The sequence below is a fragment of the Palleronia sediminis genome (assembly GCF_004358695.1).
Taxonomy (GTDB): Bacteria; Pseudomonadota; Alphaproteobacteria; order Rhodobacterales; family Rhodobacteraceae; genus Palleronia; species Palleronia sediminis.
Genome location: NZ_SNAA01000006.1, coordinates 1 through 111,538 on the forward strand (window position 1 = coordinate 1; position 111,538 = coordinate 111,538).

The following is a 111,538-nucleotide window of genomic DNA, read 5'->3' on the forward strand; positions in this document are numbered from 1 at the left end:
TTCGGTAGGTTGAAAGACTGGCGTCGCATCGCCACCCGCTACGACAGATGCCCGAAGGTCTTCCTCTCCGCCATCGCCCTCGCCGCAACCGTCATGTTCTGGTTATGAATCCTGACCCTAGAAACAGTGATTTATGGTGCTCCGGCGTGCTTTGTCGCGCAATTCGGATGTATCCTTGAGCCAGCTCGAAAAGCAGAAGAGACCATCCGTGTCACCGCCCGCTTTTCGAGCAGTGAGTTACGACATGGCATACCAATCAATGGTTTGACCCCTTGCGGCACCCCTAGTGAAAAAGACTATAATGGGTGAAAGCCATGCCGCCGAGACGCAAGTCACGCGACGATCACTTGGAAGGTGAGACGGCCTGCACATAAGCCGCGATGGCATCGCGATCTTCCTCGGGGAGGTTCGCCAGGTTTGCGATCACGGATGCCATGTGCCCACCCGCCACGTCGAAATCGGGCGTGAAGCCATCGGCGAGATATTGCGCGATCTCGCGGCGGGACCAGTTCAGATCGTCGCTGTCGATTGCGGGGATCCGGCCCCTGCCGGACGGGTTCGGCGCGCCCGCGAACCAGCGCGCGCGGTCGAGGCCGCCGAGCGCGTCGCGCGGCGTATGGCACTCGCCGCAATGGGACAGCGCCTCGGCAAGGTAGCGGCCCCGCTCGGCGTCGGAATCGAGCGGCCCCTGAACGGCATAGTCGTCGTGGACGTATAGCCGTTTCCACAGCCCGATGCCGCGGCGGATGTTGAAGGGAAAGCCTACGTCATGCGGGCGGTTCTCGGCATCGCTTGCCGGCAAGGTCTGCCAGAAGGCCCAGAGGTCGGCGATATCCTGCGGCTCGGCGAGGGCGTAGGACGCATAAGGAAAGACGGGATAATAATGCGCCCCCTCGGGCGAGACGCCGCGCTGCACGGCATCGGCAAAGGCGGCCGCGTCCCACGAGCCGATCCCGCGCTCGGGGTGCATTGACACGTTGGGCGCGTAGAAGGTGCCGAATTCCGAGGGGAACGCCTCGCCGCCCGCGAGAACCAGCCGCGCCTCGCCCTCGGCATCCGGCGCGGCGTGGCAGGACGCGCACCCGGCCGCCCAGAACACCTGTTCGCCACGGGTCGCATCCCCCGCGAGAGAGGCCACCGCGCCTTCGGGCAGACGCTCGGCGCGGGTCAGCCATAGGCCTGCGACGACGCAGATCAGGGCGATGAGCGCCGCCGCCGAAAGGAGACGCCGCATCATGCGTCAGTCGTTCGAGACGCGATAATCGTCGTGGCACCCGCCGCAGGACTGTCCCAGCGCGCCCATCTCGGCGCGTAGCCCGTCGAGACCGCCACCCGCCACGCCCTGCACCGCTGCCGCCGCCGTGCCGAAGGCGTCCCATGCCGCGGCATAGCCCTCGGCATCGGTCCAGATGGCGGGCAGGGCGCGGCTTGCCTCCACCTCGCTGGTCGCCGTTCCCTCGGGCCAGAGCGGATCCCAGTCCATGGCCGCGATGGCCACAAGGCTGTCGGCAGAGGCCTGCGCTGCATCGGCGTCGTAGTCGATATTGCCGCGCGCCATCTCGCCGAGCGTCGAAAGGTAGAACGACTGGAGCTGCATCTGCCCCTGCCGGGCTTTCACCGCGGCCGGCACCTCGGTCTGGCCGATTGCGATGCCGGCCCCCCCGATCGTCAGCGCCGCAAGGAGAAGGAAGCTGCGGGTCGTGGATATTTGCATCACGAGTCGCTCCTACAGGGGGGGCTGTAAAAAACACCCTGACCCGCCCACCGGCACCGATCAAGAAATATATCGCCCGATGCGCCTCGGCCGCGCCTCTCCGCCGATCGACCGGGCGGGGTTCGAGGGCTACGGCTGCCGCGCAACGGCCTAAGCACCGCCCCGGCGAAACAGGATCGCCGCGGTCGAGTGGTCTTGTGGATCGCGGCGGATCTCTTGCTGGAACTGGTACGAAGGCAGGACTGAGGCGCGGACCGTGTCGCGCCGCTGGGGCGCATCCCGAAACCTGCCGGCGCCCCGAACTGTACGCAAGGGAATGACCGGGATGCTACGTCGCAAGCTTGCGGGCTGCTGGCCGGGCGTGGTTTCCGCCGCCCGGCCCGGTGCATGTCACCAGAGCCCGCGGCGGTGGTTGTCGACCCAGCGGAACATGCCCTGAATGTTGGCAAAGCGCATCAACTCGTAGCCGAACCAATCGTCGCGGTAGGGCTCGGCGGCGTCGACGTTGCGCCAGAGCTGGTCCCAGGGCTGGCCCTCGCGGTGCAGCGCGATGACCTGGTCGTAGAGCTCGGTCATGTAGTCGCGCAGCGCGATCTGGTCCTCGGTGGTGGCCGGCGTGTAGTGGCCCACCTCGATCACGCCGGGGTCCTTCTCGATCACCCAGTCCAGCGTCTCGATCCAGCCGGGATAGTAGAAGTCGAGGAAGTCCATGTAGGGAACGGTCTGCGACTGGCAGACGTCGGTGCATTGCATGGCCGAGAGCGCGGGGATCCAAACCTGGATCATGGAGTTGGAGTGGTTGCCCGCCGGCTCGTGGTGCAGCAGCACCTCGTAGTCGCCGAAGGTGACGGTCATCTCCTCGTCGAAGGTGATGGTGGGCTCGGCCACGGGCATCTTTTCGCCGATGATGGGCTCAATCGCGTTCTCCTGCGCGATGATCTCGGCGCCCGCCTCGGCATAGACGACCGAGCCGGCCAGGTGGTCGAAATGCGCATGCTTCAGGATGGCGAGCGTGATGTCCACGTCGAAGCGCTCGCGGATCTCGTCGCGCAGCCATTCGGCCGCGCAATGGTTGCCCGCGTCGATCACCAGCGCGCCCTCGTCCTGGATCAGCACGAGGCCCGAATGGGTCGAGGGAAAGGGGTTGGTGTGGCGATAGAGGTTCTCCTTGCCTTCGATGGGCACGAGGGAGCGCTCGACGTCGCAATCGTCGATCCACGGATCGGGCAGGATCTCGCGGCCCTCGAAAACGGCCGGGTCCACCTCTTCGCCCGTATGGGTGAAGGCCGCGGCGGGCAGGGCGGCGCCGACCAGCGCCGTCGTCAGGGTCAGTGTGCGGAACATGTTCAGATCTCCGTCATGATGGCGCTCGGACCGGTTGGGGACTTGTGGAACGCGCCAAGGTCCGGGATCGGCGCGCCGCCCGTCGATTTCAGGTCAGAGCCCAGCTCCTCGACCGGCGCGTTCCGCAGCGGGTTCATCCATCGCGCCGGTTTGCGCCGACGCGGACCCTGCAGAGGACACCGCGCCAATCGCCATCGCAGCGCAGCCCGGAAAGGTTCTGCGGGCGGTCATGGAAGGCTCCGGCCATCTCGACGTCACGGGGCGAGCGCGCTCGCATTGGGCGGGTTCCCTGGCAGTCCGTCCAAGTCCCCTACGTCAACGGTAGCGGCCAAGGGCCCTGCGGCAAGCGGGGGCGCCCGCCCGAAGGGGCGGACCGCGACGCCAGTCCTCGTGCATCGGACGGGCGGCCCTCGTCGTCCGCCCGTCCGGGGGTCTCAGTTGCGGCGGCCGCGTTGCACGGTTAGCGCGCCGTCGCCATCCCGGTCCATGCGCTTGACGATGTCGCCGAACCGGGCGTCCATCTCGGCGGGGCTGATGACGCCGTCGCCGTCCGCGTCGAGATCCTGGAACGCATCGACCATGCGCGGGCGGGTGAACTGCCGGTAGAGCGTGTCGAACTCCTCGATGCTCAGCGCGCCGTCGCCCGAGGCATCGGCCTCACCCACTTTGGCCGCGCGGTAGGCGTCGACCTCGTCCTGCGTGACCGACCCGTCGCCATCGGCATCGACCTCGGCAAAAACGGTGCGGAAGATCTCGGAGTTGCCGCGCATGCCGAACCCCTTGCCGCCGCGATGTCCGCCCCGGCCGCGGTGATCGCCGCGATCGCGGCTGACCTCTGTCCGCTCGGCCGGCGCCTCGTCGCTCGAGGTCTCGGGCGCGCCGCCCGTGGTCTGCGCGACGGCCATCCCGATGCCAGCCCCCGAGAGGGCGAGGACGAGGGCGCCGATGGGGAGATATTTGAACCTGTTCATTGCAGTATCCTTCATGGTGCGTATTTCGCCAGGCGGCCGCGTTGCCCCCCGGCCACCCCGATATGGCAGATGCGCGCCCCGAAGGTGTGTCGGCGCGGGGCCGGTCTTGTCGCCGGTTGTGGCGGACGGCCCCTCTGATACGGTTTGCGACAAACGATCCGCGCCGGGCGGGCGCGCTAGCTGTATCAGGGCAGCCATGCCGGGCCGTCGACCCGGAGACGGAGGGCGCAACATGGAGCCGGAAGAGCCCCTGATCCTGGTCGTGGACGACGCCCGCGACATCCGCGAGCCGCTGGGCCAGTACCTGCGCCGGCAGGGCTACCGCACGCGGCTGGCGGCCAATGCGGGCGAGGCGCGGCGCCTGCTCGACGAGGCGCGCGCCGCGCTGGTGGTGCTCGACGTGATGATGCCCGGCGAGGACGGGCTGAGCTTGTGCCGCTGGCTGGTGGCGCGAGGCGGGCCGCCGGTGATCCTGCTCACGGCGATGGCCGACGAGACCGACCGTATCGTGGGGCTGGAGCTGGGCGCGGACGACTACCTGGTGAAACCCTTCAACCCACGCGAGCTGCTGGCGCGCATCCGGGCCGTGTTGCGCCGCGTGCCCCCGCCCGAGCGACGCGTGCCCTCGGGGCGGCGGCGGTTCGGCGGCTGGCGGCACGACCCCGCGGCGCTGACGCTGATCCATGACGATGGGCGCGAGGTGGCGCTGACCTCCGGCGAGAGTCGGCTGCTGGGCGCCCTGCTCGACCACCCCCATGCGGTGCTCGGCCGCGACCGCCTGCTCGAGATCACCGCGGGGCGCGAGGCCAAGGCCTATGACCGGGCCGTCGACAACGCGGTGAGCCGGCTACGCCGCAAGATCGAGGACGACCCCTCGGCGCCGCGCCTGATCGTGACCGAATGGGGCGGCGGCTACCGGCTGGCCGCCGATGTGGAGGAGGCGTGAGCTTGCGACGCCTCACGCCGGACAGGCTGGGCGCGCGGCTCGCGCTGCTCTTGGCGGCCGCGCTGATCGCGGCCAACCTGGTGGCGCTGGGGCTGCTGGCGGCGCAGCGCGCCCAGCAGGGCCGCGCCGCCCTGGTCGAGCGGGAGGCCGAGCGGATCGTGTCGCTGGTGCCCGCCATCGAGGCCGCCGCGCCGGCCGCGCGCCGCGCCATCGCGCACGACGCCTCCACCCGGTTCTCGCGGGTCACGGTCGCGCCCGCGCCGGTGGTCGAGACGGTCCCCACCGCCCCGCGATCGGCCGCGTTGACGCGCGAGCTTGCCGCGGCCCTGAACGGGCGGCCCGTCCGCGCGGCGATCCGCGTCCGACCGGACCGGGGCGGCGACGGCCCCCGCGAGGCGATCGCCGTCTCCATCGGCCTTGCAGTCCCCGCGGGCGACCCGGCACAATGGCTCAACGTGGTCACGCGCGGGCCCGGCCGGCCCCCGTCGGGGCTGGACGGTGGGGTGTTCCTGGTTGTGCTGGGGTTGTCGCTCGTCTCCGTGCTGGGCGCGGCGCTGCTCTACCTGCGCCGGCTGACGCGGCCCCTGGGCGCGCTGGCCGGGGCGGCCCGCGCCGCCGGGCGGGGCGACCGCGCCGCGCGGGTGCCCGAGCGGGGCCCGCGCGAGATGCGCGAGGCGGCCGCCGCCTTCAACGACATGCAGGCGCGCATCGCCCGTTTCGACGCCGAGCGGATGCGGACGCTGGCCGCCGTGGGCCATGACCTGCGGACACCGATCACGTCGCTGCGCATCCGTGCCGAGATGCTGGACGAGGAGGGCGCCGCCCCGATGATCCGCACGCTGGACGAGATGGCGGTGATGGCCGACGGGCTGGTGGCCTATGCAAGCGGGGCGGGCGATGCGGAAAAGCCGCGGTGCATCGACCTTGCCGACCTGCTCGCGGCACTGTGCGAGGCGCGGGGCGCGTCGCTCGACGTGACGGAGACGGTCGAGATGGTCGGGCGTCCCGTCGCGCTCGGCCGGGCGATCGGCAATCTCGTGGACAACGCGCTGCGCTACGGCGGCATGGCGCGGGTGCGTCTGGCGCGCGGGGCCGACGGGGCCATCGTCACCGTCGAGGATGACGGCCCCGGCATCCCGCCCGAGCGTCTGGGCGCGATGTTCGACCCTTTCGTGCGCGGTGACGCAAGCCGCAGCATGGAGACCGGCGGCGCAGGGCTCGGCCTGTCGATCGCGCGTTCCGTGGTCACGGCGCATGGCGGGGAGGTCACGCTCGAGAACCGGGCCGAAGGGGGCCTGCGCGCGACCGTCCGGCTGCCCGCCGCCCGCGAAAGCTGAGCCGGGATCGGTGTGCGAGCCCCGTCACGCGGTTGCAACGACCGCATCCATAAGGGCCTGAAGGTCGCCGAAATAGCCCTGCGACCGGGCCGGGCGCAGGGGGTCCGAGGTGATGGCGATGGCCAGGTCCAGATCCGGCACCACTGCCAGCACCTGCCCGCCATAGCCGCGCCCATAGGCGGCCCGGCGGCCCGCGAAGGAGGTCAGGAACCAGCCATAGCCATAGCCGTCCCCCGTCCAGCGCGACCGGCCCCGCGACTCCCACGACCGTTCGATCCAGTCGGCGGGCACGACCTGCGTGCCGTCCCAGCGACCGCCGTTCACCACCATCTCGCCCACGCGGGCCAGCGCGCGGGGTGTCAGCGCCATTTGGTTGCCGCCCATGTAGCGGCCCTGCGGGTCGCGCTCCCACGGCGGGATGGCGATGCCGAGCGGACGGCCCAACCAGTCGCGCGCGAGATCCAGCAGGTCGCGCCCCGTGGCCTTCGCGAGCACCGCGCCCAGAACGTGCCAACCGCCGGTCGAATAGATGTAGCGCCCACCCGGCTCGGCCACGAGCTCGCGCGTCAGCGCGTGCTCGACCCAGTCGGCGCTGGCCACCCACGCGCCGTAATCGGCGCCCGAGGTGCTGGCCAGCCCCGCGCGCATCGACAGCAGGTCGCCCACGGTGATCGCGTCGCGCGCGTCGCCCGCGGGCGACCGCCCAAGCAGGGGCAGGACGCGCGCCTCTGTGCCCGGCAGGGCGCCGCGGTCGATGGCGATGCCGGTGAGCAATGCGAGCAGCGTCTTGGACACCGACTTGACGTTGGCCGGCGCGTCGAGCCCCGGCCCGGCGTAGGCGCGCTCGAACAGCGTCGCCCCGTTGCGGCGGATCACCAGCGCGTGGAGCTGGTCGAGCCCGCCCGCCCGCGCCGCGATATCGTCAAGCCCCGATGACTGGCCGAACGCCCTGAAAGGGAGGATCGCCGGCATGGCCAATGCCGCGCCTCCGGCGAGGATCACCCGGCGTCGTGCGTGCAGCATCCCGGTTCCTTTCCATATTGGAGCAGTCGGGGCTTTCCCCCGGTCCAGCGCGGTTTCGATAATGGGCCGCATCTGTAAACGCCGCGGGGCGGCTTTCGCCAACGAACCGCCGTTCACTCTTTCTCGACCGTCCCGTTACGCGCGGGACCAGCGCTTGCGCCTCTTGCGACCCATGTGGACAGGGGCATCCGCGCCGTGAGGCGAGCGCGTCATTCCGCCGGAACGGGACGCGGCACTCCCGGCACGCCTATCCGGCAGTCGAGCGCCGCGCGGTCCCAGCCGCCAAGATCGGCCGCGGCGTCGTATGTGGACCGGAGAAAGGCCATCAGCGTGGCGGCGGGATCCTCGGCGCTCTGCACTGCTTCGTAGGGCAGGAGGAACTCGCCCAGCCCCTCGTCCCAGCGGGCCGCGGCGGGCTCGACCCGGCTTGCGTCGAACCCCTCCGGCGCGGGGTAGGCGTAGGCGTAGAACGCCGCGTCGCTGCCGCCGCCACCCGGCCAGAACCCGGCCGAGGAAACCTCGTGGCTGTATGCCTCGCGCGATACGGCGTCGGGCAGGTTCGGGATGCCGCCGGGATGGGGCGGTGCGGGCCGCCCGGAAAAGCGGGTAACGGCGAGGTCGAACGAGCCCCAGAACAGGTGGACGGGCGAGACCTTGCCGAGGAAGCCGGTGCGGAAGGCCTCGAACACGGGCACGATCCGCAGCAGCGCACCGTGGTAGCGGGCGACGGCGTCGGCGTCATAAGGCCGCGGCGCGGTGTCCTCGGCAAAGGGCACGGCGTCGGGCAGTTCGTTGGGCGCGCCATGGATCACAAAGGTGCCACCTACCCCCTCGACCGCGGCCCGCATGCGCGACAGGAACTCCGCCACGCTCATGGGTTCGAGCGCGAAATCCGCGCGCGCCCCGCCATCGGCCTCTGCCACGAGGCGATGGTCCACGAAATCGAACGAAAGCGTCACGCAGCCGCCCGCCTCGTGCACCGGCCCCGTGGTCAGCCCGCGCGGCGTGACGTAGAGCGTGGCGTGCCAGGAATGGTTGACCCAGGGGGTGTGCGCGAGGCGGTACTTGCCCGCGATCTGGCACCACAGGTGCAGGGCGGTGCAGGTCTCGGCCCAGTCGTCGTAGTGCAGCGCCGGCCACTCCCCCCTCATCCGACGGGCTCCATGTCCTGACGCTTCAGCGCGAGGCGCACGCCCTCGTCGGCCTCCATCCGCGCGCGGTGGGCCCTGAGCGCGGGGTAGTCGTCGATGGAAAGCGGCGTTTGCTCGATCCACCGTTCCAGCACATACAGGAACGTATCGGCGAAGGACCGCTTGCCCAGATACCATTCGCCGCCGTTGCCGCTCAGGATGCCGTCCATCCGCGCGTAGTGGCCTGCGAGCGTCGCGTAGGTCCGGCGCTTGACCTCTTCTTGCGCCTTGGCCGTTTCGGCCAGGTTTTTGGGAGCGAAGTGCCCGCCATAGGCCGCGTGGACTTCGGAGGTCATGTAGGACAGCGCCTCGGCCTCCTTGCGGCCTGGTACCGTGTCGCGCGCTCAGCCCTCGCCGCCATGCTCGGCCCCCAGCCAGGCGAGGATCGCCGCCGCCTCGGTCAGCACGTCGCCATCCTCGAAACGGATCGCGGGCACCTTTCCCTTGGGGTTGATGGCCAGGTACTCGTCCCTCTTGTGGTCGCCATAGGCCATGTTGTGCACCTCGACCGGCGCGTCGAGCCAGGCGATGGCGATGTTGGGCGCGAGCGAGCAGGTGCCGGGCATGGTGTAGAGCGTGGGCATGGGGTCGGTCCTTTGGTGTTCATGGGTGCGCCGGCCGGACCGCCGCGCGCCCCGTGCCGTCCGCGGGCACGACGCGAACCGGCCCCGCATGAGGGATCGCCCGCGCCGCCCGTATTCCCCCGACGAACGGGAGCGATCCCCGGCGGGTTCCGTCGCGCCCGTCCGTGCAGACGCCGCCGCGCCGCTCTAGGGCCTCTGCGACGCCGCGAAGGCCGCGAAGCCCTCGACGAACTTTCTCAGCCGGTCGCGCGTCGGATCGTCGGTCAAGTGTCCCTCTTCGTCAAAGAGGCCGCTGGCCCGCGCCACCATCAGCCGCCCCTCGCACCACGGGCGCGTGCCGAGCGTGCGCAGCACGCCCAGCCACGCATCCTGTGCGAGGATCGTCCCGAACCCGCCGAGCGATGCGCCGAGCACTGCGACGGGCTTGCCGCCGAAGACACGGGGGATGTCGCCCGCCGGCCGGGTGGTCCAGTCGATCGCGTTCTTGAAGACGCCGGGGATCGAGTTATTGTATTCGGGCGAGAAGAGCATCACCCCCGCGGCGTCTGCGATCTGTTCCTTCAGCGTCTCGACGGCGGGCGGCAGGCCCGAGGCTGCTTCCTCGTCTGCGTCGTAGAGCGGGATACCCCTGATGCTGCCCTCGACAAGCTCGAACCCCTCGGGCATCAGTCCCTGCGCCGCACGCAGCAGCGCGGTATTGTAGGACGCCTGCCGCAGGCTTCCCGATATTCCCAGAATACGGATCATTCGTTTCGTTCCTCAGCCCCGGTTGGGCCCCATCGTGCGGCTTCTCCGCCGCGTGGGCACTAGGGGTCGAGCCCGGCCGGGCCGGACGCGCGTTTCAGGGGAACGGCACGCCACGCCGGTCGAGAAAGATCGCAAGCAGCGTGTCGGACGCGCCGATGAAGAGGCGGTTGCGGCGAACCTCGCCGAAGGTCAGGTTCGCGACGTGCCGGGGCGTGCGGATCTTGCCCATCAGGTGCCCGTCGGGCGCGATGCAATGCACCCCGTCGCCCGCGCTCGACCAGATGTTGCCGTCCTCGTCCACCGTCATGCCGTCGCAAAAGCCCGGCGAGATCTTGTGGAACGCCTCGCCGCCCGACAGGCGGTTGTCCGGCCCCACGTCGAAGACGCGGATGAGCTGCTCGGGGTCCGGGCGGGTCTGGTCGCCAGTCTCGGCGACGTAGAGGCGGCTCTCGTCGGGCGAGAACGCCAGGCCGTTCGGCCCCGCGAAGTCACTGGCCGCGACCGCGATCTCGCCGGTCCCCGGATCGAGCCGGTAGAGCGCCGGGGGGCTGCTCGGAGGCCTGTCGGACGCCCTAGTAATCGTTCGAGATCCCGTAGAGCGGATCGGAGAACCAGATCGTGCCGTCCGACTTTACGGCGACGTCATTGGGCGCGTTCAGCCGCTTGCCGGCATGGCTGTCCAGCAGCGTAACAACGCGCCCGTCATGTTCGGTCCGGGTGATGGATCGCGCCTCGTGCGAGCAGGCGATCAGCCGGCCCTGCCGGTCGCGGGTCTGGCCGTTGGCGTGGCCCGAGGGGGCGCGATAGATCGACTGCCCCTGATCCTCGGACCAGCGCATGGTCCGGTTGCGCGGCAGATCCTGGAACAGCAGGCAGTTCCAGTCCCCCATCCACACGAGCCCCTCGATCCAGCGGAACCCGAAGGCCAGCGTTTCGAGCTCTGCGTTTCCCAGCAGGTAGCCGGCAAAGGCCGGATCGACGATTTCGAAAGGGCCGGTATCGGTGTCGGTCATCGTCGCCTCACGAAAAGCGGCAGGGCGTCGTCTCGCCGCGCGCGGTGTCGAATTGCACGATCATCACCGTTGCCGGCGCGTCCCCCACGGTGGCGGAGCGGTGCCCCTTGCGGCCGTCCACCTCCCGGCAGCCCTGGTCCTCACCGAAGGATATCTCGCCCGGCCCGAACTCGCGCCGGGTTCCGTCCATCGCCTCGACCGACCACCGGCCGCTGAGCGGAACGATCCACTGCGGCGCGGGGTTCTCGTGCCACTCTCCGACCCAACCCGCGGGCATAACCGTGACCATGACCGTCATGCCGTCGTGATGGCGCGTGCCCTGCCATTGCGGCTGCGCGCCCGGCTGGATGGCGGCAAGCTCGAACTCGGTCATGGTGCATTCGACCTGCCGGCTGATGCCGTCCTCGTCGACGTAGAGATGCCAGTAGGGAACGACCGGCTTGTCGTCATCCTTGCTCATGGTGCTCGCCTTTCCTTTGAAGCGGCACAACGCATGGCGGCGACGCGGGTTGCACCCGCCCCGAGCCGCGCGGCCGTCACACGCCCGCTCAGGCCAGCCCCTGCCTCCGGACGGCCTCGGCCAGGGCTTGCCGCATCAGCCGTTGTGCGGGCATCGGTTCCTCTTCGACGCGCATCATGATCCCGACCGGGCCCGCTGTGGCCAGCAGGTCGATGGGCAGCGCCTTGAGCCGGCCGGCGGCGATGTCGCGTTCGACCACGCCGCGGCTGATGATCCAGACCGCGCGCGCCTCGTCGAGGGCCATGCTGCGGCCGAAGGCGCCCGACACGCTCTCCACCCGGTTGGGCGGGATGCCCGCGCCCGCGGCGATCATCGCGCGGTCTACCAGAGAGCGGATCGCCGAGCGCTCCGACGGGTAGATTACCTGCCAGTCCCGCAGGGCGGAGAGGTCGGTCGCTCCCTCCAGCGGATGACCCGGCGCGACCACGACGACGACATGTTCCTCGTAGAGGCTGGTAAAACTCAGCCCGGCCATGGTTTCGGCCTCGCCCAGCCGCCCGACCACCATGTCGAGATCGCCTGAGCGCAGCCGATCGGTGAGAAAGCCGTGCGGTCCGTCCTCGAGATGCAAAAGTGCCCCCGGCGCATAGCTTCGAAAGATCCCCGCCGCTTGCGGCAGCAGCCGGGCCGCGACCGAGGGCAAGGCCCCGACGGCGACCCGCGCGGCGGTGCCCGACGCGATCTCGCCCAAGCTGGTCACGCCCTGGCGCAGGGCGGCAAGGCCGATCTCGGCGAATTGCAGAAAGACCGAGCCTTCGCGGGTCAGTGCCACACCGCCGCGATCGCGCGTCAGCAGTTCTGCCGACAGGATGATCTCGAGCTCTTTCAAGGTCTTGGAGATCGCCGGCTGCGTCAGGTTCAGTTTCTCGGCCGCCAGCTTCAGGCTGCGGCGATGCGTGATCTCGACGAAGACCTCGATATGGCGAAGCTTGATGCGGCGATCCATTGCTTTCTCGATCTGGAAATCAAGTTGATCAGAACCTCATTTTACTTGCTGATACCGCTTGGATAGCCTGCTCGCAACAGATTGGGAGGAGGCAGATGAGAACCCAGGTCGTGATCATCGGCGGCGGGCCTTCGGGGCTGCTCTTGTCGCAGCTCTTGCATGTCCGCGGCATCGAAAGCGTCGTGCTGGAGCGCAAGACGCGCGATTACGTGTTGAGCCGGATCCGCGCGGGCGTATTGGAACGGGGCCTGTTCGATCTCATGCGCGAGGCCGGTATCGCCGGGCGGATGGAGCGCGAGGGGTATCCCCACGACGGCACCCTCATCGCGCATGAGGACGGCATCTTTCGCATCGACTTCAAGGAGCTGACCGGCCACACGGTCATGGTCTACGGCCAGACCGAAGTGACCCGCGACCTCTATGACGCGCGCGAGAAGGCAGGCGGCGCGATCGAGTTCGAGGTCGAAGACGTGCAGATCCACGATGCCGACAGCGAGACACCGCATGTCACGTTCCATCGCGACGGCGTCGAGCACAGGATCGATTGCGATTTCGTGGCGGGCTGCGACGGGTTCTACGGGGTCAGCCGGCAAACCATCCCGACGACGGTGCGGCGCGAATACGAAAAGACCTATCCCTTCGGCTGGCTCGGTATCCTCAGCGAGACGCCGCCGGTCAGCGACGAGCTGATCTATGCCACGTCAGAGCGCGGCTTTGCGCTTTGTTCCATGCGCAACAGGAACCTGAGCCGCTATTACATCCAGTGCAACCTCTCGGACAAACCCGAGGACTGGAGCGACGACGCCTTCTGGCAGGAGCTCAAGCGGCGTCTGCCGCAGGACGTGGCCGAGGCGCTCGTCACCGGCCCCTCGATCGAGAAATCGATCGCGCCGTTGCGCAGCTTCGTGTGCGAGCCGATGCGCTGGGGGCGGCTGTTCCTGTGCGGCGATGCCGCGCATATCGTCCCGCCCACCGGCGCCAAGGGGCTGAACACCGCCGCGTCGGACGTGCATTACCTCTACAATGCCCTGCAGCAATTCTACGAAGAGCGCGACCCCGAAGGCATCGACCGCTATTCCGAACGCGCGCTGGCGCGGGTCTGGAAGGCCGAGCGTTTCTCGTGGTGGTTCTCGTCGCTTATGCACCGCTTTCCCGAGCAGAACGCGTTCGACATCCGCATGCAGCGGGCCGAGCTCGATTTCCTCGAAAGCAACCGGGCCGCGCAGGCCGCGATGGCCGAGAACTATGTCGGCCTGCCATACTGAGGTACGGAGAAGGAGCCGTGCGATGAGCGAGATGAGCGACAAGGGCATGGCGGTGCGACGGCGGGTGCTGGGAGACGCGCATGTCGACCGGGCCGAGGCCGCGAAGGACGCCTTCGACGCGCCGTTCCAGGCGATGATCACCGAGGCCGCCTGGGGCCATGTCTGGAGCCGCAGCACGATCACCGACCGCGAACGCTCGATGCTGACCATCGCGCTTCTGGCCGGGCTCGGCAACGATGCGGAACTGGCGCTGCATCTGCGCGCCACCGTCAATACCGGCGCGAGCCGCGATGACGTGTTGGAGGCGCTGATGCATGTCGCTATCTATGCGGGCGTGCCGCGTGCCAATCACGCGATCGCGATCGCCAAGAAGACCTTTGCGGAAATGGAGGCGACATGAACGCGTTCAAGCAAAAGCAGGCGGTGTTGCAGACCCCCGGCGGCCATGACCGGCCCGGCGGCGGCCTCTATGCCCGTGACCGGAGCTGGCATCCCGCCGCGCTGACACCGGCTTACAAGACCTCGGTGACACGCTCGCCCACCCGCGCGCCGATCTCCTTTCCCACCACGCTGGGCGAAGAGACGGGCCCCGTCTTCACCCGCGACAGGCTGGGGCCGCTCGATGCAGACCTCGTGCATAATTTCGCCAGGTCGCCCGACGGTGCCATCGGGCCGCGCATCGTCGTGCAAGGGCGGGTGCTGGACGAGGACGGGCGCGGGGTGCCGCATACGCTGGTCGAGGTGTGGCAGGCCAATGCCGGCGGGCGGTATCGCCACAAGAAAGAGGGCTATCTCGCGCCGCTCGATCCCGATTTCGGGGGCTGCGGGCGTTGCCTGACGGATGAGGCCGGCCGCTACGAATTTCGCACCATCCAGCCGGGGCCGTATCCGTGGCCCAACGGGCCGAACGACTGGCGCCCCGCCCACATCCACTTTTCGGTGTTCGGGCAGAGCTGGGGCCAGCGGCTGATCACGCAGATGTATTTCGACGGCGACCCGATGATCTGGCGTTGCCCCATCGTGGGCACCATCCCCTCGCCCGAGGGGATCGAGAGCCTCGTGGCGCGGCTCGACATGGAGGCGACGATCCCCATGGATGCGCGCGTCTACCGGTTCGACATCGTGCTCAGGGGGCGTCGTCAGACCTTGTTCGAGAACCGCATGGAGGGGCTGTGATGCAACGGATCGCGCGGTTGAAGGAAAGTCCGAGCCAGACGGCGGGGCCTTACGTGCATATCGGCATGCTTCCGAATTTCGCCGGGATCGACGGGGTCTTTGACGAGGATCTCGGCGCGCGGATGATCGTCGGCGAGGCAAAGGGCGAACGCATCACCATCCGGGGCAGGGTGTTCGACGGGGTCGGCGCCGCGCTCAAGGATGTGCTCCTCGAGGTCTGGCAGGCCGATGCGCAGGGTCTTTTCCCGTCGCAAGAGGGTGCCGACCCGGCCTTTACCGGCTGGGGCCGCCAGGCGGCCGACATGGATACGGGCGAGTTCGCCTTTGAAACGGTCAAGCCGGGGCCGGTGCCGTTCCGCGACGGGCGTCTGATGGCGCCGCATGTCTCGCTCTGGATCGTCGCGCGTGGCATAAACCTCGGGTTGCAGACGCGGATCTATTTCGCCGACGAGGACGAGGCCAACGCGTCGGACCCGATCCTGTCGCGGATCGAACATCGCGACCGCATCCCCACCTTGCTGGCAGAGCCGAAGGGCGACGGAACCTATCGCTTCGACATCCGGCTCCAGGGTGAGAACGAGACCATATTCTTCGACTTCTGAGGGGCCATCATGTCCGATCCTTGCATCATCTGCGTCGCGATCACCGGCTCTCTGCCGACCAAGGCGAACAACCCCGCCGTGCCGATCAGCATATCCGAGCAGGTCGAAAGCACCCATGAGGCCTTCGAGGCCGGGGCGACGATCGCGCATTGCCACGTGCGCGACGACGAGGGCAAACCGACCTCGGACCCCGAGCGGTTCGCGCGGCTGAAAGAGGGGATCGAGACGCATTGCCCCGGCATGATCGTGCAACTGTCGACCGGGGGTCGTTCGGGGGCGGGGAAGGCGCGCGGCGGCATGCTGCCGCTGCGGCCCGACATGGCCTCGCTTTCGGTGGGCTCGAACAATTTCCCGACCCGCGTCTACGAGAACCCGCCCGATCTGGTCGACTGGCTGGCCTCGGAGATGGTGAAATATAACGTCAAACCCGAGATCGAGGCCTTCGACCTGAGCCATATCGTGCAGGCCACCCGCATGGCGCAGGACGGGCGCATCGAGGGGCCGCTCTACGTCCAGTTCGTCATGGGGGTAAAGAACGCGATGCCCGTCGACGAGCCGATCCTCGATTTCTACATCGCGACGCTGAACCGTCTCGCGCCCGACGCGCAATGGTGCGCCGCGGGGATCGGTGCGGGCCAGATCACCATCAACGAATGGGCCATCGCCAAGGGCGGGCATACGCGCACGGGGCTCGAGGATAACGTGCGGATCGACCGCGATACGCTGGCGCCGTCGAACGCGGCGCTCGTCAAGCGGGCGGTCGAGCTTTGCGGGAAATACGAGCGTCCCGTGGCGACATGGCGTCAGGCGCGCGAGATCCTCGGGCTGCGCCTGCCGGAAACGGCGACGTGACCGAGGCCGGGCTACGTTTTGCCGCGCCGAACGGCGCCGTGCTGCACCACGTGGTCCGGCCCGGCCCGAACCGGCCGGTCGTCTTCGCCAATTCGCTCGGGACGGACCTGCGGATATGGCAGGCGGTCGTGGCCGGACTGGGCCCGCAGACGCCGCTGCTTTTGTGGGACAAGCGCGGTCACGGGCTTTCCGAAGAGGGGCCGGTGGACATGGCCACCCATGCCGCCGATCTAGCCGGGCTGATGGATCTGCACGGTCTCACCGATGCGCTCGTTTGCGGGGTTTCGGTCGGCGGCATGATCGCGCTGCAACTGGCGGCCGACCGCCCCGATCTCGTGGCGGGGCTTTTGCTCTCGAATACCGGCCACCGGATCGGCGATGCCGCGACATGGAACGCGCGAATCGAGACCGTCGAACGCGAGGGCATCGCGGCAATCGCCGACCCGATCCTCGAACGGTGGCTCGGTCCGGAATACCGTGCGTCGAACCCCGCGCAGATGGCCGGTTGGCGCGCCATGCTGACGCGCACCCCGGCCGCGGGCTATACCGCCACCTGCCGCGCCATCCGCGACGCCGACCTGACCGAGGCGGCACGCGGGATCACGGTGCCGACGCTGTGCCTCGCGGGCAGCGTGGACGGTGCGACGCCGCCGCAACTGCTGCGCGACCTGGCCGAACTCGTGCCGGGGGCAGCCTATCGCTGTCTCGAGGGGGTCGGCCATCTGCCCTCGATCGAGCGGCCCGCAGAGGTCGCGCAGATGCTGAAAGACCTTGCGGAGCGGATCGCGTGATCTCGGTCTTCGAGAATCCCTGGCTCGGGGGTCTGTTCGGCGACGAGGAAATCGCGGCCCATTGGTCCCCCGAGGCGCAGCTTGGCCACATGATCCGGTTCGAAGCGGCCTATGCACGCGCACTCGGGGCCTGTGGGCTGGCCGAGGCCGCAATGGCCGAACGCGCCGCGCAGGCCATCGAGGCGGCGAAGATCGACATCGACGATCTGGCCCGTGGCACGGCGCGCGACGGTCTGCCGGTGCCGGCGCTGGTCGCGCAACTCAAGACCGCAGCCGCCGAGGCCCGCGGCGCCGTGCATCACGGCGCGACATCGCAGGACGTGATCGACAGCGCGCTGGCCTGCACCCTGCGCGACACCGGGGGTGTGCTGCGGGGCCGTGTCGAGACGTTGCAAGGCGAACTCGCCGCGCTGCGCGACCGGTTCGGAGACCGGGCGCTCATGGGGCGCACGCGGATGCAGGCGGCCCTGCCGATAACGGTGGCCGACCGGATCTGCGGCTGGGCCTTGCCGCTTGGCGACCATCTGGACCGGCTCGACCGGTTGTTGCCGCGGGCCGCGCGGTTGCAGCTTGGCGGTCCGGTCGGCACGCGCGGCGACCTCGGCGGGCAGGGCGCAGCCGTGGCGCGCCACATGGCCGGGGCGCTCGACCTCGCGTCGGGGGCGCAATGGCACGCCCGCCGGGACGGCGTGGCCGAGTTCGCCGGGTGGCTGTCGCTGGTCTCGGGCGGCTTGGGCAAGATGGGGCAGGATATCTGCCTGATGGCGCAGCAGGAGCCGCGCGAGATCGCGCTGTCGGGGGGCGGCGGTTCCTCGGCCATGGCGCATAAGCAGAACCCGGTCCTGGCCGAGCTGCTGGTGACACTGGCGCGGTTCAACGCGACCCAGGTTTCGGCCATGCACCAGGCGCTGGTCCACGAGCAAGAGCGTTCGGGCGCGGCATGGCAACTCGAATGGATGGTGCTGCCGCAGATGACGATGGCGACGGGGCGGGCGCTGTCCGCCGCCATCGCGCTATGCGGCAGGATCGAAGAGATCGGCGCGCCCGTCTGAGGCGGACGCGCGCGGCGTCATCAGTCGGGCATTATCCTGATATCGAGCAGCGCGCAGCGCCGCTCTTCGCGGACCACCCGCAGGGCGTCGTCAAGCGCGGGGGCAAGCTCCTCCGCCGTTTCGACGCGGCGCGCATGGGCGCGGCTGGCCTCGGCGGTGCGGCGAAAATCCGGGCTGGGCTTGAGCGCGGTCAGCGGCATCTCGTTGGCGCGCGCGGCATGGCCGTCGGGATAAAGGCCCGTGACCGAGGCGCGGACCGCGCCCCATTCCTCGTTGTTCAGCACGATCACAAGGACCGACAGCCCCAGCGCCTCGGCGATCTGGTGGCAGACCGTCGGGTTCGCGAACATGTAGGAGCCATCGCCCATGGTCGCGACGCAAACGCGGTCGGGATCGGCAAGCTGGGCGCCGAGCGCAGCAGGAAAGCACCAGCCGAGCCCGCCTGAATGCGGCTCCTGGAACCATGAGCCCGGCGTCCTGCGTTCGAGCGGGCCGAGGGGCACGCCCAGCTCCGAGAAAACGCGGGCATCCATCCCGCGAAGCGCATCGCTGAGCGCCCGCGCGACCTGCGCCTTGGTCAGGCCCGCCGTGGTACCGGGGCGGGAAAGCTCGGTCAGCCGGTCGCGTTCCTGCGCCGAGGCGGCCGCAAGACTGTCGCGGCGCGCCGCCAGCCGCGCCTCGTCGCGCGGCAGGTCGGCCATGGCCGCGACAAGTGCCGGTATGATGTCGGCATTCTCGCCCGCCAGCGCGAGATCCGAGGTGAAATTGCGGACCGGGTAGCGCGAGAACAGCGGATCGGGCCCGGCATGGATGACCTTTGCCGCGGGATGCGGCGCGTGGCGGTCGGGCCACCATGGCGCGAGGCAGTCGAGAACCAGCACGCAATCGGCCTCGGCAAGCCACGGGCCGGGATCGGCACCGACATGGCAGGGGTGGTCGGTCGGGATCGCGAGATGCGTGGCCCACCACGAGGACACGGCGATGCCCCAGTCGCCGGCCCATTGCGAAAAGGCGGCAAAGCTCGCGGCATCCCCGGCACCGCGCTGCGCGATCACGAGTGGGCGCTCGGCCTCTACAAGCCAGCGCGCGGCCTGCGCAACGGCCCGTGGGTCGGGCGCGATGCGGACCGGCCGCATGCCGGGAGCTGCGTCCAAGGCATCCGCCGGGGCCGGTTCGCACAGCACCTCGCGCGGCAGCGAGATATAGACCGGCCCCTTGGGCGTGCTTTCGGCAATGGCGTGGGCGCGGTCCAGAACGGGGGCGACTTGTTCGGGGAACTTCAGCTCGTAATCCCATTTCGAGGCCTCGCGCACCAGGGCGGTCTGGTCGCGCATCTCCTGGCCCCAGCCGATCGGCACGGTTCTGGAGCCGGGGCGTCCCGATTCCGTCACGGGCGTGCGACCCGACATGAGCAGCATCGGCACATGTTCGCAGGCGGCGTTGATCGCCCCGGTGGCGCCGTTCGACAGGCCGACATTGGTATGCAGCATCACCGCTTGCGGTCGCCCGGTCGCCAGCCAGTAGCCGTGCGCCATGCCGACGGCGGCATGTTCGTGCGGGATGGTGATGGCGCGGGGGAGGTCCTGACCGCGGGCCGCCGCCTCGGTCAGCCCCTCGATGATCGGGGGGAAGTCGGTGCCGGAATTGGCAAAGACGCAGTCGACGCCGAGCGCCTTGAGGCGCGGAAAGATCGCGCCGCCCGCGGGGATCGTCTTGCTCATGTCAGCCTCCGAGTATGCCGGGCAGCCATAAGGTCAGCGCCGGAAAGCCGAGCAGCAGCACCACGCGAAGGATCTCGGCCGTGAAAAAGGGCAGCACGCCCTTGAAGGTCTCGATCATGGGCGTGTCGCGCGCCAGCGCCGAGATGACGAAGACGTTCATGCCGACCGGTGGCGTGATCAGGCCGAGTTCGACCACGATCAACGCCAATATCCCGAACCAGATCTTGAGATCGTCGGTCGACATGCCAAAGCCCGACCCTTCGGCGCCCTGGTAGAGCCCGCCGTTGATCTCGACCAGCATCGGCCAGAAGAACGGGATCACCAGCAGGATCATCGACAGGCTGTCCATCAGGCAGCCGAGCGCGATCAGCGCCAGCAGGAGCAGGACCATCACGGCCATCGGCGCGAGGCCGGATTCGGCGATCCAGGCGGCGGCCTGCTGCGGCAAACCGATCCGGCTCATGAAGATCTTCATGAGTTCGGCGCCCAGCAGGATCAGGTAGATCATGCCCGTGTTCGCGGCGGTGGCGAGCAATGCCGTCTTGATCGCGGCAAGGTTCACCCGCCCGCGAAGCGCGCCGTAGATCCAGACCAGCGTCACGCCGACGGCGGCCGCCGGGGTCGGGTTGAACAGACCGGCATAGATTCCGCCGAGAACGAGGCCGAAGATGCCGATCACCGGCAGGAGGCCGAGCGAGGCGGCGCGGAACTCGGCGCGGTCGACGGCGCCGCCCTTGGGGCCGGCGTCGGGCCAGATCGCGACATAGATCGCGATGGTGGCGAGAAACAGCAGAACCGCGAGGATACCGGGCAGCATCGCCGCGGCGAACATCGTGACGATATTCGCCTCGACGATGATCGCGTAGATGATGAGCACGACAGATGGCGGGATCAGGATGCCCAGCACGCCGCCCGCGGCAAGGCTGCCCGTGGCCAGCGCGCCCGAGTAGTTGTAGCGCTTGAGCTCGGGCAGGGCGACCTTGCCCATGGTGGATGCCGTGGCCAGCGACGAGCCGCAGACCGCGCCGAAGCCCGCGCAACCGGCGATCGCGGCCATGGCGGTGCCGCCGCGCATCCAGCCCAGCCAGGCATTCGCGCCGCGAAACAGCGCCTGGCTCAGCCCGGCGACCACAGCAAGCTCGCCCATCAGGATGAACATCGGCACGACCGAAAGATCGTAGATCGAGAATTGACCGTAGGCGAGCGTCTTGAGCTGGCTCAGCAGAAGCGCCGGCCCATTGACCAGGGCGATGCCCCCGCCGCCGACGATGATCATCGCATAGCCGATCGGCATTCGGATCGCGATCAGCGCGACGAGAACGACGAGCGCGGCGATCCCTATCGTGACGGGGTCAGACATGACGCGCCCCCCGCAACGCGCGAAGCGCCTCGGACAGGCTCACCAGCGCGGCGGCGGCCAAGAGCGCCAGCGACACAAGGATCGGCACGAAAGCATACCATATCGGCAGTTGCAGGATCGCCGTGGCATAGCCGTAGTCGCGTTGATCGGCCATGCCGGCCGACATGCGCCACAGCAGGATGGCGGCGAACCCGGTCGCGACCAGCGCCGCCAGCGCCTTGAACGCGGCCAGCCAGCGCGGGCCGGCCCCGGCGGTAAAGATGTCGGCGGTCACGTTGACCTCCCTGATCTGGCAGTAGGGCAGGAAGGCAAAGACCGCGATGGCCACGCCCATCTCGGTCAGTTCGAAATCGCCGGGAAAGGAACGGCCGATCGCCGCCCCGATCACGGCGAGCATGTTGACCGCGATCACGGCGAGCAACACGAGGCCGCCGACCAGAGCCCATGCCGAGGTCAGCCGCTCGACCGCGCCGGCGATTCCGGCGCGGCGTTCGTCCCCGGCGGTCGCGGTCATTGCGCGGCGTTTTCTTCGATCTTGCCGCGTGCGGCTTCGACCAGCGCGGCGCCATCGATCCCTTCGCCCGAGACGTCCTCGACCCAGCGGTCGACCACGGGGGTGAGACGCTCGATGAAGGCTGCGGTTTCATCCTCGGTCAGGGTGATGTGCTCGTTGCCGGCATCCGTCGCCACGTTGATCCCGAAATCGTCCACCTCGCGCCAGACGCGGCCCATCTCGGCGACCCATTCGCGGCCCGAGGCGTCGCGGAACGCCTGCTGGATGTCCTCGGGCAGGCTGTCCCAGCGCGCCTGGTTCATCGAGACCTGGAAGGTGCTGGTGCCGAAACGGGTCCGGTCGGCGCCCTCGATCTGGTACTCGGTCTGCTCCTGCACGTTCAGCGCCGGGATGATCTCCCACGGGATGAAGGCGCCGTCGATCACGCCCTTGGACAGGGCCTGCGGCAGATCGGGGACCGGCATCGCGATGGGGTTGGCGCCGAGCGCCTCGATGACCCAGGCGCCGGTGCGCGTCGGGATCCGGAGGCTGGTGCCCGAAAGATCCTCGGGGGTGCGCACGGCCTTGTCGGCCATATGGATGCCTTGCCCGGCATGGACATGCAGGAACATCACCTCGAGGCCGCGATAATCGTCGGCCAGATGCTCGTCGAACATGTCGTACATGGCGAGGTTGGTGGCCTCGGGGTCGTTCATGTAGACCGTCGGCAGCTCGAACACCTCGGTGCGCGGGAAAAGGCCGGGCGTGTAGCCGTTCAGCGTCCAGATCAGGTCGACGACGCCGTCGCGGGCCTGGCTGACCAGTTCGGTCGGGCGCCCACCCAGCGTCATCGAGGGAAAGATTTCGATCTCGACGCGGCCGCCGGAGTTCTCTTCGACCGCCTCGGCCCAGGGCTCGAGCATCCGGGTCTGGGCCGGGGCCTGCGCGCCGAGGAAGTGGTGCAGGCGAAAGGTGTATTCCTGCGCCGATGCGCCGCCTGCGACGAGTGCAAGGGCCGAGGCCGCAAGAGCGGTCTTGATGAATGTGCTAGGCATATCGTCCTCCCAATGGGCGTGCGGCGGAAACCGCCGATCCGGTCGTCCAACGCGGCTCTCCTCCGCCGCGACAAGACGCTTGGGGCAGTTTATCTTTAAGTTTTGCCGCTGCAAAATGATGATTACGGCGTTTTGATTGCCGAAACCGGAAAGCATGTCGGGCCGGACGCTCGATCGCCCGGCCCGATCAGCGTTCAGATCGGATAGTGCAGGTCGCCATCCTGAACGGTGATCCACCGCAGGTCGGTGAACTCGTGCACGCCCCAGATCCCGCCGAAGCGACCATGCCCCGACTGCTTGACGCCGCCGAACGGCATCTGCGCCTCGTCATGCACCGTGGGGCCGTTCACGTGGCAGATGCCGCTTTCGACCCGGCGGGCGATGGCCATGGCACGGGTGGTGTCGCGGCCGAACACGGCCGCGGCCAGTCCGAAATCGCTGTCATTGGCGATGCGCACCGCCTCGTCGGCATCGGCGGCGCGGATGACGGCGGCCACCGGGCCGAAGCTTTCCTCGGAATAGAGGCGCATCTGCGGCGTGACGCGGTCGAGCGCGGCGGCGTTCAGCAGCACCCCCTCGCCACCGCCGGCGATCAGCTTCGCGCCCTTTTGCGTGGCGTCCTCGATCAGCCCGCGCACACGGTCCGCCGCCGCGGCGCCGATCATCGCCCCGAGCGGGTGCTCGGCCTTGTCCGGGTCGCCCGCGGTCAGGCTTTCGACCTTGGCGGCGAGCTTTTCGACAAAGGCGTCGGCCACGGCGTCGACCACGATGATCCGCTCGGTCGACATGCAGATCTGGCCCTGGTTCATGTAGGCGGCAAAGCCCGCCGCGGCGACGGCGGCATCCAGGTCGGCATCCTCGAGCACGATCATCGGGGCCTTGCCGCCAAGCTCCAGCAGCGCGGGCTTGAGATGGCGGCCGCAGCTTTCGGCGATGATCCGTCCGACGCGCGTCGAGCCGGTGAAGTTCACGCGCCGCACCGCCGGATGGGCGATCACCGTCTCGACGATGGCATGCGCGTCATCGGGCGCGTTCGAGATCGCGTTGAGCGTGCCCGCGGGGAAACCGGCCTCGGCCACCGCCTCGACGATCAGCGCATGGGTGCGCGGGCAAAGCTCGGAGGTTTTCATCACCACGGTGTTGCCACAAGCCAGGGGCGTCGCGATGGCCCGCACGCCAAGGATCACCGGGGCGTTCCAGGGTGCCATGGCAAGCACGACCCCGGCCGGCTGCCGCACCGCGTATGCCGTGGTGCCGGGGCGGTTCGACGGCACGATCTCGCCCTTGATCTGGGTGACGAGTCCCGCGGCCTCGATCAGCATTTCGCTTGCAAGCATGCAGTTGAAACGGGCCCAGCCCTCGGTCGCGCCGGTCTCTTCCTTCATCGCCGCGACGATCGCATCGGTTTTCCGGGTCAGCGCATCGGCCGCGGCGAGCATCGTGCGGCGGCGTTGCGACGGCGGGGTGGCGGACCATTCGGCAAAGGCGGCGGCCGCGGCCTCGACCGCGCGGGATGCGTCCTCCTCGGTGGCGGCTGCCGCGCGCGTGACGACGGTGTCGGTCACGGGATTGGCGCGCTCGAACGTGCGCCCGCCCGTGGCAGGCGCGAACTCGCCCCCGATATAGAGATCCAGCGTTTCCATGGGTGTCCTCCTCATACAGGCCCGACTGGGCCCTTCTTGGTTATAACAGCGATCATCCGCCAGAAATGGACGCTTGGGGCTGGAAATTGCATCCAAGCGGCGCAAACCTGCCCGGCGAGGATCATGAGGAAGCCGCACGATGACCCGGCACCCCGTCGCACCCGACCCGGTTCGCCCCGTCGCGCATCACATCCACGCGCCGTTGCATCAGGTGACATTCGCGCTGCGCCCGGCGCGCGGCCACATGGTCGTGCTGCTGGGCGGGTCCAGCGCCGTGACGATGGGCGGCGAACCGGCGTCGCGGGCGATACCGGGATTGGCATGGCTGCCCGCCGGAAACGGGGGACGGCTGGTTTTCGCGCCCGGATCGGTCGGCTGGCTGCTCGAACTGCCCGGCCCGAGACTGGCCCGTGCCGTCCCGCCGGGGCTTGACGAGGCGATGCGCGGATTGCTCGGAAAGGCGCTTTTCCTGCCGCTCGACAACCCGGCGCTGCGCGACGAATTGCAGACCGGCATGCGGGCGATGCGCGACGAGCTTGCCACCGCCGGGCCGGGCTTCGACGCCGCCTGCGATTGCCGCCTCGGGCTGATGCTGCTGTCGTTATGGCGCCTCGCGCTGGCGCATCGGGCCGTCGGCGGCGGCGAAACGAGCGGCCTGTCGGACCGCTTCGTGTTGCTGGCGCAACAGAACGCGCGGTCGCATTGGTCCGTGGCGGAGTATTGCGGCGCGCTCGGGGTCGACCGCGATCGGCTGGGGCGCGTCGTCCACCGCGCCACCGGCCTGTCGCCTCGCGCCTACCTGCACGGTGAACTGCACCGGCAGGCCTGCGACCTGTTGCTCGGCACGGGGCTTCAGGTCCGACAGGTCGCTTACCGGCTCGGCTTTTCCGACCCGGCATATTTCAACCGCTTCTTCACCCGGATGGAGGGAACCCCGCCCAGCCGTTTCCGCCGCAACGCGGCGCGCGCCCGCTCGGCCACGGATGGCAGCTTCGCCGCCTGGCCCTGATCGGCGGGGCGGGCGGGCTTGTGGCGCCCGCGGCCCCGGCAAGGGGTACGCCGTGGGTCCACCACCCGCCCTTACGCCGCCACGTCCTCAAGCTTGCGGATGCGGACCGGAAGGCCCTGGCGGACGCTCGCGCCGCTGATCGGTTCGAGCCATGTGCCCGCGACCCGGCGGGTCGGGTCGGCAAAGCCCAGCGCGTTGAGGTTCACGCCCGCCCCGATCCACGGGTTTCCGCCATGCGGCTCTCCGTCGATCAGGTGGCGGGTGGCACCCAGTTCGCTGTGCCCGAAGCCGTGTTCGATCCCCAGGGCGCCGCGCATCACCCCTTCGCCGACCAGCGCGATGCCGATGGCGCGGCCTCCGGGGCTTTCGATCTCGAGCGTGTCGCCATGGGCGATCCCGGCGCGGCGGGCATCGGCGGTGTGGATCAGCACCGGGTTATAGGGCTTGATCATCCGCAACCGGTCGAGCCCCGCGGCGTAGGAGTTGAAGATGTTGGACTTGAAAGAGAACGCCAGCAGCGGCCAGTCGTCCTCGGGGAACAGGTCGCGCATGGGTGTTCCGTCCGACAGTTCGGCGCGCCGGAACTCGGGCACGCCGCGGTGGCGGCGCCCGGTCTCGCTGTCGATGGCGGTCGCGACATCCTCGTTGTAGAGGCAGAGCGTGCGCGTCCAGCGGTTGCCCAGCAATTCGCCGTCGTAGGCCTTGGCAAAGTTCTGGAACCGCCCGCCGCGGGAATAGAGATGCGTGACCGGGCCGCGTTCCTCGGGGGGCAGCGTCTCCTGGATGCGGGGCATCAGACGGCCGATCCCGCTCAGCGCGATATCGTCGTCGCTGGCCGCGGGCAGGGTGTCGCCCGTGAAAGCCACGTTGGCCGCCGCCCTGAGAAAGAAATCCTCGGCGCGGTCGAGATTGAGCAGGCCGCCATCGGCGGCGGGAATAGCCCCGGCGCCGAACCCGGCGAGGTTCAGCCGCTTGGCCACGGCGATGAGAAAGCTCTCCATCCCGACCGGGTCGCCATCGGCGGTCTTGACCTGCCGGGGCTCGATCACCGGCCAGCAGGCGGTCGTCGTCTTGGTCAGCGTGCCCGACCACGCGCCGGTGAAGCCCCAGACCTCGTACATGACCGAGTCGGGAAAGATGTAGTCGGCATAGCGGTTCGTTTCGTTGATGAACCCGTCGATCGCGACGTAGAGCCCCAGCCGGGAGGGGTCGGCCATCCGGTCGCCGATCAGCTCCTGCAACCCGGCCTGGCCGTAAAGCGGGTTGGCCATGACGCCGATCACCGCCTTGATCGGGTAGGGATAGCCGTCGAGCGCCGAGGCCAGATGCTCGGTCAGCACCGGCGGCGCCAGCTTTCGCCAGGGCGCCCTGGCCGGGTAGGGGTTCTCGCCCGCCGCGACGCGCCGATTGTATTCCGACGATTTCTCATAGGGGAATTTCGAGCGCGACAGGAACACGCCCTGCGGTTTGCGCATCTCGGGAAAGGTCGCCAGGTCGTAGCGCGGCCCGTTGCCGAAGCCGTTGAAGCTGCCGCCGCCATGGGCCGAGCCGCCCTTGTGGTTCATCGACCCCGCCAGCAGGTTCAGCACCTGGATGCCGTAGGCCGCGTGGAACCCGGTGGCCGACATCATGCCGCCATGGCAATCGACCACCGCGCGGCGCCCGCCCGCCTTGAACCGGCGGGCGATCTCGACGATGCGATCTTCGGGGATGCCACATTCGGCGGCATAGTCGGCAAGCGTATGCTCCAGGGCGGCCTCGCGCAAAAGCGTCAGGCTCGACGCGACCGCGATCTTGCCGCCATCGGGCAGCGCGATGGCCGTGCGGGCGAACAGATCGCCGCGGTCGGCACTGTCGGCGGGGGTCGGCGTGCCGCCGGCAAGAACAATCGGACCGTCATCCTCGGCCTCGGGTTCGGCCAGCCCGAGATGGGACTTGCGCAGGAACCGGCCCTGCGCGGGGTGTCCGTCCTCGACGATGACGAGATGCGCGGCGTTTGTATGGCCCGCCTCGTTCGCCGCATCCGCCGCCCGCTGCGAGGGCAGGGACAGGAAATCGGCGGCATAGCCGTCATTCTCGAGCAGCCAGCGGATCAACGCCATCGCCAGCGCGCTGTCGGTGCCCGGTCTCACCGGCACCCAGTTCGCGCCCTGGGCCGGGTTCACGACCGATGCGTTCAGCGCCGGGTCGACCACGACGTAATCCAGCCCCTTGGCGCGCGCATCCGCAATCAGCCGGCCCTGCCGCTTGAACGGGTTGCCCGCCTGGCTAGGGGCCGTCCCGATGAACAACGCGAAATCGGCATTCTCGAAATCGGGCTTGGTATGGGCGTTGCTGTCGAGATCGTTCATCACCGCGCCCGAGCCCATGCGGAAGGCGAGCCCGCAATAGCTGCCGTGATGGCCGTAGTTGCGCGTGCCGAACGCGTTGAAGGCGAACCGCTTGAGCAGGGCCGAGCGGCCGTAATCGGTGGCCTCCATCACCAGAAGCTGGTTGGTTTTGGGCCCGAGCTCGGGCGCGTCGGGGTCGAGCGGGGTCTCGTAGTCGTTGATCGCGCGCAGCCCGTCGACCGGGCCCTCGCCGAACAGGTCGCCGCCTTCGCAGATTTCCTCGATGGCCCGCTCGAAGGGCACGGTCCGCCATTCGCCCGCGCCGCGCGGACCCACCCGCTTGAGCACGTTGAGAACGCGGTGCGGGCTGTCGATCTGGGCGATCATCGCGTTGCCCCGCGCGCAGGCAGTCGAGCGGTTCTCCTGCCCGTTATGGTCGAAACCCGAGACGCAACGCAGCGCCTCGCGCACGGGGGCGGTCTCGGGCAGGTGCGCGTCGGACGATAGCGGGTGATAGGGGTTGCCGCGCACGTTCAGCACGCGGTCGGTGGCGTTCTCGATCCGGACCCGCACGCCGCATTGCGTGGTGCAGCCATAGCAGATGGTAAAGGCCATGCGCTGATCGGGGTTCATCTCGATATCGCCGGTGGCGAGATCGACGCGGTACTCGGGCGCGGGCGCGTCGCCATAGATCGGATGCGCGGGCTTTTCGCCCGAACTGCCCGACAGGCCATGCGCCATCTTTTCGAGCGGCGCAGAATAGCCCGCGGCAAAGGTGGCGGTTCCGGCGACGGCGACGCCGCCCTGAAGCAGTCTGCGACGCGACTTATCCATGAGAAGGCACTCCCTTCGGATCGGGGGAGACGGCCGGTTCGCCGGCGCCGCCGAGCGCCGCGCGCCATGGCACGAAGATGTCGATCAGCATGAGCACGGCGAGCCACAGGCCAAAGCTGCCGACGATGCCCAAAAGCCCGCCCGAACCCATCGCGAGGTGGTATTCGCTGAACCCCGCGGTCTGGCGTTGCACGGTCTGCACGTTCATCAGCACGGCCCAGCGGAACATCCACGCGGTATGCAGCGCAAGCAGGCCGAAGACCCAGGCAAGGCCGCGGATCTGCGGACGCAGCAGCAGCACCAGGACGCCGAGAAACAGCAGCCCGCCCGTGGCGATGGCGCGGAAGGTCATCGCCCGCCAGTCGGGATTGTCCTGCACCGAGTCGAGGGCGGCGGCGACCGACGGATCGCGGTTGCCCAGCCCCACCGCGAACCACAGCGCGGCGGTGATGCCGGCCAGCACGCAGGCGATCAGCAGCACCATCAGCAACTGGCGCGAGGTGGCGCGGCTGCGCGATGCCGCCCGGCCCATCGCGCGCAGCTCGGCCGCGCGGGTGCCGGTGAACCGGTCGAGCACCAGCAACAGGCCGGTCGAGCCGATCAGCCCGGTGGCGACGAACATCACCGGCAGGAAATCGGTATGCCAAAGCGGGCGGCCCTTGATGACCGCGATCTCGTAGCCGGTATAGACCGCCACCACGATCGAGGCGGCAAAGGCGCCGAGCCCGGTCAGTACGACCGACCAGCGCGGGCTCGTCCAGTCGCCGAGCGTGACGATGCGCGCGACGCCGCCGACCAGGCCCGGTCCGCGCCATGCCTTCATCGGTTCGCGCCAGACCAGCCAGGCAAGCGCCACGGTCAACAGCACGAAAAGCGGCAGGAACACCGACCCGATCGACATCCACGACCACGGCGTGAAATAGGCGTAGAAATGCCAGAACCGCAGCGGCTGGTGCAGATCCGCCAGCAGCGAGACGGGCGCCACGATGGCCGTCGTCACCGCCGCGACGAGAGCGAGACGGGCCACCGGTTTCCACCGTTCGAGCCCCAGGACGGTGCCGGGGAACGCCAGCCACAGCGACGTGTAGGACAGCGCCACGAGAAAGAAATACTGCACCGCCCAAGGATACCACGCGATGTCGTAGCGCGGTGCGATGACCTCAATGCTCTGCATATTCGTACCCCAGTTCCGCACCGTCGCTGTCGCGCACGTCCCACAGGCCGGGCCTTGCCTCGGGCCGGTCGACGAACCGCTCGTCCATGCCGAGATAGAAGATATGCGGCGCGGTGTTCTTGTCGGGCTGAAGCACCATAAGCTCGTCGTGGTACTCGTCGATCATGCGGGCGATCTGGCTTTCGGGATCGTTGATATCCCCGATGATGCGCGCCCCTCCGACGCAGGATTCGACGCAGGCGGGCAGCAGCCCCGCCTCGAGCCTGTGCGCGCAAAAGGTGCATTTGTCGGCGACCTGCGTGCGCGGGTTCACGAACCGCGCGTCATAGGGGCAGGCCTGCACGCAATAGGCGCAGCCGACGCAGCGATCGGCATCGACGACCACGATGCCGTCCTCGCGCTGGAACGTCGCCTGCACCGGGCAGACGGGCACGCAGGGCGGGTTGTCGCAATGGTTGCACAGGCGCGGCAGCATGAACTGGGCCAGCGCGCCGGTTTCCTCGTTCTCGACCTCGTATTGCGACACGATGGTGCGGAACTTGCCCAGCGGCGCCTCATTCTCGATGTGGCAGGACACCGTGCAGGCCTGGCAGCCGATGCAGCGGCGCAGGTCGATCAGCATCGCGTAGCGTTTTGTCGGGTCGCCGCCCCGACGCGGGGGCTGGTCGTTGATACCGGCCTGCGCGACCTGGGCCAGCGGCACGAATGCGGCGCCGGCCGTGACGCGGGCCGCCTGGGTCATGAAAAGCCTGCGAGCGAGATCCATGGAGCTTCCTTCCGATCCCTGGTGCGCGAGAACGGCACGCAGCGTTCTCGCATCACGACCATCTTGGGCGAGTCGGGAAAATAAATCCTTGATCTAACTCAATTTTGCCTTTGGGCGGCGGATTCCTCCAGTTTGTCTCGGGAACTGGCAGTCCGCCAACGCGGGCGGCCGGATGGCGGGCTGGCAAACGGTGTCGGGCGCTCTAGATGCAACTCATTCTCAATCGTCTTGACAGCGCCGGATCGCCGGTTCTATCTCGCTACTTGCAACTGCCTCGCAGAAACGTTTCATCCTTTTCCAGACCGGAGACGCATGATGACCCGACCCACGCCCCGCCTGATTGCTGCCACCGCCCTCGCCACGCTTTTTGCCGCCGGGGCCCATGCCGCGGATGGCGACAGGTTCAAGGCCGTCACGACCTTTACCGTTCTGGCCGACATGGCGCAGAACGTGGCCGGCGACGCGGCCGAGGTCGTGTCGATCACCAAGCCCGGCGCCGAGATCCACGGCTATTCGCCGACCCCGCAGGATATCGTGCGCGCCAGCGATGCCGACCTGATCCTGTGGAACGGCCTGAATCTCGAGCTGTGGTTCGAGCAGTTCCTCGACAACCTCGGCGATATCCCCTCGGTCACGCTGACCGAGGGGATCGAGCCCATCGCGATCTCCGAAGGCTCATACGAGGGCAAGGCCAACCCCCATGCCTGGATGGGGGCCGATAACGCCATGGTCTATGTCGACAATATCGCCGACGCCTTTGCCGAGCACGACCCCGCCAACGCCGAGACCTATCGGGCCAATGCCGAGGCCTACAAGACCGAGATCATGGACACGATCCAGCCGCTGCGCGACCGCGTCGCACAGGTTCCGGCCGAGCAGCGCTGGCTTGTCACCTGCGAAGGGGCCTTCAGCTATCTCGCGCGCGATTTCGGGATGAAGGAACTCTACCTCTGGCCGATGAACGCCGACCAGGTCGGCACGCCGCAACAGGTGCGCAAGGTCATCGACGGGGTGAGGGAAAACGATATTCCCGTCGTCTTTTGCGAAAGCACGGTCAACACCTCGCCGGCCGAACAGGTCGCGCGCGAGACGGGGGCGGCCTTTGGCGGCGTCCTCTATGTCGACAGCCTGACCGAGGCCGACGGCCCGGCGCCTACCTATCTCGACCTGCTGAGGGTCACGTCGCAGACCGTGGCGGACGGCATGTCGCGCAATATGAACTGAGTGCCGGTTGAAACCGTTTCATGGGTCTCCGCGGCGGAAACGCTGCGGAGACATGCGTTGAATGGGTGGGCCGGCCACAGATGACACGAGAGGATCGGGACATGCTCGACACGTCCGAACACCGCCGCGGGGCCGATGCCGCCGCCCCGCGCCCCGAGGACGGGGCGGGGATCTATGCGCGCGACGTGACCGTGACCTATCGCAACGGCCACACCGCGTTGCACGACGCGACGTTCGCCATCCCCAAGGGCACGATCACCGCGCTTGTCGGCGTGAACGGCGCGGGCAAATCGACGCTGTTCAAGGCGATCATGGGCTTCGTTCCCGCCGCCCGCGGCGAGATCCGGCTTTTGGGCAAGACGGTAAAGCAGGCGCTGCGCGAGAACCTCGTGGCCTATGTGCCCCAGTCCGAAGAGGTCGACTGGGCCTTTCCGGTGCTGGTCGAGGATGTCGTGATGATGGGGCGTTACGGGCATATGGGGTTCCTGCGCCGCGCCCGCCGCGTCGATCACGCCGCGGTGGCCGACGCGCTCGACCGGGTGAACATGACCGAATACCGGCACCGCCAGATCGGCGAGCTGTCGGGCGGCCAGCGCAAGCGCGTCTTTCTTGCCCGCGCGCTGGCGCAGGACGGCCGCGTGATCCTGCTCGACGAGCCGTTCAGCGGCGTGGACGTCCAGACCGAGGACCAGATCACCGACCTGCTGCGCGAGCTGCGCGACGAGGGGCGCGTGATGCTGGTCTCGACCCACAATCTCGGGTCGGTGCCGGATTTCTGCGACCGGACGGTTCTCATCAAGGGCACGGTGCTGGCCTACGGCCCCACCGAAACGACCTTTACCCGCGAGAACCTGCAACGCGTCTTTGGCGGCGTGTTGCGGCATTTCAACCTCGGCGGAGAGGCGCTGCACGACGATGACGACCCGCGCGAGGTCAGCATCATCACCGATGACGAAAGGCCATTCGTGCATTACGGCGCGCGGGAGGATGGCCGATGATCGAAACCCTGATCGAGCCGTTCGGCTATAGCTACATGTGGAACGCGATGTGGGTCTCGTCGCTGGTCGGTGGCGTCTGCGCGTTCCTGTCGTGCTACCTGATGCTCAAGGGCTGGTCGCTGATCGGCGACGCGCTGTCCCATTCGGTCGTTCCGGGCGTGGCGGGGGCCTATATCCTCGGCCTGCCCTTTGCGCTGGGCGCGTTCGTCGCGGGCGGTCTGGCGGCGGGCGCGATGCTGTTCCTGTCGGGGCGGTCGGGGCTCAAGATCGACGTCATCATCGGCATCATCTTTACCTCGTTCTTCGGGCTGGGGCTTTTCATGGTGTCGCTGTCGCCGATGTCGGTCAGCATCCAGACCATCGTCATGGGCAATATCCTCGCGATCACGCCGGGCGACACGCTGCAACTGGCGATCATCGGTTTCGTGTCGCTCGCGGTGCTGATGGCCAAGTGGAAGGATCTGATGGTCGTGTTCTTCGACGAGACGCATGCCCGCTCGATCGGGCTGCGGCCCGAGCTGCTGCGCGCGGTGTTCTTCGTGCTGCTCTCGGCCTCGGTCGTGGCGGCGATGATGACGGTCGGCGCCTTTCTGGTGATCGCGCTGGTCGTGACGCCGGGGGCGACGGCCTACCTGCTGTGCGACCGGTTCCCGCGGCTGATCGCGCTGTCGGTCCTGATCGGCACGGTCACGAGCTTTGTCGGCGCCTATGCCAGCTATTTCCTCGACGGGGCGACGGGCGGCGTCATCGTGACGTTGCAGACGCTGATCTTCCTTCTGGCATTCGCCTTTGCGCCGAAACACGGGATGCTGGCCGCGCGCCGCAAGGCTGCCGCCGCGCTGGAGCGTCCCCATGAAGACGCGACGGCCCGCGCCGCGCGGGAGGTGACGCCGTGAACCTCGAGACCCTGCTCCTGCCGTTCCAGTTCCCCTTCATGCAGAACGCGTTCTGGATCTGCCTCATGGTGGCGCCGCCGACCGCGCTCTTGTCGTGTTTCCTCGTGCTCAAGGGGTGGGCGCTGATGGGCGACGCGGTCAGCCACGCGACCCTGCCCGGCATCGTTCTGGCCTGGATCCTCGGCCTGCCGCTGATCGTCGGGGCCTTTGCCGCGGGGATGCTCTGTGCGCTGGCGACGGGGTTCCTGTCGCATAACAGCCGGGTGAAACAGGACACCGTCACGGGGGTCGTGTTCTCGGGCATGTTCGGGCTCGGCATCATCATGTACACCTCGATCACGACGAACGAGCATCTCGATCATGTCCTCTTCGGCAACATGCTGGGCGTCGGCCGCGAGAATCTCTGGACCTCGGGGGTGATCGGGCTCGCCGTCTCGGCACTGCTGATCCTCAAGTGGAAAGACCTTTTGCTTCATGCCTTCGACCCGGCGCAGGCGCAGGCCTCGGGCCTGAGCACGCGGCTGCTGCATTACGGCCTGCTATGCGCGCTGTCTCTGACAATCGTGGCCACGCTCAGCTCGGTGGGGCTGATCCTGTCTGTGGCGCTTCTGGTGACGCCGGGGGCCATCGCTTTCCTGACGGTTCGCAGCTTTGCGCCGATGCTGATTGTCTCGGTCGCGGTCTGCCTGCTGTCGATGCTGGCGGGCACCTACCTCAGCTTTTTCATCGACAGCGCCTCGGCACCGACGATCGTGCTGATCCTCACGGCGATCTTCATCGCGGCTTTCGTGCGGCGGCTGGGCAAGACCCGCGCCACCTCGCGCCGGCGGGTGGCGACCGAGGGTGCCGCCGCGTCCTGACCCTCGGGCCGCGGCGAATGAGGATTGACGCCGCGCGGGCGGTGGCCCACGCTGATCGGGATGGTTCCCGACGCCCCCAAAGGGCCGAGGGATGAAAAGGGAATGCGGTGCGGGCCCCGGCCCAAATCCGCGACTGCCCCCGCAACTGTGAGCGGCGAGCGACCCCGAGGAACGCCACTGGACCCCGCGGTCCGGGAAGGTTCGGGCGAGCCTTGACCCGCAAGTCAGGAGACCTGCCATCGCAGGCGTCATGGGACGCCGCCGGTGCCTGTGGGCACCGCAGGAAACTCGAACCGGGCGGGGTGTCCGGGACCGGAGGCCAGAATGGCAGGATCGGCAGACGCCGCGTTGCCCGCACGGGTCCGATCGCGCCGCCCCGCACCAGCGCGGAGGCCGCAATGGACGACACCGGCACACATGTCATCACGATCTGCACCTCGTGCCGCCACGGCAGACGACATTGCCGGCCGGGGCTCGACCTGATCCGGCGGCTGCGCGCCGCGCGCGATGCGGCGTCGGGCGTGGTGGGTGACGGGTTCGAAGTCGAGGGCTTCGCGTCCCTCGCCGTCTGCGACCGGCCCTGCACCGTCGCCTATCGCGCGACGGCCGACACCGTCTGGCTGTTCGGCGATGTCGACCCGGACGCGGATATCGACGACCTCGTGGCCTTTGCGGATCGGGGTGGGCTGGGCGGCAACCCGCGCGCGGCGGGCTGCGCCGCGGCGCTGGCGCGCGTGCCGTCGCTGGTCATCCGGGCGGACCGGGTGACGCTGCAATGATCGCCGCCGCGCTTTCGGTGCGCGATATCGGCTGGTCGCCCCCCGGCGGGCCGCCGATCCTGCGCGGCATCGGTTTCGACCTCGCACCCGGCCGCCTGTTGGGCGTTGTCGGGGCGAACGGCGCGGGCAAGTCCACGCTGCTGCGGATGCTCTACCGGTTCCACCGCCCCGAGCAGGGGGTCGTCGCGCTCGACGGGCGGGACATATGGCGCCTGTCCGCGCGCGACACCGCGCGCCGTGTCGCCGTCGTGTTGCAGGAACAGCCGACCGATTTCGCCCTGACCGTCCGCGAGATCGTCGCGCTGGGCCGCACGCCACACCGGCGCGGTTTCGCCGGGGGCGGGGCCTATGACGCGGCCGTGGTCGCCCGCGCCATGGCGCGGCTTGACCTCGCCGGCATGTCCGAACGCGCGCTCGGCACCCTGTCGGGCGGAGAGAAGCAGCGCGTCATGGTGGCCCGCGCCCTCGCGCAGGAGCCGGGGCTCTTGATCCTGGACGAGCCGACGAACCATCTCGACATACGCCATCAGCTCGAGGTGCTGGCCCTTGTCCGCGGGCTCGGGATCACCGTCGTCACCAGCCTGCACGACCTCAACCTCGCCACCGGGCTGTGCGACGATGTGCTCGTCCTCGCCGGGGGCCGCGCGCTGGCTTTCGGCCCGCCGGGCCGCGTCCTGAACGAGACCCTCGTGGCCCGCGCCTTCGACGTGGCCGCCCGGCGCGAACGGCTCGAGCCGAGCGGCACGCCGCATTTTACCTTCCACCTGCACGGCTCCGAAAGGATACGATCCATGTCCCGTCTTATCCTCTCCCTTCCCCTGTCGTTGATGGCCGTTCAGACCATGGCGCAGGACTATCCCGTGACGGTGCAAAGCTGCGACCGCAGCGTGACCTTCGACGCCGCGCCCGAACGAGCCGTGTCGAACGACGTGAACCTGACTGAGATGATGCTTGTCCTGGGGCTGACCGACCGCATGGTCGGATTTACCGGCATCAACGGTTGGAACAAGCTCGACGACGAGATGCGCGCGGGCGTGGCCGAGCTGCCCGAACTGGCCGAACGCTATCCCAGCCGTGAAGTGCTGATCGGGGCCGAGGCCGATTTCTACTTTGCGGGCTGGAACTACGGGATGCGCGTCGGCGGAGAGGTGACGCCCGAAACGCTCGCCCCCTTCGGCATCGCGGTCTATGAGCTGAGCGAGAGCTGCACCCACATCATGGACAAGCCCAAGGCGAGCCTCGACGACATGTATGCCGATATCCTCAACCTCGGGCAGATCTTTGGCGTGCCCGACCGCGCCGAGGCGCTGGTCGCGGGATGGCGCGACGAGATCGAGGCCATCACCGCCGACGTCGAGCCCGGCGCCGGGCCGCGCGTCTTTGTCTATGACAGCGGCGAGGACACTCCTTTTACCGCCGGGCGCTATGCCATGCCCACCGCCCTGATCGAAGCCGCGGGAGGCACCAACATCATGGACGATTTCGAGAAGAGCTGGGCCACCGTCGGCTGGGAGGACGTGATCGCCCGCGACCCCGAGGTGATCGTGATCGTCAATTACGGTGACGTCACGGCCGAGCAAAAGCGCGATTTCATGCGCTCCAACCCCGCGTTCGCCGATATCGCGGCGGTGCGCAACGATGACTTCGTGACGCTCGAATACGTCGCGGCGACGCCCGGCCCGCGCAACATCGAGGCCGTCCGCACCCTCGCCGCCGCCTTTGCCGACGCGGCCGGAACACCGTGAGCGACGCCGCGCTCGCGACCCGGACCGCCCGGCGGCGGCATCGCCGCGCCTATCCGGTCGCGGTGATCCTGTCGGCGCTGGTGCTGATCGTGTCGCTGTCGGCCGCGATCAGCGTCGGTGCCGTGGGCGTGCCGACGGCCACGGTCTGGGGCGTGATCGCGGACCGCCTGTTGCCGGGCATCGTGACGCCGGACTGGTCGGCGGGCCAGGCGGCCATCGTGTGGGACCTGCGCCTGCCGCGCGCGATCCTCGCCGCGCTGGTCGGGGCGGGGCTGGCCATGGTTGGGGCGACGCTTCAGGCGGTGACGCGCAACCCGCTTGCCGACCCCCATCTGCTGGGCATCTCGTCGGGCGGGGCGTTCGGCGCCATCGTGGCGCTGTTGCATACCGGCCTGATCCTCGGCGGCGCGACGGTTCCGGTCTTTGCCTTTCTCGGCGCGCTCGCCGCGATGGGGCTGGTGCTGGGCGTGGCGCGGATGGCCCGCGCGTCGTCGGCGGACCGGCTGGTCCTTGCGGGTGTGGCGGTGTCGTTCATCGTCATGGCGGCGGCCAACGTGATGATCTTTCTCGGCGATCCGCGCGCGACCCATACCGTCGTCTTCTGGATGCTGGGCGGGCTGGGGCTCGCGCAATGGTCGCATCTGCTTTACGCGCTGGGGGTGCTGGTGCTGTGCGGCGCGTGGTTCCGCCTGCGCGCGCACGATCTCGACGCCATGACCGTGGGTGACGAGACCGCCGCGACGCTGGGCATCGCGGTGGCGCGCTTTCGGCTTGAGGTCTTTGTCGCGGGGGCGCTCATCACCGGGGTCATGGTCGCGTTTTCGGGGGTGATCGGCTTTGTCGGGCTGATGGTCCCGCATATCGTGCGGATGGCCGTGGGGGGCAGTTATGCGCGCGTCCTGCCGGTCTCGGCCCTGTTCGGCGCGGTGTTCCTGTTGTGGTGCGATATCCTCGCCCGGACGGTGATGGCCCCCGAGGACATGCCCATCGGGATCCTCACCGGCCTGATCGGCGGGGCGTTCTTTGTCTGGCTGTTGCGGCGGCGGGGCTGAGCCAACGGGGCGGCAAAGCCGACGCTTTTGGTCGGATAAGCCTTGCCGTGCGGTGCAGGAGCCTATATCCGGTATTCCGTTTACCGAATGGAGCCGCCCATGCCCGCCCGTCTCGTCCAAAGCATCGACCTCGCGCGCGCCGCGTGGTTCACGCTGGGCGGCATCGCGCTGGTTCTCGGCGCCGTCGGCGTGCTGCTGCCCGTGTTGCCGACGACCCCCTTTGCCATCGTGGCGGCCTTTGCATTCGGAAAGAGCGCGCCGCGCCTCGCCGCCCGGCTCGAGTCGAGCCGCACCTTCGGCCCGCTCGTCGCCGATTGGCGGGCGCATGGCGCCATCGCGCGGCGCTACAAGCTGCTCACCGTCGCGATGATGGCCGGGGCCTTCGCGCTCAGCCTCGCGCTGTCGGTCGCGCCCGTCGTTCTGGCGGTTCAGGCGGTCTGCATGACGGCCGCGGCCGCCTATGTTCTCAGCCGACCCGAAGCGTCGGACGCCTGAGCGACGGCGATCCGCGCACCACTCTCTTCATCGCAATCACAGGGTGCCGTCGTGATCGCCGGGGGCGGAACCTTGACCGGGCGAACCGGTTGATCGTGAGACCCACCAAGGAAACAGGAGGTTTCATGTTTCGCACAGGTATTCCGCTCATGGCAGCACTGATGATCGGCGGCGCCGTCTCGGCGCAGACGATGGACATCAGCAATCTTCGGTCCATCGACGATGCCGATCTCTATGGCCCGGAAGGCAACAAGATCGGCGAAGTCGAAGAGATCCTCGTCGACGAGACCGGCACCCCGGTCGCGGCCGCGATCGAGTTCGGCGGCTTTCTCGATATCGGCGATGACGACGTTGTCATCATGCTCGAGGACATGACCTACGAGAACGGCAACTTCTCGACCAGCCTCACCGAGGATCAACTGGGCCAGCTCCCGTCCTGGGACGACTGAAACCCCGCACCTCGCCCGTAACCGCTCGGGCGGGGTGCCTTTTCCGACGGTCCGCGCGGCGCGCCCGCCCCCTACGCCCCGTCGCGGGCGTCGCCGTCCAGAACGTCGTTCACATAGATCATGCGCACCGCGATCAGGATGACGATCAGCATCGGCGTGGCCAGCAGAACGCCCAGGAACCCGAACAGGATGCCGCCGACGACCACGGCCAGCACGGTCAGCGCCGGGGGCAGCGATGTCGCGCGTTGCTGGATGAGCGGCATCAGCACCTGCCCGTCGATCTGCTGCACGACGACGATCAGGATCGTGACATAGACGGCGTCCATCGGGCTTTGGGTAAAGGCCAGCAGGACCGCCGGCGCACCGCCGAGGAACGGCCCGAGGATGGGGATGAAGTTCGTCAGCCCCGCGATCACGCCCAGCGCGATCGCAAGCGGGATATCCAGAAGCCAGAGCCCCGCGCCGATCATCACCCCCACCGCGATCATGTCGAAGATCTGCCCGATGAGCCATTTCCACAGGCCTGTGCCGATGGACTCGAGCACATCCGCCGCGCGTTCGCGGTGGCGCACCGGCACGAGTTGCAGCGCGCCGCGATGGTAGAGCCGGGGATCGAGCGCGAGATAGATGCCCACCGACAGCACGACGATGGTATTGGCGATGACGCCGACCGCGCGCGACAGCGTGCCGCCCAGCGCGCCCGTGACCGAGAAATCCGTGCTGTCGGAAAGCTCGGGCGAATTGTCGAACACATAGGCCCCCCATTCGGTCGCGTTGATCGCGGACCTGACCTCGGCCACGGCGCCGGGCAAAAGCTCGATCACCTTTGAAAGGCGGTCGGCCATGCGCGGCCCCTCGGACCAGAAAAAGCCCGAGACCAGCGCGATCAGCAGCAGGCAGACGACGCCCACCCCCACGTTCGGCGACAGCGGCGTATGGCGCGCAACGAAGACGCCGAGATTGCGCAGGAACACGGCCAGCAGGATCGCAGCGAACACCAGCAACAGCACGACGACCAGCTCATGCGCGGCGAGAAACAGGATCGCGATGCCGATCACGGCCATCGCCGTGCGGAAGGCCGGCATGTTCATGGGCGCGGCCCTTGGCCGGGGTGGGGGTGCCGGGCGGGCGGCGGTGCTGCCTTGGCGTGTCGCATCGTCATGCTGCGCGTTCCTGTCCGACGGGCGTGCCCTGGCCGTGCAGATTGCCAGACCCGGCCGGTGGCGTCGACCGCAGAACCGGCTGCGCCTAGAGCGCGGGGCGGCGGGTGAACAGCGCCGCGATGCCGGCGGCGGCGATGGCGGCACCCCCGGCCCGGTTCATCCAGCGCAGCACATCCGCGCGCCCGATCACCCGCCGCATCGCATCGGCCCCCACCGCGTAGGCCGCGCCATTGGCCAGCGCCAGCGCGGTAAAGACCAGTACGAAGAATGCCGCCTGCCTGAGATAGCCTGCATCGGGCCGGATGAATTGCGGCACGAAGGCGATGAAGAACAGGATGCCCTTGGGGTTGAAGACGGTGACGAGAAACCCGTCGCGGAACGCGGCCCCGGCCGATCCGACAGGCGCGGCGCCATCCGCTTGCGGGGGTGCCGGCATCGCGCGGAACAGCTTGATTCCGAGCCAGACGAGGTAGCACGCCCCGATCAGCTTGACCGCGGTAAAGGCCGCGGCCGAGGCGGCGAGCAGCGCCCCCGCCCCGGCCAGCGCGATGCTGGCCGCCACCAGGTCGCCGAGCCCCACGCCCAGCACCAACGGCAGCGCGTTGCGCCGCCCGTCCGACAGTGACCGCAGAATCACCAACGCGATGGTCGGTCCGGGGACGATCAGCAGCACGATGCTGGCCGAAACGAAAAGCGCGATGGTCGATGCGTCGGGCATGAGGGCTGGGGCCTTTGTCGGGTTGGCGGCCGGAATGGCCGGGCCGAGCCTTGCACGCGGGCGCCGACCCTCCAAGCGCGGATCGGGCGGGAGGATGCGGCTTGACCTCGCAAGCCGCGCCGTGTGACGCTACGTCATCCAGCGAAAGGCGGTCCTGACGATGCACTTCCGGTCTTATGCGGATCTGCATGACGATGTCGCCCGCGGCCTGTCGATGTTGCCCGACAGGCCCGATCTCGTCGTCGGCGTCCCGCGCAGCGGCCTGCTGGCCGCGGGCATCGCGAGCATCATCCTCAACGTGCCGCTGGCCAGCATCGACGGACTCGCGGCGGGCCATGTCTTTGGCACCGGCAAGACGAAACAGGTCCGCACCCGCTCGGCCGAGGTGGACGGACCGCCCAGGGTGCTCGTCCTCGACGACTCGGTATCGACGGGGCTGTCGCTGCGCGAGGCGCGCGCCACGATCGCCGGGATCGCGGGGCTCGGGCCCGTCACCTTTGCCGCCGTCTATGGCGAAGCGGCGAGCCATCCAGAGGCCGACACCGTCTTTGCCGCCGTTCCGCAGCCCCGGATGTTCCAGTGGAACTTTCTCCACCACGATGCGCTCGGGCGGTGCATGATCGACATCGACGGCGTGCTGTGCCGCGATCCGCTGGCGGTCGAGAACGACGACGGCCCGAACTACCGCCGCTTCCTGTCGGAGACGCCGCCGCTTTTGCTGCCGAGCAAGCGCGTCGCCGCGCTCGTCACCAACCGGCTGGAGAAATACCGCCCCGAGACCGAGGCATGGCTGGCCCGGCACGGGGTCGTATACGATGCGCTGCACATGCTCGATCTGCCGGACGCCGAGGCGCGGGCCGAGGCGGACCTGTCGGCCTTCAAGGCCGAGACATACCGCCGAAGCTCGGCCCTTCTGTTCATCGAAAGCGAGATCGGGCAGGCCGTCGCGATCGCCGAGGCGACCGACCGGCCCGTGCTGTGCACCGCCACCTGGCGGCTAAAGACCACCCATACCGGCGCCTATCTCGCGCGGCAGGCGCGGCGACAGGCCGCCTATCGCGCGCTCGACCTGCCCCGCCGGGGCAAGCTTGCCGCGCGTCGCATCGCCGGGCGGCTCCTGGGCGAAGAGGCGGTCAGCGCGCTGGGCGACAGGCTGCGCCGGTCGCGCGATACCGATCAAGCCGGCGGCAAGACGTGACGCCGCGCGCGACCACCGCCGCCGTGTTCGTGACCGACGAACGCGGCCGCGATCTGGCGCGGTTTTCCGTGGCCTCCTTCGCGCTGACCCAGGGCTGGCCCTGCGATATCCACCTTGCCTGCGACGGGTTCGCCCTGCCGTCCGACGACCCCTTGCGTGCGCTCTGTGCCGAACGGGGGATCGCGTTTCACACCCCGGCCTTGTCATCCTCGGGCTATGCGGGGCTGAAATCGGCCGCGCATATCTCGGCGGCGCAATTCCTCAAGTTCGCGGCCGTCGCGCCGCTGACCGGGCGCTATCGCCGCGTGCTCTATTCCGACACCGATTTCCTGTTCCTGCGAGACATGCCCGCCCACGAGGTCGACCTCGGGGGGCAGCCGCTCGGGGCGTGTTTCGACGTCGCCGAGGCGGGGGCGATCACCGATCCGGCCTTTGTGCGGAACTGTCGCGCGCATGGCCGGTCGCCGCTGTATTTCAACAGCGGGCTTATGCTGTTCGACGCCGAGGCGCTCGACATGGAGGAATTGCGCGCCCCCTACGAGGCGGCGATCCAAGCGCACCAGGCGCGTTGCGATTACAAGGCAGTCTGCCGCACCAACGATCAATGCGTCTGGAACATGCTTTTCGAAGGCCGCTGGCACGTCCTGCCCGGCGGCTGGAACGTGCAGTCCTCGATGCGTTTCACCAAGCCGTGGCGCGAGGCGCGGGCGCGCCATTATACCGGGCCGAAAAAGTTCACCGACCCGAAACCGTGGCGCAGCGACGGGATCGAGTACCGGGCGGTTGCGCGGATCGCCGCGCTGATCGGCCCGCCGGGCCGGGCGGGCGGGCCGCCGTTCGACGCGATCTACCGGGCGAACGGGCTGCGGTTCCTGCGCCAGCGGGCGCGCATCCTGCGCGCGGCCGCCGATCTGGGGGCACGCTCGACCGCGATCTGAGACAAAGTGCGGCGCGATTGCCTGACCGTGGCCCGGCGGAATGGGCAGTTTCGCGCCGATGCCGCCGCGACGCTGGACATGCCGGCCGATCCGGCCCCACAAGGGGCTTAATCCCTGACAAGCAGGACAATGACGGGCCCCCTAACGGATCGCGGGATCGAGGACAGCGTGTCGAAACACCGGAACCGCCCCCCCAAGCACCGCCGCCGCCCCCCCATCGCGCTGGGCGTCATCCTGGTCGCCGTTCTGGGGGCCGGGGCGGTGACGGCCGTGCTTGTCCTTGGCTACGGTCTGCCGCTGATCTGGGCGATTCCGGTCTATGGCGCGACGGGTGCCGTCTTTGCCCTCGTTGTGCTGGCCGCGGCATGGGCGCTCAGGCGGCGATAGGAATCACCGTCCGTCGTCCGCCTCCGTCGCGATCATGCCCCTGAACCGCGCGTAGGCGTCTGCCGCCGCGATCCGCAGCGTCTCGGGCACGGCGTCGGGCATCTCGCGATCCGGGTCGGTGGGTGGACGGGCCTCGATGGCGGTTCGGCGGCCGCTTTCCAACGGATCACCCCCGCCGCGCCGACGCGACGCGGCCGGGCTGACATAGCGGTTGGCCAGCGGCGGGTCGATCCGCAGCGCCCCCGAGATCCGCGCCAGCGCCGCGTCGGGGTCCGCGATCAGCGCGTCATGGGTCAGCCCCACGCGCCGCTCGGGCGCAAACCCCTCCCATAGCCGCGCCAGCGCGGCGAGCCGTTCGACGTAATAGCGCGCGGCGGCGTCGTCGGTGGCATAGTCGCGCCCCCCAAGCGTGTCGAACAGCCGCCGGATCGAACGGATCGTCGGGCCGGGATGCCGTGCGACAAAGATCGCGCGCGCCTCGAAGAACCGCGGGTCCGGGTCGCGGTCATGGCGCGAATGGAGGATCTTGTCGAACAGATGCGCCGCGCCGGGCGTCCAGCCCCCGCGCCGCACCTGGTTCACGATCAGCCGCCCCAGCGCGCCCCGCCCGTCATAGCGCAGATGCGCCTCGCCATAGCCCGAAATATCGGGACGCGAGCACAGAACGTTCGACAGCGCTGTCGATCCGCAGCGCATATGGGCCAGCACGAAGATGCAGCGGTCGAACCGGCATTGCGGCGCCGCAGCCGCAACGGCCCGCCCCGCCAGCCTCTTGAGGCCTTCGCGCGTCGTGCGGACCGGACCGCTCATGCCGGGGCGCCGAGGCGGGGCGTCGATGCCGGCGCGCGGGCCCATGCCGCGGCGGAACACAATCCCACTGCCGCTCCGGCCATGACGAAGAACGCGATCTCGAGGTTCGGCGTCGCCTTGACCACCAGCGCCCGTGCGAGGAACCCGGCGCAGGCGAACTTGCACGCGACCGCGACCCGGCCTGCGTCGCGATCCATGTCGGCCGTCGGCAGCGTGGCCACCCGCCACAGAAACATCAGCATCAGCGCGGTGCCGATCACGCCCAGCGTGGCCAGCGTCGAGATCAGCCAGTTGGACGCCCGAACCGATCCCAGCCCGGCACCCATCAGGTTGGTGTCGAGGAAATTGCCGAAGGCCTGCGCGTTCCAGCTCATCCGCTCGACCCCCGACGAGGTCTGCAACTTGTCGAGCAGCGACCGGTCGATGAAGGCCGCGACATCGGGCACCATGACATAAAGCGCCAGCATCCCCGCGACCGCGAGCGGCAGCACGGCGACGGCGATCACCGCGATGCCCGCCGCGCGCAGACGCAACGCACCGAAATCGGCCCCGCGAAGCTGGATCGCCACAAAGACTCCCAGCAACAGCGCCGCCCCGACATAGGCCGACGAGGACGTTCCGCGCAAAAGGACGAAGGTCGTCAGGGCCAGCCAGACGCCGCTCCGCCCGCGGCGTCCGTCGTCGGTGAACCAGTAGCTCAGCCAGAACCCGAACAGCCCCAGCGAGAGATAGCCATAGGCCGACGCCTCGGGAAAGCCGCCGATCATCCGGTTCAGCCCCGCCATCTTCTGGCCCAGCGTCAGCGAGTAATTCGCCGTGCGGATCGGATCGAGCAGAAAGGCGAGCCCCGCGGCATTGGTCGCGATATCGACGAGGCCCAGCGCGACATGCACGCCGGTGGCCAGTTGCACGCCGCGCAACACCGCGCGCGCATCCGGGCGCCGCGTCAGAACCGCCGCCACCGCCGCAAAGGCCGCGATGCTGAGCATCAGCCGCAAAAGCTGCGAGAGGTTGCCATTGCCGGGGCGCAGCGGCCGGCTGATGATGCCGTCGCCCCGCCCGATGCTGAACACCTCGATCGCGCCGGCAAAGACGCGCGGCAGGAACAGCGTGGCGATGATGGCATAAAGCAGAACGGCCGAGAGGACGACGCCCGTCCGCTCGATCAGCATCGTGCGGGCCAAGTCCACCGTGCCGCCGGGCCGGGCGAGAACCAGCAGGACCAGCGTGACCACCGCGAGATCGGCCGCCACGATCGAGGTTCCGCCGACCGCGGGCAGGTTGATCGCGGCCATCATACCGAAGGGCAGCATCGCGAACAAAAGCGACAGCCCCCGATCCGGCCCGCGCAGGATCATGGCCAGCGCGACGGCGAGGACGATTGCCGTGCTCGGGACGAACTGCATCGCGTCTCCGTTCCTGCCGGGCGGGGCGGTCCGGCCGCCCGATGCCGCCGGGGGCGTCATTAGCATTTTACGACAGGATCGCCGCGGTGCATAGTGCCCTTACGTCAACCAGAGGTAACTGCTTGCTCGACGATCCCCCTCGAAGAGCGGTCTCGCCCCGTCTGCGGCGGGCGGGCATGGCGGGCTTCGCCTTTTCTGCCCGCGCGACCCAGCAGGTCTCGGCCTTTGTCATCACGCTTTTGGCGGCGCGGTTCCTGCTGCCGGCTGAATACGGGGTCTACACCCTGTCGGTGGTCTTCGTGATGTTCATCCAGATGATGACATATACGGGGTTCTATCACTTCATCATCAACGACAAGGCCGAGGATGACGCGGTCCTGTCGACGAGCTTCTGGCTGATCGTCGGGCTGGCCTCGGGGGCATCCGGGCTGATCGCGCTGGCCGCGCCGATGCTGGCGCGGGTCTTCGACGCCCCCGCGCTGGGGCCGGTGCTGCTGTTGCTGATCGCGGCCCAGCCGCTTGCCGCCGTGAGCGCATGGTACACGGCGGCCTTGCTGCGGCGGCGTGCGATGCGGGCGCATTACGTCATCATGTTCGCGCAGAACCTCGCCGCGCTGGTCGGTGGGGCGGTGCTGCTGTGGTCGTGGCAATCGGTCATGGCGCTGGTGGCGTTTCGCTACCTGCGTGTCCTTGTCGGGCTCGTCCTCTATTTCGCCGTGTCGCCGGACCGGCCGCATCTGCGGTTCGACCCGGCCCTCGCGCGGCGGGCGATGCGTTTTGCAAGCGGGCTTTACGGCGCCAAGGGGATGGAGTTCCTGTCACGCTATTCCGCCGACCTGCTGCTGGGGCTGATGTTCAGCACCGCCGAGGCGGGGCTTTACCGGTTCGGAAGCCGCATCGCGACCGCCGCGACCGATATCGTCACCAGCACGATGCAGGCTTTCGCCCTGACCCAGTTCGGCGCCGCGGCACGGGCCGATGGCGACCTCGCGGCCGTGCTGCGCCGCTTTACCGGCACGATCACCCTTTTGACCGGAGGGGTCGCGGCCGTGATCGTGGTGCTCGTCGACGATGTCGTGACGGCGTTTTTCGACCCCGCCTATCTCGCGGCCGTCGCCGTGGCCTATGCCATCGCGGTCCGCGCCGCGGTCAAGACCGGATCGGTCCTGATCGCCCCGGCGCTAGCGGCGGCGGGCCGCACCGGGGCGGTGATGAGCTTTGCCACCCTGTCGATGGTCGTCAGCGTCGCGGCCACCTTCGGGGCCGCGCCCTTCGGACTGGTGGCGGTCGCCTGGGGGCAGGCGGCGGCGACGATGGTGCTGACCTTTGCGGGGCTGTGGTGGCTGCGCCGCCGCACGGGAATGCGCATCGGCGGAGCGGTGCGCGCCTTTGCCGTCGCGGGGGCGCTGGCGCTGACCTATGGCGCGGTGCTCGAACTGGGGGTGGTGTGGATCGGTGCCGCGGCGGGGCTGTCGCCGGTGGCCGAGATCTGGGCGGGCATGGCGTTGGCGGCGGTGCTGGCCGTGCCGACGCTGTTCGCGGGACGGGCGCTGCGGGTTTTCACCCTCGGCGTGTTCTCTGGCTGAGCGGGGGCAGAATGGGACGCATCGTCATCAACGGCAAGTTTCTGGGCAAGGAACTGAACGGCGTGCACCGCACGGCCGCGCATTTCGCCAACGGGCTGATCGCGCGGGCCGAGGGCGCGGGGCACGATGTGCGCCTCTTGGCCCCCGCCCCCTGGACGCGCGACCCGGCCTTCGAGCACCTGCGCCCCGAGACGCGGCCGGGGCTTTTCGGCGGCGGGCAGGGCTGGGAGATGGCGACGCTGCCGCGGTTGGCGCGCGGTGCGTTGCTGGTATCGTTCTGCAATCTCGGGCCGGTGCTGCATCGAAACTCGGTCGTGATGATCCATGACGCGCAGACCTTCATGCATCCCGAGGATTATTCGGGGCGTCAGGCGGCGGCCTACCGGATGCTGTTGCCCGTCATCGGGCGGCGGGCGAAACGGGTGCTGACCGTGTCGGACTATTCGCGCAAGGCGCTCGCCGCCCACGGGGTCGCGCCCGAGGACCGGATTGCCGTCGTTCATAACGGCACCGACCACATGCTCGGCACCCCGCCCGACCCCGATATCCTGGAGCGCCACGGGCTTGCGCCGGGCGGCTACGTTCTCGCGCTGGGATCGGGCAAGGGATACAAGAATATCCGCATGACCTTTGCCGCGATGGCCGCGCCCGCGCCCGGCGGGCTGAAGCTGGCCGTCGCCGGCGGCCCGGCGGACCGCGTCTATCGCGCGCGCGGCTGGATCCCCCCCGAGGGGACGGTGTTCACCGGTTTCGTGTCGGATGCCGAATTGCGCGCGCTGTACCAAGGCGCGGCGGCCTTTCTCTTTCCGTCCCTGACCGAAGGGTTCGGCCTGCCCCCGGTCGAGGCGATGCAATGCGGCGCGCCGGTCCTCGCGGCCCGCGCCGGGGCCATGCCCGAAATCTGCGGGGCGGGTGCCGTGCTGCTCGATCCGAATGACGGCGCGGCGTGGCGCGCGGCGCTGTCGCATCTGCTGGCCGATCCGGCCGAGGCCGCGGCGCTGCGCGCTCGCGGGACCGCCCGCGCGGCCGCGCTGAGTTGGGAGGCGGCGGGCGACCGCCTCTGGTCCGTGCTCGAGGATCTGGTCCCGGAGTAGGCGCGACGCTCAGCGCGGCGGTGCGTGCCACTGCGCGATGGGCCCGCCCATCATCCGCTCGAACCGCGCCGTCCGCGGCGCCAGTTCGGCAGCGAGCCAGCGGCGCGCGTCGGTCTCGTCGGTGGCGGCCTTGTCGATCTCGACCGTGCCGGCCTTGCGCAGGCGGGCGATGGCACCGGGAGGCAGGGTGCGCCGTGCTGCCGCCCAAAGCCCCGAGTCGCGCATCCGCGCCACCAGCGGGAACCGCTCGCGCCGCGATACCGGCGGCGAGGCGTGGACATCGCGCAGCGCCGCGGCGTCGTATTCGTGCGGGTCGAGCCCCAGCCAGTCCGACAGATCCGCAAGGACCTCGCGCCGCCGGGCGCGCAGATCCTCCGACACGATGACCTTGATGCGGTCGCGGTCGAAATGGGCAAGCCACGCGTCCAGTTGCAGCGCATAATCCGAGGTGTCGACATAGATCGGGTTCTCGCGCACCGCCCGGTCGAGCGGCAGGGGCTCCTGGAACTCCTTGGCGCGCTGCCAGAAATGGCTGATCGCGCGGCTCACCGGCTCGCGCACCAGATAGACGATCCGCGCCTCGGGGCAGGCCGCGCGCACCCGGCCGGGCACCCCCGAGCGGTGCGGCGCCTGCGAGTAATAGACCGATCCCTCGCCGCGCCACGGCGCATCCCCGGCCGCAGACCAGAGGTCGAGATAGGCGCGCAGGTCATGGCTGCACGGCTGGCGCGCCATGATCGGCCAGGCCGCGCGCAGCTCGTCCCGGTCGACGAAGAAACACGGTTCCTTCTCGCGGCTCATGGCGATGTCGGGATGGTGGCGCAGATAGGCGTGAAGCGCGCTGGACCCCGATTTCGATGCCCCGATGACAAAGAGGTTGGGCATCCGCACCGCTCGGGCGGCGATATCGGCCTCGGGGCGGGCGATGCGTGTGGCCGGGGCGGTCAAAGCCCGAGAATCCGGCCCGGATCGGACCGGCCGCGCAGAATGTCCCACAGCGCTAGCCAGTTGCCGCGCGCGCGCCCGGCCCGGTCGATCCACGGCTCGGGGCGCAGCGATCGCGCGTGATTGGCCAGCATGTTGCGCAGCGCCAGCCGCCCGGCAAAGCGGGCGGTCATCGTGCCCTTGTTCCACAGGTACCACGGGTTCGCGAGCTGGCTGTAGCCCAGCCGCCGCCCCGCCCGTTCGCGCCCGGACTTGGCCCCCCGATGGACCCCCGAAAAGGCATCGGTGCGCACGAGGTCGCCCCCGCTGGCGCGGCCCACCCGCGCGGCAAAGTCGATATCCTCCTGCCAGGCATAGAGCGGCAGCCGCTCGTCGAACCGCGCCCCGCCCACCGCCGCCATCCGGTAGGCCATGTTGCACCCGTAAAGCCCCGCCATGCCCCGCCGCAGGATGCGCGGGGCGCGCCCCTCGGGCGGGGCGGGGGTGCGGGCGTCGTGATCGGCGACCATGCGCGCGGCCTCGGCCATGTCGAACCCCGCGCCGTGGATGCCGTCGGCGATCAGCCGGCCGGTCATGCCCGCCACGTCGGGCCAGGCGTCGAACCCGGCCTCGACCCCCCGCAGCGCATGGCGCGACGGCACGAAATCGTCGTCGAGAAACAGCACCGCGTCGCAATCGCCCGAAACGGCGTCGAGCCCGCGGTTGCGCTGCTGCGGAAGACCGCGCGGCGCGAGGATCAGCTCGGCCCGCGTAGGCTCCGGAAACAGCGGCGCGGGGTCAAAGCCCGCATCCTCGGGACGCGTGACGACAAGCACCACGCGATCGGCGGGGCGCGATTGCGCGGCAAGGGCCGGCATCAGGTCGCGCAGGCAATCGGGCCGGCCGACCGAGCAGACGATGACGGCGATCTTCATGGCCGCGGAACGCTCCGTCGCTGGTGTCGGGGCCGGGGACGCCGCCGCCGGACCCTTTGCGAAACAGGGTGGACGGCAATGTGACCTTGCGTCAAGATCGGAAATGCCGACAGGCCCGCCCGCGGCGGGTTGCCGTCATGTCCGGTCGCGGCACCGATGCCCCGTTCGGGGCGGCGCGCAGAGGTATCGCCACGATGGTCGTTCATCCCCAGCCGGTCCAGCCCGACCCTGCCGCGACGGCGCAAATCCGCCCGTCCGAGGCGGTCATCGTGCTGGGCGCGGGGATCGCGGGGATCTCGGCGGCGGACCGTCTGGCGCGCGCGGGATGCGCGGTCACGGTGATCGACGCCAGCCCGCGGATCGGCGGCGCGCACCGCTCGACCGAGATCGGGCCCTATACCTTCGACGCGGGCAGCATCTTTTACGAGGAGGAGGCCGCGATCTTTTCGCTTCTGCCATCGCTGCGCGAGACCTGCCCGGCGGTGCGCCGCGTGCAGCGCCGCATCGCGCCCGATGGCAGCCTGCGGCACTATCCGCTCGAGCCGCGCGACCTGCTGGCCTGGCCCCGCGCGCGGCTGGCGCGCATCGCCGCCGAGATGGCGACGGGCCGGCTGCGCCATCGCGACGACGGAACGCTGCGCGCCGCGATGAACCGGCGGCTGGGCCGCGCGCTGCCCGCGTGGACGGGGCTCGATCACTACGCGATGCGGTTCAACCGCATGGCCCCCGAACGGATCGACGCGGCCTTTTTCGTCGACCGCATGGCTTTCGTGGAGCGTCGGACCCGTTGGCGTGCGCTGGCCGCCTGGGGTTGGGGCCTGGCCCGCCCCCCGGCGCCCGCGCCTCGCGCGCCGCTCAGGGTACGCCCGGCCGAGGGGTTCGACCGGGTCTGGACCCCGATGCGCGCCGCGCTCGAGGCGCGCGGGGTCCGCTTTGCGCTGGGCCGGCCGGTCGAGGCGGTGACGATCTCGGACTCCGGGGCGTGCGTGACCGCGGGCGGCGAGACGTTCCGTGCCGCGCGGGCGGTGGGCGCGATGCCCATCGACGCATTGCACCGCGCGGCGACCGGCACGCCGTCGGGGTTGCGCGCGCTCGACCTGATGACGCTTTTCGTCTCGGCCGGCGCGCTGCACGAGGGCGCGGGGAACGTGCTGTTCAATTTCCACGCCGAGGGCCGCTGGAAACGGGCGACGGTCTATTCGCGCCTCTATCCCGAGCGGCGCGGGGCGCGCGATTTCATGGCCGTCGAGATCACCCTGCCCCCCGGTGCGGCACCCGATCCCGAGGCGGCTTTTGCCGATACCGCGCGCCATCTCGGTGCGCTCGGCCTCGCGGGCGACCTGCGGCTCGAGGGCGTGGACGTGATCGAGTCGGCCTATCCGCTCTACGAGCTGGGCTTTGCCGCGACGCGCGACGCCGCCATCGCCCGGATCGTCGCGGCCGGCGTGATCCCGGTGGGCCGGCAGGGGCGGTTCGATTACCTGCCCACATCCTCGGGCGTCATCCGGCGCACGCTGTCCCAGCTCGACCGCGCGGGGCTGCCGACGCCCGCGTCGCCCGCATGAGGTGCGGCGCCCGCACCGTTCGTCGGCCACGGCGATGATCGCCCGGCTGGTCCTTGTTTCGATGCTGGCGGGCGCGCCGCTCGGGGCCGAGACCCCGGCCCGCGGACCGGCGCTGGCCGCCGCGTCGAACCTGTCGCAGGGCTGGCAGCCCGAGGCCCTCGCCGCCGCGGAACGGCTGGGCGTCGGGCATCTGCGTGACGGCATGGAATGGCGGCGGGTCGAGCCGGTGGCGGGCCTGCGCGATTTCCGCGATCCGCGCGTGCGCTATCCCGACGCGCTGGCCCGCGCGGGGATCGGGGCGACCGTGGTGCTGAATTGGGGCAACCCGGCGCATGACGACGGCGCAACGCCCCATTCGGATGCCGGGCTCGCCGCGTTCGGCGCCTATGCCGGGGCGCTGGTCCTGCGGTTTCCGGGGATCGACGCGCTCGAGATCGGCAACGAGTTCAACGGCGTCAATTTCGTGCGCGGCCCCCTGCAAGAGATGGCCCCGCTGGACCGGGCGCGCGCCTATGTCCCGTTGCTGCGCGCCGCGGCCAGGGCCGCGCGCGAGGCCCGTCCGGGGGTGCGCATCCTGGGCGGGGCGACACATTCCATCGCGGCGGGCTATCTCTGGGCGGTGCTCGACGCGGGCGGGGCGGAATGGATGGATGCGTTGGCGATCCATCCCTACACCACCCCGGCCGAGCAGTTCCGCAGGCAGGTCGCGGTTTTGCGCCGCCACCCCGCGGCCGCCGACCTGCCCATCGAGATCACCGAGTTCGGCAGCCCCGATCCCGATACCGCCGCGGATCATTTCCTGCGCAACTATTGCCAGATGGCGCTGGCCGGTGTCGTGCGTGCCGCGTGGTATCCGCTCAACCGGCGGGGCGACGGGCTCGTGCCGCTTTACGGCGAGGGGGGACAGGCCACGTCGGCCGGGCAGGCCTGGCGCCTGATCGCCGCCCGGATGGAGGGGCGCGCGGTCCGCGATGCCGCGCCGGGGCGGTTCTCGTACGGGTGTCGTTTCGGCGCCGATACGCTGGTTTTGTGGGGCGAGCGGAGGGAGGTCGCGGTCACGCCCGGCACGGTGGTGCTGGACGCGCGGGGCGCGCCGTCGGCGCCGCCCCATGCGCTCGACCCCGAGGCGCCGTTGGTCTTCGTGGCCGACGATGTCGAGGCCGCCGTCAGCCCTGCGCGGGTATCGCGCCTGGCCGACAGCCTGCACCAGTTCGCCTTTCCCGCGGGCGCCGAGCTTCGCGCGGGGGATGACGGTTTCGCGCGGTTCGCGCGGCGCGACGGGGTCGAGCATCCGCTCGTCACGCTTCCCGGCCAGGAACGGCGCGGCGTGCCGTGGTTCCCCTATCGCGGCAATCCCGATCTGGGGCGGGTCCGGTTGACCCACGATTCGCTTTTGCCCGGCGGGCGCAGGGGTCACGAGACCGAGATCGTGCATCGCTGGATCGCGCCCGAGAACGGGCCGGTGCGCGTGACGGCGCGGTTTGCCGTCGCCGCGCGCAGCGCCGACGGGATCGCCGTGCGGCTCACCCTGAACGGCGCGTCCGTCGCCCGCGGCGCGGGGCACGATCCGATCCGGTTCGACACGGTGCTGGACCTTTCGGCCGGGGACCGGATCGAGCTGGCCGCGGGGCCGAACGGCAACGCCGATGGCGATGTCACCCGCTACAGGATCGTCCTGCAACGCCCCTGAGCGGGGTTGAACCGAGGAAAGGACCGGCCGGATGCCCAGGGTCGTGATCGTCAACGATGCCAGCGTGGCCCGCGGCGGCGCCACCGGGCTCGCGCTGATGCAGGCGCGGATGTTGGCCGCGCGCGGGGTCGAGACGCGCCTCTTTACCGGCGACCGGGGCGAGGGGTGCGACCTGCCCGAAAGCATCGCGCGCGACCATGCGGGGACGGATCCGCTGATGACGGCCCGGCCATGGGTCGCGGCCACCCGCGGATTATGGAGCCGCCCGGTGCTGGCGCTGCTGCGCGACCGCATCGCGCAGCACGACAGCCCCGACACCGTCTATCACGTCCATTCGTGGTCCAAGACCCTGACGCCCAGCGTGTTCGCCGCGCTGCGTCCCGTCGCGCCACGGGTGTTCCTCCACGCGCATGATTTCTTTCTCGCTTGCCCCAATGGCGGCTACATGGATTACCGCGCGATGCGGCCCTGCGCGCGCGTGCCGCTGTCGGTGTCCTGCCTCGTCACGAATTGCGACAAGCGCAGCTATGCCCAGAAGGGATGGCGCGTCGCGCGGCAGGCGGTGCTCAGGTCCGCGCTGCCGCGCCACGCGCCGTGGGCGGCCATCCTGATGATCCATCCCGGCATGGCGCCCCTGCTCGAGCAGGCAGGGTATCCCGCGCGGCTGCTCAGGCCGCTGCGCAACCCCGCCACGGCGCTTTGCCCTGCGCCGGTCACGCCGTCGCGCAACAGCGTCTTTCTGTTCATCGGGAGAGTCGAGGCCGAAAAGGGGGTCGAAGAGTTGTGCGCGGCCGCCGATGCCGCCGGCGTGCCGATGGTCGTGATCGGCGACGGGCCGCTGCGCGCGCCGCTGGCCGCGCGCCATCCGGGCATCCGCTTTACCGGCTGGCTCGACCGCCCGGCCATCGCGCGCGAAGCCGCGCAGGCGCGCGCCGTCGTGATGCCCTCACGCTATCCCGAGCCGTTCGGGCTGGTCGCGGCCGAGGCCGCGCTGTCGGGCCTGCCGGTGATCGTCTCGCGCACCGCCCTTCTTGCGCCCGAGATCGAGGCCAAAGGCCTTGGCCTTGCCTGCGATACGCGCGATCCGGTCGCGCTGCGCGGGACGCTGACGCGCATGGCCACGCTTTCCGCCGCCGAGATCGAGGCGATGGCCGCGCGCGGCCGCGACGGGGCGGGCGGGCTGTGCCTGACGCCCGGCGCCTGGATCGACGCGCAGCTCGCGCTTTACGAGGCGGCCATTTCGCGCGCGCGGCAAAGCGCGGCATAAAGCCGGCCGACATCGCGCCGCGCCTCGTCGACGACGCGCGCCGTCTCGTCCTCGGGCAGGCCGGACGCCGCGGCGTCGCGCAATCGCCGGGCCGCCGCCTCGGGCGAGAGGCAGGCGGGATCGGCAAGCCAATCGCCCCGCCCGACCGACTGCATGAAGGCCGCGAGCTTGTCGTCCCAGGCCAGCGCCAGCGCCGGCACGGCAAAGGAATGGGCGGCGATCACCGCGTGCATCCGGTAGGCCGCGATGGCGTCACACCCCGCGATGAGCGCGGCAAGCACGGCGGGCGTGGCCGGACGCGCGGCGATCTCGACCCCCGGCAGCGCCGAAAGCGCCGGGCGCAACGCCTCGGCCTGGGCCACGTCCTCGGGCGCGCCGTTTGTAAACGCCGTAACCCCGGCCCCCGCCGCCGTCAGCCGCGTCGCCAGATCGACATACCACCGCCGCAGCGCATCCGGCCCGATACCCGCCTGCGCGTGATAGCGGATGGCGACATGGCTCATGATGCCGAGCCCGATCCGCGGGCGACGGCCCGCGCCCTCGGCCCGCGCCGTGCGGGGATAGGCGTGCCGCGCCATCAGGCCCGGATCGCGCACCACCTGCGCCGCGCATCCCGCCGCTTCGGCCAACAGCGCGTCCCACCGCGCGCAGGACGCGTCATCGCGCAGGAACACCGCGCAGGGCTGTGCGGCGCGCAGGGCGGTGCGGATGCGGCGCAACCCCTCGACGCTCCATTCGCCGGCCATGCCGCAGGCGAATATCGCGGTGGGCAGGCCGCGCGCGCCAGCGGTCTCCAGGGCCAGCGCGAGCTTGGTGGGAAAGTTGAGGTCGTGATCGGACAGCAGGTTGCCGCCCCCGATCGCCACGGCATCGGCGCCGTCGAGCCCGCGGGCGTAATGGGGGCGCCAGCGGCGTCGGGCCTGCACGGCCAGCGGCGCCCGCACGGCAAGGCCGCGCAGCGGCCCCGGCAGCGCATCGAGCGTCGCCATGGCCAGCCCCCGCCCGGCCGTGCCCTGCCCCCAGCCGGTCCGCGCGGCCAGGTCCACCGACGCGGTGCCGGGGGCCGCGCCGCAGGCGCGCAGCTCGGCCTCGAGGCATTCCGACAGCAGCCCATCCCCGAGATTGGGGCTGTATTTCACGTTGAAGCAGCGGATGACCGGGCCATGCGGGTTCGGCAATCTGGACGCCTCCGGTTGGGCCGGTCAGGGGCCGACATTCGGTCCGGGCGAATCGCCCATGACGGGAAAACCGGGGCGACCTGTCGCACGCCCCGGTATGCGCGCTGCAACAGTTTCGGGCAATCCGGCTGATTTTCATACAAAATACTGCGCGCACCGGACAATTCCGCGCACGTGCAGATTGACCGCTATACTAATTAACGTAAGGTAAACCCAACCGCGTCAGCGCAAGCGCGGACCCCAGGCATCATTCGAGCATCATTACAGGTTCGCCGACCGTTTTCCGGCATCACCTTTCATATGGATGCAAGGCCGTTACATCATGAAGCAGCACAAATACGGCGTCTTTATGTCCGAAGGGCGGGCCGATACGGTCGCAGGTGCCCGTTCGGCGGGGGGCAAGCGCCTGTTCGATCTCGCCCTCGCGATCCTTCTCCTGCCCATCGTTTCGATCATCGTCGGGATTCTCTATGTCCTTGTCCGGCTGGATGGCGGGCCCGGCTTTTTCGGCCACCGAAGGCTTGGTCGGAACGGCGAGGTCTTTCGCTGCTGGAAGCTGCGCACGATGGTGCCCGATGCCGAGAAAGTCCTTGCCGCGCATCTGCGCGACAACCCCGAGGCGGCGCGCGAATGGCACCGGGATTTCAAGCTGCGCGACGATCCCCGCATCACCCGCCTGGGCACATTCCTGCGCGAGACCAGCCTCGACGAGTTGCCGCAGCTCTGGAACGTGCTGCGCGGCGAGATGAGCATCGTCGGCCCGCGCCCGGTGGTCCGCGAGGAGCTCGAGAAATACCGCGGCTACGAATGGTGCTACCTCGCCTGCCGGCCCGGCATCACGGGGCTGTGGCAGGTCTCGGGGCGCAACGATGTGGATTACGCGTCGCGGGTGGCGCTCGACGTGCAATACGCCACGCAGGCGAGCCTCGCACGGGATGTCGTCATCATCTTCCGCACCGCGTCGGCGGTGCTGGGCCGCACGGGACGCTAGGCGGACCCGCCGCTCAGCCGTCGATCTCGGCGAGGGCGGCGGCGATGCCGCGGCGGAATGTCGGCTCGTCGAACTCGGTCGCGTGCGCCTGGAGCGATGTCGGGTCCAGCGCACCAAGCCCACGGTCGCGGAATTCCTGCACCGCACCGGCCAGCGCGTCGGGCCCCCCGCCCTCGAACAAAAGCCCGGTCTCGCCGTCGATCACCGTGTCCAGCGCCCCGCCGCGCCCCAGCGCGATGACGGGACGCCCCGAGGCCATCGCCTCGACCGGGACCATGCCGAAATCCTCTTCGCCCGGAAAGATCAGCGCCTCGCAGCGCGCGAGATGGTCCCTGACCTCGGCAAAGGGCCGTTTCCCCAGAACCCGCGTGCGCGGCCCCGCCTGCCGCGCCAGCCGGCGCGCGGTCTCGTCCGGGCCGCCGATCATCACGAGCGGCAGGTCGAGAGCGCGAAAGGCCGCGATGGCGTGGTCGGGCCGCTTGTAGGGGGCCAGCTCGCCCACCCAGAGAAAGAAATTCCCCCGCTCGGATGCGCGGACCGGCGCGAAATCCTCGACCGCCACGGGCGGGTGCACGACGCGCGCCTCGCGGCGCCAGTATTTCGAGATCCGCCGCGCCACATGGGTCGAGTTGGCGGCGAAACCGTCGACCCGCGCGGCGCTGGTCACGTCCCAGATCCGCATTTTGTGGGCCAACATCGGCATGACCGCCCGCGTGACCGGCCCCGCACCCTCGCGATAGACGTGGTACTGGTCCCACAGATAGCGCATCGGCGAATGGCAGTAGCACAGATGCGGCGCGTCGGGGGGGGCGATCACGCCCTTGGCGGGGCCGGCCTCGGACGAGATGACGAGATCGTATCCGGTCAGGTCGATCTCTTCGAGGGCGCGGGGCATCAGCGTGACGTATTTCTGGTAGAGCCGCCGTGCCATCGGCAGGCGCGCGATCCGCGTCTCCAGGATGCGATGCGCGAGGATCGTGTCGCTGAGCTGCGCGCGGTCGGCGACATGGGTGAACAGGTCGGCCTGCGGGAACATCCGGCACAGCGCCTCGAGCACCCGTTCGCCGCCGCGCATCCCGACGAGCCAGTAATGGACGATCGCGACGCGCCCGCGGTGCCGCCCGGTGAATGACGGGGCGGCCATCATGGCGCGGGGGCTGCTCATCCCGGCGGGAACGTCTCGGGGCGCGGCGGCGGGGCAAGACCCGGCGCGCGGTCGCCGGTATACAGCTCGAGCGGCCCGGCGGCCGCCCGCGGCGCGATCTCGGGCGGGGCGGGGGGGTCGGGCACGGCGGCCGCGGTGGGCGCGGCCACGCGCGACAAAGGCGGGCTCGGGGGCAGGGCGGGGCCGCCCGACAGGACCGATCCATGCGCGATCACCTCGACGATCAGCGTATCGCCCGGCAAGAGCGTCGTGTCGGGCGTGACCTCCATGCCGCCCGGCCGCCCGTCCCTCGGCGACACGAGGGCGAAGTCGAGCTCGATCACGTCGGACAGGGCTGGCGACACCGCCCCCGCGCCGGTCAGGACCGCCAGATCCTGTAGCGCCTCGGCATGCCGCAACCGCGCCCGGTCGAGATCCATCCGCGCCGCACCGATCAGCGCCAGGGTATCGTCGCGCGCCTCGCCCAGGTATCGCGTCCGGGCGCGCCGGGCATCGGCCAGCGCCCGCGAGGCCGCGATCAGCGCGGATTCCAGTTCAAGGCTGCGCGATTGCGCGTCGATGAACCGCTGCTCGACACCGTCCATCCGGGCCGCCGTCTGAAGCCCCCGGTCCTGAAGCTCGCGCGCCGCGGCCAGCGCGGCCTCGGCATTGGCGATCACCTGCGCGTGGAGTTCGATGCGCTGGCGAAACAGCGCCTGTTGCGCCTCGATGGTGGCGATCTCGTCGGCCCAGTAGGCCAAAAGCGCGTCCCGCTGCGCGCGCCGGTCGGCATGGGTGCGTGCCTCGACATCCAGCATGTCGGCCAGCGGAATCGCCGCGGGGTCGGGGATCGCTGACATCAGCCATTCGGCCGGGTCGGGCGTGGCACTGTCGGCCAACGCGGCCTCGAGCCGGCCGAGCCGGGCGACGAGGCTCGCGATCTCGAGGTTGAGGCGCTGCAGCTCGCCCGCGACCGAGACGCGGGCGCGTTCCTGTCCCAGGCCGTCAGCGCCTGCCGCCCCGCCGCCCGCAAGGCCCAGCGCGGTCGTCACGGTCATGCCCGGCAAGTAGTCCTGTCGCCCCGGCCGCGCGACATCGCCCGCGATCACGATGGCGGCGTAATCCGAGATCGAGACCGAGGCCCGCGCCTCGAGCAATTGGCCCAGCCGCTCGGTCTGCACCTCGATGGCGGCCGCCGCCTCGTCCAGCGTCAGGGTGGCAACAGGCACCGCGCCAATATCGGGCAGCCGCACCTGTCCGTCGATATCGACGGCGGCCACGATCCGCTCGGGCTCGCCCAGCATCGAGACCTCGATCCGGTCGCCGGGGACAAGGCGATATGGTTCGGCCAGGGCCGCCCCCGGCCCCAGCAGCAGTGCGGCCAGCAGCGCGGTGATGCGGCCCGCGATGCGCGGGCGACGATCAGGCCGCGGCATGGCGGCGCGCCGCGTCCCGGCCATGGACGCGATCCTCGGCCCGCGCGTCGGCCATGGTCAGCGCAAGGTGGATCGGCCCGGCCCCTGCGCCGCGCAGCAGCCGCAGCGCATCCATGACCGCGCCGCGCGGGGTCCGGTTCTGGCGGACGACCAGCAGCGTGCGGTCGACCGGCGGCGCGAGCGTCAGCGTCTCGACCGCGCGCAGCACCGGCGGGGCCACGATCACGACGAGATCGAACCGGTCGCCGAGGGCTGCCATGACATCGGCCATCCGGGCCGGATCGACCGCGTCGACGAGGTCGGGATCGGAGGTGGACAGCGCAAGCAGGTGGAACCCGTCGGAGGGAACGGGCGCCGTGGCCTCCTCGGGTCTGGCCGCACCCCGCAGCACCTCGGCAAGGCCGGGGTCATGGCGGACCTGCAATGCGCGGGCAAGCCGCGGGTCGTGCAGCTCGAGATCGACCACGACCACCGACCGCCCCGCGCGGGCCTCGAGATGCGCGAGGCCGAGCGCCACGGAAATCGCGTCCTCGTCCCCGACCGAGGATGTCACCATCAGCGACCGCCCCCCCGGCGACGCGCCCAGCGCCCCATCCGCCGCGAAAAGCGATCCGCGTAGGCGGCGAAGCCCGTTGGCAAGCGGTTGGTGCGGTGCCTTGCGCAGCGACGCGAGCAGCGCCCGAGGCTGGCGCCGCCCCTTGCCGGGCAGCGCGGCCGGAACCGGCAGTCCGGCGGCGCGCTCGAGCTCGCCTGCCCGCGCGAAACCGGGGCGCGACGCGACCGACAGGAACACCAGGATCAGCGCGATGGCAAAGCCAGCCGCGGCGCCCAGCGCGGTGAACAGACCCTTGCGCGGCCCCGAAGGCGCGCCGGGGATCACCGCGCGCTCGACGACCCGCGCGCCCGCGCTTTGCAGTTCGGCGACGGGCCGGGTTTCGTTCAGTCGCGTCAGGAGCGACCCGTAGCTGTCGCGCACCGCCGCGGCCTGCCGTTCGAGCTGCCGCAGCTCGAGCGTGGTCTGCGACACGTCGGCCAGCCGCGCCTCGAGATCGGAAAGGCTTTGCCCGATGCTGGCGGTGCGGATGCGCGCCACGTCCATCTCGTTGCGAAGGGTGCCGACGATATTCGTGACCTCGGCGCTCAGCTCGGTCTCGACGAGGTCGCGCTGGTTGCGGATCGCGAGGCGGCTGGAATGGTCAGCACTGACCCGCGTGGCCAGCACCGCATCTTCGCGGATCAGCTCGGAGACCTGGGTGCGCAGCGCATCGACGAAAGGCGAGGTCAGCAGATCGGCCGCGGCGGAAATGCCGCCCTCGTCGATGACGGCGGTGATCTGGTCATAGCGGGCCTCGGCGGCGGCGAGGTCGGCGGCGGCCAGCGTATGCTGGGTGCTGAGATCGCGCAGCTGCTGCTCGACGATGCCGGGGGACACGCCGTTATCGGCGATCTCGCGGGCGCGGTATTCGTCGACCGCGGCCTCGGCCTCCTGCACGGCGGCCGACATCATCGCCACCCGGTCCTCGAGAAAGGCATTGGCGTCGCGCACGCTGGCGCGCCGTTCGCGCACCTGCTGGTCGATATAGGTGCGCACCAGCGCATTCGCCATCAGCGCCGAAAGCTCGGGATTGCCGGTCGAGACCGAAACGTTGAAGATATAGGACTCGCCCTCGCGCCAGACGTCCGTGGCCGCACGAAAGGCGCCGACCATGCGCCGCATCCACCGCTCTTCGGGCGACAGCAAAGGGTCGGCCACGGCATCGGCGGACCCGTCCATTCCCAGCAATGCGCGGATCTGCCCGCGCACGACGTCCCGCATCGAAGGCCCGGCATCGGGCGGATCGAACACCGCCAGCCGATCGGACGGGAAACCGGCGATGACCTCTTCGAGCAGCAAGTTGGACTGAAGCACCGCGACCTGCGAATCGAGGAGGCGGTTGTCGGGCAGGGGGTTCGTCACGACATCGTCGGCATTCAAGAGCTGCACGCGGCTGGGATCCACCATGAAGCTCGCGCGGGCCGAATAGACCGGCTCGATCCGCGAGACGGCGAGATAGGCGAGCAGCCCGCCCAGGATCACCGCGAGAACGATCATGCTGCGGCGGCGCCAGAGGTCGGACACGAGCGAGCCGAGTTCGACGCGGTCCGCGGTTGCGCGGTCGATCTCGGCCGGGAAGAACCGCGGCGGGGTGCCGAGCCTTGACGAGATGTTGTTCATGCTCCCCTCTCGTTTCGGGAGTGTTCTCGCAAGATTACCTTACGTCACTCCTTACTTGATTGACCGGAACGCCCCCGAATCGCAAGCTTTAATGCCCGCCCCCCGTCGATTGTCCCCCGCGGGCCGGCAGGGGTTTATTGACGCAGGGTAAACCTCTAGGCTGGCCCCCGAACGACACCGCGCCCGGCCGGGACGCCGCGCGGCGTGGCAAAGTGGGCGTGTCCCCGGATCGGAGGTTTCTCGATGACGCGCATCGTTCTGCACGCGGGCATGGACAAGACCGGCACCACCTCTGTCCAGACCGTCATGGCCCGCAATGCGGCGCGGATGCGCGCGGGCGGCGTGCTCTATCCGGTCGCGGGGCGCTATGGGGGCGACGTGAACCACCTGGCGCTTGCGCGCAGCCTGACGCCCGACCCGCCGGCCATCCCGACGCCGCTGCCGCCCCCGCCGCTGGACTGGGAGGGATCGGTCGAGGCGCTTCACCGCGAGATCGACGCGGCACGGCCCCGCGTCACCTTTCTGTCGTCCGAGGCGTTCTGGATCCCCGACGCCTTTCCGATCCGCGCGCTGTCGCGGCTGGCCGCCGATCTCGCGCCCAACCGGGTCGAGGTACTGATCTTTCTGCGGCCAGCGGGCAGCTATCTCCGGTCCTCCTACGCGCAATCGGTCCGGGGGCCGCAAAGGTCGCGGCTGGGCTTCGAGACGCATGTGCGCAACATGGTGGCCCGGCGGATGGTGGATTACGCCGCGCGCATCGCCGAGTTCCGCCGCGTCTTCGGCCGCGACCGGGTGCATGTCCGCCGTTATACGCCACGCGGTCCGGGCACGCTGCGCACGGTGCTCGACCTGCTGGGCGCGCCCGATCCCGCGAACGATCCGGTGGCGGCACATCACGCCAACGGGCAGGTGTCGCGGGCGGGGCTGCACCTCTATCGGCTCGCCAACCGCGCGCGTCTGCCCCGGCGCGCGATCCCCTGGACGCTCGAGCCCGTGGACCGCGCCTGGAAATCGGCGATGGCCGCGTCCGAGATCGCGCGGACGCTCGATGCGCGGATCGACCCCTCGGACCCCGACGACCTGCGCCGGCTCGATGCCGACCATCCCCTGCCCGACGAGGTGCTCGGCGTCCCGCCCGAGGGCGAGCGGGGCTGACGCGACGGCGCGGGCCGTCCGCCGGAAAGACGACATTGCACATCTGCGGTTTCGATGGTGTCATGCCCGGCACCGCAGCACCCAAGCGATTGCGGATGACGAACCCCCAAGGGAGAAAGGCACGACCATGCTCAGAACCTCGACTATCGGCCCCGCGCTGTTGACCGCCATCGCGCTGATGGCCGGTCCCGCTTTCGCGCAGGAGGCCGAGACCGACGCGCTGGACGCACAATATACCGACGCGGACGGCGACCTTGTCGCCGACGCCCCCGAGGACGAGTCGGCGCTGCGCAACCCCGACACGTTGATCTTTGCCTATACCCCGGTCGAGGATCCCGCGATCTACGAGGATATCTGGACCCCCTTCATCGAGCATCTCGAGGACGTGACCGGCAAGGACGTGCAGTTCTTTGCCGTGCAGTCGAACTCGGCCCAGGTCGAGGCGATGCGCTCGGGGCGTCTGCATATCGCCGGCTTCTCGACCGGCCCGACGCCCTTCGCCGTGAACCTCGCGGGGGCGGTGCCCTTTGCGATCATGGGCGCCGAGGACGGCCAGTTCGGCTACAAGCTGCAGGTCTATACGCAGGCCGACAGCGACATCCAGGAGGTCGCCGACCTCGCCGGCAAGCGCGTGGCGCATACCTCGCCCACGTCGAACTCGGGCAACCAGGCGCCGCGCGCGCTGTTCCCCGATCTGGGCGTCGTGCCCGACGAGGATTACGAGGTCAGCTATTCCGGCAGCCACGACCAGTCGATGCTGGGCGTCGTCGCGGGCGACTATGACGCGGCGCCGGTGGCGTCCGAGGTGGTGGACCGCATGGCCGAGCGCGGGCTCTACGATCCCGAAGAGGTGCGCATCGTCTGGGAAAGCGACCCCTTCCCGACCACGTCCTATGCCTATGCGCACGACCTCGCGCCCGAGCTCAAGGACAGCATCGAAGAGGCGTTCTTCAGCTTCGATTTCGAGGGCACCGCGCTGGGCGAGGAGTTCGCGGGCGTGAGCAAGTTCATCCCGATCACCTACAAGGATCAGTGGAAGGTCATCCGCCAGATCCAGAAGGCGAACGGCGTCGAGTACACGCCGCAGGGCCTTGCCGCGGAATAAGCTGTTGCGATACCGGGGGCGGCGCGGCCTGTGCCGCTCCCGACAGGAGACCGGCCCATGCTGAAAATCACCGATCTGGTCAAACGCTACGGCGGCGGCGAGCCGGTTCTGAAAGACCTCAACCTGACCATCGAGGGCGAAAGCGTCGTCTCGATCATCGGGTCGTCCGGCGCGGGCAAATCCACGCTGCTGCGCTGCATCAACCGGCTGGTCGAGCCGACCTCGGGCAGCATCGTGCTGAACGGCACCGAGCTGACCGACCTGCGCGGCGCGAAACTCAGAGCGGCGCGGCGCAAGATCGGGATGGTGTTCCAGGGCTTCAACCTCGTCGACCGCCTGACCGTCATGGAGAACGTCCAGTCCGGGCGGCTGGGCTATATCTCGACCTATGCGGCGATCATGCGCCGTTATCCCAAAAAGGACATCCGCCGCGCCTTCGAACTGATGGAGCGGGTTGGCATCGCGCAATATGCCAATGTCCGCGCCGACCAGCTTTCGGGCGGCGAACGGCAGCGCGTCGGCGTGGTCCGCGCGCTGATGCAGGATCCCGAGATCCTGCTGGCCGACGAGCCGACCGCCTCGCTCGACCCCAAGACCTCCGAGCAGATCATGGGCCTGCTGCGCGACCTCGCGGGCGAGCTCAAGCTGCCCGTGCTCATCAACATCCACAACGTGACCGAGGCCAAACAATATACAGACCGCATCGTGGGGATGCGCTATGGCCGGATCATCTTTGACGACCTGCCCACGAAACTCGACCAGGACGCGATGGACCGGATCTATTCGGGCAGCCCCCATGCCGACCGCGGCGGCGAGATGAAGGCGGCGTCATGAGCGCGCATTCGGGCAAATGGACGCGCCCGCCCTTCATCGCAAACCCCTATCTGCGCTGGGCGACCTATATCGGCGCGCTGGTCTATTTCGTCTGGGTCGGCGCCACGATCCCCATCGACTGGGAACGGGTCGTGGCCGGGGTAGAGCGTGCCGGTCGGATCTTCGGCGGGGCGTTTCCGCCCAGCTTCGAGCGGAGCGGCCTGCTGATCGACGGGTTCCTCGAAAGCATCAAGATCGCCATCCTCGCCACGGCCGGCGGGGTCGTGCTGTCGATCCCCATCGCCTTCATGGCGGCGCGCAACGTGGCGCCGCTGCCGATCTTCTACATCGGGCGGGCCATCATCATCGTGGCGCGCAGCTTTCACCCGGTCATCGTGGCGATCATTTTCGTCAAGGCGGTGGGGTTCGGCCCCTTTGCCGGGGTGCTGACGCTGATCGTCTATTCGGTGGGCTTCGTCGCCAAGATGCTGGCCGAGCGGATCGAGGAGATCGACTTCGGCCAGGTCGAGGCGATGCGCGCGGCCGGCGCGCCCTATCTCTCGACGCTGTTCTACGCGATCTTTCCGCAGATCATGCCCCGCCAGATCGGCCTGACGATCTATCAGCTCGACAGTAACCTGCGCGCCTCGGCCGTGGTCGGCATCGTCGGCGCGGGCGGAATCGGGGCGACGCTGGCCAATGCCTTCGGGCGGTACGACTACGATTTCGCCTTTGCCATCACCATCGTCATCGTCGCCGCGATCCTCGTCTCCGAAGGTGTCAGCGGCTATATCCGAAAGCGCCTGGCATGAGCAGTATCGCCGAGCAGTTCGGGCGCGAGGACTGGACGCGCCACACCCCCCGGCAAAAGGCCCGCCGCTTCGCGATCTTCGCGGCCTGCGCCCTGGCGATCTTCTGGGCGCTCGGCTCGATCGAGGTCGTCTGGGCCTGGGTCTGGGATTCGCCCTCGCAAATGGCCGACCTGTTCGGCCGCATGTATCCGCCCGACGCGCAGAACCTCGCGACCATCCTGCGCGTGCTGTGGGAAACGGTGAACATCGCCACCTTCGCGACCGCGCTGGCCACGATCCTGTCGCTGCCCGTGGCCTATATCGCGGCGCAGAACACCACTCCGAATATCGTGACCCTGTGGCTGGGGCGGCTCATCCTCGTCACCTCGCGATCGGTCAACACGATCATCTGGGCGCTGCTTTTCGTCGCCATCTTTGGCCCCGGCGTGCTGGCGGGGATCGTGGCGATCATGTTCCGCTCGGTCGGGTTCATCGGCAAGCTGCTGGGCGAGGCCATCGAAGAGATCGACAAGCGCCCGGTCGAGGCGCTCGAGGCCACGGGGGCGTCGCGTTTCAAGGTCATCGTCTATGCCATCGTGCCCCAGGTCATGCCGACCTTCTGGGCGGTGGCGATCCTGCGCTGGGACATCAACCTGCGCGAATCCACCGTGTTGGGGTTGGTGGGCGCGGGCGGGATCGGGGTGATCCTGCAAGGCGCCATCGACACGTTCAACTGGCCCGAGGCCGCGACCGTGCTGCTGGCGATCCTCGCGCTGGTGATCCTGGGCGAGATCGTCTCGGCCTTCCTGCGCCGCCGCATCCTGTGAGCGAAGAGGCGGCGCGGGCCTTCGCGGCCTATCTGTCGGTGCGCCACCGCCTGCCCGAGGCCGCGTTTCCCGACCGGCCGCAGCGGGCCGGCACGCTCGGCGATATCGCGGACGAGTTCGACGCCATCCTGCTCGATGCCTATGGCGTGCTGAACGTGGGCGAACGGCCCATCGACGGCGCGGCCGCGCGGATCGCGGCCCTGCGCGCGGCGGGCAAGCGCGTCATGGTCGTGTCGAACTCGGCCGGCTATCCCAAGCGGCAGATGATGGCGCGCTATTCCCGGCTGGGGTTCGACTTTGCCCCGGACGAGGTCGTGACCAGCCGCGAGGCATTGCTGCACCACATGGCCGGCGAAGCGCCGCGCCGCTGGGGCCTGGTGCTGAACGACGCCCACGGTCTGTCCGAGTTCGAGCATCTCGACGCGGCCTTTCTGGGTGACGACCCCGCCGGATATGACGCGGCCCAAGGGGTGCTGATGGTCGGGTCGGATGGCTGGACCGAGGCGCGGCAGCGGCTCTTGGTCGAGGCCCTGGCGGCACGGCCGCGCCCCGTAATCGTGGGCAACCCCGATATCGTCGCCCCGCGCGAGAACGGGCTGTCGCTGGAGCCCGGCCATTTCGCCCACGGGTTGGCCGATGCCACCGGGATTTCGCCCGTCTTTCTCGGCAAACCGTTCCGCGGGATCTTCGATCTCGCGTGCGCCCGGATGACGCCTGCGCCGCGGCGGGTGCTGATGGTGGGCGATACGCTGCACACCGATATCCTCGGCGGCGCGCATATGGGCTTTGCCACGGCGCTCGTCACCGATCACGGGTCGCTCGTGGGGCTGGATGTCGACGACGCGATCGCGCGGTCGGGGATCGTGCCCGATTTCGTCATCGACCGTATCTGAGGCCCGGCGGCGGGCGGACCCACCGCCGGGCGGCAGGGCTCAGAGCCCCTTGCAGTTGGCGTAGAACGTCACTGTCGCGGGCCAGTCCGAAAACACGCCCGTCACGCCGACATCCTGCGCCAGAACGTCGAGCAGGGTGAGGTAATCGGCATCGCTGTCGATGGCATCCGCGACCGACTGGAAATACCAACCGCCGCCATTCGCCAGCGGCCCCGAGCGTTCCAGCGTCCAGGTGATGATGCCCAGATCGGCCTCGTTCGCGGCCTCGGCCAGCGCGTTGGGGACCATCTCGCCGGCATCGTTCAGCGTGACCAGCATCCAGAGCGGCGGCGCGATGTAGTTCACGCCCATCTCCTTCAGCTCGGCCATGGTGTTGGGCCAGGTCGAGGGGTCGTTCGGGTCGTAGCCCTCGGTGTCGTACTCATCCATGAGATAGACGGCCTGCCGGCCGAACTCGGGCTCGTTCTCGATCCAGTAGAGCACATCGTTCAGGTCGAAGCTTTGCGGCCAGACGCGCGACGGGTCGATCCCGGCGGCCTTGTACTCGTCGATGAGGGCCTGCGCGTAATCCTCCTGGCTGTAGCCGTCGAAGGGCATCTCGACCGACGGGGATTTCAGCTCGGGGGTGAAATCGGCGCCGAGACTGTCGAAGAGTTCGATGGATTCGGCATGGGTCATCAGCTCGGCCCCGTCCGCGTAGAGCGTCGTGCGCCACGGCGCGACACCGCCCTGGAACTCTTCGGGCGTGGTGGCGCGCGCGTCGAAGGCATCCATCTTGGGCGCCAGGGTGCGGAACTCGGCCAGGGTGATGTCGCTGGTGCGGCATTCGGCGGTCGCGTCGGTATCGCCCTCGGCGGGGGTGAACCCGGCGGTGCATTTCGAGGCGAGGTCCGTGGTCAGGATATCGGTCGTGGTGTGCAGGTCGTTCTGCGCGTGCCGGCAGACAAGCTGCTTGTCGGCGGTAAAGGTCACGTCGCATTCGAGGATGCCCGCGCCCTGCCGCGCGGCGGCGCGGTTGGACTGCACGGTATGCTCGGGAAACATCAGCGGCGCGCCGCGATGGCCGATGGAAAAGGCGGTACGTTCGGGCGTGTTGCCGAGGCAGGCGGCCAGCTCGTCCTTGAGCGGCCCGTCGGCCATCTTGTCGACAAGGTAGGCGGGGCGCTGGCCATAGCTCATGGCCGCGCCGGCATCGTCGCCCTGCTGTGCGTGTCCGGCGACCGGCATCGCGACCGCGGCGGCAAGCAAAATCGAATATCGCATGATCGTTCCTTCCTTCCCGAGGGGGGCGCGGCCTCTTGGCGGGCCGGGCCACGGTCAAACCGTTTCACGCCCCCGTCATTTGCGCAACAGCGCGGCGCGGCCCGGTGCGGGAAAGGACGGTCAGTCGCGGTCGTCTTCGAGACCCTGATCGCCCCGGTCCAGATCGTGCCGCTGCATTTTCTCGTAGAGCGTCCGCCGCGAGATCCCGAGCGATTCATAGGTGGGCCGCAGCCGTCCGCCATGCGATGCGATGGCCCCGGCGATCAGGTCACGCTCATAGGCCCGCATCCGGTCGGCCAGCGTGGCGGTGCCGGGGGGTGCGTCGCGCGCCTCGAGGTCGAACTCCAGCCCCAGCACGTAGCGTTCGGCGGCGTTCGACAGCTCGCGTACATTGCCGGGCCAGTCGCGCTGCGCGAGGCTGGCCAGCACATGCGGTGGAATGTCGGGCAGCGGCCGCCCATAGCGCCGCGCCGCCTCGTCGCAAAGCTCGACGAACAGGGTCGGGATATCCTCGCGCCGTTCGCGCAGCGGCGGGAACCGGACCTGCGCCGTGCCCAGCAGGTAGAACAGGTCGGCGCGGAACGTCCCCGCCGCGCAGGCCGCGGCAAGGTCGGTCTTGGCCAGCGCGACGACGCGCATGTCGACCGGCCGCGGATCGTTCGAGCCGAGCCGGGTAACGCTGCGATGTTGCAGCACATGCAGCAGCTTGGGTTGCAGATGCAGCGGCAGGCTGTCGATCTCGTCGAGGCACAGCACCCCGCCCGAGGCATGTTCGATCCGGCCGAACCGCGACCTGAGCGCGCCGGGAAACGCCCCCGCCTCGTGGCCGAACAGCTCGTTCTCGATCAGCGCCTCGGGCAGCGCGCCGCAGTTGATATGCACGAACTCGCGCCCCGCCCGCGCGCTCAGCGCGTGGATGCGGCGGGCCGCGCGTTCCTTTCCGGCGCCGGTCTCGCCCCAGATCAGCACGTCGACATCGGTATCGGCCAGCGCGTCGATCCGCCGGGCCAGCGCGGCCATCGGCCCGCTGCGCGTGACCAGCCGCGCGGGGGCGGGGGCGTCCTGCGCCAGCGCGCGGCGCAGGGCGCGGTTCTCGAGGCTCAGCCGGCGCTTTTCCAGCGCGCGACGGACCCGTTCGATCAGGTCGTCGGGCTCGAAGGGCTTTTCGACGAAATCATAGGCCCCGTCGCGCATCGAGGCGACGGCAAGCTCGATATCGCCGTGCCCCGTGACCAGGATCACCGGAAAATCCGGGTCGATCCCCAGCGCGCGGGCCATCAGCTCGGTGCCGTCCATGACGGGCATGCGGATATCGGTCACGAGTACCGCGTCGGCGTCGTGATCCACCGCGGCCAGCGCGGCGCGGGGATCGGAGAAACAGCGGTGCGGCAGGTCGGCGAGTTCGAGCGCCTGCGCGACCGCGATGCGGATATGTTCCTCGTCGTCGACGAACAGGACGGTTCCGGTCATGCGGTCCGCCCGCCTTCGGGATCGGGCGCGCGGCGCAAACGCACGCGGAACTCGGCCCCGCCCTCGGGATGGGTGCGGGCGGCCAGCGTGCCGCCGAAATCCTCGACGATATTGTACGAGATCGACAGCCCCAGACCCAGTCCCCGCCGGTCGGCGCGGGCGGTGAAGAACGGCTCGAACATCTGGTCGGCCGTCAGCGGGTCGAGCCCCGGCCCCCGGTCGCGCACGGCGATGAACAGCATGTCGCCCGCGCCATCTTCGGCGCCCATCGCGATCTCGATGCGGGGATCCTCGACATCCTCCATGGCCGCGACGGCATTGTTGAGGATGTTGACCAGCACCTGTTGCAGCCGCACCTCGCCGCCCATCGTCCAGAGCGGATCGTCGGGCGCGTCGACCGACACCTCGACCTTGCGGGCGCGCAGGGTCGGCGCCATCAGCTCGAGCGCCTGCTCGACCACGCGGCACAGCCGGACCGGCACCAGCGCATCGCCGGGACGACGGGCGAAATTGCGCAGATGGGTCGAGATCCGCGCCACCCGGTCCGTCATCTGCGAGATCCGCAGCACGTTCTCGCGCGCATCGGCGATGCGGTCGCGGTCGAGAAAGGTCGCCGCGTTCGAGGCGTAGGACTTGATCGCGGCAAGCGGCTGGTTGATCTCGTGCGACAGCGCTGCCGACATCTTGCCCAGCGCGGCGAGCTTTCCGGCTTGCACGAGGTGTTCCTGCGTTTCCTTGAGCCGCGTCTCGGCATTGCGGCGCTCGGCGATCTCGCGGCGCAGCAGCCGGTTGGTCGCGTCGAGCTGGGCCGTCCGCTCGAGCACCCGCGCCTCGAGCCGGTCGCGCGCGCGATGTGCCGAACGCTCGATCTCGCGGCGGCGCAGGATCCATTGCGCCAGCACCACCCCGAAGAACACGAGCGCAAGCGCCCCCGCCACGCCGCTCAGCAGCGTGCGGCGGGCCTGCGCGGTCAGCGGCGCGAGCGGTTTCAGCACGATGGCGTGCCAGCCGGGCAGCGCGACCGGGGCCGACGAGACGAGATAGGTCTCGCGCGCCTCGCCCGTCCCGATGCCGATGCGCACCACCCCGTCGGACAGGGGGCTCAGCGTCGTCTCGAGCGGTCGCAGCCGGTCGAGCGGGAACTGCCGTGCCGCGGCGATCTTGGCGCGCTGTTCGTCGCGCAGCGGCGCGAGGGTGCGCAGCACCCAGTCGGGGCGCGAGGACAGGAACACCACGCCATAACCGTCCGCGATCGCGATCTCGCCGTTGAGATCGCGCCATCCCGCCGCGATCTCGCCCATGTCGACCCGCACCGCCAGCACGCCCACCACCTCGATCCCGTCCAGAACGGGGGTCGAGAACCAGAGGCTGCCGCTATCCGCCCCGACGCCCCCGCTATGGAAAAAGGCCGCCGCCCCCCGTGCCGCCGCGCGGAAATGCGGCTGATGGGCCAGCGTCGCGCCCACCGCGGGCTCGGGCGCGCGATAGCTTGCGGCGGCGATGACGCGACCGCTCGGGGCGGCCAGAACGATATCGCCGGCGCCGACCGCCCGCGCGGTCAGGCGCAACTGCTCGTTGGCAAAGGCGACCTGCGTCGCGCTGTCGGGATCGGCCAGCGCCGCGCGCAGATGCGGGCGGTCGGCCACCAGTTCGGGAACGGGGTCGAAGCGGCGCACGAGCTGGTCGATGGTCTGCACCACCAGCGACAGGGTCACCGCATCGGCTTGCCGCGCCTCGCGCTGAAGCCCGGACTCGATCCGGGGCAGGACGGTCAGCGCGGCGGCCAGCGCCAGGGCGGCGGCGACCAGCCCCGCCCCCAGCAGGGCAAGGCGCCGCCCTTGGGGAAAGGCGACGGGTCCGGGGGCGGCGGGGGCGCTCATCGCGCCATCGTGGCCGCAGGGCGGGCGCGAAGGCAAGCCTGCACGCGCCCGCCGCCGATCACGGGTTCACGGTCTCGCGCCGCGTCGCGCGGGCGAGCACGAACAGGATCGCCGCGCCGGTGACGCCGATCAGGTCGCTGACGAGCCCGCCCTCGATCATGAACAGCGCGACGACGATCAGCCCGGTGCGGATGACCGGGTTCGCCCGGCCGCCCGACCACCAGCCCTGCACGCCCGACGACAGCAGGAACACTCCGAACACGGCGGTCGCACCCGCGCGCAGGATCTCGGGCCACGAGCCGTCCATCAGCAGAGCGCTGTTGTAGAAGAACATGAAGGGCACGATGAAGGCCGAGATGCCGATCTTGAACGACGCGGCCGATGTGGCCATCGGGTTCGCCCCCGAGATCCCCGCCGCGGCATAGCTCGCCAAGGCGACCGGCGGCGTGATCGCCGAGACGACCGCGAAGTAGAACACGAAGAAATGCGCGGTCAGCGTCGGGATGCCGAGCTGCACGAGACCGGGCGCCACGACCGAGGCCGCGACCGCGTAGGCCGCTGTCGTCGGCATCCCCATGCCCAGCAGGATCGAGATGCACATGGCGAAGAACAGCGCGAGCAACTGGTTCGCATCCGCGATGTTGAGCAGCACCGACGAGAACCGCGCGCCCACCCCGGTCAGGCTGATGACGCCCACGATGATGCCCGCGCAGGCGCAGACGGCGATGATCTGGATCGACATCACCCCCGCGATCTCGAAGGCGCGCGCGACGGATTTCGGCCCCATGCGATAGGGCGTGAGCCAGGACACGACGGCCGCGGCGGCGGTGGCATAGGTGCCCGCCCGGATGACCGAGTATCCCATGAACAGCGCGGCGATCAGGATGACGATGGGCAGGAACAGGAACACCCGCCGGATCATGTCCTTGAACCGCGGAAGCTCGTCCTCGCGCATCCCGCGCATTCCCAGCTTGGCGGCCTCGAAATCGACCATGAAATAGATCGACACGAAGTAGAGGATCGCCGGGATGATCGCCGCGATGGCGATGTCGGTATAGGGGATGCCGGTGATCTCGGCCATGATGAAGGCGCCGGCCCCCATGATGGGCGGCATGATCTGGCCCCCGGTGCTGGCGGCCGCTTCGACGGCGCCGGATGTCGTGGGCTTGTATCCGACCTTTTTCATGAGCGGGATCGTCAGCGACCCGGTCGCGACGACGTTGCCCGCGCTGGTCCCGTTGATCATCCCCATCAGTCCGCTGGCAAAGATCGCGACCTTGGCCGGCCCGCCACGCGCACGGCCGGCGGCGGCGAAGGCGAAGTTGACGAAATAGTCGCCCACCTTGGACGCCTGGAGGAAGGCGGCGAAGATGATGAACAGGATGATGTAGGTCGAGCTCACGGCCGTGGTCGGCCCGAGGATGCCGGCATCGGTATAGACCTGGCTGAAGAACCGCGCCCAGTCGATATCGGGCGCGTTGAGAAAGCCCGGCAGCAGGTCGCCCACGAAGACGTAGACGAGAAACACCCCCGCGATCACGATGAGCGCGAGCCCCGCGACGCGGCGCGTCAGCTCCATGATGAGGGCGGTGCCCGCGATCGAGGCGAGGCTCATGCCGATGGGCGCGAATGGCGTCCCGGTCGAGTTGCGCATGAGCGTGCCGAAGATCGTGATGAGATAGATCGCCACGGCGATGCCGCAGGCGGCCAGCACGATATCGGCGGGCGAGATGGCGCCCCGCATGCGCGGCCGCACCCAGCCCAGCACGATGCCCCCGGCCGTCGCGGCCAGAAGCGGCACGCCGAAATGCCAGGTCTCGCGCTGGCGGATCGTCTCGTCGATCCCGTTCCACATGGCCCCGCCCGCGATGTCGGCGGCAAAGCCCAGCGCCGTCCAGCACGCGTAGAGCGCGGCCAGCAGCAGCCCCCAGGCCGCGAAATCCAGCGGATGGCGCGTGCCGCCATCCTCGTCGGGAAAGCTGCGCGCCGAGTAGAGCACGAAGCCCAGGGCCAGCGCGCCCGCGACATGCACGATGCGAAAGTTCCACGTCTCCATCGGGAAGGTCGGCAGGAACGGGATCTCGATCCCCGTCCAGCCCGAGATCGACCAGCCGTTCAGCGCCGCCATGTGAAACAGCGCGTAGAGCCCCGAAAGCACGGCGACGGCCATGTATGTGCGCCCCTCGAAGAGGCGGCGGTTGCCCTCGACGGGCTCGTCGTCGATGCCTTCGGCGATGACGGGCGTCTGCGTCAGCCCGTCGCTGCGGTCGTCGAGGCGCCGTTCGGCGCCGGCGGTTCCGTCACGTTCGTCTTGTGTCATGTCTGGGTTCCCCTCCCGCCGCGCCCGCCGCGGCCAGGGACGCCTCGCGCCGTCGGTCGGCGGGCGTCCTGCGTGCCGAAGGCCGCGGGGGCCTTCGGCGGTCCCGTCTCGCGGCGATCAGTTGCCGTGGATCTGGTCGTCCGGGATATCGGCGCCGGCATTCTCGATGAACCACTTTGCCGCGCCCGGATGCCAGGGCAGCACGCCGGCGTTCTTGTCCCAGTTCTCGGGTAGGGTCGACCGGGCCGCGCGGTGGATGTTCATCATCCGCTCGTTATCCGACATCACCACGTCGACCACCGCGTTCACAAAGCTCTCGGGCAGGTCGCAATTGGCGATGGCGAAGTTCCACATCGACACCGAACGCGCATCCTCCTCGAGGGTGGAATAGGTGTTCGCCGTGATATCGAAGGCCGATACCGGAAAGGCATCCATGATCTTCTGCTGCTCTTCCTCGGTGAACTCGATGATGTTCACGTCGGTCTGCACCTCGAGCTGGCTGACGGCGGGGACCGGAACGCCCGCGGCAAAGGCGATCACGTCCAGAAGCCCGTCCTGAAGCTGCCCGCCGAGATCCGACCAGCCGCCATTGCGACGCTCGAAATCGACGCCGAGCTCTTCCATCATGCGCGGGAAATAGGTGTCCGAGGTCGAGCCGGCGGGGCCGAAGCCGATCCGCGCCCCTTCGGGAATGTCCGAGATGCTCTCGATCCCCGAAGACGACAGCGCCGTGACCGAGAACGGCGTCTGGTACATCGGGAACATGGCGCAGGCATTCGTCATCTGAAGACCCGGCGCGATCGGGTTGGTGCCGTCGATCGACTCGCGCGCGGGGCCCATCGTCGTCATGCCGAAGGCCGCGTCGCCGGTATGGACCAGCGCCATGTTCTGCATCGGACCGCCCGTGACCTCTCCGCCGCCGGTCAGGCCCAGCTCTTCGGCGACGAGGTTGGCCCAGCCCGAGCCATAGGCGAAATAGGTGCCGCCCTGGCTGGCCGTGCCGACCGTAAAGCTCTCGGGCCAGCCGGTGCGATCCTCATGATTGTCGGCGAGCGCCGGGGCCGCGGCAAGCGTCGCTGCGGCGAGATAGATGGTCTTCATGGTGGTCCTCCCTTTCACGTCATGACCCAAGGCCTGTCGTGTCGTCGGGAAAACCGGAAGCGTCCATCGCGGATTTCCGGGTCCGAAGGCCCGTTTATCCGCGGCGATGTGCGGGATCCCGCGCATCCGGCCCACAAGCTGTGCCGTCCTTCGCGCAACCCCGCCTCCCGACGCATCCCGGCCGACCGCCGACGCGACCGGGCCGTGTCGCGATCCTTGGACGGGACGGGGCGGGAATCAAGCCTCGCGGGCCTGCGGCCAAGCCGCGACACCGCGGGGCAGGGGTCCGCCGCGGCCGCGGCGGACCCGGTCCGTCATGCCCAGCGGCCGACCGCCACCGCGTGTATCCCGTCGATCTGGAGGTTCTGCGCCGTCGCGAACACCGCGCCGATATGCGCCTCGAGCGACGTCACGGACCCCGTGCCCGACATCGCCACCGCGCGGCGGGCCGAGGCGTCGGACCAGCGCGCGGGATCGAGCGGCAGGCTCATCGTCACCGCGGGCGCGGCGGCGAAGGGGCGCGGAAAGCTCCAGACGACATCGCCCAACTCGCCGATCACATCCATGTCGAGCGCATCGGTCCAGCAGACCTGGCTCCCGTCGGCAAAGCGCAGCACATGGCCCTGGGGCGTCTCGTCGCGCTCGATCAGGGCGCCGGTGGGCTGACCGTCGGCCAGGGCGACCGCGCCCACCGCGTTGCCCGGCCCATAGCCCCAATCGGCCCGCATCAGGCGACCCGGCGTCGTGTCGCCCGGATTCTGCTGGATCGCCGCGCCGCTGACGCTGGCATCGCCGGGGTCGATCCGCAGCGCCTCGGTCCAGGCGGTGCCATCGGGGCTGACCTTGACGCTCAGCGCGTCCGATCCGGCCAGACCGATCTCGGCGCGGCCCGACCAGTCCGATTGCAGGCACAGGCTGGCCGTGTCGCCCGGACCCGCCTTGTTGATCGTGAGACGGTGATCGCCGCCGTCATGCGACAGCGCCGAGGCATTGGCCGCCACGACGAGACGCGTGTGATCGTCGGCCGCCGCGTTCACCCCCATCGTGACCGGCGTGCCGAGGCCGAAGCTCGGCACGATCCACGCCCCGCCCGAAAAGACCCGCAACGCGCCGAGCGTCGCGTCCTAGCCACGCCACCCTTCGGCGGGCAGGTGGAACCTCCATCCGGCCCCCTCGCGGACCGCGATGGCCCCGTCCTGCCCCGCCCAGTCCTCCGCGGCGGCCGCGCCCACGACATGCGCCTCGCCGGAGGTGGCGTCCTGCGGCGGCCGGCTGGCGCCGACGCTGCGAAAGACGAGCTGGGTCAGCGAATCGAGGGTCTGGATCGCCTCGTTATGGGTGACGTGCTTTTGCGCCTGCGCGGGCATGATGAAGGGCAGGCCAAGCCGGGCCGAGTGCTGGAACATGGAAATCCTCCGAGGGCTGCATGGGGTGCGTGTGCCCTCAGAGGTATGGCAAGGCAGGTAAATTGCGGTGCAAGCGACCGTTCGACGGAGTGTAAAACCCCGTTAAGCCTTGGGCTCGGGAATGTCCTCGAGCTCGACATCGTTGGTGCCCCAGACCTCGTCCGGCGAGGGCGCGGGCGGCCGGTCGCAGGTGCGGCCGTGAATGGCCACCTTGGCGATGAAATTGGCCGAGATCGGCGCGGTGAGAAACAGGAACACCATGATGAGGATCTCGTTCACCGAGACCTCTCCGGCAGCGGCCTCGTGCAGCATGGCGGCCGCCAGCAGCGACCCCACGCCCATCGTCGCGGCCTTGGTGGGGGCATGAAGCCGCTTCATCGGGTCGTCGAGCTTGAGCAGCCCGTAAGAGCCCACGATGGTGAACATCGCCCCCAGCAACAGGGCGATGACCGTCGCCCATTCCAGTATGGCTTGCAGGATCATTCGATGATGTCCCCCCGCAGCACGAAGCGCGCATAGGCGACCGTCGAGACGAAACCCAGCATCGCGAAAAGCAGCGCGCCCTCGAAATAGATATTCGTGCCCTGCGCCAGCCCCAGCAGCACGATCAGGCCGATGGCATTCACGACCATCGTATCGAGCGCGAGGATGCGATCCCCCGAGGACGGGCCGATCACCAGCCGCACCATGGCCAGAACCTGCGCCAGCGCGACGGCGACCAGCGCGATCGTCAAAGCGATGTCGATCATTCGAAAATCTCCTTCAGCCTGCGCTCGTAGCGATGCTTGATCTCGCGCGCGGTCTGCTCGGGGGCGGGCGCGTCCAGCGCGTGAACCAGGAGGTATCGGCCCGATTGCGACAGGTCCGCGGACACGGTTCCGGGCGTCAGCGTGATGGTCCCGGCGAGCACGGCGACAGCCTCGGGGTGGCGGATCTCGAGCGGAATGACGATCCAGTTCGACTGCATCGACCGGTTCGAGCGGAACAGCACGATCCAGGCCACCTCGAAATTGGCGAGCAGGATGTCCCACAGCACGATGAAGACATAGGCGATGAACCTGAGCGGCGAGCGCATCATCGGCCGGTCGGGCCAATAGGCGGCCGTCACGATGGGAACGAGGATGCCGAGCAGCAGCCCCAGGAACAGGTTTCCGAGGCTGACGCTGGCCGTCAGCAGACACCACGTCAACAGCAACACGACCGTCAGCGCGGGGTGGGGAAAGATCAGGTGCAGCAGGCCGCGTTGCATCATTCCGCCTCCTCCGTGTCGGGATCGGTGTCGTCATAGCCGCCCGACAGGTCCTTGCCGGTCGAGGACATGACCGCCTCGATATAGGGGGCGGGGTTCATGAGCGCCGCCGCCGTGGTCTCCATATAGCGCAGCATCGGGCCGGCGGCCGCGGTGATCGCGACCAGCGCGGCCAGCAAAAGCCCGACCGACACGAGTTCCAGCCGCGTGGGGCGGTCGTCGGGATCGGTAGCCGGGGCCGCGTGATCCGCCGCCTCGCCGGTAAGTTCGTGCGATTTCCAGAACACCGCGCTGCCCGCGCGGCTGAACCCGATCACCGCGACGAGCGACGAGCCCAGAACGACGGCCCAGACCCACCACACCAGCGGCGAGGCATAGCTCGCATCGAGGACCAGCAGCTTGCCTATGAACCCCGAAAGCGGCGGCAGGCCCGCCATCGCGATGGCCCCGGCAAAGAAAAGCCCCGCCACCGCCGCCTCGCTCGGAATCGGCCCGCGCGGGTTCAGCGACAGGTCGTCGTGCCGCAGGCCGCGCTTGACGAGGTCGACGGTCAGAAACAGCAGACCCGTCGCAAAGGTCGAATGCGCGATGTAGTAAAGCGCCGCGGCGATCCCCGTTTCGGTAAAGACCGCGATGGCCGACGCGACCATGCCCATCGAGCCCACGACCGAAAAGGCCACCAGCCGGTCGAGCCGCTTGGCCCCCAGCACGCCCACCATGCCGATCACGATGGAAGCCAGCGCCACGGGCATCAGCCACACGGTATGCAGGCCCTGCGTCACGTCCAGGTAGGGCGGAAAGAACAGCGTGTAGGCGCGGATGATCGCGTAGGCGCCGACCTTGGTCATGATGGCAAAGAACGCGGCGACGGGGCCGGGCGCGTTGGCATAGCTGCCCGGCAGCCAGAATTGCAGCGGCGCGATGGCGCCCTTGAGCGCAAAGACCATCAGCAGCAGCACCGCCGCGACCCGGATGCCGGCGTCCTCACCCGGCGGGATGGCGGCGATCCGCCCGGCGAGATCGGCCATGTTGAGCGTGCCGGTCTCGGCATAGATCGTGCCCAGCGCGAACAGGAACAGCGTCGAGCCGAGCAGGTTGTAGAGCACGTATTGCGTGCCCGCACGCAGCCGCGCCCGCCCGCCCGCATGCACCATCAGGCCGTAGGACGCGATCAGCAGGATCTCGAAAAAGACGAACAGGTTGAAGGCGTCTCCGGTCAGGAAGGCGCCCATGACGCCCATCACCTGCAGCTGGAACAGCGCGTGCAGGTGCCGCCCCCTCTCGTCCCAGCGCGCGCCGATGGCATAGAGCACGACCGGCAGCGTCAGCAGCGCCAGCAGCAGCGTCATGTAGGTCGACAGCCGGTCGGCCACGAGCACGATCCCGAAGGGCGCGGCCCAGTTGCCCAGCGTATAGACGTCGACCGTGCCGTCGGAGGCGCGCCAGGCCAGCCCCGCGCAAATGACGACCAGCGCCACCGACGAGGCCACCGACAGGACGCGCTGGATCTGGACGTGATACCGCGCCAGCAGGATGATGACGGCCGCCACCAGCGCCGGGAGGACGACGGGCAGGGTGATCCAGTGACTCATGAGGCGGTTCCGTCCCCGTCTTGCTCGTTCCGGGCCGTATCGGGCCCCCTGCCGCGGATGCCGTTGATGCGGTCGTCATCCCCCGCGAGATAGGCGGCCAGCGCGATTACGACCGCCACCGCCGTCATCCCGAACGAGATCACGATGGCGGTCAGCACCAGCGCCTGCGGCAGCGGGTCGGCGTAGTTCTCTGCTCCGTCCATCAGCACCGGCGGATAGCCGATGGTCAGGCGCCCCGACGAGAACAGGAACACGTTGACCGCGTAGGTCAGCAGCGAGATTCCGACGATCACCGGAAAGGTGCGCAACCGCAGGACAAGGTAGGTGCCGGCCGCGGTCATGACGCCGATGGCGCTGGCGACGAGATATTCCATGTCAGGCGCTCTCTGCTTCGGGGTCGCGGGACGGGTCGATGCTGATGGCGTGGTCTTCCTTCATGCGGTCGCTGCGCTGCGCGAGCTTGGAGAAGCTCTCGAGCGACAGCATCACCGCGCCCAGCACCGCGAGGAACACCCCGAGGTCGAAGGCCATGGCCGTCGCCAGCTCGAACTCCTCCATCGGGGGGATGCGGAAATATCCGAAAGCCGATGTCAGGAAGGGCTGACCGACGAACCACGATCCGACCCCGGTCAGCGCCGCGATCCCGATGCCCGCACCGATGATCCCGTGATAGGGGTATCGCTGCCGGTCCGTCGCCCATTCATAGCCCGAGGCCATGTATTGCATGACCACCGCGATGGCAAAGACGAGCCCGGCGATGAATCCGCCCCCCGGCGCGTTATGGCCCCGCAGGAAGATATAGATGCCGACCATCAGCGCCACGGGCATCAGGAACCGCGTCAGCACCACCATCATCAGCGGATGCTGGTTCCCCGCGAGCGGCTTGTCGGGGCGGCGATTGATCAGCCGCGCCCGGATTGGGCCGTTCAGCGCTATTTCCGTCAGGGCATAGATCACCAGCGCCGCGATCCCCAGCACGACGATCTCGCCGAAGGTGTCGAAGCCGCGGAAATCCACGAGGATCACGTTCACGACGTTGTCGCCGCCGCCGCCCTTGTAGCTGTTGGCGAGGTGATACTCGGATATCGAGGGCTCGACGAAATCGCGCAGCATCAGGTGCGCCGACAGCCCCGCGGTGCCGAGCCCCGCGGCGATCGCCACGACCCCGTCGCGCAGCTTGCGGCCCGTCCCGCTTTCGCGCGGGGTGCGGTTGGGCAGGAAGTTCAGCGCGAGCAGCAGCAGGATGATCGTCACCACCTCGACCGAGATCTGCGTCATGGCAAGGTCGGGCGCGCTGAAATAGGCAAAGCCGACCGACACCATCAGCCCGGCGATCCCCATCAGGATCAGCGCGAAGAACCGGTTTCGGTGAAAGGCGACCAGCGCCAGCGTCGCGGCGACCAGCATCAGCCATCCGGCGACGGCCACGGCATTGACCGGCGTCATCTCGCGCGTGCTGCCGCCCGGCGCCCCGGTGGCCCAAGCGTACCAGGCCGCCCCGACCACCGCGACCATGAAGAACGCCGCATAGCGCGAGAAACTGCCGTTATGCAGCTTGAGCGTGACGAGTTCGGCCGTCGAGACGAGCGCGGCGATGATCGCGTCGAAGATCGACTTGGCATAGGGTATTGGCGACGCGGCCCAAAGCCGCGCTAGCGGCGAATAGAGCGCCAGCACCACCAGCCCGCCGACCACCGCGATGCCCGACATGGCCAGCGGCACGTTCACGCCGTGCCAGATCGCGAAATGGTAGTCCGGCGTTTCGGCCGCGCCGCGGATCACGGCCCCGGTGATGAAGAAGATGGCGGGCTCGGCCAGGGTGGGCAGGATGCCGATGACGAGGACCAGCACCGCGAGGATCGCGGGCGGCGCCCACATGCCGAAGGGCGGATCGTGCGGGTGGCTGGGGTAATCGTCCCGCACCGGCCCGAAAAAGCCGTGCGCGATCAGCCGGAACGAATAGGCCGCCGAGAACAGCGCGCCGATGACGGCCAGCACCGGGACCAGCCATTCGGGGCCGGCGATCTGCGTCTTGAGCGTCTCCTTGAGCATCATCTCTTTGGACAGGAACCCGTTGAAGAGCGGGATGCCCGCCATGGACAGCGCGGCCACCGTGGTGATGACAAAGGTGATGGGCATGAGCTTGCGCAGCCCCCCCAGCGCCGGAAGCTGCCGCGTATGCGCCTCGTGATCCACGATTCCCGCCGTCATGAAGAGCGAGGCCTTGAACGTCGCATGATTGAGGATGTGGAACATCGCCGCCAGCACGCCGAACGACGTGCCCGTGCCCAGCAGCATGGTGATGAGCCCCAGGTGGCTGATCGTCGAAAAGGCGAGCAGCGCCTTGAGGTCGTCCTTGAACAGCGCGACGATGGCGCCGATCACCATCGTGATCAGCCCCGCCCCCGTGACGAGATAGAACCACGCCTCGGTGCCCGACAGCACCGGCCACATGCGGGCCATGAGGAAGATGCCCGCCTTGACCATGGTGGCGGAGTGGAGATACGCCGACACCGGGGTCGGGGCCGACATTGCGTGCGGCAGCCAGAAATGGAACGGGAACTGCGCCGACTTGGTGAAACAGCCCAGCAGGATCAACAGCAGCGCCGGCAGGTAGAGGGGCGATTGCTGGATCGCCTCGCGGTTGTCGAGGATGACGCTCAGCTCGAAGCTGCCGGCGATCCGGCCAAGCAGCAGCATCCCGCCGATCATCGCCAGCCCGCCCATGCCCGTGACGGTCAGCGCCATCCGCGCGCCCTGCCGTCCGGCGGGCAGGTGTTTCCAGTATCCGATGAGCAGGAAGGACGAGAGCGACGTGAGTTCCCAGAACACCAGCAGCAGCAGGATGTTGTCGCTGAGCACGATCCCCACCATCGCGCCCTGGAACAGCAGCAGATAGGCAAAGAACTCGCCCATGTTGTCTTCGCGCGAGAGGTAGAACCGCGCGTAGGTGATGATGAGCAGGCCGATGCCGAGGATCAGCGCGGCAAAGAACAGGCCCAGCCCGTCCAGCATCAGCGCCGCGTTCAGCCCGATCTGCGGGATCCATGGCACCGAGGCCATCACGACCTCGCCCCCGATCACCGCCGGTGCCTGCGATATCAGACCGATCAGTGCCAATAACGTCGTGCCGAAGGTGACATAGGCGCAGGCGTTCCGCCCGGCCCTGACCATGAGACCCGGCAGCAGCGCGCCGATGAAGGGCACGGCGACGATCAGAAACAGGGACACGCGAGCTCCCGAGGTTGGTATTTTGTCGACACTATCCTAGGGGGAGCCCGTTCGGACAAGCTTAATCGGAAGCTGCCCGTTCGATCAGTCCCATGAGATAGGTACCGTAATCCGATTTTGCATGGTCGCGCGCCTGCGCGGCGAGGTCGTCCTCGGTGATCCAGCCATTGAGAAAGGCGATCTCTTCGGGGCAACCGACCTGCTGTCCCTGCCGCTCGGACAGGGTGCGGACAAAGTTCCCGGCATCGAGCAGGCTGCCATGCGTCCCTGTATCGAGCCACGCGAACCCCCGTCCCATCGTCTCGACCGTGAGCGCGCCGTCGGCGAGGTAACTTTCGAGCAGCGACACGATCTCGAGCTCGCCGCGGGCCGAGGGGCGCACCGCGCGCGCCCGCTCGGGCGCGGTGGCGTCGAGGAAATAGAGCCCCGTCACCGCAAAGGGCGACGGCGCGCGGGCCGGTTTCTCGACGATGGCGCGCACGGCGCCGGCCGTGTCGTAGTCGATGACGCCATAGCGTTCGGGGTCGGCGACCCTGTAGCCGAATATCGTGCCCCCCGCCGCCCGGCGGTCGGCGGCACGCAGGATATCGGGCAGGCCGTGGCCGAAAAAGATGTTGTCCCCGAGAATCATCGCCGAGGGCGCGCCGTCTAGAAACCCCTCGGCGATGGTATAGGCCTGCGCCAGACCCTCGGGGCGGGGCTGCACCAGGTAGCTCAGCGAGAGGCCCCAGCGCGATCCGTCGCCCAGCGCACGGCGGAATTGTTCGGCATCCTGCGGGGTGGTGACGACTGCGATCTCGCGGATGCCGGCCAGCATCAGCACGCTGATCGGGTAGTAGATCATCGGCTTGTCGTAGATCGGCAGGATCTGTTTCGAGACGCCGATGGTCACGGGATAAAGGCGGGTGCCGCTGCCGCCGGCGAGGATGATTCCCTTGCGTGTCATGCGGGCTCTTTCGTCACGATGCGTTCCAATGCGGCGCGCCAGTCGGGCGGCGAGAGGCCAAAGGCGTCCTCGGTCGCCGAACAGTCCAGCCGCGAGTTCAAAGGCCGCCTTGCGGGGGTCGGCCAAGCGGCGCTTGCGATAGGCTCGACCGTCGCGTCGCGGCCGGCCGCGGCGAGGATGGCGCGCGCGAACCCCGCCCAACTGATGAACGGGGCGCCCGCGACGTGCCAGATGCCGGGCGGATGGCCATGCGACAGCGCCTCGGCCACGCGCAGACAGGCCGTGGCCACCGCCTCGGCCGGCGTCGGCCCGCCGATCTGGTCGTCGACCACCCGGATGCTGTCCCCGCCCGCGGCGGCGCGCAGGATGGTTCCGACGAAATCCCTGCCGCCGTCCGAGAACACCCATGAGGTGCGGATCACCGCGCCGCCCGCCGCACGCACGCCCCTCTCGCCCGCGAGCTTGCTGCGCCCGTAGGCGTTGAGTGGCCCGGTCGGGCTGTCCGGACGCCAAGGGTCGGTGCCCGAGCCGTCAAAGACGTAGTCGGTCGAGACATGCACAAAGGGCAGACCCCGCCGCGCGGCGGCCCCGGCCATGGCGGCGGGGGCCTCGGCGTTGACGACATGGGCCGCGCCCTCCTGCGTCTCGGCGGCGTCGACGGCCGTCCATGCGGCGGCGTTCACCACCGCGTCGCACTCGGCCACGGCGACGATCCGGGCGCAGGCGCCGGGGTCCGACAGGTCGGCCGCCGCGCGGTCGAGACAGGTCACGCCCCGATGCCGCGCCAGCGCGCGGGCGACCTGGCCCGTCTTGCCGAACACCAGAACCTTCATCCCAGACCCAGCCTTTCCCCGACCCCGTCGCGGTCCAGCAGCGCGCGCCACCATGGCGCGTTGGCCAGGTACCATTCAACCGTGCGCGCCAGCCCCTCGTCCAGCGTGACCGACGGGCGCCAGCCCAGCTCGTCGCGGATGCGCGACGGGTCGATGGCATAGCGTAGATCGTGGCCGGGGCGGTCCGGCACGAAGGCGATCAGCCGGTCATGCGGTGCGCCCTCGGGGCGGCGCCGGTCGAGGATCGCGCAGATCCGGCGCACGATGTCGATATTCCGCGCCTCGGCCTCGCCGCCGATGGCATAGCTCCGCCCGACCGCGCCCCGCTCGAGAACCCGCAAAAGCGCCTCGGCGTGATCCTCGACGAACAGCCAGTCGCGCACGTTCTCGCCACGCCCGTAAACCGGGATGGGCTGGCCCGCGATCGCCCGGAGGATCGCCACGGGGATCAGTTTTTCGGGGAATTGGAACGGCCCGTAATTGTTCGAGCAATTCGTCAGCAGCACGGGCAGGCCGTAGGTCTCGGCCCAGGCACGCACGAGATGATCGGCGCCCGCCTTGGACGCGGCATAGGGGCTGTTGGGCGCATAGGGCGTCGTCTCATCGAACCGGCCCTCGGCGCCGAGCGTGCCGAACACCTCGTCGGTCGAGACATGCACGAAGCGAAATGTGCCGGGTCGGCCGGTCTCTTCCCACCAGCGGCGCGCGGCCTCGAGCAAAAACCCCGTGCCCCGAACGTTCGTGTCGATGAAGGCCGCGGGCCCGTCGATCGAGCGGTCGACATGGGTTTCGGCGGCAAGGTGCAGCACCGCGTCGGGGCGATGCCGGCGAAATATCGCGCCAAGCGCCGCGGCATCGCGGATATCGGCCCGCTCGAACACATAGCCCGGCGCGCCGGCAACCGAGGCGAGATTGGCCTCGCAGGCCGCATAGGTCAGCGCATCGAGATTGACGACCGAATGGCCGCGCGCAACCGCAAGGCGCACCACGGCCGAGCCGATGAACCCCGCGCCCCCGGTCACGAGCAGCTTCATGCGGCGAACCGAAAGGGCGTGGGCATGTCGGCCGACAGGGGCGCGGCGGCGTCGCGCGCCGAGACCACGGGCGGGCCGTCGAGCGCCCAGTCGATGCCAAAGGCCGGGTCGTCCCACTTGATCGCGCCATCGGCCTCGGGCGCATAGGCGGCCGAGCACTTGTAGACGATCTCGGTGTCGGGCGCACGCGTGACGAAGCCGTGCAGGATGCCCTCGGGCAGGAAAAGCTGCCGGCCGTTGGCGGCGCTCAACTCGACCGCGATCCACTGCCCGAAAGCGGGGCTGCCGGCGCGCCAGTCCACCGCCACATCCAGCAGCGCACCGCGCCCGCAGCGCGCCAGCTTGGCCTGGGCATGGGGCGGGGCCTGGTAATGCAGCCCGCGCAGCGTGCCCGCCCTGGCCGAGACCGAATGGTTGTCCTGCACGAAATCCACGTCGAACCCGTGATCGGCCATGTCGCGCCGCGACCATGTCTCGGCGAAGAAACCGCGCGCGTCGCCGTGACGCCGGGGGGTGATGATCGCGACGCCCGGCAGGGCGGTCCGCTCGACCTGTATCGGCAAGGCTGCATCCCTTTCGCCGCCCCGGCCAGACGGGGCTCGGCATTCCGGGCTGTAGCAAACCGGGGCGGGGCTGTCATGCGTCCCGTGCTGGACTTGACGCGGCGCCCTGCCTAGAGGGTTGCGTCATACCGGGGACGGGACGGGGGCGGATCCATGCATATCCTACTGGTCGGGGCGGGCCTTTCCGGGGCGGTGATCGCCCGCAAGCTGGCCGAGGCCGGGCATCGCGCGACGGTGATCGACGGGCGCGATCATATCGCGGGCAACTGCCATACCGAACGCGACCCCGAGACGGGCGTGATGGTGCATCGCTACGGCCCGCACATCTTTCATACCGACGACGAAGAGGTGTGGGACTACGTTCAGGGCTTCATGCGGTTCATGCCCTACAAGAACCGGGTCAAGACCACGTCGCAGGGCGCCGTCTATTCGCTGCCGGTGAACCTGCACACGATCAACCAGTTCTACGGGCGCACCATGCGCCCCGACGAAGCCCGCGCCTTCATCGAGGAACAGGCCGATACGTCCATCGAGGAGCCGCAGACCTTCGAGGAACAGGCGCTGCGTTTCGTCGGGCCGGATCTCTACGAGGCGTTCTTCAAGGGCTACACGGAAAAGCAATGGGGCTGCTCGCCGACCGAGCTTCCGGCGAGCATCCTCAAGCGGCTGCCGCTGCGCTTCAACTACGACGACAACTATTTCTCGCACCGGTTCCAGGGGATGCCCGAGCATGGCTATACCGAGATGGTATCGCGCATCCTCGATCACCCCGGCATCGAGGTGCATCTCCAGACGTGGTTCGACCCCGCGGCGGCGGGCGAATACGACCACGTCTTCTACTCGGGCGCGCTCGACGGGTATTTCGGCTATGCGCTGGGGCGGCTCGGCTACCGGACGCTCGATTTCAAGCGGTTCACCTATGACGGCGACTACCAGGGCTGCGCCGTGATGAATTACGGCGACCGGCAGGTGCCCTATACCCGCATCACCGAGCACAAGCATTTCAGCCCGTGGGAGACGCACGAGAAATCGACCTGCTACGAGGAATACTCGCGCGCCTGCACCCCCGAGGACGAGCCGTTCTATCCGATCCGCCTCGTGGACGAAAAGGCGCTTCTGGCCGATTACATCGCCCGCGCCGAAGAGACCGAGGGCGTGACCTTTGTCGGGCGGCTGGGCACCTATCGCTATCTCGACATGGACCGCACCATCCGCGAGGCGCTCGATACCGTCGCGGCCTATCTGTCCGACACCGCCCAGGGCCGCGCGCCGCGCGCCTTTTACCAGCCGCCCATGGGATAGGCGCGCGCGCCTTTCCCTGACACCGCGTCGCAGCGCCCTTGGTGCGCGGTCGCCCGTGCCTATCTGGACGCCATGACCGCACCCCACACCACCGGCCCGATGCTGTTCCTGCGCGCCTGCGACGCGGCGGGGCTGAGCCTTGCCGTGACGCTCGTCCGTCCCGACGGCGTCACCCCGCCCGCCGTGACCGCCAGCGGGACCGTCGGCCCCCCCGCCCCGATCTGGAGCCATGCCGGCGCGACCGTCTGGCGATGGGACCTGCACCTGCCCGCGGGCGATGCGTGGTACGCGGTCGATGACCGGCGGTTTCCGGTCGAGACGGATTTCACCGGCGACATCTCGGTCGCTTTCGTTTCGTGCAACGGGCAGGAGCATGGCGATCTCGACCGCCCGCCCGAATCGCGCAACGCGCTCTGGGCGCATCTGGCCCGGCGTCCGGCGGTTCACCTGCTGCTGCATGGCGGCGACCAGATCTATGCCGACGAAGTGACCGAGTCCCATCCCCACTCGCGCGGCTGGCCCGACGAGATCCCCGCCCATCTCGACCCGCCCGAGCGCGCTGCCCTGCGCGCGGCGTTGTCGGATGCCTATTTCGACCGCTACGCGACCCAGTGGGCGCAGCCCGGCTATGCCGAAGCCGTGGCGCGCACGCCATCGCTGTGCATGTGGGACGATCACGACATCTGCGACGGGTGGGGGTCGCTCAAGTCGCGCGCGCTCGACAGCGATGTGGGGCGGGTCCTGTTCGACTGTGCGCGCGCCGCGTTCCTGGTGTTCCAGTTCGGCTGCCGCCCCGACGAACGCCCCGCGATCGTCGCCAAGCGCGACGGGCCGGGCATGCCGTGGCGGATCGACCTGCCCGGCGCCACGGTTCTCGCGCCCGACCTCCGGTCGAGCCGGCGGCCCGACCGTGTCATGGATGCCGAGAACTGGGACACGGTCGAGACCATGTTCCAGACCCTGCCGCCGGGCCGCACCCTCGTTGTCTCGAGCGTGCCGGCCCTCGGGCCGCGCCTGTCCCTGGTCGAGCGCATGATGAAGCTGACCCGCCGGATGGAGCGGTACGAGGACGACCTGCGCGACCAGTGGCAAAGCTACAAGCACCGCGACGAATGGAAGCGCTTTTTGCGGCTGCTGCTCGGCGCGCATGAATCCGACGGGCGCGACGTGACCGTTCTGTCGGGCGAGATCCACCTGGCCACCCGCGCCGAGATGCGCGCCCGCGCGGCAATGCCGGTGCAACAGCTCGTCGCCTCGGGCATTTCGCACCCTGCGCCGCCCGATGGCTATGCCAAGGCGTTGGGAACGCTGGCCCGCCTGGGCGAGGCGCCCCTGCGCGGCCACAAGATCCGGCTGCGCCCGCTGCCCGGACAGCGCCGGATCTATACCGCGCAGCGCAACTACCTGATGCTCGACCGGCGCGGCGACGCATGGTCCGCGTCATGGTATCTCGAGGACGACGGAGAGACCGCGCCCATCCCGCTCTGAGCGTCGGCGCCATCCGATATCGGAACCATCGGCCCCCCGGCCGCCTTTCCCCCCGGACCGAAGCCGGGGGAGATCCGATGAAAACCACGCTGACCGTGAACGGAGAGACGCACGAGCTCGACATCGATCCGCGCGTCACGCTGCTCGACGCGTTGCGCCATCACCTGAACCTGACCGGCAGCAAGAAGGGCTGCGATCACGGGCAATGCGGGGCCTGCACGGTGCTGGTGAACGGACGCCGGATCAATTCGTGCCTCGCCTTGGCGGTCATGCACGACACCGACGAGATCACGACGGTCGAGGGGATCGGCACCCCCGAGAACCTGTCGCCGCTCCAATCGGCCTTTGTCCGGCATGACGGCTATCAATGCGGCTACTGCACACCGGGCCAGATCGTATCGGCGCGCGGTATGCTGTCGGAGTTCCGGCAGGGCTGGCCCAGCCATGTCAGCGACAGCCTGACCGAGGCGCCCGATTTCACCGATGCCGAGATCCGCGAACGGATGAGCGGCAACCTGTGCCGTTGTTCGGCCTATCCGGGGATCGTGCGCGCCATCCGCGACGCCGCCCCCGAAGAGACCGACGGCAAGGAGGCCGCCGAATGAAGCCCTTCGACTACATCCGCGCCGAGACCCCGGCCGATGCCATGCGCGCCGATGCGCGGATCATCGCGGGCGGCACCAACCTGCTCGACCTGATGAAACTCCAGGTCGAGACGCCTTCGACCCTGGTCGACGTGACGCGGCTGGGCATGACCGAGATCGAGCGGGCCGAGAACTCCACCCGGATCGGCGCGCTCGTCACCAACAGCGATCTCGCCGCCGACCCGACGATCAGGCAGCGCTATCCGATGCTGTCGCGCGCCCTTCTGGCCGGGGCCTCGGGGCAGTTGCGCAACAAGGCGACCACCGGCGGCAACCTGCTGCAACGCACGCGCTGCCCCTATTTCACCGACATCTCGCAACCCTGCAACAAGCGCGAGCCCGGTTCGGGTTGCCGCGCGCAGGGCGGCTATACCCGGCTTCACGCCATACTCGGCGCGTCCGAGCACTGCATCGCCACGCATCCCTCGGACATGGCCGTTGCGATGCGCGCCCTCGATGCACGGGTCGAGATCGAGTCGAACGACGGTGCCACCCGCATCCTGACCTTCGACGAGTTCTACAACCTGCCCGGCGACACCCCCGAGAAAGAGACGAACCTCGCACCCGGCGAGCTGATCGTCGCCGTCCACCTGCCCGACCCGCCCGCGGGGCGGCAGACCTATCGCAAGGTGCGCGACCGGTCGTCCTATGCCTTTGCGCTGGTCTCGATGGCCGCGGCCGTCGCCGTCGAGCAGGGGCGGATCGCCTCGGCCGCGATGGCCTTCGGCGGGGTGGCGCACCGCCCCTGGCGGTCGCCCGACGCCGAGGCGGCGCTCGTGGGTCGTGAACCCTCGGCCGAGCTGTTCGACGAGGCCGCCGACATCCTGCTGGCCGATGCCCGGGGGCAGGGTGGCAACGACTTCAAGATCCCGCTGACGCGCCGCGTCGTGAAAGCCGTCCTGACCGAGCTGACCGGAGCCTGAACATGACCCAGCAACTCAAAATGGACGAGGTCCAGCCGCGCCTCCTGGACGAAACCGGACAGGGCGTCCTGACCACCCCGCTCGACCGCCCCGAAGGACCGCTCAAGGTCACGGGCACCGCCCCTTACGCCGCCGAGCCGAGCTTGCCCGGCATGGCGATCGGCGTTCTCGTCGGGGCGACGATCACCCGCGGCCGCGCGCATGTCGACGCCGGGTCGCTCCGCGACATGCCGGGCGTGTTGGGGGTCTATACCGCCGGCATGGCCCGCAACCCCGCCCAGGGCACCGCCAATGCCGCGCCGGTCCAGCCCGAGGGCTTCGTGCAGTATCACGGGCAGCCGGTCGCGGTCGTGGTGGCCGAGACCTTCGAGCAGGCGCGCGACGCGGCCATCGCGATCCGCGTGACCTACGACCCCGAACCGGGCGCCGAGGTCGATCCCGAGACCGCGTCGCATGTCGACGGGGATCCCGAGACCTTCGGCAGCTTTGACAAGGCGTTTTCCGAAGCGCCGGTGCGGATCGACGCGACCTATACCACCAAGGGCCACAGCTCGGCCGCGATGGAGCCCCACGCCGCCCTCGCCGCGTGGAAGGACGGGCGCCTGATGCTGCGCGCATCGTTGCAGATGCTGAAATACAACCGCAACGAGATCGCCGATGCCGTCGGCGTCGACCCGGACAAAGTCCGCGTGCTCGCACCCTATGTCGGCGGGGGCTTCGGCTCCAAGCTCGGGATCGCGCAGGAGGCCATCGCCGCCGCGCTCGCCGCGCGCGAACTGGGCCGCCCGGTGCGCGTCGTGATGACCCGCCAGCAGGTGTTCGAAATGACCCTGCGCCGCACCGAGACCCGCCAGCGCATGCGGCTGGCCACGGATCGCGACGGCCATATCGTCGCGCTCGGGCACGAGGACCGCGTGTCGAACCTGCCCGACGAGGTGTTCTCCGAACCCGTAACGATGGCCACGCATTTCCTCTATGCGGGGGCGAACCGCCGCTATCACCACGAGATCGCGCGGATCAACCGCCCCGGCGCGGGCTCGGTCCGGGCGCCGGGCGAGGCGGTGGGGATGCTCGCGCTCGAATGCGCGATGGACGAACTGGCCGAGGCCGCCGGGCTCGATCCGATCGAGCTGCGCCTGCGCAACATCCCCGACGAACATCCCGAAACGGGCCAGACCTATTCGGCCCGGTCGCTGGCCGCCTGCCTGAAACGCGGCGCCGAGCGGTTCGGATGGTCCGCCCGCCGTGCGCCCGGCGAACGGCGCGAGGGCGAATGGTTCATCGGGATGGGGGTCGCGACGGCCGCGCGGACCAACAGCCTCGGGGAAAGCCAGTCCCGCGTGACGCTCAACCCCGACGGCACCGCGCTGGTCGAGACCGACATGACCGATATCGGCACCGGGACCTATGCGATCCTCGGCCAGATCGCCGCCGAGATGCTCGGCCTGCCGCGCGACAAGGTGACGGTGGCGCTGGGCGATACCGATTTCCCGCCGGCCGCTGGGTCAGGGGGGTCGTGGGGCGCGTCCTCGTCGGGGTCGTCGGTATTCCTCGGGGCCAAGGCGGTGCGGAACGCGCTGGCCGAAAAGCTGGGCTGCCCGCCGGACGAGCTGCGCCTGCAGGACGGCATCGCCACCGGCGGCAACAAGCGCAGCGCCATCGCCGATCTGCTCGACGCCCCGATCTCGGAGGTGGGCCATATCAAGCCGGGCGAAACCGCCGAAACCCACAGTTCGGCCAGCTACGGCGCGCATTTCTGCGAGGTCGCGGTGAATGCCGTGACGGGCGAGGTGCGCGTGCGCCGCGCGCTGGGCGTGATGGCGGCGGGGCGGATCCTGAACGAGAAAACCGCCGCAAGCCAGGTACATGGGGGGATCATCTGGGGCATTGGCGCGGCTTTGACCGAAGCGCTCGAACACGAACCACGCGACGGGCGCGTGGTCAATCGCGACCTCGCCGAATACCATGTCCCGGTGAATCTCGACGTGCCGGATGTCGAGGTCGAGTTCATCGAGGAACGCGACGATCACGCCAACCCCATCCAGTCCAAGGGTATCGGAGAGCTGGGGATCTCGGGCGCCGGCGCCGCCGTGACGAACGCCATCTACAACGCCTGCGGCGTGCGGGTGCGCGACTACCCGGCGCTGCCCGACAGGATTTTCCCCCACCTGCCCTGAGCACGCGCGGCAGGGGGCTCTGCCCCCGACGGCCCCGGCGGGGCCGTCTCCCCCGGGATATTTTCCCGGAGGAAAAGGCCCACGTAACGATTCGCTAACGGATCGGTGTCATTCAGGGGGCACGGTACAGGCGGGGACGCCGATGACCGTGGAGGGAAACGCCTGTTTCCGGGGCGGGCCGGTCGCCGGTCCGCCCCATTCGTTTTTTCTCCGGCCAAATATCCTCGGGGGGAGGCGCGCGGCACGCGCGGCCGGGGGGCAGACAGCCCCCCGTCTCAGGCCAGCAGCTCGCGCAGAACCGCGTTCAGCAGCGGCCGGCCCGCCGCGGTGACGCGCAGGCGGTCTTCGTCCGGCGCGACGAGACCGAGATCGACCAGGCGCGCGGCTGCGGCCCGGATGCCGGGCAGGGCGTCCAGCGCATCCCACGGCACGCCATCGGCAATGCGCAGCCCCATCATCACCCGCTCGGTCGCGACGTCACGGGCGGTGAGCGTCTCTTGCGTGTCGGGGGCCTCGCCGCGTGTGACGCGGGCCAGCCAGTCGCCGGGGGCCGATACCGCCTCGGTGGCGATGCGGCGGCCGTCGATCTCGAGCCGGCCGTGCGCGCCCGGCCCGATCCCGGCATAGGTTCCGCCCGACCAGTAGACGAGGTTGTGCCGCGATTCCGCGCCGGGGCGCGCATGGTTCGACACCTCGTAGGCCGGCAGCCCCGCCGCGGCGGTCATGTGTTGCGTGATCTCGTAGAGATCGGCGCCGCGATCCTCGTCGGGCAGCCCGCGCAGCCCGCCGCGGGCAAAGCGTTCGCCGAAGGCGGTGCCGGGCTCGATGGTGAGCTGGTAGAGCGACAGGTGATCGGCGGCCATGGCCAGCGCCTCGGCCAGTTCGGCCCGCCAGGCGGCCGGGTCCTGGTCCTGCCGCGCATAGATCAGGTCGAAGCTCACCCGCTCGAAGGTCGCGCGCGCCACGTCGAAGGCCGCGCGTGCCTCGGCCACGCTGTGCAGCCGACCGAGCCGCGCGAGATCGGCATCGTTCAGCGCCTGTATCCCCATCGACACGCGGTTCACCCCCGCGTCGCGATAGCCGCGGAAACGTCCCGCCTCGACCGAGGTCGGATTGGCCTCGAGCGTGATCTCGACATCGTTGCCCATGGGCCAAGCGGCGCGGATGGCGTCGATCGTCGCGGCGACGGTTTCGGGCTCCATCAGCGAAGGCGTGCCGCCCCCGAAAAAGATCGAACGCACGACCCGCCCCGGCATCAGCCGGCCGTGGCGTGCGATCTCGGACGCGAAGGCGGCGCGCCACCTGGATTGGTCGACCCTTGCCGCGACATGACTGTTTAAGTCGCAATAGGGGCATTTCGCCTGGCAGAACGGCCAATGGACGTAGATGCCGAAACCCGGTTGGGTCAAGCGAAGCACCCGGCCACCAGGCGGGCGAAGGCGTCGGCGCGGTGCGAGATGCGGTTCTTGGCCCAGCGGTCCATCTCGCCAAAGGTCACGTCATGGCCGTTGGGCTGAAAGATCGGGTCGTAGCCATGGCCCTGCTCGCCGCGCATCGGCCAGACGATCCGGCCCTCCATCGTGCCGGGGAACACCTCGTCATGGCCATCGGGCCACGCCAGCACCAGCGTGCAGCAGAACTTCGCCCGCCACGGCTCCGGCGCGCCCGAGGCGCGCAGTTCGTCATGGGCGCGCGTCATGGCCATGGTGAAATCGCGGCCCTCGGGCGTCTCGGCCCAGTCGGCGGTATGGATGCCGGGACGGCCGCCCAGCGCGGCGATCTCGATCCCCGAATCGTCGGCCAGCGCCGGGAGCCCGGTGGCGCGCGTCGCCGCATGGGCCTTGATCCGCGCGTTCTCGACAAAGCTCGTGCCATCCTCGACCGGTTCGGGCAGGCCATGGTCGGCATTCGAGCTGAGCGTGACGCCATAGGGCGCCAGCAGGTCCGCGATCTCTTCGAGCTTGCCGCGGTTGTGGGTCGCGACGACCAGCTCGCGCCCCTCGAAGCGGCGGGTCATGCGACCGCGGCTTTCTGCGCCTCGACCAGCGCGGCGCATCCGGCCTCGGCGAGGTCGAGCAGCCCCGACATCTGGTCGCGCGTGAAGGTCGCGCCCTCGGCCGACATCTGCACCTCGATCAGGCGGCCGCTGCCGGTCATCACGAAATTGCCGTCGACCCCGGCCTCGCTGTCCTCGGGATAGTCGAGATCGAGCACCATCTGCCCGGCATAGACCCCGCAAGAGACCGCCGCGACGTGATCGGTCAGCGGGTCGGTGGTGATCGCCCCGGACGCCATCAGCTTTTGCACGGCGAGCTTGAGCGCGACCCAGCCGCCCGCGATCGAGGCGCAGCGGGTTCCGCCATCGGCCTGGATCACGTCGCAATCGATGACGATCTGGCGTTCGCCCAGCGCGTTGCGGTCGATGGCGGCACGCAGGCTGCGGCCGATCAGGCGCTGGATCTCCTGCGTGCGCCCCGACTGGCCGTTCTTGGCCTCGCGCCGGCCGCGCGTATGGGTGGCGCGCGGCAGCATCCCGTATTCGGCCGTCACCCAGCCCAGGCCGGTGTTGCGGATGAACGGGGGCACGCGATCCTCGATCGACGCGGTGCACAGGACATGGGTGTCGCCGACCCGGATCATGCAGGACCCCTCGGCATGGCGGGTGACGCCCGTTTCGATTGAAATCGGGCGCATTTCGCTTAGGTCTCTACCGGACGGGCGCATGGGAACTCCTGCTGATGACGGGTCCTGATATGCGCCTGCACAAGATGGGTGCAACCCCGGCAGCATTCGGAGCCATGACAGAAAAACCCGCGCCCGGCCCGCGCCAGACCATACTCGACGAGATGAACGACCGGACGCGCGAGGTGTTTCGCCGCGTGGTCGAAGGCTATCTCGACACCGGCGGGCCCGTGGGGTCGCGCAGCCTGACCCGCACGATGAGCGAAAAGGTCAGCGCGGCCACGGTGCGCAACGTGATGTCCGATCTCGAATACCTCGGGCTTCTGGATTCGCCGCATGTCTCGGCCGGGCGCATCCCGACCGAGCTGGGTCTGCGGATGTTCGTCGACGGCCTGCTCGAGGTCGGAGAGCTGGGCGAGGAGGATCGCGCGCGGCTCGACGAGACGCTGGGCAGCAATTCCGGGCGCGACACTGGGGCGTTGCTGGACCGGATCGGGTCGGCGCTGTCGGGCGTGACCGAAGGGGCGAGCCTCGTGCTCGCGCCCAAGCACGAGGCGCCGATCAAGCATATCGACTTTGTCGCGCTGGGCCCCGACCGCGCCCTGACGGTGCTGGTCTTTGCCGACGGGCATGTCGAGAACCGCCTGTTCACGCCGCCGCTGGGCCAGACGCCGTCATCGTTGCGCGAGGCCGCGAATTTCCTCAACGCCATGGCCGAGGGCAAGACGCTGCGCGAGCTTCGCGCGCGGCTCGAACAGGAGATCGCCAGGAATCGCCGGCATCTCGACGATCTCGCCGCCGCGCTGGTCGAAAGCGGGCTGGCGGTCTGGGACGGGCCCGAGAACGGCCCCGAGCGGCTGATCGTGCGCGGCCGCTCGAAACTGCTGGGCGGCGGCACGGCGGCCGAGGAGGATCTCGAGCGGATCCGGTCGCTTTTCGACGACCTCGAACGCAAGCGCGATATCGCCGAGTTCCTCGAGCTTGCCGAGGACGGGCAGGGGGTGCGGATCTTCATCGGATCCGAGAACAAGCTTTTCTCACTTTCGGGTTCATCTTTGGTGGTCTCACCATATATGAACGCGGACCGGAAGATCGTGGGCGCCGTCGGCGTCATCGGTCCGACGCGACTGAATTACGGACGGATCGTTCCGATCGTTGACTACACGGCACAACTGGTCGGACGCCTGTTGTCCGACCAAGCCTAGGATGAGCGTGCATGGCAAAAGAAACCGACAGCGATATCGAGGCGGCCATCGAGGAGATGCTGAAAGGCGACCGCGAGGATCTTGGAGCCTCGGAGGCGAACAAGGTCCGGCGCAAGGCCCGGCCGCAGCAGGACGATGAGCAGATCGACATCAACGCCCCCGATGCGGGCGAGGAACCCCCCGTCGTCGGAGAGGATGACGGCATCGCCGCCGAGATGGAGGCGTTGAGGGCCGAGAACGAGGAACTCAAGGACCGCTTCGTGCGCGCGCTGGCCGATGCCGAGAATTCGCGCAAGCGGGCCGAGCGCGAGCGCCGCGAGGCCGAGAGCTATGGCGGCTCCAAGCTGTCGCGCGACATGCTGTCGGTCTTCGACAACCTGCAACGCGCCGTCGATGCCATCCCGGCCGAATCGCGCGAGCAGAACGCCGCGCTGATCGAGGGGCTGGAGCTGACGATGCGCGAATTGCTGGCCGTCTTCGGGCGGCACGGCATCAAGCGGATCACGCCCGAGATCGGGGACCGCTTCGACCCCAAGATGCACGAGGCCATGTTCGAGGCGCCGGTGCCGGACTCCAAGGCGGGGGATATCATCCAGGTCATGAGCGAAGGGTTCATGCTGCATGACAGGCTGCTGCGCGCCGCGCAGGTCGGTGTCAGCTCCACCCCCAAGTGATCGGCGGCGCCGCGGCGGCCCGACACGGCCCCGCGGCGCCCGTCACCCCCGCGCCAGCGCCTTGAGCTCGTAGACGAGATCCAGCGCGGTGCGCGGCGTCAATTCGTCGGGCATCACCGCGTCGAGCCGTTCCTGCAACGGTGACGGTCCCTGCGGCGCAGGCGCCGGCGCGGTCGTCGCCGCCGCCGAGAACAGCGGCAAATCGTCGATCAGCGCGGTCTTTTTCCCCTCGGCCTCGCCCTTTTCGAGCGCATCCAGCACGACTCGGGCGCGTTCGACCACCGCGCGGGGCAGTCCGGCCAGTTGCGCGACCTGCACGCCATAGGACCGATCCGCCGCCCCGCGCCGGACCTCGTGCAGAAAGATTACCTCGCCCTCCCATTCGCGCACGGTCACGGTGGCGTTCGTCACGCCGTCCAGCCGGTCGGCGAGTCGGGTCAATTCGTGGTAATGCGTGGCGAAGAGCGCACGGCATCGGTTGGCGTCATGCAGATGTTCGAGCGTCGCCCAGGCGATCGACAGCCCGTCATAGGTCGCCGTGCCGCGCCCGATCTCGTCAAGGATCACCAGCGCCCGGTCATCGGCCTGGTTGAGGATTGCCGCGGTCTCGACCATCTCGACCATGAAGGTCGAGCGCCCCCGCGCGAGGTCGTCCGCCGCGCCCACCCGGCTGAACAACTGACTGACGATGCCGATCTCGGCCCGTGCGGCCGGTACGAAGGCCCCCATTTGCGCCAGCAGCGCGATCACCGCGTTTTGCCGCAGGAACGTGCTTTTCCCGGCCATGTTCGGCCCGGTCAGCAGCCAGATCGCGGGCGTCTCGCCCTCGGACAGGGCGCAATCGTTGGGGATGAAGCCCTGCCCGCCGGCGCGCAGGGCCTTTTCGACGACGGGATGCCGCCCGGCCTCGACCACGAAGGCGCGGCTGTCGTCGATCCGGGGGCGGCACCAGTCGCCGCTGCGTGCCAGTTCGGCCAGCGCGGTCTGGTGATCCAGCTCGGCCAGCGCCCGCGCCGCGCCCGAGATATCGGCGGCCGACGCCACCGCGTCGCCCACGAGCCCCGCGAACAGGCGTTTCTCGATCTCGAGCGCGCGGCTGCCCGCGTTCAGGATGCGGGTCTCGAGCTCGCTCAGCTCGACCGTGGTGAAGCGCGCGGCATTCGCCGTCGTCTGGCGATGGATGAACCGCTCGGACAAAGGCGGGGCCAGCATCCGCGCGGCGTGGGTCGCCGTGACCTCGATAAAATAGCCCAGCACGTTGTTGTGCCGGATCTTGAGCGACCCGATCCCCGTGCTTTCGGCGAACTCGGCCTGCATGGCGGCAATCACGCCACGCCCCTCGTCGCGCAGGGTTCGCGCCTCGTCGAGTTCCGCGTCGTGGCCGGGCGCGATAAAGCCGCCATCGCGCACCAGATGGGGCGGCTCGGCCACCAGCGCCGCCTCCAGCGCATTTGTCAGCGTGTCATGCCCCGTCAGTGCCACGCCCGCCTGCGCCAGCAGGTCCGGCATGTCGGGGCGGTCGAGCCGTTCGGCGATCTCGGCGGCGCGGGCCAGCCCGTCGCGGATGGCCGCAAGGTCGCGCGGGCCGCCCCGGTCGAGCGCAAGCCGCGACAGCGCCCGGTCCATGTCGGGAACCTCGCGCAGAAGGGTGCGCAGCGTGTCGGTCAGCGCGCCGTCCTCGACCAGGGCCGTCACCGCGGCCTGTCGCGCGCGGATCGTGCCGAGATCGCGCGAAGGCGCGCAAAGCCTGCGCTCGAGAAGACGCCCCCCGGCGGCCGTCACCGTCCGGTCGATGGCCGCCAGCAGCGATCCCGCCCGCCCGCCGGACAGGGCATGGGTCAGCTCGAGATTGCGCCGCGTCGCCGCGTCTATCTGCATGACGGCGGCGGCATCCTCGCGGATGGGCGCGCGCAGCAGCGGCGTCCTGCCCTTTTGCGTGATGTCGAGCCAGTCGACCAGCCCGGCCATCGCCGCGATCTCGGCGCGGGTAAAGCTGCCGAAGGCGTCGAAGGACGCGACCTTCCAGGTGCGGCACAGCCGATCCTCGCCCGAGGTCGAATCGAACGATCCCCGCGACAGCGCGGTGAGCGCCGCGCCGGCATCCTCGACGACCGCGCGCAGTTCGGGCTCAACCGCTTCGCTCAGCAGTACCTCGCGCGGGGCGAGGCGGGCCAGTTCGGGGCCGAGGCGCACGCGCGGGCAGGGGCTGACCCGCAGTTCTCCGGTCGAGATATCGGCCCAGGCCAGCGCGCCCTCGCCGCGCACCTCGGCCCAGGCGGCGAGATAGTTGTGACGCCGCGCATCGAGCAGCGATTCCTCGGTCAGGGTGCCGGGCGTGACGAGTCGCACGACCTCGCGGCGGACAACGGATTTTGCGCCGCGCTTCTTGGCCTCGGCGGGGTCTTCCATCTGTTCGCAGACCGCGACGCGGAACCCCTTGCGGATCAGCGTCAGCAGGTAGCCCTCGGCCGAGTGGACGGGCACGCCGCACATGGCGATATCCTCGCCCAGGTGCTTGCCCCGCTTGGTCAGCGCGATATCGAGCGCGGCCGCGGCGGCCACCGCATCGTCAAAGAACAGCTCGTAGAAATCGCCCATGCGGTAGAACAGCAGGGCGTCGGGATGCGCCGTCTTGATCTCGAGATATTGCGCCATCATCGGCGTCGGTGCATCGGCCACGGCTTGCCCTCCTCGAGTGCGGGGCCGGTGTAGCATCCCGATCCGCGGCGTTGAAGCGCGCGCTGCAAGGGTGGCACGGACCGTCCGCCTGCCCCTGCGGCACCGTTTCGCCGCAGCGCAAACCCCGAAACCGTGCAAGCGCAGCATCGAGGTTGACTTCCAAATCGGGCGAGCAACATTAATACCTAGCGGCGTGGTATCATGTCATGTTATTGCACCGCGGATCGAAGATGTTTGGTATTTGGTATACACACGTCCACCGGAACGAAGGAGTCCCCTCATGGCACGGAAAATCCTGATCCTCGGCGCGTCCTATGGCTCGCTTCTCGGAACCAAGCTGCTCATGGCGGGTCATGACGTGACCCTGCTGTGTCGCGACGCGACCGCGGGGCTCATCAATTCCAAAGGCACCGATGTCAGGATCAGGCTGCGCGGCGAGGACACGCATCGCAGTTTCCGGTCGGGCGACATGCCGGGCAAGCTGGATGCGCAGACCCCCGAGGCCGCCGATCCAGCGGGCTACGACCTCGTCTGCCTCGCCATGCAGGAGCCGCAATACGGGCACCCGGCCGTCGCCGCGCTGCTGGGCCGGATCGCGGCCGCCGGTGTGCCCTGCATGTCGATCATGAACATGCCGCCGCCGCCCTACATGCGCCGGGTCGAGGGGCTGGATACCGGCTCGCTCGAGGATGCGTTCAGCAATCCGCGGATCTGGGACGCATTCGATCCGTCGCTCGTGACGCTCTGCTCGCCCGATCCGCAGGCCTACCGCCCCCCCGAAGAGGGCGCGAACGTGCTGCATGTCGGGCTTCCGACCAATTTCAAGGTCGCGCGGTTCGACGCGGCGGGCCCCGACGCGATACTCGACGAACTCGCCGCGGGAATCGAAGAGCTTCGCCTCGATGGTGCCGAAATCCCGGTCAAGCTGCGCGTGCACGATTCGCTGTTCGTGCCCTTTGCCAAATGGGCGATGCTGGCCACGGGCAATTATCGCTGCATCACGCCGGGCGAACCGATCCCGATCCGCGAGGCCGTCACCGGCGATCTCGAACTCTCGCGCGAGATCTACGGCTTTGTCGATTCGGTCGTGCAGCGGCTGGGCGGCGCGGCCGAGGATCTCGTGCCGTTCGAGAAATATGCCGCCGCCGCCGAATCGCTTGGCAACCCGTCCTCGGCCGCCCGCGCCATCGCCTCGGGGGCCCAGGCAATCGAGCGGGTCGACAAGCTGATCCAGCGCATCGGCCGCACCTTTGACATGCGCCACCCGACGCTCGACGCGACGGTCGATCTGGTCGACGCCAAGCTCGCGCGCAACCGCAGCGCCGCCGCCTGAGCGGCCGGGGCGGCACCGCGCCCGGCGCCGCCCTAGACCATGCGGCCGACCACCGACCCCAGCTCGTCGCGATGGTCGAGCCCGCCCTCGGGCGGGGTGCCGCGGCCGGCCTCGGGGCCGAGCTCGTCCAGCAGGCCGCGCACCGCCTCGGGGCAATCGGGCGGCGGATCGCCGCGCCAGACCACCGTGCCCCGCTCGGCGATGGCCCAGGGCGTGCCGTCTGCCGGGTCGACAAAGCGCAGGCTGTCCATCCGCTCGAGGCAGGCCCGCAGGAAACCCGTGTTGCTCGCCGGGTCTTCGGCGCCCGGCAGATAGACGTCTGACGGGCAGGTGGCGTCGATCTCGATCTTGCGGAACCGGTCGACATTCAGCATCCCGCCCGCGTCATAGATCGCCATGCGCCCGTTCCAGCCGCTGGCGATGGTGCGCGGACGGCTGCCTTTGGGCACCGAGTTGTCGAGAAACTCGAAATGCACCTCGCGGTCGCGCGCCAGCGCCCATGAAAAGAACAGCTGGGGCATTCCGGTAAAGGCTTCGACATTGTGGTGCAGCAGGTCGTCGACCGCCTTGTAGCGCCCGGTATCCAGCCCCCGGATCCAGGCGCGTTCGACCGTCGCCTCGGGCGGGGTGATGACGAAGAAGAGATAGACGCGGTGGCCGAACCGCGTCAGCAGCCGCGTATCGGCGGGGCGGTCCTTTTCGGCGGAAAAGCTGTCGAACCGAAAACGGTCGATCAAGAGATGCGTCATCTGCCCGCTCTCGGCCTTGTCGGCCATGTAGCGGTCGAGCTTCTGATCGATGATGGCAAGCTCGTGCCCGGTCAACGCGGCGGCGTATTTGTAGTCGTCGCCGAGCGACCCGTAATCCAGCAGGAACTTGCGCCAGTAATCGGGGCTGATGAGCGCGAAATCGTCCCAGGGCACGCCGAGGCGTTCGGCGAGGTCGCGTTGCAGCGCGCGCAGCGTGCTCTTGCCCGCGGCAGACGCGCCTTTGACGTTCATGATGACGGGCTCGGCCTGCGTGGGCAGCACCGTGTATCCCAGGCTCCGCGCCGCCCGGTCAAAGATCGGGGCCAGCGCCTGCCCGATGACGCGGCTGCCCTCGTCGTTGCAGATACGGGCAAGCGCGAGCCCCGTCAGGATGCCCGGATCGGCCGGGAGCCGCCCGCGCGTGCGCAGGATGGCCCCCGCGGCCCAGGCAAGCGCCGCGGCGCAGGCCCGTTCGATCGGATCGTCCGCGCGGCGGGCGCGGGCGGTCCAGTCCTCGAGCCGGCCGAGCCCGTCCGCCATGGGGTCGGGCGCGGGCGCCGGGGGCGGGGCCGGCCGCCGCAAAAGCCGCGCGAGCAGGGGGCGCGGCGGCTCGGCCGCGGCGGAGGTATCGCGGGCCGGCGCGACCTCGGCTTGCAGGCGGTCGGCGATCCGCGCGCGGAAGGCGTCGAACGCATCGACGAGCGACGCCATCTCGGGCCTGACATGACCCTCGAGAATGGCCACCACCATGCCGCGCAGATTGACGCCGAGATCGGCATAGTCGGGGCCGTCGGGAATGTGCAGGTCGGCGGTCACGCGGATCAGGATCTCGTGCGCGACCAGCCGTTCGGGACGAAACGCGGCCAGGTCGAAAGGGGGCAGGCCGGTCGCGTCGGAAAGTTCCTGCACCTCGGCATAAGTGCGAGTCGCGGCCTCGGGGCGGAACAGGGTCGAAAGGGGGAGGAGCCGGGCCGGGATCTGGGATTTCAGGCCCGGATGCCAAGGGCCGTGGGGGGTGGCGGGGTCGCTCATCGCGACCCCGCCCGGAGAGCGAGGGAGGCGCTCTCCGTCATTCGGCAGCGCTCGGCCGCCGTCCGCCGCGTCGATCCCAGACCTTCTTGATGAGAGGCAGGAAGATCAGGATCAGCGCGATGATCGTGATGGGCCCCGCGACCGGACGCGTGAAGAAGATCGTCGGATCGCCCGAGGACAGCAGCAGCGACTGGCGCAAGGTCGGCTCGGCGATCGGTCCGAGCACGATGGCCAGCACCGCCGGCGCCAGCGGATAGTCGAGCTTGCGCATGAAGAACGCTGCAAAGCCGAACCCGACGATCAACCAGACGTCGTGCATGTCGCGCGTCGTGGCATAGCCGCCCACGATCGACAGCACGAAGATCAGCGGCGCCAGGATCGTGAAGGGCATCCGCAGCATCCAGATGAAAAGCGGGATGAAGGCGATGTTGATGAGCAGGGCGAAGAAGTTCGAGACGTAGAACGACCCGATCAGGCCCCAGACGAATTCCGGCTGCTCGGCGAACAGGCGCGGGCCGGGGACGAGGCCCCAGATCACCATCCCGCCCAGCAGGATCGCCGTCGTGGGCGAGCCGGGAATGCCCAGCGTCAGCATCGGCAGCATCGAGCCGGTCGAGGCCGAGTTGTTGGCCGCCTCGGGCGCCGCGACGCCTTCGGGGTGGCCCTTGCCGAACTGCGCCGATTCCCGCGAGAGCATCTTGGACACGCCGTAGGACATGAGCGAGCCGGGGGTGGCGCCGGCCGCGGGCAGGATGCCGACGAAAAAGCCCAGGAACGACCCGATGGTGGTGCCGCGCCAGCTCCGCGCCATGCCTTCCTTGGCGTCGGTGACGATGCCCTTGACGCTCATCTTGGCTTCGGAGGTGGTGATCTTTCCGCGGGTGGAGTCGATGGTCCAGAGCATCTCGCCGATGCCGTAGACGCCGATGGCGAGCACGAGGAAGTTGATCCCGTGCAGGAACCCGCTGATGTCGAAGAACACCAGGCGCGGCGCGCCCGAGATCTGGTCGAAGCCCACCGCGGCGAAGACGAGACCGATGCAGATCGAGAACACGGTCTTGGAGATGTCGTCGCTCGACAACCCGATGAAGGTCGCGAAGGCCAGCAGCATCAGCGCAAAGATTTCCGGCGGGCCGAAGTTCAGCGCGACCGAGGCCAGCGGCGGGGCGAAGAGGGTGAACAGAACGTTGGACACCGTGCCGCCCGCGAAAGAGGCCAGCGCCGCGGTGATGAGCGCGAGGCTGGCCCGCCCGCTCATGGCTAGCGGTCGGCCGTCGAATGTCGTAGCGACCGCCGTCGATGCCCCTGGAATCCCCAGTGTGATCGAACTGATCGCCCCCCCGTACATCGCGCCGTAATAGATCGCCGCGAGAAAGATGATCGCCGAGGCGGGCGGCACGAGGAACGTGATGGGCAACAGGATCGCGACCCCGTTGACCGACCCGAGCCCCGGCATGGCGCCGATGAACAGCCCCAAAGTGACGCCGATGATGATGAGCATCAGGTTGATCGGCTGGATCGCCAGCCAGAACCCGTCTGCCAATAGACCTAGAGTTTCCATCTTGCCGACGCCTCCCCCGCGTCTGTCCTGGGTCTTGCCGCCGAATGGACCTCTCCCGGTCCGGTCCGACGGGGTGTCGAACCGGTGATGGGGATGGCGCGGCTTTCCATTTACGCTTCGATCAGTAGATGATCGTGTTCATGTAGTTGAAGAAGGGCTCCAGGAACGGCATCCCCTTTGGCAAGGTGATCCGCATCAGCGCCTCGAAGAAGAAGAAGAACACCGTCGGGATCGCCGTCGCGAGGATCAGCGTGACCCACCAGCGGTGACGCCCGAGGAACCCGATATAGTAGAGCAGGAACAGCGCCATCGCCCCGTACATCGAGAAGATGTAGGTCAGGACGACAAAGCCGACGATGCCCCCGCCGACCAGCACGAGCATCTTGCGCCCGTAGGAGTCGAGGAACGGCTCGTCCGATTGCGAGGGGCCCGAAGTCCCCCGCCACCAGTTAAGCGCGATGAAGCCCGTGCTGACGAGGCAGATCGCGGCGAGCCAGAACGGCCAGGCGCCGCCTCCGGGGCCCTGGCCCCGGATATAGCCGATCTGCAACTCGGTGCTTTTCCACATGATATACATGGACAGGAGGGCCAAAAGCCCGGCGGTAACGATTTCGGCGCGGCGCATGATGGCCCTCCCCGTTGCTTCGATGCCTATCGGATGTCGGTCGGCGTCAGGCGCCTTCTTCCATCTTCGACATCAGCTCCTTGTGGTTCTCGATCTGCAGATTCCAGTATTCGCGGGCTTCTTCCGCGGTCTGGGGCAGCGCCTCGAGGCTTTCGGCCGACATGTATTCCTGCCAGTCGGTCGTGTCGTAGATCTGCTGGAACAGGTCGCGATAGTATTCCGCAGCCTCGTCCGACATGCCGGGAGGTCCGACCACCGCACGCTGGTTATAGTAGCTGAAATCCTTTCCCAGCTCCTTGATGGTGGGTACGTCGGGCAGGTTCGGCAGCCTCTCGTCCGAGAAGGCGACGAGCGGAACGACATCGCCGTTGGCAAAGAAGCCGCGCGCCTCGGCGGGGTTATTCACCGTGGCCATGATCTGCTTGCCGGCCAGTTCCTTGGCCACCTCGCCACCGCCGCTATAGGGGATGTACTTGATGTTCAGGTCGTAATTCTGCTCGAGCCAGGTGATGACGAGGCTGTCCTCCTGGCCGCGCCCGGTGCCGCCCATGACGTACTCGCCGTCCTGTTCCTGCACGGTCGACACCCAGTCCTCGAAGGACGAGATGCCCGCATCCTTGTGGACCCACAGCACGAAGGGATCGACACCCATCATGGCGATGGGCGTGAAGGTCGAGATATCGATGCCGAGGTTCTCTTGCCGCAGGGGCGTGGTGAAGAACGAGTTCAGCGTCACCAGGATCGTGTGATCGGGATCCTTGGTGCCGTTGAGCGCGATCAGCGCCTCGGCGCCCGAGCCGCCGCCCTTGTTGTTGGGAACGAGCGGGCGAACCGTGAGATCCTCTTTCTCGGCGGTCGACTGGATGAAGCGCGCGATCTGGTCCGCGCCACCGCCGGCACCGGCCATGATGACGAAATCGATGGGCTTGGTCGGCTCCCAGGCGTGGGCGATCGTGCCCGCGAACGCCACGGTAAGCGCAGTCGCGCCGGCAAGCGCGTTTCGCAGCTTGTAATTGAACGTCATGGTAGTCCTCCGTGTTGGTTGTACGAAGATCACCCTCGGCGACCCCGTCTTTCGCATCGCGCCCCGTCCGGTTTTGCCCGGTTTCGTTCAAGCGGCGCTGCGGTCTTTCCGGTTCTTGCGTGTCCTCCTCTCTTTGGTGCGTCGTCGTGTCAGTGGACCATGACGACGGGCATTTTTGCCGTGTCGACAATGGTTTGCGTGTTCCCGCCCAACAGCGTCTCTTTCTCGTGGCTCTCGCTATAGGCGCCCATGATCATGAGATCGGCACCCAGATTCGCGCAATGGGCAAGAAGGTCCCGGCCGATGTTACGGCTCTTTTCGAACCGCTCGACCGTGGCCGTGACGCCACGGATATGCAGGTATTTCACGAGGTCCTCGGCCGAGGCGCCATGGATTTCCTCGCCCGCCGTCAGGATCGAGACCTTGTCGGCCCCTTCGATCAGGCCGGGCGTCAGCGCGACGGCGCGGGCGGCCTCGCTCGACCCGTTCCAGGCTATGGCGACATGGCTGCCAAGCGTGTCCGACACCTTGTCGGTGGGCGGGCACATCATCACCGGGCGACCCGAGTGAAACAGCGCGGCCTTGAGCGTATTGTGCCCGAGGTTGCGGTCGACGTCGGGCTTGGCCACGCAGATCAGGTCGGCGAGGCGCCCGTGGCGCCGGATCGTGTCGACCTGCCGGCCCTTGTCCTCGAGCCAGGAGGCCGTCGCGGTCTGCCCTTCGGGGGCGCCGTCGAGGTCGAGGTTCAGCTTTTCGGCCAGCACGCGCAGTTCGTCGCGCATTCCCGCCTCTTCGGAGTCGGCGACCTGCGCCGCCTGTTCCAGCATCTGTTTCTTGAGAAAGGCGGGGACATGCACCCCGTAAGGAATCCAGTCCTCGGGGCGGGCCCGCGAGTGGAGGATTTCGACATGCGCCTTGTAGCGCCGGGCAAGGGCCGCCGCGTGGGCAAGGACGTTGTCGCCCTTGCCATCGCCGCGCACCGGAACCAGGAGTTTGCGGATCATTCCAGTTCTCCTAGAAAAGGCCCTCGATCAAGCCTTGGTCGTTGAGCCTGATCGACTCCGAGGACGGAACCCTCGGCAGACCGGGCATGGTCATGATCTCGCCGCAGATCGCCACGATGAACCCGGCGCCGGCCGAGAGACGGACCTCGCGGATCGGGACGGAGTGGCCATCCGGCGCGCCGCGGCGGTTCGGATCGGTCGTGAAGGAATATTGCGTCTTGGCCATGCAGATCGGCAAGTGCCCGTATCCCGCCTCTTCCCACTGCTTGAGCTGGTCGCGGATCTTCTTGTCGGCGAGAACCTCGTCGGCGCGATAGATCTTTTGCGCGATGGTCTCGATCTTTTTGAAAAGCGGCATGTCGTCGGGATAGAGCGTCTTGAAATCCGCCTCGCCGCTTTCGGCGATCTCGACCACGCGGCGGGCCAGATCCTCGATCCCCTTGGAGCCGTCGGCCCAGTGCTTGCACAGGATCGCCTCGGACCCGAGGCTCTTGACGTAGTCGCGGACCGCGTCGACCTCGGCATCGGTATCGCCGGCGAAGTGGTTGATCGCCACGACCGCGGGGACGCCGAACTTCTTGATGTTCTCGATATGCCGCCCGAGGTTGGCGCAGCCCTTGTTGACCGCGTCAATATTCTCGGCGCCGAGATCCTGCTTGAGGACACCGCCGTTCATCTTCATCGCGCGGATCGTGGCCACGATGACCACCGCCGAGGGGGCGATGCCTGCCTTGCGGCACTTGATGTCCATGAACTTCTCGGCGCCGAGATCGGCCCCGAAGCCCGCTTCGGTCACGACGTAATCGGCCAGCTTGAGCGCGGTCCTGGTCGCCACGACCGAGTTGCAGCCATGCGCGATGTTCGCGAACGGCCCGCCATGCACGAAGGCGGGGTTGTTCTCGAGCGTCTGCACGAGGTTGGGCTGCATCGCGTCCTTGAGCAGCACGGTCATCGCGCCGTCGGCCTTGATGTCGCGGCAGGTGACGGGTTTGCGGTCGCGGGTGTAGGCGACGATGATGTTGCCGAGCCGCTCCTGCAGGTCTTCTAGGTCGGTGGCGAGGCACAGGATCGCCATGACCTCGGACGCCACGGTGATGTCGAAGCCCGCCTGCGACGGGAAGCCGTTGGCCACCCCGCCGAGCGAGGTCACGATATCGCGCAGCGCGCGGTCGTTCATGTCCATCACCCGGCGCCAGACGACGCGGCGACTGTCGATCTGGAGGTCGTTGCCCCAGTAGATGTGGTTGTCGATCATCGCCGACAGCAGGTTGTGCGCGCTGGTGATCGCGTGGAAGTCGCCCGTGAAATGCAGGTTCATCTCTTCCATGGGAACGACCTGCGCATAGCCGCCGCCCGCCGCGCCGCCCTTCATGCCGAAGCAGGGGCCGAGGCTCGCCTCGCGAATGCAGATCGCGGCCTTCTTGCCGATGGCGTTCAGCCCGTCGCCGAGGCCGACGGTCGTGGTCGTCTTGCCCTCGCCCGCGGGGGTCGGGTTGATCGCCGTCACGAGGATCAGCTTGCCGTCCTTGTTTCCGGCCTGGCGCGCGATGAAATCGGCGCTGACCTTGGCCTTGTCATGCCCGTAGGGCACCAGGTCGGCCGGCTCGATCCCGAGCTTCTGGCCGATCTCCTGGATGGGCTTCTTCTGCGCTTCGCGCGCGATCTCGATATCCGTCTTGAACGCCATCTTGTTCTGTCCCCGTCCTGATTATTGTCCGAGCTTGTCGCCGACGGCGAGCCCGGTTGCCGCGGCCCAGTCGGCCGCCGGTTGCTTGTCGCCGCCAGCGGGGCGCACGCGCTTGAGCACGATGCGCCCGCCATTGCCCTGAACGGTCACGCCGCCATCGTCGATCGCGACGATCTCGCCGGGGGTGCCGTCGCCATCGGCGCGGGCGCTGTCATAAAGCTGCACCGTCTCGCCCTTGTACGTGGTCGAGGCGCCGGGTGCGGGGTTGGCCGCGCGGATCTTGTTGTATTCGCCGGCGATCGGGGCGGACCAGTCGACCACCGCATCGGCCTTGCGGAACCAGCTTTCGTAAGACCCTTCGTCAAGGCGCTGGTCGTGACGGATGATGACGCCCGCCTTTACCAGGTCGAGCGATTCCATCATCGCATCGACGCCCATCGGAAAGAGCTTCTTGAAATACACATCGCCCAGCGTCTCGTCGGGGCCGATCTCGCAGGTTTTCTGAAGCAGGATCGGGCCTTCGTCGAGACCGTCATCGGGCCAGAAGATCGTGAGCCCGGTGCGCGTCTTGCCCATGGCGATCGGCCAGTTGATCGAGGACGGGCCGCGATGCAGCGGGCAGAGCGACGGGTGATACTGGAACGTGCCGTATTTCGGCGCGTTGCGGACCTCTTCGGGGACGAAGAGCAGTACATAGGCCATCATGCAGATATCGGCGTCGAAGCTCTTCATCAGCTCGAGCGCCTCGGGCGTCTTCCACGACGCGGGCTGGTGCAGGTCGATGCCGCGCTCGCGGGCCAGTTCGGCCAGCGGATCCTCGGGCTTGCCCTCCTTGGTGGGGGCCGTGCAGACCGCGACGACGTTCTCGCCGCGCTCGAGCAGCTTTTCGAGGACCGCCTTTCCGAAGGCCTGTTGGCCGTGAACCACTATTCGCATGTATCCTCCCGCAATTTTACCGGGCGGACGGCGCACGCACGCCGCCCGCGAACGTCGCTTTCGGCGTCAGGCCGCCGATTTCTCCTTCGGTTTCCCGACCGCGCCCGAGCCCACGATGCGGTCGAGATCCTCGCCCGAATAGCCCAGCACCTCACTCAGGATCTCGGTCGTGTGTTCGCCCAGAAGCGGCGAACGCGTCACCTCGACGGGGCTGTCGGACAACTTGATCGGGCAGCCGACGGACAGGTACTCGCCCCGCTCGGGGTGATCGACGCGAACCATCGTGCCAGTCTGGTACAGCCCCTCGTCCTCCGAGATTTCCTTCATCGACAGGATCGGGCCGACCGGGATGTTGAGCGGGTTGCAGATATCCATGACCTCGAACTTGGTCTTGGTCATGGTCCAGTCCTCGATACGACCGAAGATCATGTTGAGCTTGTCGAGCCGCTCGGCCGGGGTGCGGAAGCCGTCCGCATCCTTCCATTCGGGCGCGCCGATCACGTCGCAGACCTGGTCCCAGACGGCGGCCTGCGTGATGAAATAGGTGTAGGCGTTGGGGTCGGTTTCCCATCCCTTGCATTTGAGGATGCGCCCCGGCTGTCCGCCGCCCGAGTCGTTGCCGGCCCGCGGCACGGCCTCGCCAAAGGGGATGCCCTCGCCGTATTGCGAGTACTCCCTGAGCGGCCCCCGCTGGAGACGCTGTTGGTCGCGCATCTTGACCCGCGCCAGGTTCAGCACCGAGTCCTGCATCGCGCAGGACACCTTTTGCCCCTTGCCGGTCTTTTCACGCTGGAACAGCGCCGTGACGATGCCGAGGCACAGGTGAAGCCCGGTGCCCGAGTCGCCGATCTGCGCGCCCGTGACCAGCGGCGGCCCATCGCGGAAGCCGGTGGTCGAGGCCGAGCCGCCGGCGCATTGCGCGACGTTCTCGTAGACCTTGCAATCCTGGTACTTGCCGGGGCCGAACCCCTTGATCGAGGCCATGATGATCCGGGGATTGATCTCCTGGATGCGTTCCCACGGGAACCCCATGCGGTCGAGCGCGCCGGGCGCGAAGTTCTCGACCAGCACGTCGCATTCCTCGATCAGCCGGGTCAGAACCTCCTTGCCGGCGTCGGTCTTGGGGTTCAGCTCGATCGACCTCTTGTTGTGGTTGAGCATCGTGAAATAGAGGCTGTCGGCCCCCGGTACGTCGACAAGCTGCTGGCGGGTGGCGTCGCCCACGCCGGGGCGTTCGACCTTGATGACGTCGGCGCCGAACCAGCCCAGGATCTGCGTGCAGGTCGGCCCGGATTGCACATGGGTGAAATCGAGAACCTTGATGCCTTCGAGAGCTTTCATCGCATTCACTTTCAAACCGTTCAGATTTTCTTGGCTTGCGGATAGCGCGCCTGCGCCACCACCGATGAGGGGTTGAGGTTGCCGATATTGCCGCTTTCCTTGCCCGCCGCGGGGTCGATGGCGGCGTTGATGAGGGTCGGCACGCCGCTCGACAGCGCTTCTTCGACGGCCTGGCGCAGCTCGTCGGGGTTCTTGGCCCACACGCCCTTGCCGCCGAAAGCCTCCATCATCTTGTCGTAGCGGGCATCCTTGACGAAAACGGTGGTCGCCGGATCGTCGCCGCCGCCCCAGTTCTCGCCATCGCCGCGATAGATGCCGTTATTGTTGAAGATCACGATGCAAACCGGCAGGTTGTAGCGGCAGATCGTTTCGACCTCCATTCCGCAGAACCCGAAGGCG

104 protein-coding genes, 2 pseudogenes and 1 riboswitch (1 of these 107 cut by a window edge) are annotated in these 111,538 nt (G+C 68.9%); of the genes and pseudogenes, 44 read left to right on the plus strand and 62 right to left on the minus strand.

What is annotated here, in order from left to right:
• A pseudogene (locus E2L08_RS06920) lies at positions 1 to 108 on the plus strand (IS5/IS1182 family transposase); the annotation flags it as partial.
• Positions 109 to 343: 235 nt separating this feature from the next.
• Here E2L08_RS06920 and E2L08_RS06925 read toward each other — a convergent pair.
• The 5 genes from E2L08_RS06925 to E2L08_RS06940 form a co-directional block, all read right to left on the minus strand.
• Positions 344 to 1,234, minus strand: a complete 891-nt coding sequence (locus tag E2L08_RS06925) for a cytochrome c (protein ID WP_133396474.1) — start codon at positions 1,232 to 1,234, stop codon at positions 344 to 346.
• 6 nt (positions 1,235 to 1,240) lie between these two features.
• On the minus strand, positions 1,241 to 1,714 hold the full coding sequence (locus E2L08_RS06930; protein WP_240758152.1) for a c-type cytochrome: 474 nt from the start codon (positions 1,712 to 1,714) through the stop codon (positions 1,241 to 1,243).
• 390 nt (positions 1,715 to 2,104) lie between these two features.
• Complete coding sequence (locus E2L08_RS06935; protein ID WP_133396349.1) at positions 2,105 to 3,058, minus strand: MBL fold metallo-hydrolase; 954 nt, start codon at positions 3,056 to 3,058, stop codon at positions 2,105 to 2,107.
• A 2-nt stretch (positions 3,059 to 3,060) separates the two neighbouring features.
• Entirely contained in the window at positions 3,061 to 3,195 is a 135-nt protein-coding gene (locus E2L08_RS17375; RefSeq protein ID WP_276321523.1) for a hypothetical protein, read from the minus strand.
• A gap of 297 nt (positions 3,196 to 3,492) precedes the next feature.
• Complete coding sequence (locus tag E2L08_RS06940; RefSeq protein ID WP_168771072.1) at positions 3,493 to 4,029, minus strand: EF-hand domain-containing protein; 537 nt, start codon at positions 4,027 to 4,029, stop codon at positions 3,493 to 3,495.
• A gap of 232 nt (positions 4,030 to 4,261) precedes the next feature.
• Here E2L08_RS06940 and E2L08_RS06945 point away from each other — a divergent pair, with 232 nt between their 5' ends.
• Entirely contained in the window at positions 4,262 to 4,975 is a 714-nt protein-coding gene (locus E2L08_RS06945; protein WP_133396351.1) for a response regulator, read from the plus strand.
• Complete coding sequence (locus tag E2L08_RS06950; protein WP_168771073.1) at positions 4,972 to 6,312, plus strand: ATP-binding protein; 1,341 nt, start codon at positions 4,972 to 4,974, stop codon at positions 6,310 to 6,312. The genes E2L08_RS06945 and E2L08_RS06950 overlap by 4 nt, the downstream gene beginning before the upstream one ends.
• A 24-nt stretch (positions 6,313 to 6,336) precedes the next feature.
• On the opposite strand, the gene E2L08_RS06955 is transcribed toward E2L08_RS06950, so the two are convergent.
• From E2L08_RS06955 to pcaQ, 9 genes are all read right to left on the minus strand, one after another.
• Positions 6,337 to 7,335: a serine hydrolase gene (locus E2L08_RS06955; RefSeq protein ID WP_206076979.1), complete on the minus strand. Its 999-nt coding sequence runs from the start codon at positions 7,333 to 7,335 to the stop codon at positions 6,337 to 6,339.
• A gap of 209 nt (positions 7,336 to 7,544) precedes the next feature.
• On the minus strand, positions 7,545 to 8,486 hold the full coding sequence (locus E2L08_RS06960; RefSeq protein WP_133396353.1) for a DUF5996 family protein: 942 nt from the start codon (positions 8,484 to 8,486) through the stop codon (positions 7,545 to 7,547).
• Positions 8,483 to 8,821, minus strand: a complete 339-nt coding sequence (locus E2L08_RS17115) for a glutathione S-transferase family protein (protein WP_206076980.1) — start codon at positions 8,819 to 8,821, stop codon at positions 8,483 to 8,485. Before E2L08_RS17115 ends, E2L08_RS06960 begins: the two co-directional genes overlap by 4 nt.
• A gap of 48 nt (positions 8,822 to 8,869) precedes the next feature.
• Positions 8,870 to 9,109 (minus strand): glutathione S-transferase N-terminal domain-containing protein, encoded by a 240-nt coding sequence (locus tag E2L08_RS17120; protein ID WP_206076981.1) that lies wholly within the window; start codon positions 9,107 to 9,109, stop codon positions 8,870 to 8,872.
• A gap of 186 nt (positions 9,110 to 9,295) precedes the next feature.
• Positions 9,296 to 9,856 carry an NADPH-dependent FMN reductase gene (locus E2L08_RS06970; protein ID WP_133396354.1) on the minus strand — a complete coding sequence of 187 codons (561 nt, stop codon included), beginning with the start codon at positions 9,854 to 9,856 and terminating at the stop codon, positions 9,296 to 9,298.
• A 94-nt stretch (positions 9,857 to 9,950) separates the two neighbouring features.
• A complete protein-coding gene (locus E2L08_RS17240; RefSeq protein WP_338069519.1) occupies positions 9,951 to 10,460 on the minus strand; it encodes an SMP-30/gluconolactonase/LRE family protein in 510 nt (169 codons plus the stop codon).
• Positions 10,429 to 10,869, minus strand: a complete 441-nt coding sequence (locus E2L08_RS17245) for an SMP-30/gluconolactonase/LRE family protein (protein WP_240758145.1) — start codon at positions 10,867 to 10,869, stop codon at positions 10,429 to 10,431. Before E2L08_RS17245 ends, E2L08_RS17240 begins: the two co-directional genes overlap by 32 nt.
• 7 nt (positions 10,870 to 10,876) lie before the next feature.
• Positions 10,877 to 11,329 (minus strand): cupin domain-containing protein, encoded by a 453-nt coding sequence (locus E2L08_RS06980; protein ID WP_133396355.1) that lies wholly within the window; start codon positions 11,327 to 11,329, stop codon positions 10,877 to 10,879.
• Between the two features lie 88 nt (positions 11,330 to 11,417).
• Positions 11,418 to 12,335 (minus strand): pca operon transcription factor PcaQ, encoded by a 918-nt coding sequence (pcaQ, locus tag E2L08_RS06985; RefSeq protein WP_133396356.1) that lies wholly within the window; start codon positions 12,333 to 12,335, stop codon positions 11,418 to 11,420.
• 95 nt (positions 12,336 to 12,430) lie between these two features.
• On the opposite strand from pcaQ, the gene pobA reads away from it, so the two are divergent.
• From pobA to E2L08_RS07020, 7 genes are read left to right on the plus strand one after another with little or no spacing between them, the layout of a single operon-like run.
• Positions 12,431 to 13,600, plus strand: a complete 1,170-nt coding sequence (pobA, locus tag E2L08_RS06990; RefSeq protein WP_133396357.1) for a 4-hydroxybenzoate 3-monooxygenase — start codon at positions 12,431 to 12,433, stop codon at positions 13,598 to 13,600.
• 22 nt (positions 13,601 to 13,622) lie between these two features.
• Positions 13,623 to 14,000: a 4-carboxymuconolactone decarboxylase gene (pcaC, locus tag E2L08_RS06995; RefSeq protein ID WP_133396358.1), complete on the plus strand. Its 378-nt coding sequence runs from the start codon at positions 13,623 to 13,625 to the stop codon at positions 13,998 to 14,000.
• Positions 13,997 to 14,776: a protocatechuate 3,4-dioxygenase subunit beta gene (pcaH, locus tag E2L08_RS07000; RefSeq protein WP_133396359.1), complete on the plus strand. Its 780-nt coding sequence runs from the start codon at positions 13,997 to 13,999 to the stop codon at positions 14,774 to 14,776. The genes pcaC and pcaH overlap by 4 nt, the downstream gene beginning before the upstream one ends.
• A complete protein-coding gene (gene pcaG / locus E2L08_RS07005) occupies positions 14,776 to 15,378 on the plus strand; it encodes a protocatechuate 3,4-dioxygenase subunit alpha (RefSeq protein ID WP_133396360.1) in 603 nt (200 codons plus the stop codon). The genes pcaH and pcaG overlap by 1 nt, the downstream gene beginning before the upstream one ends.
• Positions 15,379 to 15,387: 9 nt before the next feature.
• Positions 15,388 to 16,230, plus strand: coding sequence for a 3-oxoadipate:acetyl-CoA acetyltransferase (locus tag E2L08_RS07010; RefSeq protein WP_133396361.1), 843 nt, complete (start codon positions 15,388 to 15,390; stop codon positions 16,228 to 16,230).
• Complete coding sequence (gene pcaD / locus E2L08_RS07015) at positions 16,227 to 17,021, plus strand: 3-oxoadipate enol-lactonase (protein WP_240758146.1); 795 nt, start codon at positions 16,227 to 16,229, stop codon at positions 17,019 to 17,021. Before E2L08_RS07010 ends, pcaD begins: the two co-directional genes overlap by 4 nt.
• Complete coding sequence (locus E2L08_RS07020) at positions 17,018 to 18,073, plus strand: 3-carboxy-cis,cis-muconate cycloisomerase (RefSeq protein ID WP_133396363.1); 1,056 nt, start codon at positions 17,018 to 17,020, stop codon at positions 18,071 to 18,073. The genes pcaD and E2L08_RS07020 overlap by 4 nt, the downstream gene beginning before the upstream one ends.
• A gap of 20 nt (positions 18,074 to 18,093) precedes the next feature.
• Here E2L08_RS07020 and E2L08_RS07025 read toward each other — a convergent pair whose 3' ends face one another.
• From E2L08_RS07025 to E2L08_RS07045, 5 genes are all read right to left on the minus strand, one after another.
• Entirely contained in the window at positions 18,094 to 19,794 is a 1,701-nt protein-coding gene (locus E2L08_RS07025; protein WP_133396364.1) for a thiamine pyrophosphate-requiring protein, read from the minus strand.
• Between the two features lies 1 nt (position 19,795).
• Entirely contained in the window at positions 19,796 to 21,154 is a 1,359-nt protein-coding gene (locus E2L08_RS07030) for a TRAP transporter large permease (RefSeq protein ID WP_133396365.1), read from the minus strand.
• On the minus strand, positions 21,147 to 21,668 hold the full coding sequence (locus E2L08_RS07035) for a TRAP transporter small permease (RefSeq protein WP_133396366.1): 522 nt from the start codon (positions 21,666 to 21,668) through the stop codon (positions 21,147 to 21,149). Before E2L08_RS07035 ends, E2L08_RS07030 begins: the two co-directional genes overlap by 8 nt.
• Positions 21,665 to 22,702 carry a TRAP transporter substrate-binding protein gene (locus E2L08_RS07040; protein WP_133396367.1) on the minus strand — a complete coding sequence of 346 codons (1,038 nt, stop codon included), beginning with the start codon at positions 22,700 to 22,702 and terminating at the stop codon, positions 21,665 to 21,667. The genes E2L08_RS07035 and E2L08_RS07040 overlap by 4 nt, the downstream gene beginning before the upstream one ends.
• A 194-nt stretch (positions 22,703 to 22,896) precedes the next feature.
• Complete coding sequence (locus E2L08_RS07045; RefSeq protein ID WP_133396368.1) at positions 22,897 to 24,345, minus strand: aldehyde dehydrogenase; 1,449 nt, start codon at positions 24,343 to 24,345, stop codon at positions 22,897 to 22,899.
• Positions 24,346 to 24,484: 139 nt separating this feature from the next.
• On the opposite strand from E2L08_RS07045, the gene E2L08_RS07050 reads away from it, so the two are divergent.
• Positions 24,485 to 25,354, plus strand: coding sequence for a helix-turn-helix domain-containing protein (locus E2L08_RS07050; protein ID WP_133396369.1), 870 nt, complete (start codon positions 24,485 to 24,487; stop codon positions 25,352 to 25,354).
• A gap of 71 nt (positions 25,355 to 25,425) precedes the next feature.
• Here the strand turns inward: E2L08_RS07050 and E2L08_RS07055 are convergent, their stop codons facing one another.
• Genes E2L08_RS07055 through dsrO form a run of 3 tightly spaced genes read right to left on the minus strand, consistent with a single transcriptional unit; the run spans position 25,426 to position 30,458 of the window.
• Complete coding sequence (locus E2L08_RS07055) at positions 25,426 to 28,518, minus strand: molybdopterin-dependent oxidoreductase (protein ID WP_133396370.1); 3,093 nt, start codon at positions 28,516 to 28,518, stop codon at positions 25,426 to 25,428.
• Complete coding sequence (gene nrfD, locus E2L08_RS07060) at positions 28,511 to 29,692, minus strand: NrfD/PsrC family molybdoenzyme membrane anchor subunit (RefSeq protein WP_133396371.1); 1,182 nt, start codon at positions 29,690 to 29,692, stop codon at positions 28,511 to 28,513. Before nrfD ends, E2L08_RS07055 begins: the two co-directional genes overlap by 8 nt.
• Entirely contained in the window at positions 29,679 to 30,458 is a 780-nt protein-coding gene (gene dsrO / locus E2L08_RS07065; RefSeq protein ID WP_133396372.1) for a sulfate reduction electron transfer complex DsrMKJOP subunit DsrO, read from the minus strand. Before dsrO ends, nrfD begins: the two co-directional genes overlap by 14 nt.
• Before the next feature lie 315 nt (positions 30,459 to 30,773).
• Between dsrO and E2L08_RS07070 the strand changes: the two genes are divergently transcribed.
• The 10 genes and pseudogenes from E2L08_RS07070 to E2L08_RS07115 all read left to right on the plus strand — a co-directional run bounded on the left by E2L08_RS07070 (position 30,774) and on the right by E2L08_RS07115 (position 38,956).
• Positions 30,774 to 31,682: a metal ABC transporter substrate-binding protein gene (locus tag E2L08_RS07070; protein ID WP_133396373.1), complete on the plus strand. Its 909-nt coding sequence runs from the start codon at positions 30,774 to 30,776 to the stop codon at positions 31,680 to 31,682.
• Positions 31,683 to 31,783: 101 nt separating this feature from the next.
• Positions 31,784 to 32,680 carry a manganese/iron ABC transporter ATP-binding protein gene (locus E2L08_RS07075; RefSeq protein WP_133396374.1) on the plus strand — a complete coding sequence of 299 codons (897 nt, stop codon included), beginning with the start codon at positions 31,784 to 31,786 and terminating at the stop codon, positions 32,678 to 32,680.
• A complete protein-coding gene (locus E2L08_RS07080; protein ID WP_133396375.1) occupies positions 32,677 to 33,576 on the plus strand; it encodes a metal ABC transporter permease in 900 nt (299 codons plus the stop codon). The genes E2L08_RS07075 and E2L08_RS07080 overlap by 4 nt, the downstream gene beginning before the upstream one ends.
• Before the next feature lie 38 nt (positions 33,577 to 33,614).
• Positions 33,615 to 34,436, plus strand: coding sequence for a metal ABC transporter permease (locus tag E2L08_RS07085; protein WP_133396476.1), 822 nt, complete (start codon positions 33,615 to 33,617; stop codon positions 34,434 to 34,436).
• A 44-nt stretch (positions 34,437 to 34,480) separates the two neighbouring features.
• Positions 34,481 to 34,691, plus strand: a riboswitch (cobalamin riboswitch).
• Between the two features lie 143 nt (positions 34,692 to 34,834).
• A complete protein-coding gene (locus E2L08_RS07090; protein ID WP_133396376.1) occupies positions 34,835 to 35,215 on the plus strand; it encodes a DUF1636 family protein in 381 nt (126 codons plus the stop codon).
• Positions 35,212 to 35,712, plus strand: a pseudogene (locus E2L08_RS17430) (ABC transporter ATP-binding protein); the annotation flags it as partial. The gene E2L08_RS07090 and the pseudogene E2L08_RS17430, both read left to right, overlap by 4 nt.
• Positions 35,713 to 36,042: 330 nt before the next feature.
• Positions 36,043 to 36,960 carry an ABC transporter substrate-binding protein gene (locus tag E2L08_RS07100; protein WP_240758154.1) on the plus strand — a complete coding sequence of 306 codons (918 nt, stop codon included), beginning with the start codon at positions 36,043 to 36,045 and terminating at the stop codon, positions 36,958 to 36,960.
• The gene (locus E2L08_RS07105; protein WP_133396377.1) at positions 36,957 to 38,012 is read left to right on the plus strand and encodes a FecCD family ABC transporter permease; all 1,056 of its coding nucleotides are present in this window, start codon (positions 36,957 to 36,959) and stop codon (positions 38,010 to 38,012) included. The genes E2L08_RS07100 and E2L08_RS07105 overlap by 4 nt, the downstream gene beginning before the upstream one ends.
• A 99-nt stretch (positions 38,013 to 38,111) precedes the next feature.
• Entirely contained in the window at positions 38,112 to 38,507 is a 396-nt protein-coding gene (locus E2L08_RS07110; protein ID WP_133396378.1) for a YbaN family protein, read from the plus strand.
• Between the two features lie 149 nt (positions 38,508 to 38,656).
• The gene (locus E2L08_RS07115; protein WP_240758147.1) at positions 38,657 to 38,956 is read left to right on the plus strand and encodes a PRC-barrel domain-containing protein; all 300 of its coding nucleotides are present in this window, start codon (positions 38,657 to 38,659) and stop codon (positions 38,954 to 38,956) included.
• 71 nt (positions 38,957 to 39,027) lie between these two features.
• Here E2L08_RS07115 and E2L08_RS07120 read toward each other — a convergent pair whose 3' ends face one another.
• Positions 39,028 to 40,047 (minus strand): AI-2E family transporter, encoded by a 1,020-nt coding sequence (locus tag E2L08_RS07120; RefSeq protein ID WP_133396380.1) that lies wholly within the window; start codon positions 40,045 to 40,047, stop codon positions 39,028 to 39,030.
• Positions 40,048 to 40,204: 157 nt separating this feature from the next.
• Complete coding sequence (locus E2L08_RS07125) at positions 40,205 to 40,837, minus strand: LysE family translocator (RefSeq protein WP_133396381.1); 633 nt, start codon at positions 40,835 to 40,837, stop codon at positions 40,205 to 40,207.
• Positions 40,838 to 40,997: 160 nt separating this feature from the next.
• Between E2L08_RS07125 and E2L08_RS07130 the strand changes: the two genes are divergently transcribed.
• From E2L08_RS07130 to E2L08_RS07140, 3 genes are all read left to right on the plus strand, one after another.
• A complete protein-coding gene (locus E2L08_RS07130; RefSeq protein WP_133396382.1) occupies positions 40,998 to 42,035 on the plus strand; it encodes a phosphoribosyltransferase family protein in 1,038 nt (345 codons plus the stop codon).
• Entirely contained in the window at positions 42,032 to 42,973 is a 942-nt protein-coding gene (locus E2L08_RS07135) for a glycosyltransferase family 8 protein (protein ID WP_133396383.1), read from the plus strand. The genes E2L08_RS07130 and E2L08_RS07135 overlap by 4 nt, the downstream gene beginning before the upstream one ends.
• 129 nt (positions 42,974 to 43,102) lie before the next feature.
• On the plus strand, positions 43,103 to 43,360 hold the full coding sequence (locus E2L08_RS07140; RefSeq protein WP_133396384.1) for a hypothetical protein: 258 nt from the start codon (positions 43,103 to 43,105) through the stop codon (positions 43,358 to 43,360).
• A gap of 3 nt (positions 43,361 to 43,363) precedes the next feature.
• Here the strand turns inward: E2L08_RS07140 and E2L08_RS07145 are convergent, their stop codons facing one another.
• The gene (locus E2L08_RS07145) at positions 43,364 to 44,170 is read right to left on the minus strand and encodes a sulfotransferase family protein (protein WP_133396385.1); all 807 of its coding nucleotides are present in this window, start codon (positions 44,168 to 44,170) and stop codon (positions 43,364 to 43,366) included.
• The gene (locus E2L08_RS07150) at positions 44,167 to 45,576 is read right to left on the minus strand and encodes a hypothetical protein (protein WP_133396386.1); all 1,410 of its coding nucleotides are present in this window, start codon (positions 45,574 to 45,576) and stop codon (positions 44,167 to 44,169) included. Before E2L08_RS07150 ends, E2L08_RS07145 begins: the two co-directional genes overlap by 4 nt.
• Positions 45,577 to 45,752: 176 nt before the next feature.
• Between E2L08_RS07150 and E2L08_RS07155 the strand changes: the two genes are divergently transcribed.
• Complete coding sequence (locus E2L08_RS07155; RefSeq protein WP_240758148.1) at positions 45,753 to 47,162, plus strand: oligosaccharide flippase family protein; 1,410 nt, start codon at positions 45,753 to 45,755, stop codon at positions 47,160 to 47,162.
• Between the two features lie 11 nt (positions 47,163 to 47,173).
• Positions 47,174 to 48,256 carry a glycosyltransferase family 4 protein gene (locus tag E2L08_RS07160; RefSeq protein WP_133396388.1) on the plus strand — a complete coding sequence of 361 codons (1,083 nt, stop codon included), beginning with the start codon at positions 47,174 to 47,176 and terminating at the stop codon, positions 48,254 to 48,256.
• A gap of 9 nt (positions 48,257 to 48,265) precedes the next feature.
• Here the strand turns inward: E2L08_RS07160 and E2L08_RS07165 are convergent, their stop codons facing one another.
• Both E2L08_RS07165 and E2L08_RS07170 read right to left on the minus strand, forming a co-directional pair.
• Entirely contained in the window at positions 48,266 to 49,204 is a 939-nt protein-coding gene (locus E2L08_RS07165; protein WP_206076983.1) for a sulfotransferase family protein, read from the minus strand.
• Complete coding sequence (locus E2L08_RS07170) at positions 49,201 to 50,115, minus strand: glycosyltransferase family 2 protein (RefSeq protein WP_133396389.1); 915 nt, start codon at positions 50,113 to 50,115, stop codon at positions 49,201 to 49,203. Before E2L08_RS07170 ends, E2L08_RS07165 begins: the two co-directional genes overlap by 4 nt.
• A 137-nt stretch (positions 50,116 to 50,252) precedes the next feature.
• Here E2L08_RS07170 and E2L08_RS17125 point away from each other — a divergent pair, with 137 nt between their 5' ends.
• From E2L08_RS17125 to E2L08_RS07185, 3 genes are read left to right on the plus strand one after another with little or no spacing between them, the layout of a single operon-like run.
• On the plus strand, positions 50,253 to 51,680 hold the full coding sequence (locus E2L08_RS17125) for an FAD-dependent oxidoreductase (protein WP_133396390.1): 1,428 nt from the start codon (positions 50,253 to 50,255) through the stop codon (positions 51,678 to 51,680).
• Positions 51,681 to 51,714: 34 nt separating this feature from the next.
• Positions 51,715 to 53,370, plus strand: a complete 1,656-nt coding sequence (locus E2L08_RS07180; RefSeq protein ID WP_168771074.1) for a glycoside hydrolase family protein — start codon at positions 51,715 to 51,717, stop codon at positions 53,368 to 53,370.
• A gap of 31 nt (positions 53,371 to 53,401) precedes the next feature.
• Positions 53,402 to 54,637 (plus strand): glycosyltransferase family 4 protein, encoded by a 1,236-nt coding sequence (locus E2L08_RS07185; protein ID WP_133396392.1) that lies wholly within the window; start codon positions 53,402 to 53,404, stop codon positions 54,635 to 54,637.
• Here E2L08_RS07185 and E2L08_RS07190 read toward each other — a convergent pair.
• Positions 54,595 to 55,815 carry a polysaccharide pyruvyl transferase family protein gene (locus tag E2L08_RS07190; protein ID WP_133396393.1) on the minus strand — a complete coding sequence of 407 codons (1,221 nt, stop codon included), beginning with the start codon at positions 55,813 to 55,815 and terminating at the stop codon, positions 54,595 to 54,597. The two genes, E2L08_RS07185 and E2L08_RS07190, sit on opposite strands and share 43 nt — an antisense overlap.
• Positions 55,816 to 56,164: 349 nt before the next feature.
• On the opposite strand from E2L08_RS07190, the gene E2L08_RS07195 reads away from it, so the two are divergent.
• Positions 56,165 to 56,806 carry a sugar transferase gene (locus E2L08_RS07195; protein ID WP_206076987.1) on the plus strand — a complete coding sequence of 214 codons (642 nt, stop codon included), beginning with the start codon at positions 56,165 to 56,167 and terminating at the stop codon, positions 56,804 to 56,806.
• Between the two features lie 13 nt (positions 56,807 to 56,819).
• On the opposite strand, the gene E2L08_RS07200 is transcribed toward E2L08_RS07195, so the two are convergent.
• Genes E2L08_RS07200 through E2L08_RS07210 form a run of 3 tightly spaced genes read right to left on the minus strand, consistent with a single transcriptional unit; the run spans position 56,820 to position 61,601 of the window.
• Positions 56,820 to 57,971: a glycosyltransferase gene (locus E2L08_RS07200; RefSeq protein ID WP_240758149.1), complete on the minus strand. Its 1,152-nt coding sequence runs from the start codon at positions 57,969 to 57,971 to the stop codon at positions 56,820 to 56,822.
• Positions 57,968 to 59,410 carry a polysaccharide biosynthesis/export family protein gene (locus tag E2L08_RS07205; protein ID WP_133396395.1) on the minus strand — a complete coding sequence of 481 codons (1,443 nt, stop codon included), beginning with the start codon at positions 59,408 to 59,410 and terminating at the stop codon, positions 57,968 to 57,970. The genes E2L08_RS07200 and E2L08_RS07205 overlap by 4 nt, the downstream gene beginning before the upstream one ends.
• Complete coding sequence (locus tag E2L08_RS07210; protein WP_133396396.1) at positions 59,373 to 61,601, minus strand: GumC family protein; 2,229 nt, start codon at positions 61,599 to 61,601, stop codon at positions 59,373 to 59,375. The genes E2L08_RS07205 and E2L08_RS07210 overlap by 38 nt, the downstream gene beginning before the upstream one ends.
• Positions 61,602 to 61,844: 243 nt before the next feature.
• Between E2L08_RS07210 and E2L08_RS07215 the strand changes: the two genes are divergently transcribed.
• The 6 genes from E2L08_RS07215 (at position 61,845) to E2L08_RS07240 (ending at position 67,185) form a co-directional block, all read left to right on the plus strand.
• Positions 61,845 to 62,756: a hypothetical protein gene (locus E2L08_RS07215; protein ID WP_133396397.1), complete on the plus strand. Its 912-nt coding sequence runs from the start codon at positions 61,845 to 61,847 to the stop codon at positions 62,754 to 62,756.
• A 178-nt stretch (positions 62,757 to 62,934) separates the two neighbouring features.
• Positions 62,935 to 63,861 carry a phosphate/phosphite/phosphonate ABC transporter substrate-binding protein gene (gene phnD / locus E2L08_RS07220; protein WP_440589845.1) on the plus strand — a complete coding sequence of 309 codons (927 nt, stop codon included), beginning with the start codon at positions 62,935 to 62,937 and terminating at the stop codon, positions 63,859 to 63,861.
• 57 nt (positions 63,862 to 63,918) lie between these two features.
• Complete coding sequence (gene phnC / locus E2L08_RS07225) at positions 63,919 to 64,695, plus strand: phosphonate ABC transporter ATP-binding protein (protein ID WP_133396399.1); 777 nt, start codon at positions 63,919 to 63,921, stop codon at positions 64,693 to 64,695.
• A complete protein-coding gene (phnE, locus tag E2L08_RS07230; RefSeq protein ID WP_133396400.1) occupies positions 64,692 to 65,486 on the plus strand; it encodes a phosphonate ABC transporter, permease protein PhnE in 795 nt (264 codons plus the stop codon). Before phnC ends, phnE (E2L08_RS07230) begins: the two co-directional genes overlap by 4 nt.
• Positions 65,483 to 66,292 (plus strand): phosphonate ABC transporter, permease protein PhnE, encoded by an 810-nt coding sequence (gene phnE / locus E2L08_RS07235; RefSeq protein ID WP_133396401.1) that lies wholly within the window; start codon positions 65,483 to 65,485, stop codon positions 66,290 to 66,292. The genes phnE (E2L08_RS07230) and phnE (E2L08_RS07235) overlap by 4 nt, the downstream gene beginning before the upstream one ends.
• Entirely contained in the window at positions 66,289 to 67,185 is an 897-nt protein-coding gene (locus E2L08_RS07240) for an HAD-IIA family hydrolase (RefSeq protein WP_133396402.1), read from the plus strand. The genes phnE (E2L08_RS07235) and E2L08_RS07240 overlap by 4 nt, the downstream gene beginning before the upstream one ends.
• A 39-nt stretch (positions 67,186 to 67,224) precedes the next feature.
• On the opposite strand, the gene E2L08_RS07245 is transcribed toward E2L08_RS07240, so the two are convergent.
• The 17 genes from E2L08_RS07245 to rfbC form a co-directional block, all read right to left on the minus strand.
• A complete protein-coding gene (locus E2L08_RS07245; protein WP_133396403.1) occupies positions 67,225 to 68,448 on the minus strand; it encodes a glycerophosphodiester phosphodiesterase family protein in 1,224 nt (407 codons plus the stop codon).
• A 120-nt stretch (positions 68,449 to 68,568) separates the two neighbouring features.
• Positions 68,569 to 69,918 carry a sigma-54-dependent transcriptional regulator gene (locus E2L08_RS07250; protein WP_133396404.1) on the minus strand — a complete coding sequence of 450 codons (1,350 nt, stop codon included), beginning with the start codon at positions 69,916 to 69,918 and terminating at the stop codon, positions 68,569 to 68,571.
• On the minus strand, positions 69,915 to 71,798 hold the full coding sequence (locus tag E2L08_RS07255; RefSeq protein ID WP_133396405.1) for a sensor histidine kinase: 1,884 nt from the start codon (positions 71,796 to 71,798) through the stop codon (positions 69,915 to 69,917). The genes E2L08_RS07250 and E2L08_RS07255 overlap by 4 nt, the downstream gene beginning before the upstream one ends.
• A 58-nt stretch (positions 71,799 to 71,856) precedes the next feature.
• Positions 71,857 to 74,118 carry a TRAP transporter permease gene (locus tag E2L08_RS07260; RefSeq protein WP_133396406.1) on the minus strand — a complete coding sequence of 754 codons (2,262 nt, stop codon included), beginning with the start codon at positions 74,116 to 74,118 and terminating at the stop codon, positions 71,857 to 71,859.
• Between the two features lie 117 nt (positions 74,119 to 74,235).
• Positions 74,236 to 75,219 carry a TAXI family TRAP transporter solute-binding subunit gene (locus E2L08_RS07265; RefSeq protein ID WP_133396407.1) on the minus strand — a complete coding sequence of 328 codons (984 nt, stop codon included), beginning with the start codon at positions 75,217 to 75,219 and terminating at the stop codon, positions 74,236 to 74,238.
• A 314-nt stretch (positions 75,220 to 75,533) separates the two neighbouring features.
• On the minus strand, positions 75,534 to 76,295 hold the full coding sequence (locus E2L08_RS07270) for a hypothetical protein (protein ID WP_133396408.1): 762 nt from the start codon (positions 76,293 to 76,295) through the stop codon (positions 75,534 to 75,536).
• 48 nt (positions 76,296 to 76,343) lie between these two features.
• Positions 76,344 to 76,625 (minus strand): DUF2793 domain-containing protein, encoded by a 282-nt coding sequence (locus tag E2L08_RS07275; RefSeq protein ID WP_133396409.1) that lies wholly within the window; start codon positions 76,623 to 76,625, stop codon positions 76,344 to 76,346.
• A 102-nt stretch (positions 76,626 to 76,727) separates the two neighbouring features.
• Positions 76,728 to 77,108 (minus strand): Na+/H+ antiporter subunit G, encoded by a 381-nt coding sequence (locus E2L08_RS07280; RefSeq protein ID WP_133396410.1) that lies wholly within the window; start codon positions 77,106 to 77,108, stop codon positions 76,728 to 76,730.
• Positions 77,105 to 77,374, minus strand: a complete 270-nt coding sequence (locus E2L08_RS07285; RefSeq protein WP_133396411.1) for a K+/H+ antiporter subunit F — start codon at positions 77,372 to 77,374, stop codon at positions 77,105 to 77,107. The genes E2L08_RS07280 and E2L08_RS07285 overlap by 4 nt, the downstream gene beginning before the upstream one ends.
• Positions 77,371 to 77,874 (minus strand): Na+/H+ antiporter subunit E, encoded by a 504-nt coding sequence (locus E2L08_RS07290; protein WP_133396480.1) that lies wholly within the window; start codon positions 77,872 to 77,874, stop codon positions 77,371 to 77,373. The genes E2L08_RS07285 and E2L08_RS07290 overlap by 4 nt, the downstream gene beginning before the upstream one ends.
• The gene (locus E2L08_RS07295; protein ID WP_133396412.1) at positions 77,874 to 79,466 is read right to left on the minus strand and encodes a monovalent cation/H+ antiporter subunit D; all 1,593 of its coding nucleotides are present in this window, start codon (positions 79,464 to 79,466) and stop codon (positions 77,874 to 77,876) included. The genes E2L08_RS07290 and E2L08_RS07295 overlap by 1 nt, the downstream gene beginning before the upstream one ends.
• Positions 79,463 to 79,840, minus strand: a complete 378-nt coding sequence (locus E2L08_RS07300) for a Na+/H+ antiporter subunit C (protein WP_133396413.1) — start codon at positions 79,838 to 79,840, stop codon at positions 79,463 to 79,465. The genes E2L08_RS07295 and E2L08_RS07300 overlap by 4 nt, the downstream gene beginning before the upstream one ends.
• A gap of 1 nt (position 79,841) precedes the next feature.
• Positions 79,842 to 82,697: a monovalent cation/H+ antiporter subunit A gene (locus E2L08_RS07305; RefSeq protein WP_133396414.1), complete on the minus strand. Its 2,856-nt coding sequence runs from the start codon at positions 82,695 to 82,697 to the stop codon at positions 79,842 to 79,844.
• 61 nt (positions 82,698 to 82,758) lie between these two features.
• Positions 82,759 to 83,643 carry a glucose-1-phosphate thymidylyltransferase RfbA gene (gene rfbA, locus E2L08_RS07310; protein WP_133396415.1) on the minus strand — a complete coding sequence of 295 codons (885 nt, stop codon included), beginning with the start codon at positions 83,641 to 83,643 and terminating at the stop codon, positions 82,759 to 82,761.
• Positions 83,640 to 84,476: a dTDP-4-dehydrorhamnose reductase gene (gene rfbD / locus E2L08_RS07315; RefSeq protein WP_133396416.1), complete on the minus strand. Its 837-nt coding sequence runs from the start codon at positions 84,474 to 84,476 to the stop codon at positions 83,640 to 83,642. The genes rfbA and rfbD overlap by 4 nt, the downstream gene beginning before the upstream one ends.
• The gene (gene rfbB / locus E2L08_RS07320; RefSeq protein WP_133396417.1) at positions 84,473 to 85,510 is read right to left on the minus strand and encodes a dTDP-glucose 4,6-dehydratase; all 1,038 of its coding nucleotides are present in this window, start codon (positions 85,508 to 85,510) and stop codon (positions 84,473 to 84,475) included. Before rfbB ends, rfbD begins: the two co-directional genes overlap by 4 nt.
• A complete protein-coding gene (rfbC, locus tag E2L08_RS07325; RefSeq protein ID WP_133396481.1) occupies positions 85,507 to 86,067 on the minus strand; it encodes a dTDP-4-dehydrorhamnose 3,5-epimerase in 561 nt (186 codons plus the stop codon). The genes rfbB and rfbC overlap by 4 nt, the downstream gene beginning before the upstream one ends.
• A 159-nt stretch (positions 86,068 to 86,226) precedes the next feature.
• On the opposite strand from rfbC, the gene glf reads away from it, so the two are divergent.
• From glf to E2L08_RS07350, 5 genes are all read left to right on the plus strand, one after another.
• Positions 86,227 to 87,375, plus strand: a complete 1,149-nt coding sequence (gene glf, locus E2L08_RS07330) for a UDP-galactopyranose mutase (RefSeq protein WP_133396418.1) — start codon at positions 86,227 to 86,229, stop codon at positions 87,373 to 87,375.
• A gap of 72 nt (positions 87,376 to 87,447) precedes the next feature.
• Positions 87,448 to 88,863: an alkaline phosphatase D family protein gene (locus tag E2L08_RS07335; RefSeq protein ID WP_133396419.1), complete on the plus strand. Its 1,416-nt coding sequence runs from the start codon at positions 87,448 to 87,450 to the stop codon at positions 88,861 to 88,863.
• Between the two features lie 77 nt (positions 88,864 to 88,940).
• Positions 88,941 to 89,468, plus strand: a complete 528-nt coding sequence (locus E2L08_RS07340; RefSeq protein ID WP_133396420.1) for a 2Fe-2S iron-sulfur cluster-binding protein — start codon at positions 88,941 to 88,943, stop codon at positions 89,466 to 89,468.
• Positions 89,465 to 90,430, plus strand: coding sequence for an FAD binding domain-containing protein (locus E2L08_RS07345; protein WP_133396421.1), 966 nt, complete (start codon positions 89,465 to 89,467; stop codon positions 90,428 to 90,430). The genes E2L08_RS07340 and E2L08_RS07345 overlap by 4 nt, the downstream gene beginning before the upstream one ends.
• Before the next feature lie 2 nt (positions 90,431 to 90,432).
• Positions 90,433 to 92,607 carry a xanthine dehydrogenase family protein molybdopterin-binding subunit gene (locus E2L08_RS07350; RefSeq protein ID WP_133396422.1) on the plus strand — a complete coding sequence of 725 codons (2,175 nt, stop codon included), beginning with the start codon at positions 90,433 to 90,435 and terminating at the stop codon, positions 92,605 to 92,607.
• 275 nt (positions 92,608 to 92,882) lie between these two features.
• Here the strand turns inward: E2L08_RS07350 and hemW are convergent, their stop codons facing one another.
• From hemW to rph, 3 genes are read right to left on the minus strand one after another with little or no spacing between them, the layout of a single operon-like run.
• Entirely contained in the window at positions 92,883 to 94,016 is a 1,134-nt protein-coding gene (hemW, locus tag E2L08_RS07355; RefSeq protein WP_240758150.1) for a radical SAM family heme chaperone HemW, read from the minus strand.
• Positions 94,013 to 94,624: a non-canonical purine NTP pyrophosphatase gene (locus tag E2L08_RS07360; protein ID WP_133396424.1), complete on the minus strand. Its 612-nt coding sequence runs from the start codon at positions 94,622 to 94,624 to the stop codon at positions 94,013 to 94,015. The genes hemW and E2L08_RS07360 overlap by 4 nt, the downstream gene beginning before the upstream one ends.
• A complete protein-coding gene (rph, locus tag E2L08_RS07365) occupies positions 94,621 to 95,331 on the minus strand; it encodes a ribonuclease PH (protein WP_133396425.1) in 711 nt (236 codons plus the stop codon). Before rph ends, E2L08_RS07360 begins: the two co-directional genes overlap by 4 nt.
• 74 nt (positions 95,332 to 95,405) lie before the next feature.
• Here rph and hrcA point away from each other — a divergent pair, with 74 nt between their 5' ends.
• Positions 95,406 to 96,494, plus strand: a complete 1,089-nt coding sequence (gene hrcA, locus E2L08_RS07370) for a heat-inducible transcriptional repressor HrcA (protein WP_133396426.1) — start codon at positions 95,406 to 95,408, stop codon at positions 96,492 to 96,494.
• A gap of 56 nt (positions 96,495 to 96,550) precedes the next feature.
• Positions 96,551 to 97,168 (plus strand): nucleotide exchange factor GrpE, encoded by a 618-nt coding sequence (gene grpE / locus E2L08_RS07375; protein WP_240758157.1) that lies wholly within the window; start codon positions 96,551 to 96,553, stop codon positions 97,166 to 97,168.
• Between the two features lie 42 nt (positions 97,169 to 97,210).
• On the opposite strand, the gene mutS is transcribed toward grpE, so the two are convergent.
• Complete coding sequence (mutS, locus tag E2L08_RS07380; RefSeq protein WP_133396482.1) at positions 97,211 to 99,826, minus strand: DNA mismatch repair protein MutS; 2,616 nt, start codon at positions 99,824 to 99,826, stop codon at positions 97,211 to 97,213.
• A 301-nt stretch (positions 99,827 to 100,127) separates the two neighbouring features.
• Between mutS and E2L08_RS07385 the strand changes: the two genes are divergently transcribed.
• Entirely contained in the window at positions 100,128 to 101,180 is a 1,053-nt protein-coding gene (locus E2L08_RS07385; RefSeq protein ID WP_133396428.1) for a ketopantoate reductase family protein, read from the plus strand.
• Between the two features lie 32 nt (positions 101,181 to 101,212).
• Here E2L08_RS07385 and E2L08_RS07390 read toward each other — a convergent pair whose 3' ends face one another.
• The 9 genes from E2L08_RS07390 to oxc form a co-directional block, all read right to left on the minus strand.
• Positions 101,213 to 102,961 (minus strand): DEAD/DEAH box helicase family protein, encoded by a 1,749-nt coding sequence (locus tag E2L08_RS07390; RefSeq protein ID WP_133396429.1) that lies wholly within the window; start codon positions 102,959 to 102,961, stop codon positions 101,213 to 101,215.
• Between the two features lie 37 nt (positions 102,962 to 102,998).
• A complete protein-coding gene (locus E2L08_RS07395) occupies positions 102,999 to 104,522 on the minus strand; it encodes a tripartite tricarboxylate transporter permease (protein ID WP_133396430.1) in 1,524 nt (507 codons plus the stop codon).
• Between the two features lie 121 nt (positions 104,523 to 104,643).
• Positions 104,644 to 105,147 (minus strand): tripartite tricarboxylate transporter TctB family protein, encoded by a 504-nt coding sequence (locus E2L08_RS07400; RefSeq protein ID WP_133396431.1) that lies wholly within the window; start codon positions 105,145 to 105,147, stop codon positions 104,644 to 104,646.
• Between the two features lie 46 nt (positions 105,148 to 105,193).
• Positions 105,194 to 106,171 (minus strand): Bug family tripartite tricarboxylate transporter substrate binding protein, encoded by a 978-nt coding sequence (locus E2L08_RS07405; protein ID WP_133396432.1) that lies wholly within the window; start codon positions 106,169 to 106,171, stop codon positions 105,194 to 105,196.
• 149 nt (positions 106,172 to 106,320) lie between these two features.
• On the minus strand, positions 106,321 to 107,175 hold the full coding sequence (locus tag E2L08_RS07410; RefSeq protein WP_133396433.1) for a universal stress protein: 855 nt from the start codon (positions 107,173 to 107,175) through the stop codon (positions 106,321 to 106,323).
• Positions 107,176 to 107,185: 10 nt separating this feature from the next.
• A complete protein-coding gene (locus tag E2L08_RS07415) occupies positions 107,186 to 108,862 on the minus strand; it encodes a formate--tetrahydrofolate ligase (protein WP_133396434.1) in 1,677 nt (558 codons plus the stop codon).
• A gap of 21 nt (positions 108,863 to 108,883) precedes the next feature.
• Positions 108,884 to 109,798 carry a methionyl-tRNA formyltransferase gene (locus E2L08_RS07420; protein WP_133396435.1) on the minus strand — a complete coding sequence of 305 codons (915 nt, stop codon included), beginning with the start codon at positions 109,796 to 109,798 and terminating at the stop codon, positions 108,884 to 108,886.
• Positions 109,799 to 109,864: 66 nt separating this feature from the next.
• Entirely contained in the window at positions 109,865 to 111,139 is a 1,275-nt protein-coding gene (frc, locus tag E2L08_RS07425; RefSeq protein ID WP_133396436.1) for a formyl-CoA transferase, read from the minus strand.
• A gap of 20 nt (positions 111,140 to 111,159) precedes the next feature.
• Positions 111,160 to 111,538 carry the end of an oxalyl-CoA decarboxylase gene (oxc, locus tag E2L08_RS07430; protein ID WP_133396437.1) on the minus strand. Its footprint extends 1,388 nt past the window's final position, so the window shows 379 of its 1,767 coding nt (coding positions 1,389-1,767); its start codon lies off the right edge, out of view — the gene reads right to left on this strand; the stop codon is at positions 111,160 to 111,162.

What these genes read in the sequence shown, in the direction of transcription:
- E2L08_RS06925 (WP_133396474.1), bottom strand. Translation starts at nt 1,234, where the DNA reads ATGCGGCGTCTCCTTTCGGCGGCGGCGCTCATCGCCCTGATCTGCGTC.
- E2L08_RS06930 (WP_240758152.1), bottom strand. Translation starts at nt 1,714, where the DNA reads ATGCAAATATCCACGACCCGCAGCTTCCTTCTCCTTGCGGCGCTGACG.
- E2L08_RS06935 (WP_133396349.1), bottom strand. Translation starts at nt 3,058, where the DNA reads ATGTTCCGCACACTGACCCTGACGACGGCGCTGGTCGGCGCCGCCCTG.
- E2L08_RS17375 (WP_276321523.1), bottom strand. Translation starts at nt 3,195, where the DNA reads ATGAACCCGCTGCGGAACGCGCCGGTCGAGGAGCTGGGCTCTGACCTG.
- E2L08_RS06940 (WP_168771072.1), bottom strand. Translation starts at nt 4,029, where the DNA reads ATGAACAGGTTCAAATATCTCCCCATCGGCGCCCTCGTCCTCGCCCTC.
- E2L08_RS06945 (WP_133396351.1), top strand. Translation starts at nt 4,262, where the DNA reads ATGGAGCCGGAAGAGCCCCTGATCCTGGTCGTGGACGACGCCCGCGAC.
- E2L08_RS06955 (WP_206076979.1), bottom strand. Translation starts at nt 7,335, where the DNA reads ATGCTGCACGCACGACGCCGGGTGATCCTCGCCGGAGGCGCGGCATTG.
- E2L08_RS06960 (WP_133396353.1), bottom strand. Translation starts at nt 8,486, where the DNA reads ATGAGGGGGGAGTGGCCGGCGCTGCACTACGACGACTGGGCCGAGACC.
- E2L08_RS17115 (WP_206076980.1), bottom strand. Translation starts at nt 8,821, where the DNA reads ATGACCTCCGAAGTCCACGCGGCCTATGGCGGGCACTTCGCTCCCAAA.
- E2L08_RS17120 (WP_206076981.1), bottom strand. Translation starts at nt 9,109, where the DNA reads ATGCCCACGCTCTACACCATGCCCGGCACCTGCTCGCTCGCGCCCAAC.
- E2L08_RS06970 (WP_133396354.1), bottom strand. Translation starts at nt 9,856, where the DNA reads ATGATCCGTATTCTGGGAATATCGGGAAGCCTGCGGCAGGCGTCCTAC.
- E2L08_RS17245 (WP_240758145.1), bottom strand. Translation starts at nt 10,869, where the DNA reads ATGACCGACACCGATACCGGCCCTTTCGAAATCGTCGATCCGGCCTTT.
- E2L08_RS06980 (WP_133396355.1), bottom strand. Translation starts at nt 11,329, where the DNA reads ATGAGCAAGGATGACGACAAGCCGGTCGTTCCCTACTGGCATCTCTAC.
- pcaQ (WP_133396356.1), bottom strand. Translation starts at nt 12,335, where the DNA reads ATGGATCGCCGCATCAAGCTTCGCCATATCGAGGTCTTCGTCGAGATC.
- pobA (WP_133396357.1), top strand. Translation starts at nt 12,431, where the DNA reads ATGAGAACCCAGGTCGTGATCATCGGCGGCGGGCCTTCGGGGCTGCTC.
- pcaC (WP_133396358.1), top strand. Translation starts at nt 13,623, where the DNA reads ATGAGCGAGATGAGCGACAAGGGCATGGCGGTGCGACGGCGGGTGCTG.
- pcaH (WP_133396359.1), top strand. Translation starts at nt 13,997, where the DNA reads ATGAACGCGTTCAAGCAAAAGCAGGCGGTGTTGCAGACCCCCGGCGGC.
- pcaG (WP_133396360.1), top strand. Translation starts at nt 14,776, where the DNA reads ATGCAACGGATCGCGCGGTTGAAGGAAAGTCCGAGCCAGACGGCGGGG.
- E2L08_RS07010 (WP_133396361.1), top strand. Translation starts at nt 15,388, where the DNA reads ATGTCCGATCCTTGCATCATCTGCGTCGCGATCACCGGCTCTCTGCCG.
- E2L08_RS07025 (WP_133396364.1), bottom strand. Translation starts at nt 19,794, where the DNA reads ATGAGCAAGACGATCCCCGCGGGCGGCGCGATCTTTCCGCGCCTCAAG.
- E2L08_RS07030 (WP_133396365.1), bottom strand. Translation starts at nt 21,154, where the DNA reads ATGTCTGACCCCGTCACGATAGGGATCGCCGCGCTCGTCGTTCTCGTC.
- E2L08_RS07035 (WP_133396366.1), bottom strand. Translation starts at nt 21,668, where the DNA reads ATGACCGCGACCGCCGGGGACGAACGCCGCGCCGGAATCGCCGGCGCG.
- E2L08_RS07040 (WP_133396367.1), bottom strand. Translation starts at nt 22,702, where the DNA reads ATGCCTAGCACATTCATCAAGACCGCTCTTGCGGCCTCGGCCCTTGCA.
- E2L08_RS07045 (WP_133396368.1), bottom strand. Translation starts at nt 24,345, where the DNA reads ATGGAAACGCTGGATCTCTATATCGGGGGCGAGTTCGCGCCTGCCACG.
- E2L08_RS07050 (WP_133396369.1), top strand. Translation starts at nt 24,485, where the DNA reads ATGACCCGGCACCCCGTCGCACCCGACCCGGTTCGCCCCGTCGCGCAT.
- E2L08_RS07055 (WP_133396370.1), bottom strand. Translation starts at nt 28,518, where the DNA reads ATGGATAAGTCGCGTCGCAGACTGCTTCAGGGCGGCGTCGCCGTCGCC.
- nrfD (WP_133396371.1), bottom strand. Translation starts at nt 29,692, where the DNA reads ATGCAGAGCATTGAGGTCATCGCACCGCGCTACGACATCGCGTGGTAT.
- dsrO (WP_133396372.1), bottom strand. Translation starts at nt 30,458, where the DNA reads ATGGATCTCGCTCGCAGGCTTTTCATGACCCAGGCGGCCCGCGTCACG.
- E2L08_RS07070 (WP_133396373.1), top strand. Translation starts at nt 30,774, where the DNA reads ATGACCCGACCCACGCCCCGCCTGATTGCTGCCACCGCCCTCGCCACG.
- E2L08_RS07075 (WP_133396374.1), top strand. Translation starts at nt 31,784, where the DNA reads ATGCTCGACACGTCCGAACACCGCCGCGGGGCCGATGCCGCCGCCCCG.
- E2L08_RS07080 (WP_133396375.1), top strand. Translation starts at nt 32,677, where the DNA reads ATGATCGAAACCCTGATCGAGCCGTTCGGCTATAGCTACATGTGGAAC.
- E2L08_RS07085 (WP_133396476.1), top strand. Translation starts at nt 33,615, where the DNA reads ATGCAGAACGCGTTCTGGATCTGCCTCATGGTGGCGCCGCCGACCGCG.
- E2L08_RS07090 (WP_133396376.1), top strand. Translation starts at nt 34,835, where the DNA reads ATGGACGACACCGGCACACATGTCATCACGATCTGCACCTCGTGCCGC.
- E2L08_RS07100 (WP_240758154.1), top strand. Translation starts at nt 36,043, where the DNA reads ATGGCCGTTCAGACCATGGCGCAGGACTATCCCGTGACGGTGCAAAGC.
- E2L08_RS07110 (WP_133396378.1), top strand. Translation starts at nt 38,112, where the DNA reads ATGCCCGCCCGTCTCGTCCAAAGCATCGACCTCGCGCGCGCCGCGTGG.
- E2L08_RS07115 (WP_240758147.1), top strand. Translation starts at nt 38,657, where the DNA reads ATGGCAGCACTGATGATCGGCGGCGCCGTCTCGGCGCAGACGATGGAC.
- E2L08_RS07120 (WP_133396380.1), bottom strand. Translation starts at nt 40,047, where the DNA reads ATGAACATGCCGGCCTTCCGCACGGCGATGGCCGTGATCGGCATCGCG.
- E2L08_RS07125 (WP_133396381.1), bottom strand. Translation starts at nt 40,837, where the DNA reads ATGCCCGACGCATCGACCATCGCGCTTTTCGTTTCGGCCAGCATCGTG.
- E2L08_RS07130 (WP_133396382.1), top strand. Translation starts at nt 40,998, where the DNA reads ATGCACTTCCGGTCTTATGCGGATCTGCATGACGATGTCGCCCGCGGC.
- E2L08_RS07140 (WP_133396384.1), top strand. Translation starts at nt 43,103, where the DNA reads ATGACGGGCCCCCTAACGGATCGCGGGATCGAGGACAGCGTGTCGAAA.
- E2L08_RS07145 (WP_133396385.1), bottom strand. Translation starts at nt 44,170, where the DNA reads ATGAGCGGTCCGGTCCGCACGACGCGCGAAGGCCTCAAGAGGCTGGCG.
- E2L08_RS07150 (WP_133396386.1), bottom strand. Translation starts at nt 45,576, where the DNA reads ATGCAGTTCGTCCCGAGCACGGCAATCGTCCTCGCCGTCGCGCTGGCC.
- E2L08_RS07155 (WP_240758148.1), top strand. Translation starts at nt 45,753, where the DNA reads ATGGCGGGCTTCGCCTTTTCTGCCCGCGCGACCCAGCAGGTCTCGGCC.
- E2L08_RS07160 (WP_133396388.1), top strand. Translation starts at nt 47,174, where the DNA reads ATGGGACGCATCGTCATCAACGGCAAGTTTCTGGGCAAGGAACTGAAC.
- E2L08_RS07170 (WP_133396389.1), bottom strand. Translation starts at nt 50,115, where the DNA reads ATGAAGATCGCCGTCATCGTCTGCTCGGTCGGCCGGCCCGATTGCCTG.
- E2L08_RS17125 (WP_133396390.1), top strand. Translation starts at nt 50,253, where the DNA reads ATGTCCGGTCGCGGCACCGATGCCCCGTTCGGGGCGGCGCGCAGAGGT.
- E2L08_RS07180 (WP_168771074.1), top strand. Translation starts at nt 51,715, where the DNA reads ATGATCGCCCGGCTGGTCCTTGTTTCGATGCTGGCGGGCGCGCCGCTC.
- E2L08_RS07185 (WP_133396392.1), top strand. Translation starts at nt 53,402, where the DNA reads ATGCCCAGGGTCGTGATCGTCAACGATGCCAGCGTGGCCCGCGGCGGC.
- E2L08_RS07195 (WP_206076987.1), top strand. Translation starts at nt 56,165, where the DNA reads ATGTCCGAAGGGCGGGCCGATACGGTCGCAGGTGCCCGTTCGGCGGGG.
- E2L08_RS07200 (WP_240758149.1), bottom strand. Translation starts at nt 57,971, where the DNA reads ATGAGCAGCCCCCGCGCCATGATGGCCGCCCCGTCATTCACCGGGCGG.
- E2L08_RS07205 (WP_133396395.1), bottom strand. Translation starts at nt 59,410, where the DNA reads ATGGCCGGGACGCGGCGCGCCGCCATGCCGCGGCCTGATCGTCGCCCG.
- E2L08_RS07210 (WP_133396396.1), bottom strand. Translation starts at nt 61,601, where the DNA reads ATGAACAACATCTCGTCAAGGCTCGGCACCCCGCCGCGGTTCTTCCCG.
- E2L08_RS07215 (WP_133396397.1), top strand. Translation starts at nt 61,845, where the DNA reads ATGACGCGCATCGTTCTGCACGCGGGCATGGACAAGACCGGCACCACC.
- phnD (WP_440589845.1), top strand. Translation starts at nt 62,935, where the DNA reads ATGGCCGGTCCCGCTTTCGCGCAGGAGGCCGAGACCGACGCGCTGGAC.
- phnC (WP_133396399.1), top strand. Translation starts at nt 63,919, where the DNA reads ATGCTGAAAATCACCGATCTGGTCAAACGCTACGGCGGCGGCGAGCCG.
- phnE (WP_133396400.1), top strand. Translation starts at nt 64,692, where the DNA reads ATGAGCGCGCATTCGGGCAAATGGACGCGCCCGCCCTTCATCGCAAAC.
- phnE (WP_133396401.1), top strand. Translation starts at nt 65,483, where the DNA reads ATGAGCAGTATCGCCGAGCAGTTCGGGCGCGAGGACTGGACGCGCCAC.
- E2L08_RS07245 (WP_133396403.1), bottom strand. Translation starts at nt 68,448, where the DNA reads ATGCGATATTCGATTTTGCTTGCCGCCGCGGTCGCGATGCCGGTCGCC.
- E2L08_RS07250 (WP_133396404.1), bottom strand. Translation starts at nt 69,918, where the DNA reads ATGACCGGAACCGTCCTGTTCGTCGACGACGAGGAACATATCCGCATC.
- E2L08_RS07255 (WP_133396405.1), bottom strand. Translation starts at nt 71,798, where the DNA reads ATGAGCGCCCCCGCCGCCCCCGGACCCGTCGCCTTTCCCCAAGGGCGG.
- E2L08_RS07260 (WP_133396406.1), bottom strand. Translation starts at nt 74,118, where the DNA reads ATGACACAAGACGAACGTGACGGAACCGCCGGCGCCGAACGGCGCCTC.
- E2L08_RS07265 (WP_133396407.1), bottom strand. Translation starts at nt 75,219, where the DNA reads ATGAAGACCATCTATCTCGCCGCAGCGACGCTTGCCGCGGCCCCGGCG.
- E2L08_RS07275 (WP_133396409.1), bottom strand. Translation starts at nt 76,625, where the DNA reads ATGTTCCAGCACTCGGCCCGGCTTGGCCTGCCCTTCATCATGCCCGCG.
- E2L08_RS07280 (WP_133396410.1), bottom strand. Translation starts at nt 77,108, where the DNA reads ATGATCCTGCAAGCCATACTGGAATGGGCGACGGTCATCGCCCTGTTG.
- E2L08_RS07285 (WP_133396411.1), bottom strand. Translation starts at nt 77,374, where the DNA reads ATGATCGACATCGCTTTGACGATCGCGCTGGTCGCCGTCGCGCTGGCG.
- E2L08_RS07290 (WP_133396480.1), bottom strand. Translation starts at nt 77,874, where the DNA reads ATGCAACGCGGCCTGCTGCACCTGATCTTTCCCCACCCCGCGCTGACG.
- E2L08_RS07295 (WP_133396412.1), bottom strand. Translation starts at nt 79,466, where the DNA reads ATGAGTCACTGGATCACCCTGCCCGTCGTCCTCCCGGCGCTGGTGGCG.
- E2L08_RS07300 (WP_133396413.1), bottom strand. Translation starts at nt 79,840, where the DNA reads ATGGAATATCTCGTCGCCAGCGCCATCGGCGTCATGACCGCGGCCGGC.
- rfbA (WP_133396415.1), bottom strand. Translation starts at nt 83,643, where the DNA reads ATGACACGCAAGGGAATCATCCTCGCCGGCGGCAGCGGCACCCGCCTT.
- rfbD (WP_133396416.1), bottom strand. Translation starts at nt 84,476, where the DNA reads ATGAAGGTTCTGGTGTTCGGCAAGACGGGCCAGGTCGCCCGCGCGCTG.
- rfbB (WP_133396417.1), bottom strand. Translation starts at nt 85,510, where the DNA reads ATGAAGCTGCTCGTGACCGGGGGCGCGGGGTTCATCGGCTCGGCCGTG.
- glf (WP_133396418.1), top strand. Translation starts at nt 86,227, where the DNA reads ATGCATATCCTACTGGTCGGGGCGGGCCTTTCCGGGGCGGTGATCGCC.
- E2L08_RS07335 (WP_133396419.1), top strand. Translation starts at nt 87,448, where the DNA reads ATGACCGCACCCCACACCACCGGCCCGATGCTGTTCCTGCGCGCCTGC.
- E2L08_RS07340 (WP_133396420.1), top strand. Translation starts at nt 88,941, where the DNA reads ATGAAAACCACGCTGACCGTGAACGGAGAGACGCACGAGCTCGACATC.
- E2L08_RS07345 (WP_133396421.1), top strand. Translation starts at nt 89,465, where the DNA reads ATGAAGCCCTTCGACTACATCCGCGCCGAGACCCCGGCCGATGCCATG.
- E2L08_RS07350 (WP_133396422.1), top strand. Translation starts at nt 90,433, where the DNA reads ATGACCCAGCAACTCAAAATGGACGAGGTCCAGCCGCGCCTCCTGGAC.
- E2L08_RS07360 (WP_133396424.1), bottom strand. Translation starts at nt 94,624, where the DNA reads ATGACCCGCCGCTTCGAGGGGCGCGAGCTGGTCGTCGCGACCCACAAC.
- rph (WP_133396425.1), bottom strand. Translation starts at nt 95,331, where the DNA reads ATGCGCCCGTCCGGTAGAGACCTAAGCGAAATGCGCCCGATTTCAATC.
- hrcA (WP_133396426.1), top strand. Translation starts at nt 95,406, where the DNA reads ATGACAGAAAAACCCGCGCCCGGCCCGCGCCAGACCATACTCGACGAG.
- grpE (WP_240758157.1), top strand. Translation starts at nt 96,551, where the DNA reads ATGCTGAAAGGCGACCGCGAGGATCTTGGAGCCTCGGAGGCGAACAAG.
- mutS (WP_133396482.1), bottom strand. Translation starts at nt 99,826, where the DNA reads ATGATGGCGCAATATCTCGAGATCAAGACGGCGCATCCCGACGCCCTG.
- E2L08_RS07385 (WP_133396428.1), top strand. Translation starts at nt 100,128, where the DNA reads ATGGCACGGAAAATCCTGATCCTCGGCGCGTCCTATGGCTCGCTTCTC.
- E2L08_RS07390 (WP_133396429.1), bottom strand. Translation starts at nt 102,961, where the DNA reads ATGAGCGACCCCGCCACCCCCCACGGCCCTTGGCATCCGGGCCTGAAA.
- E2L08_RS07395 (WP_133396430.1), bottom strand. Translation starts at nt 104,522, where the DNA reads ATGGAAACTCTAGGTCTATTGGCAGACGGGTTCTGGCTGGCGATCCAG.
- E2L08_RS07400 (WP_133396431.1), bottom strand. Translation starts at nt 105,147, where the DNA reads ATGCGCCGCGCCGAAATCGTTACCGCCGGGCTTTTGGCCCTCCTGTCC.
- E2L08_RS07405 (WP_133396432.1), bottom strand. Translation starts at nt 106,171, where the DNA reads ATGACGTTCAATTACAAGCTGCGAAACGCGCTTGCCGGCGCGACTGCG.
- E2L08_RS07410 (WP_133396433.1), bottom strand. Translation starts at nt 107,175, where the DNA reads ATGATCCGCAAACTCCTGGTTCCGGTGCGCGGCGATGGCAAGGGCGAC.
- E2L08_RS07415 (WP_133396434.1), bottom strand. Translation starts at nt 108,862, where the DNA reads ATGGCGTTCAAGACGGATATCGAGATCGCGCGCGAAGCGCAGAAGAAG.
- E2L08_RS07420 (WP_133396435.1), bottom strand. Translation starts at nt 109,798, where the DNA reads ATGCGAATAGTGGTTCACGGCCAACAGGCCTTCGGAAAGGCGGTCCTC.
- frc (WP_133396436.1), bottom strand. Translation starts at nt 111,139, where the DNA reads ATGAAAGCTCTCGAAGGCATCAAGGTTCTCGATTTCACCCATGTGCAA.